This is a genomic window from Shinella sp. 1A1, assembly GCF_055379515.1.
The window spans coordinates 1,880,875-1,996,217 of sequence record NZ_AP039671.1 but is presented as its reverse complement, the minus strand read 5'-3'; the positions used below and the strand labels follow the sequence as shown (position 1 = coordinate 1,996,217).

Annotated in this window: 97 protein-coding genes and 1 other RNA gene (2 of these 98 only partly in view); 64 read left to right on the top strand and 34 right to left on the bottom strand. The window is 65.8% G+C overall.

What is annotated here, in order from left to right; genetic code table 11:
- From ACZ48C_RS09885 to ACZ48C_RS09855, 7 genes are all read left to right on the top strand, one after another.
- Positions 1-1,014, top strand: partial view of a TRAP transporter large permease gene (locus tag ACZ48C_RS09885; RefSeq protein WP_119257158.1) — the 3' portion only. The gene continues 315 nt to the left of window position 1, outside the view; 1,014 of the gene's 1,329 nt are visible here — the last part of the coding sequence; the start codon falls outside the window, past its left edge; its stop codon occupies positions 1,012-1,014.
- Positions 1,015-1,141: 127 nt separating this feature from the next.
- Positions 1,142-2,194, top strand: coding sequence for a TRAP transporter substrate-binding protein (locus tag ACZ48C_RS09880; protein WP_119257159.1), 1,053 nt, complete (start codon positions 1,142-1,144; stop codon positions 2,192-2,194).
- A gap of 71 nt (positions 2,195-2,265) precedes the next feature.
- Positions 2,266-3,636, top strand: a complete 1,371-nt coding sequence (locus ACZ48C_RS09875) for a glutamine synthetase family protein (protein WP_162911408.1) — start codon at positions 2,266-2,268, stop codon at positions 3,634-3,636.
- 161 nt (positions 3,637-3,797) lie between these two features.
- Entirely contained in the window at positions 3,798-5,177 is a 1,380-nt protein-coding gene (locus ACZ48C_RS09870; protein ID WP_464780988.1) for an aldehyde dehydrogenase family protein, read from the top strand.
- A 5-nt stretch (positions 5,178-5,182) separates the two neighbouring features.
- Complete coding sequence (locus tag ACZ48C_RS09865) at positions 5,183-6,328, top strand: iron-containing alcohol dehydrogenase (protein ID WP_464780987.1); 1,146 nt, start codon at positions 5,183-5,185, stop codon at positions 6,326-6,328.
- A gap of 217 nt (positions 6,329-6,545) precedes the next feature.
- Positions 6,546-7,262 (top strand): AAA family ATPase, encoded by a 717-nt coding sequence (locus tag ACZ48C_RS09860; protein ID WP_464780986.1) that lies wholly within the window; start codon positions 6,546-6,548, stop codon positions 7,260-7,262.
- Positions 7,263-7,525: 263 nt separating this feature from the next.
- Positions 7,526-9,046, top strand: coding sequence for a globin-coupled sensor protein (locus ACZ48C_RS09855; RefSeq protein ID WP_119255957.1), 1,521 nt, complete (start codon positions 7,526-7,528; stop codon positions 9,044-9,046).
- A gap of 118 nt (positions 9,047-9,164) precedes the next feature.
- On the opposite strand, the gene ACZ48C_RS09850 is transcribed toward ACZ48C_RS09855, so the two are convergent.
- Positions 9,165-10,598, bottom strand: a complete 1,434-nt coding sequence (locus ACZ48C_RS09850) for a L,D-transpeptidase family protein (protein WP_464780985.1) — start codon at positions 10,596-10,598, stop codon at positions 9,165-9,167.
- Positions 10,599-10,871: 273 nt separating this feature from the next.
- Here ACZ48C_RS09850 and ACZ48C_RS09845 point away from each other — a divergent pair, with 273 nt between their 5' ends.
- Positions 10,872-11,726: a DUF4432 family protein gene (locus ACZ48C_RS09845; RefSeq protein ID WP_464780984.1), complete on the top strand. Its 855-nt coding sequence runs from the start codon at positions 10,872-10,874 to the stop codon at positions 11,724-11,726.
- Positions 11,727-11,791: 65 nt separating this feature from the next.
- Positions 11,792-12,130, top strand: coding sequence for a protein tyrosine phosphatase family protein (locus ACZ48C_RS09840; RefSeq protein WP_313192731.1), 339 nt, complete (start codon positions 11,792-11,794; stop codon positions 12,128-12,130).
- Positions 12,131-12,326: 196 nt separating this feature from the next.
- Here ACZ48C_RS09840 and ACZ48C_RS09835 read toward each other — a convergent pair whose 3' ends face one another.
- The 4 genes from ACZ48C_RS09835 to ACZ48C_RS09820 form a co-directional block, all read right to left on the bottom strand.
- Entirely contained in the window at positions 12,327-13,976 is a 1,650-nt protein-coding gene (locus ACZ48C_RS09835; protein WP_464780983.1) for a thiamine pyrophosphate-binding protein, read from the bottom strand.
- Positions 13,973-15,169 (bottom strand): succinate--glutarate CoA-transferase, encoded by a 1,197-nt coding sequence (gene caiB, locus ACZ48C_RS09830; RefSeq protein ID WP_464780982.1) that lies wholly within the window; start codon positions 15,167-15,169, stop codon positions 13,973-13,975. Before caiB ends, ACZ48C_RS09835 begins: the two co-directional genes overlap by 4 nt.
- Before the next feature lie 183 nt (positions 15,170-15,352).
- Positions 15,353-16,297, bottom strand: coding sequence for a DMT family transporter (locus ACZ48C_RS09825; protein WP_464780981.1), 945 nt, complete (start codon positions 16,295-16,297; stop codon positions 15,353-15,355).
- Positions 16,294-17,253, bottom strand: coding sequence for an alpha/beta hydrolase (locus ACZ48C_RS09820; RefSeq protein ID WP_464780980.1), 960 nt, complete (start codon positions 17,251-17,253; stop codon positions 16,294-16,296). Before ACZ48C_RS09820 ends, ACZ48C_RS09825 begins: the two co-directional genes overlap by 4 nt.
- Before the next feature lie 223 nt (positions 17,254-17,476).
- On the opposite strand from ACZ48C_RS09820, the gene ettA reads away from it, so the two are divergent.
- From ettA to metF, 3 genes are all read left to right on the top strand, one after another.
- Positions 17,477-19,126, top strand: a complete 1,650-nt coding sequence (gene ettA / locus ACZ48C_RS09815; protein ID WP_464780979.1) for an energy-dependent translational throttle protein EttA — start codon at positions 17,477-17,479, stop codon at positions 19,124-19,126.
- Positions 19,127-19,448: 322 nt separating this feature from the next.
- Positions 19,449-20,456: an ArsR/SmtB family transcription factor gene (locus tag ACZ48C_RS09810; RefSeq protein WP_313192737.1), complete on the top strand. Its 1,008-nt coding sequence runs from the start codon at positions 19,449-19,451 to the stop codon at positions 20,454-20,456.
- 1 nt (position 20,457) lies between these two features.
- On the top strand, positions 20,458-21,360 hold the full coding sequence (gene metF / locus ACZ48C_RS09805) for a methylenetetrahydrofolate reductase [NAD(P)H] (RefSeq protein WP_424546582.1): 903 nt from the start codon (positions 20,458-20,460) through the stop codon (positions 21,358-21,360).
- Between the two features lie 498 nt (positions 21,361-21,858).
- Here the strand turns inward: metF and ACZ48C_RS09800 are convergent, their stop codons facing one another.
- The 4 genes from ACZ48C_RS09800 to ACZ48C_RS09785 all read right to left on the bottom strand — a co-directional run bounded on the left by ACZ48C_RS09800 (position 21,859) and on the right by ACZ48C_RS09785 (position 25,880).
- On the bottom strand, positions 21,859-22,794 hold the full coding sequence (locus ACZ48C_RS09800; protein ID WP_424546601.1) for a DMT family transporter: 936 nt from the start codon (positions 22,792-22,794) through the stop codon (positions 21,859-21,861).
- A 134-nt stretch (positions 22,795-22,928) separates the two neighbouring features.
- The gene (locus ACZ48C_RS09795; RefSeq protein WP_119255967.1) at positions 22,929-24,125 is read right to left on the bottom strand and encodes a lytic murein transglycosylase; all 1,197 of its coding nucleotides are present in this window, start codon (positions 24,123-24,125) and stop codon (positions 22,929-22,931) included.
- Positions 24,126-24,281: 156 nt separating this feature from the next.
- Positions 24,282-25,061 carry a glycoside hydrolase family 25 protein gene (locus tag ACZ48C_RS09790; RefSeq protein ID WP_318909398.1) on the bottom strand — a complete coding sequence of 260 codons (780 nt, stop codon included), beginning with the start codon at positions 25,059-25,061 and terminating at the stop codon, positions 24,282-24,284.
- A gap of 156 nt (positions 25,062-25,217) precedes the next feature.
- Positions 25,218-25,880: an outer membrane protein gene (locus ACZ48C_RS09785; protein WP_119255969.1), complete on the bottom strand. Its 663-nt coding sequence runs from the start codon at positions 25,878-25,880 to the stop codon at positions 25,218-25,220.
- Positions 25,881-26,112: 232 nt separating this feature from the next.
- Between ACZ48C_RS09785 and ACZ48C_RS09780 the strand changes: the two genes are divergently transcribed.
- On the top strand, positions 26,113-27,519 hold the full coding sequence (locus ACZ48C_RS09780; protein ID WP_464780978.1) for a serine hydrolase domain-containing protein: 1,407 nt from the start codon (positions 26,113-26,115) through the stop codon (positions 27,517-27,519).
- On the opposite strand, the gene ACZ48C_RS09775 is transcribed toward ACZ48C_RS09780, so the two are convergent.
- The gene (locus ACZ48C_RS09775; protein WP_119255971.1) at positions 27,504-27,905 is read right to left on the bottom strand and encodes a ketosteroid isomerase-related protein; all 402 of its coding nucleotides are present in this window, start codon (positions 27,903-27,905) and stop codon (positions 27,504-27,506) included. The genes ACZ48C_RS09780 and ACZ48C_RS09775 overlap by 16 nt on opposite strands.
- Positions 27,906-27,987: 82 nt before the next feature.
- On the opposite strand from ACZ48C_RS09775, the gene ACZ48C_RS09770 reads away from it, so the two are divergent.
- Positions 27,988-28,575 carry a GNAT family N-acetyltransferase gene (locus tag ACZ48C_RS09770; protein ID WP_464780977.1) on the top strand — a complete coding sequence of 196 codons (588 nt, stop codon included), beginning with the start codon at positions 27,988-27,990 and terminating at the stop codon, positions 28,573-28,575.
- 181 nt (positions 28,576-28,756) lie between these two features.
- On the opposite strand, the gene ACZ48C_RS09765 is transcribed toward ACZ48C_RS09770, so the two are convergent.
- From ACZ48C_RS09765 to ACZ48C_RS09755, 3 genes are all read right to left on the bottom strand, one after another.
- A complete protein-coding gene (locus ACZ48C_RS09765) occupies positions 28,757-29,707 on the bottom strand; it encodes a transglycosylase SLT domain-containing protein (protein ID WP_464780976.1) in 951 nt (316 codons plus the stop codon).
- Positions 29,708-29,839: 132 nt separating this feature from the next.
- A complete protein-coding gene (locus ACZ48C_RS09760) occupies positions 29,840-30,469 on the bottom strand; it encodes a LysE family translocator (protein WP_464780975.1) in 630 nt (209 codons plus the stop codon).
- A gap of 72 nt (positions 30,470-30,541) precedes the next feature.
- Positions 30,542-31,756, bottom strand: a complete 1,215-nt coding sequence (locus tag ACZ48C_RS09755; protein ID WP_464780974.1) for a pyrophosphate--fructose-6-phosphate 1-phosphotransferase — start codon at positions 31,754-31,756, stop codon at positions 30,542-30,544.
- Between the two features lie 239 nt (positions 31,757-31,995).
- On the opposite strand from ACZ48C_RS09755, the gene ACZ48C_RS09750 reads away from it, so the two are divergent.
- The 19 genes from ACZ48C_RS09750 to aqpZ (ACZ48C_RS09660) all read left to right on the top strand — a co-directional run bounded on the left by ACZ48C_RS09750 (position 31,996) and on the right by aqpZ (ACZ48C_RS09660) (position 51,997).
- A complete protein-coding gene (locus ACZ48C_RS09750) occupies positions 31,996-32,736 on the top strand; it encodes a TerB family tellurite resistance protein (protein ID WP_119255976.1) in 741 nt (246 codons plus the stop codon).
- Complete coding sequence (locus ACZ48C_RS09745; protein WP_464780973.1) at positions 32,733-33,497, top strand: N-acetylmuramoyl-L-alanine amidase; 765 nt, start codon at positions 32,733-32,735, stop codon at positions 33,495-33,497. Before ACZ48C_RS09750 ends, ACZ48C_RS09745 begins: the two co-directional genes overlap by 4 nt.
- A gap of 225 nt (positions 33,498-33,722) precedes the next feature.
- On the top strand, positions 33,723-34,373 hold the full coding sequence (locus ACZ48C_RS09740) for a lytic transglycosylase domain-containing protein (protein WP_424549566.1): 651 nt from the start codon (positions 33,723-33,725) through the stop codon (positions 34,371-34,373).
- Positions 34,374-34,441: 68 nt separating this feature from the next.
- Positions 34,442-35,623, top strand: a complete 1,182-nt coding sequence (locus tag ACZ48C_RS09735) for an NAD(P)/FAD-dependent oxidoreductase (protein WP_464780972.1) — start codon at positions 34,442-34,444, stop codon at positions 35,621-35,623.
- A gap of 41 nt (positions 35,624-35,664) precedes the next feature.
- Positions 35,665-36,060, top strand: an RNA gene (gene rnpB / locus ACZ48C_RS09730) — RNase P RNA component class A.
- A gap of 419 nt (positions 36,061-36,479) precedes the next feature.
- Positions 36,480-36,920, top strand: a complete 441-nt coding sequence (mraZ, locus tag ACZ48C_RS09725) for a division/cell wall cluster transcriptional repressor MraZ (protein ID WP_119255979.1) — start codon at positions 36,480-36,482, stop codon at positions 36,918-36,920.
- A 14-nt stretch (positions 36,921-36,934) separates the two neighbouring features.
- Entirely contained in the window at positions 36,935-37,960 is a 1,026-nt protein-coding gene (gene rsmH / locus ACZ48C_RS09720) for a 16S rRNA (cytosine(1402)-N(4))-methyltransferase RsmH (RefSeq protein WP_464780971.1), read from the top strand.
- A gap of 3 nt (positions 37,961-37,963) precedes the next feature.
- A complete protein-coding gene (gene ftsL, locus ACZ48C_RS09715) occupies positions 37,964-38,344 on the top strand; it encodes a cell division protein FtsL (RefSeq protein ID WP_119255981.1) in 381 nt (126 codons plus the stop codon).
- Positions 38,344-40,086 (top strand): peptidoglycan D,D-transpeptidase FtsI family protein, encoded by a 1,743-nt coding sequence (locus ACZ48C_RS09710; RefSeq protein ID WP_119255982.1) that lies wholly within the window; start codon positions 38,344-38,346, stop codon positions 40,084-40,086. The genes ftsL and ACZ48C_RS09710 overlap by 1 nt, the downstream gene beginning before the upstream one ends.
- Before the next feature lie 65 nt (positions 40,087-40,151).
- Positions 40,152-41,603, top strand: a complete 1,452-nt coding sequence (locus tag ACZ48C_RS09705) for a UDP-N-acetylmuramoyl-L-alanyl-D-glutamate--2,6-diaminopimelate ligase (RefSeq protein ID WP_464780970.1) — start codon at positions 40,152-40,154, stop codon at positions 41,601-41,603.
- The gene (locus tag ACZ48C_RS09700) at positions 41,600-43,027 is read left to right on the top strand and encodes a UDP-N-acetylmuramoylalanyl-D-glutamyl-2,6-diaminopimelate--D-alanyl-D-alanine ligase (RefSeq protein ID WP_464780969.1); all 1,428 of its coding nucleotides are present in this window, start codon (positions 41,600-41,602) and stop codon (positions 43,025-43,027) included. Before ACZ48C_RS09705 ends, ACZ48C_RS09700 begins: the two co-directional genes overlap by 4 nt.
- Before the next feature lie 119 nt (positions 43,028-43,146).
- Entirely contained in the window at positions 43,147-44,247 is a 1,101-nt protein-coding gene (mraY, locus tag ACZ48C_RS09695) for a phospho-N-acetylmuramoyl-pentapeptide-transferase (protein ID WP_119255985.1), read from the top strand.
- Between the two features lie 6 nt (positions 44,248-44,253).
- Complete coding sequence (gene murD / locus ACZ48C_RS09690) at positions 44,254-45,651, top strand: UDP-N-acetylmuramoyl-L-alanine--D-glutamate ligase (protein ID WP_464780968.1); 1,398 nt, start codon at positions 44,254-44,256, stop codon at positions 45,649-45,651.
- 14 nt (positions 45,652-45,665) lie between these two features.
- Entirely contained in the window at positions 45,666-46,820 is a 1,155-nt protein-coding gene (gene ftsW / locus ACZ48C_RS09685; protein ID WP_119255987.1) for a putative lipid II flippase FtsW, read from the top strand.
- A 9-nt stretch (positions 46,821-46,829) separates the two neighbouring features.
- On the top strand, positions 46,830-47,951 hold the full coding sequence (murG, locus tag ACZ48C_RS09680; RefSeq protein WP_464780967.1) for an undecaprenyldiphospho-muramoylpentapeptide beta-N-acetylglucosaminyltransferase: 1,122 nt from the start codon (positions 46,830-46,832) through the stop codon (positions 47,949-47,951).
- The gene (gene murC / locus ACZ48C_RS09675; protein WP_464780966.1) at positions 47,948-49,363 is read left to right on the top strand and encodes a UDP-N-acetylmuramate--L-alanine ligase; all 1,416 of its coding nucleotides are present in this window, start codon (positions 47,948-47,950) and stop codon (positions 49,361-49,363) included. Before murG ends, murC begins: the two co-directional genes overlap by 4 nt.
- Positions 49,360-50,334, top strand: coding sequence for a UDP-N-acetylmuramate dehydrogenase (murB, locus tag ACZ48C_RS09670; protein ID WP_464780965.1), 975 nt, complete (start codon positions 49,360-49,362; stop codon positions 50,332-50,334). Before murC ends, murB begins: the two co-directional genes overlap by 4 nt.
- Before the next feature lie 150 nt (positions 50,335-50,484).
- Positions 50,485-51,171, top strand: coding sequence for an aquaporin Z (gene aqpZ / locus ACZ48C_RS09665; protein WP_464780964.1), 687 nt, complete (start codon positions 50,485-50,487; stop codon positions 51,169-51,171).
- A gap of 139 nt (positions 51,172-51,310) precedes the next feature.
- Complete coding sequence (gene aqpZ / locus ACZ48C_RS09660) at positions 51,311-51,997, top strand: aquaporin Z (RefSeq protein ID WP_119255992.1); 687 nt, start codon at positions 51,311-51,313, stop codon at positions 51,995-51,997.
- 69 nt (positions 51,998-52,066) lie between these two features.
- Here aqpZ (ACZ48C_RS09660) and ACZ48C_RS09655 read toward each other — a convergent pair whose 3' ends face one another.
- The gene (locus tag ACZ48C_RS09655) at positions 52,067-53,371 is read right to left on the bottom strand and encodes an MFS transporter (RefSeq protein WP_464780963.1); all 1,305 of its coding nucleotides are present in this window, start codon (positions 53,369-53,371) and stop codon (positions 52,067-52,069) included.
- A gap of 429 nt (positions 53,372-53,800) precedes the next feature.
- Here ACZ48C_RS09655 and ACZ48C_RS09650 point away from each other — a divergent pair, with 429 nt between their 5' ends.
- The 8 genes from ACZ48C_RS09650 (at position 53,801) to ligA (ending at position 65,209) form a co-directional block, all read left to right on the top strand.
- Entirely contained in the window at positions 53,801-54,727 is a 927-nt protein-coding gene (locus ACZ48C_RS09650) for a D-alanine--D-alanine ligase (protein WP_119255994.1), read from the top strand.
- A complete protein-coding gene (locus ACZ48C_RS09645; protein WP_424549577.1) occupies positions 54,715-55,635 on the top strand; it encodes a cell division protein FtsQ/DivIB in 921 nt (306 codons plus the stop codon). Before ACZ48C_RS09650 ends, ACZ48C_RS09645 begins: the two co-directional genes overlap by 13 nt.
- The gene (gene ftsA / locus ACZ48C_RS09640; RefSeq protein ID WP_119255996.1) at positions 55,632-56,963 is read left to right on the top strand and encodes a cell division protein FtsA; all 1,332 of its coding nucleotides are present in this window, start codon (positions 55,632-55,634) and stop codon (positions 56,961-56,963) included. Before ACZ48C_RS09645 ends, ftsA begins: the two co-directional genes overlap by 4 nt.
- A gap of 96 nt (positions 56,964-57,059) precedes the next feature.
- A complete protein-coding gene (gene ftsZ / locus ACZ48C_RS09635) occupies positions 57,060-58,817 on the top strand; it encodes a cell division protein FtsZ (RefSeq protein ID WP_464780962.1) in 1,758 nt (585 codons plus the stop codon).
- 330 nt (positions 58,818-59,147) lie between these two features.
- Complete coding sequence (gene lpxC / locus ACZ48C_RS09630) at positions 59,148-60,107, top strand: UDP-3-O-acyl-N-acetylglucosamine deacetylase (RefSeq protein WP_424549579.1); 960 nt, start codon at positions 59,148-59,150, stop codon at positions 60,105-60,107.
- 154 nt (positions 60,108-60,261) lie between these two features.
- The gene (locus ACZ48C_RS09625; RefSeq protein ID WP_119255998.1) at positions 60,262-61,128 is read left to right on the top strand and encodes an outer membrane protein assembly factor BamD; all 867 of its coding nucleotides are present in this window, start codon (positions 60,262-60,264) and stop codon (positions 61,126-61,128) included.
- Positions 61,129-61,149: 21 nt separating this feature from the next.
- Positions 61,150-62,820 (top strand): DNA repair protein RecN, encoded by a 1,671-nt coding sequence (recN, locus tag ACZ48C_RS09620; RefSeq protein ID WP_119255999.1) that lies wholly within the window; start codon positions 61,150-61,152, stop codon positions 62,818-62,820.
- Between the two features lie 226 nt (positions 62,821-63,046).
- Positions 63,047-65,209, top strand: a complete 2,163-nt coding sequence (gene ligA, locus ACZ48C_RS09615; protein ID WP_464780961.1) for an NAD-dependent DNA ligase LigA — start codon at positions 63,047-63,049, stop codon at positions 65,207-65,209.
- Here the strand turns inward: ligA and ACZ48C_RS09610 are convergent.
- The 4 genes from ACZ48C_RS09610 to ACZ48C_RS09595 form a co-directional block, all read right to left on the bottom strand.
- Positions 65,196-66,113 (bottom strand): M23 family metallopeptidase, encoded by a 918-nt coding sequence (locus ACZ48C_RS09610; RefSeq protein WP_464780960.1) that lies wholly within the window; start codon positions 66,111-66,113, stop codon positions 65,196-65,198. The genes ligA and ACZ48C_RS09610 overlap by 14 nt on opposite strands.
- Positions 66,114-66,243: 130 nt before the next feature.
- Positions 66,244-66,654, bottom strand: a complete 411-nt coding sequence (locus ACZ48C_RS09605) for a TIGR02588 family protein (RefSeq protein WP_464780959.1) — start codon at positions 66,652-66,654, stop codon at positions 66,244-66,246.
- 7 nt (positions 66,655-66,661) lie between these two features.
- Positions 66,662-67,489 (bottom strand): TIGR02587 family membrane protein, encoded by an 828-nt coding sequence (locus ACZ48C_RS09600; protein ID WP_464780958.1) that lies wholly within the window; start codon positions 67,487-67,489, stop codon positions 66,662-66,664.
- Positions 67,490-67,557: 68 nt separating this feature from the next.
- Positions 67,558-69,630 carry a DEAD/DEAH box helicase gene (locus tag ACZ48C_RS09595; RefSeq protein WP_464780957.1) on the bottom strand — a complete coding sequence of 691 codons (2,073 nt, stop codon included), beginning with the start codon at positions 69,628-69,630 and terminating at the stop codon, positions 67,558-67,560.
- Between the two features lie 281 nt (positions 69,631-69,911).
- Between ACZ48C_RS09595 and panC the strand changes: the two genes are divergently transcribed.
- From panC to ACZ48C_RS09575, 4 genes are all read left to right on the top strand, one after another.
- Complete coding sequence (gene panC / locus ACZ48C_RS09590; protein WP_464780956.1) at positions 69,912-70,775, top strand: pantoate--beta-alanine ligase; 864 nt, start codon at positions 69,912-69,914, stop codon at positions 70,773-70,775.
- 6 nt (positions 70,776-70,781) lie between these two features.
- The gene (gene panB / locus ACZ48C_RS09585; RefSeq protein ID WP_119256006.1) at positions 70,782-71,606 is read left to right on the top strand and encodes a 3-methyl-2-oxobutanoate hydroxymethyltransferase; all 825 of its coding nucleotides are present in this window, start codon (positions 70,782-70,784) and stop codon (positions 71,604-71,606) included.
- Positions 71,607-71,767: 161 nt separating this feature from the next.
- Positions 71,768-72,502: an AzlC family ABC transporter permease gene (locus tag ACZ48C_RS09580; RefSeq protein ID WP_464780955.1), complete on the top strand. Its 735-nt coding sequence runs from the start codon at positions 71,768-71,770 to the stop codon at positions 72,500-72,502.
- A 2-nt stretch (positions 72,503-72,504) separates the two neighbouring features.
- Positions 72,505-72,816 (top strand): AzlD family protein, encoded by a 312-nt coding sequence (locus tag ACZ48C_RS09575; RefSeq protein WP_424549612.1) that lies wholly within the window; start codon positions 72,505-72,507, stop codon positions 72,814-72,816.
- Here ACZ48C_RS09575 and ACZ48C_RS09570 read toward each other — a convergent pair.
- The 4 genes from ACZ48C_RS09570 to ACZ48C_RS09555 form a co-directional block, all read right to left on the bottom strand.
- On the bottom strand, positions 72,806-74,641 hold the full coding sequence (locus tag ACZ48C_RS09570) for an aminopeptidase P family protein (RefSeq protein WP_464780954.1): 1,836 nt from the start codon (positions 74,639-74,641) through the stop codon (positions 72,806-72,808). The two genes, ACZ48C_RS09575 and ACZ48C_RS09570, sit on opposite strands and share 11 nt — an antisense overlap.
- A 491-nt stretch (positions 74,642-75,132) precedes the next feature.
- Complete coding sequence (locus tag ACZ48C_RS09565) at positions 75,133-76,014, bottom strand: 50S ribosomal protein L11 methyltransferase (protein WP_464780953.1); 882 nt, start codon at positions 76,012-76,014, stop codon at positions 75,133-75,135.
- A gap of 78 nt (positions 76,015-76,092) precedes the next feature.
- A complete protein-coding gene (locus ACZ48C_RS09560) occupies positions 76,093-76,692 on the bottom strand; it encodes an SCO family protein (RefSeq protein WP_464780952.1) in 600 nt (199 codons plus the stop codon).
- A gap of 227 nt (positions 76,693-76,919) precedes the next feature.
- Positions 76,920-77,078: a hypothetical protein gene (locus tag ACZ48C_RS09555; RefSeq protein ID WP_162911309.1), complete on the bottom strand. Its 159-nt coding sequence runs from the start codon at positions 77,076-77,078 to the stop codon at positions 76,920-76,922.
- A gap of 255 nt (positions 77,079-77,333) precedes the next feature.
- Between ACZ48C_RS09555 and ACZ48C_RS09550 the strand changes: the two genes are divergently transcribed.
- Positions 77,334-77,798, top strand: coding sequence for a chemotaxis protein CheW (locus tag ACZ48C_RS09550; RefSeq protein ID WP_117366518.1), 465 nt, complete (start codon positions 77,334-77,336; stop codon positions 77,796-77,798).
- A gap of 151 nt (positions 77,799-77,949) precedes the next feature.
- A complete protein-coding gene (locus tag ACZ48C_RS09545) occupies positions 77,950-78,303 on the top strand; it encodes a hypothetical protein (protein WP_119256011.1) in 354 nt (117 codons plus the stop codon).
- Between the two features lie 54 nt (positions 78,304-78,357).
- Here ACZ48C_RS09545 and ACZ48C_RS09540 read toward each other — a convergent pair whose 3' ends face one another.
- From ACZ48C_RS09540 to ACZ48C_RS09510, 7 genes are all read right to left on the bottom strand, one after another.
- Positions 78,358-78,855 carry a CreA family protein gene (locus ACZ48C_RS09540; protein WP_464782801.1) on the bottom strand — a complete coding sequence of 166 codons (498 nt, stop codon included), beginning with the start codon at positions 78,853-78,855 and terminating at the stop codon, positions 78,358-78,360.
- Between the two features lie 68 nt (positions 78,856-78,923).
- Positions 78,924-79,670: a copper homeostasis protein CutC gene (locus tag ACZ48C_RS09535; RefSeq protein WP_318909338.1), complete on the bottom strand. Its 747-nt coding sequence runs from the start codon at positions 79,668-79,670 to the stop codon at positions 78,924-78,926.
- Positions 79,671-79,691: 21 nt separating this feature from the next.
- The gene (locus ACZ48C_RS09530; protein ID WP_464780951.1) at positions 79,692-80,747 is read right to left on the bottom strand and encodes a dipeptidase; all 1,056 of its coding nucleotides are present in this window, start codon (positions 80,745-80,747) and stop codon (positions 79,692-79,694) included.
- A gap of 90 nt (positions 80,748-80,837) precedes the next feature.
- Positions 80,838-81,998, bottom strand: coding sequence for an N-acetylglucosamine-6-phosphate deacetylase (nagA, locus tag ACZ48C_RS09525; protein ID WP_464780950.1), 1,161 nt, complete (start codon positions 81,996-81,998; stop codon positions 80,838-80,840).
- Positions 81,995-83,017 carry an SIS domain-containing protein gene (locus tag ACZ48C_RS09520; RefSeq protein ID WP_464780949.1) on the bottom strand — a complete coding sequence of 341 codons (1,023 nt, stop codon included), beginning with the start codon at positions 83,015-83,017 and terminating at the stop codon, positions 81,995-81,997. The genes nagA and ACZ48C_RS09520 overlap by 4 nt, the downstream gene beginning before the upstream one ends.
- 24 nt (positions 83,018-83,041) lie before the next feature.
- Positions 83,042-83,806: a GntR family transcriptional regulator gene (locus ACZ48C_RS09515; protein WP_119256016.1), complete on the bottom strand. Its 765-nt coding sequence runs from the start codon at positions 83,804-83,806 to the stop codon at positions 83,042-83,044.
- Positions 83,803-84,690: a glucosamine kinase nucleotide-binding domain-containing protein gene (locus tag ACZ48C_RS09510; protein WP_464780948.1), complete on the bottom strand. Its 888-nt coding sequence runs from the start codon at positions 84,688-84,690 to the stop codon at positions 83,803-83,805. The genes ACZ48C_RS09515 and ACZ48C_RS09510 overlap by 4 nt, the downstream gene beginning before the upstream one ends.
- A gap of 196 nt (positions 84,691-84,886) precedes the next feature.
- Between ACZ48C_RS09510 and ACZ48C_RS09505 the strand changes: the two genes are divergently transcribed.
- The 10 genes from ACZ48C_RS09505 (at position 84,887) to ACZ48C_RS09460 (ending at position 97,309) form a co-directional block, all read left to right on the top strand.
- The gene (locus tag ACZ48C_RS09505) at positions 84,887-85,780 is read left to right on the top strand and encodes an N-acetylmuramic acid 6-phosphate etherase (RefSeq protein ID WP_464780947.1); all 894 of its coding nucleotides are present in this window, start codon (positions 84,887-84,889) and stop codon (positions 85,778-85,780) included.
- A 44-nt stretch (positions 85,781-85,824) separates the two neighbouring features.
- Positions 85,825-87,084, top strand: coding sequence for an ABC transporter substrate-binding protein (locus tag ACZ48C_RS09500; protein WP_119256019.1), 1,260 nt, complete (start codon positions 85,825-85,827; stop codon positions 87,082-87,084).
- A gap of 290 nt (positions 87,085-87,374) precedes the next feature.
- A complete protein-coding gene (locus ACZ48C_RS09495; protein WP_119256020.1) occupies positions 87,375-88,325 on the top strand; it encodes a carbohydrate ABC transporter permease in 951 nt (316 codons plus the stop codon).
- A gap of 14 nt (positions 88,326-88,339) precedes the next feature.
- Positions 88,340-89,182: a carbohydrate ABC transporter permease gene (locus ACZ48C_RS09490; protein ID WP_119256021.1), complete on the top strand. Its 843-nt coding sequence runs from the start codon at positions 88,340-88,342 to the stop codon at positions 89,180-89,182.
- On the top strand, positions 89,179-90,243 hold the full coding sequence (locus ACZ48C_RS09485; RefSeq protein WP_119256022.1) for a Gfo/Idh/MocA family protein: 1,065 nt from the start codon (positions 89,179-89,181) through the stop codon (positions 90,241-90,243). Before ACZ48C_RS09490 ends, ACZ48C_RS09485 begins: the two co-directional genes overlap by 4 nt.
- 12 nt (positions 90,244-90,255) lie before the next feature.
- Positions 90,256-91,257, top strand: a complete 1,002-nt coding sequence (locus ACZ48C_RS09480) for an ABC transporter ATP-binding protein (protein WP_119256023.1) — start codon at positions 90,256-90,258, stop codon at positions 91,255-91,257.
- A 189-nt stretch (positions 91,258-91,446) separates the two neighbouring features.
- Entirely contained in the window at positions 91,447-92,772 is a 1,326-nt protein-coding gene (locus tag ACZ48C_RS09475; RefSeq protein WP_464780946.1) for an efflux RND transporter periplasmic adaptor subunit, read from the top strand.
- 11 nt (positions 92,773-92,783) lie between these two features.
- Positions 92,784-95,918 carry an efflux RND transporter permease subunit gene (locus ACZ48C_RS09470; protein WP_119256025.1) on the top strand — a complete coding sequence of 1,045 codons (3,135 nt, stop codon included), beginning with the start codon at positions 92,784-92,786 and terminating at the stop codon, positions 95,916-95,918.
- A 6-nt stretch (positions 95,919-95,924) separates the two neighbouring features.
- Complete coding sequence (locus ACZ48C_RS09465; protein WP_464780945.1) at positions 95,925-96,548, top strand: TetR family transcriptional regulator; 624 nt, start codon at positions 95,925-95,927, stop codon at positions 96,546-96,548.
- A 95-nt stretch (positions 96,549-96,643) separates the two neighbouring features.
- Positions 96,644-97,309: a TetR family transcriptional regulator C-terminal domain-containing protein gene (locus ACZ48C_RS09460; RefSeq protein WP_464782800.1), complete on the top strand. Its 666-nt coding sequence runs from the start codon at positions 96,644-96,646 to the stop codon at positions 97,307-97,309.
- Between the two features lie 95 nt (positions 97,310-97,404).
- Here ACZ48C_RS09460 and ACZ48C_RS09455 read toward each other — a convergent pair whose 3' ends face one another.
- A complete protein-coding gene (locus ACZ48C_RS09455) occupies positions 97,405-97,638 on the bottom strand; it encodes a hypothetical protein (RefSeq protein WP_464780944.1) in 234 nt (77 codons plus the stop codon).
- A gap of 280 nt (positions 97,639-97,918) precedes the next feature.
- Here ACZ48C_RS09455 and ACZ48C_RS09450 point away from each other — a divergent pair, with 280 nt between their 5' ends.
- From ACZ48C_RS09450 to ACZ48C_RS09440, 3 genes are all read left to right on the top strand, one after another.
- Positions 97,919-99,022 (top strand): hypothetical protein, encoded by a 1,104-nt coding sequence (locus tag ACZ48C_RS09450; protein WP_464780943.1) that lies wholly within the window; start codon positions 97,919-97,921, stop codon positions 99,020-99,022.
- A gap of 67 nt (positions 99,023-99,089) precedes the next feature.
- Entirely contained in the window at positions 99,090-100,508 is a 1,419-nt protein-coding gene (locus ACZ48C_RS09445) for an amidase (protein WP_464780942.1), read from the top strand.
- A gap of 389 nt (positions 100,509-100,897) precedes the next feature.
- On the top strand, positions 100,898-101,971 hold the full coding sequence (locus ACZ48C_RS09440) for a DUF2778 domain-containing protein (protein WP_162911311.1): 1,074 nt from the start codon (positions 100,898-100,900) through the stop codon (positions 101,969-101,971).
- Between the two features lie 132 nt (positions 101,972-102,103).
- Here the strand turns inward: ACZ48C_RS09440 and ACZ48C_RS09435 are convergent, their stop codons facing one another.
- Positions 102,104-104,566, bottom strand: a complete 2,463-nt coding sequence (locus ACZ48C_RS09435; protein WP_464780941.1) for an ATP-dependent helicase — start codon at positions 104,564-104,566, stop codon at positions 102,104-102,106.
- Positions 104,567-104,898: 332 nt separating this feature from the next.
- Between ACZ48C_RS09435 and ACZ48C_RS09430 the strand changes: the two genes are divergently transcribed.
- From ACZ48C_RS09430 to ACZ48C_RS09415, 4 genes are all read left to right on the top strand, one after another.
- Entirely contained in the window at positions 104,899-106,059 is a 1,161-nt protein-coding gene (locus ACZ48C_RS09430; protein WP_424549600.1) for an efflux RND transporter periplasmic adaptor subunit, read from the top strand.
- A complete protein-coding gene (locus ACZ48C_RS09425) occupies positions 106,059-109,217 on the top strand; it encodes an efflux RND transporter permease subunit (protein ID WP_119256032.1) in 3,159 nt (1,052 codons plus the stop codon). The genes ACZ48C_RS09430 and ACZ48C_RS09425 overlap by 1 nt, the downstream gene beginning before the upstream one ends.
- Before the next feature lie 95 nt (positions 109,218-109,312).
- Positions 109,313-110,734, top strand: a complete 1,422-nt coding sequence (locus tag ACZ48C_RS09420; protein WP_464780940.1) for an FAD-binding oxidoreductase — start codon at positions 109,313-109,315, stop codon at positions 110,732-110,734.
- A 42-nt stretch (positions 110,735-110,776) separates the two neighbouring features.
- A complete protein-coding gene (locus tag ACZ48C_RS09415; protein WP_464780939.1) occupies positions 110,777-114,565 on the top strand; it encodes an AsmA family protein in 3,789 nt (1,262 codons plus the stop codon).
- On the opposite strand, the gene ACZ48C_RS09410 is transcribed toward ACZ48C_RS09415, so the two are convergent.
- The 3 genes from ACZ48C_RS09410 to ACZ48C_RS09400 all read right to left on the bottom strand — a co-directional run.
- Positions 114,558-114,788, bottom strand: coding sequence for a ribbon-helix-helix domain-containing protein (locus ACZ48C_RS09410; RefSeq protein WP_464780938.1), 231 nt, complete (start codon positions 114,786-114,788; stop codon positions 114,558-114,560). The genes ACZ48C_RS09415 and ACZ48C_RS09410 overlap by 8 nt on opposite strands.
- A gap of 69 nt (positions 114,789-114,857) precedes the next feature.
- A complete protein-coding gene (locus tag ACZ48C_RS09405) occupies positions 114,858-115,067 on the bottom strand; it encodes a DUF4169 family protein (RefSeq protein WP_454633247.1) in 210 nt (69 codons plus the stop codon).
- A 9-nt stretch (positions 115,068-115,076) separates the two neighbouring features.
- On the bottom strand, positions 115,077-115,343 hold the 3' portion of the coding sequence (locus ACZ48C_RS09400; RefSeq protein ID WP_424549605.1) for an SspB family protein. The gene runs 252 nt beyond the window's last position; the window shows 267 of its 519 coding nt (coding positions 253-519); its start codon lies off the right edge, out of view; it ends in the stop codon at positions 115,077-115,079.

Here is a 115,343-nt window from a genome sequence, read left to right as displayed (position 1 = left end):
ATGGTCATCATCTCGGCGATGAACGGCCTTTCCGTCGCCGGCATGGCGATCGGCGCCACCATCGCGCTGCCGGAGCTCCTGCGCCGTGGCTACGACAAGGTGATGACGACGGGCGTGGTGCAGGGCGGCTCGACGCTCGGCATCCTTATCCCGCCGAGCATCGTGCTCGTGCTTTACGGCATGATCGCCCGCGTTCCGGTCGGCCAGCTCTGGCTCGCCGGCGTCTTCCCGGGCCTCCTGATGGCGGCGCTGATGGCGATCTACGTCTATGTCCGCTGCCGGATCAATCCGTCGCTCGGGCCGGCCTTGCCGGCGGAGGACCGCAAGGTGCCGATGGGCGAGAAGCTGAGGCTTCTGACCGCCGGCATCCTTCCGCTCGGTATCTTCACGCTGATGATGTGGCTGTTCCTCAGCGGCATCGCCAGCCTCGTGGAGGCTTCGGCGATCGGCGCGATCTCCTCGGCGCTGGTCGCCTGGCAGCGCGGCCGCCTGACGCGGCGGCTGTGGAGCGACGTTCTGCAGAAGACGCTCGGCATCAGCTGCATGTTCATGTGGATCCTGATCGCCTCGCTCTGCTTCGGCGCCGTCTTCGACGGTCTCGGCGCGGTCAAGTCCATCGAGCGCTTCTTCCTCGGCGACCTCGGCCTCGAGCCCTGGCAGGTGCTGGTGCTGATGCAGCTCTCCTTCCTCATCATGGGGATGTTCCTCGACGACACGGCGATGCTCGTCATCGTGGCGCCGCTCTACATTCCGCTGGTGCAGAAGCTGGGCTTCGACCTTGTCTGGTACGGCGTGCTCTACACGATCACCTGCCAGATCGCCTACATCACCCCGCCCTTCGGCTACAACCTGTTCATGATGCGCGCCATGGCGCCGCCCGGCATCACCATGCGGGACATCTATGCGTCGATCTGGCCGTTCGTCGGCATCATGATCGTGAGCCTGCTCATCATCGGCCTGTTCCCGGATATCGCGACATGGCTGCCGGAGCACTTCTACGCCAAGGGACAATGACGAATACCGCCCCGGCGGCAGACGCCGGGGCAGCCACATGAGGCCGCACAGAAGAAAAGAAGACCATGCCGCCGGAAGCAACGGCCGTTCCGGGGCAGATGCGAAAACGAACCAGAGGGAAAGAGATATGACCAATAGAAGGCAATTTCTGACGCGGGCCGGGGCGGTTACGATCGGAGCCGGTGCCGCTACGCTTTCCGCGCCCGCCATCGTGAGGGCCCAGGAGGCAATCAAGTGGCGCTTCCAGACCTATGCGGGCGCCGCGCTCGGCGAGCACGTTACCAAGCCCATCGTCGATGCGATCAACGCCTCCGCCAAGGGCGAACTGGAGATTGAGCTCTACTTCGCCGACCAGATCGTGCCGACGGGCGAGCTCTTCCGCGCGCTCCAGGCCGGCACCATCGACGCCGTGCATTCGGACGACGATTCCATGGCCTCGCCGGCGGATGTCGCCACCTTCGGCGGCTATTTCCCGCTCGCCACCAAGCAGATCCTCGACGTGCCGGTGCTGTTCAAGCAGTACGGCCTCGCCGATATCTGGCGCTCGTCCTACGAGAAGGTCGGCGGCGTCGTGTGGCTGTCGTCCTCCGGTCAGGACCCGTGCCACTTCAACACCAAGAAGGCCATCACCTCGGTCAAGGATCTGGAGGGGCTTCGCCTCTACACCTTCCCGACGGCCGGCCGCTTCCTCAGCCAGTTCGGCGTCGTGCCCGTCACGATCCCCTACGAGGACGCGCAGGTCGCCGTGCAGACCGGCGAGCTCGACGGCATGGCCTGGTCGGGCATCACCGAGGACTACACGGTCGGCTGGGCCGACGTGACGGACCACTTCCTGACCAACAACATCTCGGGCGCCTGGATCGGCTCGTTCTTCGTCAACGAGAAGAAGTGGGCCGAGCTGCCGGACCACCTGAAGAAGCTTGTCATGGCCGCCATCGAGGCCGGCAACAACTACCGCGACCAGTGGTACTGGGGCGGCGAGGCGAAGCTGCGCGCCGAAGGCACGAAGCTGAAGCTCACCAGCGTTCCGACCGAGGAATGGAAGGTCGTCGAGGACGCCGCCAAGGTCTTCTGGAAGGAGATCGCCGAACAGAGCGAGACGGCCGCCAAGGTCGTCAAGATCTTCGAGGACTATAACGGCGTGATCAACAAGGCCGGCCCGCCCTACGTCAACGGCTGACGCCACGACTTCGGACCGGGCCCTTGTCGGCCCGGTCCGGTACGACGCCATAACCCCGCAGGACCACCCCGATGACCGTGACCTATACATTCGATGACCTGAAGAAGGATGTGGCCGAGGGCCGCATCGACACCGTTCTGGCATGCCTCGTGGACATGCAGGGGCGCCTGATGGGCAAGCGTTTCCACGCGCAGTTTTTCGTCGAGGGCGCCTACGAGGAAACGCATAGCTGCAATTACCTGCTGGCGACCGATATCGAGATGGAAACAGTGCCGGGCTACAAGTCGACGGGCTGGTCCGCGGGTTACGGCGACTACACGATGAAGCCCGACCTTTCGACGCTGCGCAAGCTTCCCTGGCTGGAGGGCACGGCGCTGGTGCTCTGCGACGTGCTTGACCATCACACGCATGAAGAGGTGCCGCATTCGCCGCGCGCCGTCCTGAAGAAGCAGGTCAAGCGCCTTGAGGCGATGGGCCTCAAGCCCTTCATGGCGAGCGAACTGGAATTCTACCTCTTCGACCAGACCTACGACCATGCCCGCGAGAGCGGCTATCGCGACCTCCAGCCGGCCAGCGGCTACAACGAGGACTACCACATCTTCCAGACCACCAAGGAAGAGGACGTCATGCGCGCGCTGCGCAACGGGCTGCAGGGCGCCGGCATTCCGGTCGAGAACTCCAAGGGCGAGGCCTCGCCCGGCCAGGAAGAGATCAACGTGCGCTATGCCGAGGCGCTGACCATGGCGGACCGGCACTCGATCATCAAGAACGCCACCAAGGAGATCGCCTGGCAGCGCGGCAAGGCCGTGACGTTCCTTGCCAAGTGGAACTACAACGCCGCCGGCTCTTCCTCGCATATCCACCAGTCGCTCTGGAGCCTCGACGGCAAGGAGGCGAAGTTCTTCGACAGGGAGGCCAAATACGGCATGTCGGAGATGATGCGCATGTATGTGGCGGGCCTGCTTGCCCATGCCAGCGAGATCACTTACTTCCTCGCGCCCTATATCAATTCCTACAAGCGCTTCGTCGCGGGCACCTTCGCACCGACCAAGGCGATCTGGAGCAAGGACAACCGCACGGCCGGCTACCGCCTGTGCGGCGAGGGCACGAAGGGCATCCGCATCGAATGCCGCGTCGGCGGCTCCGACCTCAATCCCTACCTCGCCATGGCGGCGCTGCTCGCCGCCGGCATCGCCGGCATCGAGGGGAAATTCGAGCTGGAAGCGCCCTTCGAGGGCGACGCCTATGGCGGCAAGGATATTCGCGAGATTCCCAAGACGCTGCGCGACGCGGCTGCGGCCCTGAAGGGGTCGGAGATGTTGCGCGACGCCTTCGGCGACGACGTGGTCGATCACTATGTCCGCGCGGCCGAATGGGAGCAGGAAGAGTATGATCGCCGCATCACCGACTGGGAGGTGGCGCGCGGCTTCGAGAGGGCGTAGAAGCGTTTCGGGAACTGCCCCTCACCCTGACCCTCTCCCCGCAGGCGGGGAGAGGGGACCTGGCCTGCGAAAGGGTTCGGTCAGGGATATGCCGCATGGCGGATGAGGGGCGGCCGAGCGCCAGAGACTGAAATTCCGATAGAACCAACAGGAAGTCGATCATGACTGTGATCAAATGCATATCCCCCGTGGACGGCTCGGTCTATGCCGAGCGCGAGGCGATGCCGCTGGCCGTCGCGCAGGCCGCCGTCGCCCGTGCGAAGAAAGCGCAGAAGGCCTGGGCGAAGCGCCCGCTGGAAGAGCGCATCCAGCTCGTCCTCAAGGGCGTCGCCCGCGTCAACGAGATGGCCGACGAGATCGTGCCGGAAATCGCCTGGCAGATGGGCCGTCCGGTCCGATACGGCGGCGAGTTCAAGGGTTTCAACGAACGTTCTAACTATGTCGCCGAGATCGCGGGCTCCTCGCTTGCGCCGATCGTCATCGAGGAGAGCGACCGTTTCGAGCGCCGCATCGAGCGTGAGCCGCACGGCGTCGTCTTCGTCATCGCGCCGTGGAACTACCCCTACATGACGGCGATCAACACGATCGCCCCGGCGCTGATGGCCGGCAATACGGTCATCATCAAGCATGCCGCGCAGACGCTGCTGGTCGGCGAAAGGCTGGTGCGCGCCTTCAACGAGGCGGGCGTGCCGGAGGATGTCTTCCAGAACGTCTTCCTCGACCATGACACGACCTCGGCGCTGATCGCCGCCAACTCGTTCGATTTCATCAACTTCACGGGCTCCGTCGAAGGCGGCAGGTCCATCGAGCGCGCCGCCGCCGGCACCTTCACGCCGGTCGGCCTCGAGCTCGGCGGCAAGGATCCGGGCTATGTCATGGAGGACGCCGATCTCGACGCCGCCGTCGACACGCTGATGGACGGCGCGACCTACAATTCGGGCCAGTGCTGCTGCGGCATCGAGCGCATCTATGTCAACGAGAAGCTCTATGACGCCTTCGTCGAGAAGTCCGTCGCCTGGGTTTCCAACTACAAACTCGGCAATCCGCTCGATCCGGAAACGACGCTCGGCCCGATGGCGCACAAGCGCTTCGCCGCGACCGTGCGCTCGCAGATCGCCGATGCGGTCTCCAGGGGCGCCAAGGCGCTGGTCGACCCGAAACTCTTCTCGGCCGATGACGGCGGCGCCTATGTCGCGCCGCAGATCCTCGTCGATGTCGATCACTCCATGGAATTCATGAAGGAAGAGACCTTCGGCCCGGCCGTCGGCATCATGAAGGTGAAGAGCGACGAGGAAGCGCTCGCCCTGATGAACGACTGCAAATACGGCCTGACCGTCTCGCTCTGGACGAAGGACAGCGAACGGGCTGCCCGCATCGCCCGCGACCTCGAAACCGGCACCGTCTTCCAGAACCGCGCCGACTATCTCGACCCGGCGCTGTGCTGGACGGGCGTCAAGGAAACGGGCCGTGGCGGCTCGCTCTCCGTCATCGGCTTCCACAACCTTACCCGCCCGAAATCCTACCACTTCAGGAAAGCTTGAACAGAATGACCATCACCGCCAACTGGAGCTACCCGACCGCGATCAAGTTCGGCGCGGGCCGGATCAAGGAACTGGCCGACCACTGCAAGGCGGTCGGCATGAAGAAGCCGCTGCTCGTCACCGACCGCGGCCTCTCGACCATGGCGATCACGCAGAACGCGCTCGACATCCTGGAGACCGCCGGCCTCGGCCGGGCGATGTTCGCCGAGGTCGACCCGAACCCGACCGACAAGAACCTCGAAGCCGGCGTGAAGGCCTTCAAGGCCGGCGGCCATGACGGCGTCGTCGCCTTCGGCGGCGGCTCCGGTCTCGACCTCGGCAAGGCCGTCGCCTTCATGGCCGGCCAGACGCGCCCGGTCTGGGATTTCGAGGATGTCGGCGACTGGTGGACTCGCGCCAATTCCGACGACATCGCGCCCATCGTCGCCGTGCCGACGACGGCCGGCACCGGCTCGGAAGTCGGCCGCGCCTCGGTCATCACCAATTCCGAGACGCACACCAAGAAGGTGATCTTCCATCCGAAGTTCCTTCCTTCGGTGACGATCTGCGACCCGGAGCTGACGGTCGGCATGCCGAAGGTCATCACTGCCGGCACCGGCATGGACGCCTTCGCCCATTGCCTCGAAGCCTATTCCTCGCCCTTCTACCATCCGATGAGCCAGGGCATCGCGCTCGAGGGCATGCGCCTCGTCAAGGAGTACCTGCCGCGCGCCTACAAGGACGGCACGGATATCGAGGCCCGCGCCAACATGATGTCGGCCGCCGCCATGGGCGCCGTCGCCTTCCAGAAGGGCCTCGGGGCGATCCACTCGCTGTCGCATCCGGTCGGCGCGATCTACAACACGCATCACGGCATGACCAACGCCGTCGTGATGCCGCCGGTGCTGGCCTTCAACCGGCCGGCCATCGAGGCGAGGATCGCCAGCGCCGCCGCCTATCTCGGCATCGCGGGCGGCTTCGACGGCTTCTTCGACTATGTGCTGCGCCTGCGCGAAGAGGTCGGCGTGCCGGACAAGCTCGCTGCGCTCGGCGTCGGCACGGACCGCATCGACGAGATGGCCGCCATGGCCATCGTCGACCCGACGGCCGGCGGCAATCCGGTGGAGCTGACGCTCGATGCGGCCAAGAAGCTCTTCATCGAGTGCATCTGATTTCTTACCGTTAACAAGTTAAAGAGGCCCGGAAAACGTTGTTTTTCCGGGCTTTTCTTTGCAAAATCCGCATGCCGTCCGTCCGCATCGTTAATCTTCGCGATCCGGAAATTTCCTCTTTGTTAACCATGTTTTGAAAGGTTCGCTTAAGCGGGCGCCATTCTTCGGCGGTTCGACCGGAGCGATGAGCACGCTCGCAGCCTTCAAGAGGAAAGTCATGCCAGTCATCACATTTGCCAATGCCAAGGGCGGCGCGGGCAAGACCACCGCAGCCCTCATTCTCGCCACCGAGCTTGCGAGCCAGGGACACCGCGTCACCATTCTCGATGCGGACCCGCAGCGCTGGATCAGCCACTGGCACGAGATTTCCGGCCGTCAGCGCAACATCGCCGTCATCTCGGAAGTCTCCATGGGCTCCCTGCAGAGCCATATCCGCGAGAACCGCGCTGCGACCGACTATTTCATCATCGACCTTGCCGGCGCGTGCGATGCGCTCGTGGCAACGGCCATCGGCCTTTCCGACCATGTGATGATCCCGGTGCAGGGCTGTGCGATGGATGCGCGCGGCGCCGCGCAGATCCTCGAACTCCTGAAGCAGCTCGACGAGAAGGCGGGCATCCGCATCAACCATTCGGTCGTGCTGACGCGCATGAATTCGCTCGTCACCACCCGCGCCATGGCGGCGATCAAGGCGCTGCTCGCCGCCCGCGGCGTGACGGTGCTCGATACGCCGATCGGCGAGCGCACCGCCTTCCGCGATATCTTCGATTGCGGCGGCACGCTCTATTCAATGGACCCGGCGAAGGTCAGCAATCTGGACAAGGCGCGCGAAAACGCGCGGCTCTTTGCCGGGGAGGTGCTGCGTCTCGTGCCGGCGCGCCATCGGCCGGCGGGCGAGCGCGGGCTCTTCCGTACGATCCGGCGGGCGGCCTGAGCCCTCTGAAGTTGACGAAAGGCAAGAACGGCTGCGACCAATTGCGCGGCCGTTTTTCATGCCGGAAGCGACGGTGGGGTAAGGAACAATTTACCACGCCTAACCTAATGATATCCCGTCAGAAAGCTATCCAATGAAGGCCAGGAGCCTTCGGCTGGACCCATGAAGGGTCGCGGGGATGGGCGTGCCGTGCGGCGCCGCCCTTCCGCTGGAGTTTTGTTGCTTTCTCCTCCGTTTCTCGCGTTGCCAGGATACCGCCCAGAATGAAGACTGCCTCGACCGCCAGCCCGAACCATGACATCGCGCGCCGTCTCGACTATCTCGGCCTCGACGAGGCCGCGCTGAAGCGGCTGCGCACCCTCAAGCCCTTCATCGAGAAGGAGATGGGGCCGGCGCTCGACAAGTTCTACGCCATCGTGCGCAAGAGCCCGGAGGTGAACCACCTCTTTTCCAACGATGCGCATATGAACCGCGCCAAGACTGCGCAGCTCGGCCATTGGGCGAACATCGCCGCCGGCGACTTCACCGGCGACTATGCGACGAAGGTGCAGACGATCGGCCATGTGCATGCCCGCATCGGCCTGGAGCCGCGCTGGTATATCGGCGGCTATGCGCTCATCGTCGAGCACCTGCTGACGGAAGCGGTGAGGTCGCTCTGGCCGAAGGGTGGGCTCTTCTCCCGCCAGGAAATCACGCCGGAAGAATTCGCCGCGCGCTTTTCCAGCCTGCTGAAGGCCATGTTCCTCGACATGGACCTGTCGATCTCGGTCTATCAGGACATGTCGGACGTCGCCAAGCAGCAGGCGGTGCAGGCGCAGGTCGTCGCCGAGGAGCGCAAGATCGTCAGCGACAGTTTCGGCGCCGCGCTGAAGCGCATTTCGGACGGCGACCTCACGGCCCGCATCACCGGCGCGCTGCCGGAAGCCTACGAAACGCTGCGCCACGACTTCAACCACGCCATTTCCACGCTCGCGCAGGCTATCGGCAATATCGGTACCGGCGCCGGCTCGATCCACCTCAGCGCCCGTGAGATCGCTTCGGCCTCTGACGATCTCGCCAAGCGCACCGAGCGGCAGGCGGCGAACCTCGAGGAAACGGCGGCCGCCGTCGAGCAGGTGACGACGACCGTGCGCCAGACGGCGCAGAGCGCCAACGAGGCCAACGCCCTCGTCATGGCCGCGCGCGACAATGCCCAGCGCAGCGGCGAAGTGGTGGAAGAGGCGATCACCGCCATGGGCGAGATCCAGGCCTCCTCCGCCGCCATCGCCAATATCATCGAGGTGATCGACGAGATCGCCTTCCAGACCAACCTGCTTGCCCTCAATGCCGGCATCGAGGCGGCGCGGGCCGGCGAGGCGGGGCGCGGCTTCGCCGTCGTCGCTTCCGAGGTGCGGGCGCTCGCCCAGCGCTGCGCGGACGCGGCCAAGGACATCCAGAACCTCATCGCCAAGTCGCATGGCCAGGTCGAGGACGGCGTGCGCTCGGTGGGCGAGGTCGCCCAGTCGCTGCGCCAGATCGTTTCGCAGGTCGTGGAGGTCAGCTCGGTCTTCAACGCGATCCGCGCCAGCACGGCCGAGCAGGCGACCGGCCTCCAGGCGGTCAACCAGGCGGTCAACGCCATGGACCAGATCACCCAACAGAACGCCGCGATGGTGGAACAGGCCAATGCCGCAAGCCAGGCCCTGACCGCCGAAGCCGCCTCCATCGCCGCCCAGCTCAGCGCTTTCCGCACCGGCGGCACCGCCCAGCCGGCGGAGAATTCCGGTTACACCCGCGCCGCCTGAACGAGGGGTGAGACTTTAAAAAAGGCCGGGCAGCGGATTTTCGCGCCCGGCCTTTTCGTTCGCCAAAAGAAAAGCCGGCCTTGCGGGCCGGCTTTCGATATCTGCTTGCGGGGAGACCTCAGTCGACGAATTCGACCGTCACACCGGCGCTCGTCATCTTGGCGAGCTCGGTGGCGTCCCAGTTGGTGAGGCGGATGCAGCCGTGGCTCTGCGTCTTGCCGATCTTCGAGGGTTCCGGCGTGCCGTGGATGCCGTAGGTCGGCTTGGAGAGCGCGATCCAGACGGTGCCGACCGGGCCGTTCGGGCCGGGCTGGAGGGTGAGGATCTTGTCGTTGCCGCCCTGCTTGAAGTTGATCTTCGGATTGTAGGTATAGCCCGGATTGAGCGCGACGCGCTGGACCGTGACGGTGCCGGAGGGCGAGGGCGTGTCGGCCGAGCCGATGCTTGCCGGATAGGCGGCGATCAGGGTGCCCTCCGCGTCATAGGCGAGAACCTGCTTGCGCGCCTTGTCGGCGAGGATCTTCGCTACCTTGCCGGTCTTCGCCCGGCCGGTATCCACGACCTTGACGATCGTGCCGGGGATGGTGAAGTCGACGCCCGGATTGATCTCCTTCAGGTAGGCCTCGTCCATGTGGAACTTCTCGGCCAGCATTTCGGTGGTCGAGGTGAAGGACATGTGGGGCAGGGCCGCCTTCTGGGAATAGTCGTCCGGGATCGCCGCCACATAGGGGCCGGCCGCGTCGGCGGCGCTGATCTCGTAGGTGGTGAAGGCCATGCCGCCGGAAAGGCGCAGGCGCTCCAGGATATCGTCGGCATTGTTCGGGTCGAGCGTTTCGCCCGTCGCGTTCTGCCAGGCCTCGATCGCCTTGGTGACGTTGGAGCCCTTCCTGCCGTCGATCACGCCCGGCGAGAAGCCTTCGCGGTCCAGGAACACCTGAAGCGCGGTGACTTCGGCGGACGACATCTTGCCGAGCGCCTTGGCCGGCTGGAATTTCGGGCCGGGCACGAATTCGGCATTCGGATCGGTATCGGCCGGCAGCGAGGCGGTGTCGCCCGGATTGTCGGAGAAGTCGGGCAGGGGCTGCGAGGTGCCGAAATCGCTGTCGGGCAGGGGCTGGCGCTCGACATTGCCGTTGAGGCCGTCGCGCATTTCCGGCACGGAACTGGTCGTCAGGTCGTTGTCGTCGCTCGGTGCGGGCGGGAAGTAATCCGGGCTGGTCTCGGGATAGCCGCGGACCTCGCGATAACGGCCGCGCCGCGGATTGTAGTTGTCGCCGTCGCCGTAGTAGCGCGCGGCCGGCATGGCCGTGGCGACGATGTCGCCCCAGGAATCGACGAGGACCCGGCGGCCGCGATTGTCGCGCGCCCAGCGCACGCTGCCGTCGTTGGGAACATAGTCCAGGATGTCGCCGTCGGGGGAGACGAGGATGGTGTCGCGGGGCTGCTGGGCCTTTGCAGGCAGGACGGCGAATCCAAGGGCGGACACCGCTGCAAGGAGCGAAACGCTTGTTTTGAATATCGAATTCACGATTTTTGACCTGCCAGATTGCATATATCGCGCGGACGGAACACTTCAATTCAGACCTTAATATGGAAAAACTGAATCGATGGTGAACGTAAGGTCAACGCGAATGGCAAAAACTTGTGACCCGGCCTCCGGGTTCCGTGAAAACAGGGGCGCGGCGCAGGAGCACTTCCGCTTTTCCCGAATCATGAAAACGCTCTAACTCCTTGTTTCGCTGCATTTCCGAAAGCAAAACCACTTCGCACTTTTGCCGGAAATGCTCTAGCATGCCGCGGTTTCATCCTGCCCGCCGGAGTCCCGATGACCTTCGCCCTTTCCGCCGACACGCCCGACCATTCCTTCCGCCTCGACCTGACGCCGCAATCGGCGCTGGATGTCGGCAGCGCGGTCTTTCGCGGCATCGACATCGCGCCGGGCTCGGCCATTCCGTCGGACGGCGATCCGCGCATCGACAGGGCGCTGCCGGGCTTCCTCTTCACCTGCGGGCCCGATCACATCCGCCATCCGGTGCCCGTGGAGGGGGCGGCGGACGGGCGGTGCTATCCGCTGCACGGTTCGCTCTCCTCCCATCGGGCGCGGGATATCCTCATCGAGGAGGACGAGGGGGAGGTGGTCTGCGAGGGGCGGGTCGCCGTTTCGCTCGCCCATGGCGGGTCGGCCGATCTGGCGCGCCGCTGGCGGGCGGACCGGCGCACGGGGCACATCACCCTCGATGATGTCGTCACCAATACCGGCGGCAGGCCGTGGCCGCCCTTCGCCATGTACCACATCAATTTCGGCACCGGCCTCTTCGACGAAAGCACGCGGCTGACCGGCGCCATGCTGCCCGGCGGCAGCCTGGCGTGGCGTTTCGACGAGGGGGACATGACGATCTTCTGCGTGCCGGCGGCGGAGACGGCCGAGCACGGCTGGGCGGAAATCGCCGTCGGGCCGATAGCCGCCCTCGGCGGGCGCAGCATGCATATCCGCTTCCGCACGGATACGCTGCCCTATCTGCAGGTCTGGCGGAACCAGTCGCCCGGCTGCGCGGTGCTCGGCATCGAGCCGGTCTCGCACCGGCTCGCCTCCCGCGAGGAGTTGATCGCCGCCGGCGAGGCGCCCGATTTTGGCCCCGGCGACAGCGTTGGCTACGGGCTTGCCTTCGAGCTGCGGTAGGACGATTGACGCTCCCGCGGCGCGGGCTTAAACGGTTTGCGCATCTCTTTCGAAAGGACACGTCCATGGATATCCGCGAGATCAACGACGAATATTCGGTTTCCGGCCAGATCACGGTCGAGGACCTCGACGCGATCGCCGCCATGGGCTTCAAGTCCATCGTCTGCCATCGCCCGGACCATGAGGAAGCCGGTCAGCCGGACTTCTCCGCCATCGCCGCCCGTGCGCAGGAACTCGGCATCGAGACGGCGCATGTGCCGGTCGGCCCGATGGGCGTGACGGCGGAGGCGGTGCAGGGCATGGTCGACGCGCTCGACGAATTGCCGCGCCCGATGCTCGGCTATTGCCGCTCCGGCATGCGCTCGACCAAGACCTACGAGCAGACGCGGCATATCCGCGGGTGAGGAGTGGCGGGGAGGCGCTGCCCCTCATCCCGCTGCCGCGACCTTCTCCCCGCAAGCGGGGCGAAGGGGCAAGAGGCGATGCCTCGCTCCCTCTTCTATGTTCATGATCTCGGGAAACCGGTCCCGCATATCCCTTCTCCCCGCCTGCGGGGAGAAGGTGCCGGCAGGCGGATGAGGGGCTTTCCAGCCCCGAGCCTTACTTTCCGCCGCGGATATCCGACAGGGTGCGCGTCGGTGTGATCGCTTCCGGGTCCAGCTTCACCTCGATGATCGACGGCTTGCCGCTGGCGCGGGCGCGCAGGAAGGCGGCGGCGAAGTCTTCCGTCTTTTCCACCGTCTCGCCGTGGCCGCCATAGGCGGCGGCGAGCGCCGCGAAATCGGGGTTGGTGAGGTCCGTCGCGCTGACGCGGCCGGGATATTCCCGCTCCTGGTGCATGCGGATCGTGCCGTAGATGCCGTTGTTGACGACCACGGTGATGATCGGCAGCTTGTAGCGCACGGCGGTCGCGAATTCCTGGCCATGCATCATGAAGCAGCCGTCGCCTGCGAAGCAGATGACCTCGCGCTCCGGGTGGAGCTGCTTGGCCGCGACGGCCGCCGGCAGGCCGTAGCCCATCGAGCCGGAGGTCGGGGCGGCCTGCGTGCCGAAGCGGCGGAAGCGATGGAAGCGATGCACCCAAGTGGCGTAGTTGCCGGCGCCGTTGGTGAAGATCGTGTCTTCCGGCGTGTTTTGCTCGAGCCAGGCCATGATCGGACCCATCTGGACCGCGCCGGGGCCTTCCATCGGCGGCGTCGACCACTTCAGGTAGCTTTCATGCAGGGCGGCGGTGCGGGCGGCCCAGCGCGGCGCGGTCTTCGGCGCAAGGCCGTCGAGCGCGGCGACGAAATCCTCCGGCGCGGCGCAGATCGCAAGGTCCGGGCGGTAGACGCGGCCGAGCTCGGACGGGTCGGGATAGACGTGCACCAGCTTCTGCGCGGGGTAGGGGCTCTGCATCAGGCTGTAGGTGGAGGAGGGCATTTCGGAATAGCGCCCGCCGAGCAGCACGACGAGGTCGGCCTCGCGAATTTCCTTGCCGAGCGCCGGGTTGATGCCGATGCCGGAATCGCCGGCATAGTTCGGGTGCTGGTGATCGAACAGCATCTGGCGGCGGAAGGAACAGGACACGGGCAGCGACCAGCGCTCGGCGAAGGCGGCGATGCCTTTCACGCTCTCCTGCGACCAGCGCGTGCCGCCGAGGATGACGATGGGGCGCTCGGCCTTTTCGAGAAGGCTTGCCAGTTCTTCGACCTGCCTGCGGCCCGGATGGGCTTCGACAGGCATGTAGGGCTTCGCTTCGACCGTCTCGACCTCGTCCGTCAGCATGTCCTCGGGCAGGGCCAGCACGACGGGGCCGGGCCGGCCGGAGGTGGCGACGGCGAAGGCGCGGGTGATGAATTCGGGGATGCGGCGGGCATCGTCGATCTCGGCCACCCATTTGGCGACCTCGGTGAAGGCGCGGCGATATTCCACTTCCTGGAAGGCCTCGCGCTCGCGCGCGTCGCGCTGCACCTGGCCGATGAAGAGGATCATCGGGATCGAATCCTGCCTTGCGATGTGCAGGCCGGCCGAGGCGTTGGTGGCGCCGGGGCCGCGCGTGACCATGCAGATACCGGGCTCGCCGGTAAGCCTACCCCAGCAATCGGCCATCATCGCCGCGCCGCCTTCCTGGCGGCAGACGACGACGTCGATATTGGTGTCGTGCAGTGCGTCGAGCACCGCCAGATAGCTTTCGCCCGGCACGCAGGCGACGCGCTTGACGCCGTTGGCTGCGAGGGCATCGACGATCAGCTGGCCACCGGTCTTCATGCGCTTTTCTTTCCTGCTTCGAGAGTTTCGAGTTCCGCCATGACGGCGTCGGTATGTTCGCCTAGCCGCGGGCTCGGGCGGTCGTAGACGAGCGGCGTGCCGGAAAAGACGATGGGCGTGCGCACGCCGGGGATGAGGTTTCCGTCGGCATCCGGCAGGTCGACGCGCAGGCCCCGGGCCTTCACCTGCGGGTCGTCGAAGGTCTCGGCGATGGAGTTGATCGGCCCGGCCGGAACGCCCTCGCGCTCGCAGGCCTCGAGGAGGTCGGCTTTGCTGATCGCCGCCGTCGCGCCGGTCACGAGGCGGCGCACCTCGCCGCGATTGGCGACGCGGGCGCGGTTGGTGGCGAAGCGCTCGTCGTCGGCGACGCCGGCAAGCTTCAGGATGCCGCAGAGCTTGCGGAACTGCCCGTCATTGCCGACGGCGAGGATGATATGGCCGTCCGACGTCGGCACGACCTCGTAGGGCGAGATGTTCGGATGCGCGTTGCCGAGCCGCGCCGGCGCCATACCGGAGGCGAGGAAGTTCATGTTCTGGTTCGCCATGACGGCGGACTGCACGTCGAGTAGCGCCATGTCTACATGCTGGCCGGTGCCGGTCTTCATGACATGGATGAGCGCGGCCTGGATGGCGCTGACGGCGTAGATGCCGGTGAAGATATCGGCGATGGCGACGCCCGCCTTCATCGGCTCGCCGTCCGGCGCGCCGGTCACCGACATGAAACCGGACATGCCCTGCACGATATAGTCGTAGCCGGCGCGGGCGGCATAGGGGCCGTCCTGGCCGAAGCCGGTGATGGAGCAATAGACGAGCTTCGGATGCGTCTTCGCGAGGCTCTGGTAGTCGAGGCCATATTTGGTGAGCCCGCCGACCTTGAAGTTCTCGATCACCACGTCGGCCGTCGCGATGAGGCGGTGGACGGTCTCGCGGCCTTCCTCGGTCTTGAGGTCGAGGGCGATGGAGCGTTTGCCGCGGTTGGTGGAGTGGTAATAGGCGGCAGAAAGGTTCTCGCCGTCCTTGCCTGTCACGAAGGGCGGGCCCCAGGCGCGCGTATCGTCACCGCCGTCGGGGTTCTCGATCTTGATGACGTCGGCGCCGAGGTCCGCCAGCATCTGGCCGGCCCAGGGGCCCGCGAGAACCCGCGCCAGCTCGATGACGCGGATGCCGGCCAGCGGCAGGTTCGACTTGTCCATCCTGTGCTCCCTCCAGGGCATTTCCAACACCATGGCGGGCGCGCGATGGTGCCCGCCGGGCGTTCCGGCCCGTTTTTCCTTGGATAACAAAAAGCCGGAGGGCAGGATAGCGGGGCGCATGGCGGACATCATGACGGGTTCGACTGACTTGATGCCTGCCGCGTGCGCCTTGCGCGCCTTGGGTCAGATCGGCGTCGAAACCGTGGGAATGGTCGCCGTCTTGTTGATCTTCCGTTCGCGCCAGATGACGTAGAGGCCCGAGGCGATGATGATGGCGATGCCGAGCCATTTCACCGCATCCGGCAGATGGCCGAAGACCCACCAGCCGAGGATCGTTGCCGAGACGATCTCCAGATATTGCAGCGGGGCGAGCGTCGAGGCGGGCGCCGAGCGGTAGGCATAGACGCCGAGCACGCCGGCGATGGTGGCGGCGACGGCGGCGCCCGCGATGAAGAGCGTGTGCTTCATATCCGGCATGACGGGGGTGAGCATGGTGATGCCGGCCTTGCCGCCGACGACGAGGAGCAGGCCGGCGAAGAGCGCGCCCCACAGGCCCGCATAGAACTGCATCGACCACGGGTCCTCCTTCTGCGCCACCATGCGGGTGAGCAGGAAGAAGAGGGCGAGCGAGGCGGCGGCCACCACCGGCAGGAGGGCGATGAGGCCGACTTCCTGCAGGCTCGGCTGGATGACGAGCAGCGAGCCGAGGAAGCCGACGCCGCAGGCCGTGTAGCGCCGCCAGCCGATGGTCTCCTTGAGGAAGATGGAGCCGAGGATGGTGAGGATGATCGGCTCGACGAAGAAGATGGCGATAGCATCGGCCACCTCCATGACGGCGAGCGGCGTGACGAAGCTGATCATGGTGATGGCCATCAGCAGGCCGCGGGCGGCATGCAGGCCCATCTTCCTCCAGCTCACGTCGAACAGCGAGCCGCGCATCAGGCAGATCGGCCCCAGCACCGTCATCTGGAAGAGAAGCCGCACGAAGGTGATCTCCGTCGCCGGAACGGCGGTGACGGCGAGTTTTGCGAAAATGTCGATGATCGGCGAGATGAGCACCGAAAGAACCATGAGGAAGAGCCCAAGGCTCACCTCGTTGCGCAGCGGCGTTGCGGCGGTCGTGCTCATGCTTTTTCCGGTAGCCGGCGTCTCTCCTCGACAACCCGACGACACCAGCCGGCAAAGGCGTCGATGGCGGGATCGCGCAGCGCCGGGCTTTCGTTCAGCGTTTCGTGACGCATGCCGCGATAGACGATCGCGGTGACATCCTCAAGTCGTGATTTTTTCAACCGCCTTGCAAAGGCGTGTGTCGCCCGGCCATGATCGGTCGCCGGGTCCTCCTTGCCGCCGACGAGGTGGATGGGCAGCGCCTTCGGCAGGCGCGCAAGGCCTTCCGCCGAGGCATCGGCATAGGTGACAGTGAAGATGTCGAGCCACATCGACACATTGACGTCGAAGCCGCAGAGCGGGTCGGCGATATAGGCGTCGACCTCGCCCGGCTCGTGCGACAGCCAGTCGAACTCCGTCCGCCGGCCGGCAATGGCCTTGCTCCAGGCGCCGAAGGTGAGCCGCGGCAGGAGCCCGCTCGGCACGTCCGAGCCCTTCAGCATGCGCTCGGCCATCAGAATGGCCTGCGCCAGCCGTCCGGCAGCGCCCGGTTCGAGGTTGGAATTCCAGACGGCGAGCGCGTCGATGTCGGCTGGATGCGCCTCAGCGAAGGCGAGCGCCAGCAGGCCGCCCATCGAATGGCCGAAGAGCACGACCGGCAGGCCGGGATGCGCGCCGACGGCGAGGTCTCGCACGGCGCGCATGTCCTCGACGACACGCCCGATGCCGTTTCGCGGCGCGAACTGGCCGCGCGGCGCATCCGGCGCGGTGGTGCGGCCGTGGCCGCGATGGTCGTGGGCATAGACGTGGAAGCCTTCCGCCGCCATGCGGCCGGCGAAGGCCGCGTAGCGTGCGCTGTGCTCGGCAAGGCCATGGCTGAGAAGAAGAATGCCGCGCGCCTCGCCCCGCGCCGGCTCATGCCGCAACGCCAGCGTCGCCCCGCTCGGGCTCTTCAGCGTCCTGAACTCTGAAAACACGGCACGTCCTCCCTCGGAAAGGTCAACGCGATTTGCGGGGGGAAGACAATGGGAGGTGGCGTCTATTTTTCGATTTCCCGCCTGCTTCGCTATTCTTCGTGCGAAATCACCTGCCTGCCGGAGCTTGGGGCGCGGCGGCTGGGGACGGGGCTTTCGCTGATTGCCGCGGGCGGAGAATTCGCCTACATAGCGGGCAAATTTGTCCGATCCGGAGCGCGTTTTCATGGCACGTCAGTTCATCTACCACATGTCTGGGCTCAACAAGGCCTATGGCAACAAGAAGATCCTCGAGAACATCCACCTCTCGTTCTACCCCGATGCCAAGATCGGTATCCTCGGTCCGAACGGCGCGGGCAAGTCGACGGTGCTGCGCATCATGGCCGGTCTCGACAAGGAGTTCACCGGCGAGGCGTGGCTGGCCGAAGGCGCGACCCTCGGCTACCTGCCGCAGGAGCCGCAGCTCGACGCGTCCAAGACCGTGCTCGAGAACGTCATGGAGGGCGTCGCCCCCAAAAAGGCGATCCTCGATCGCTATAATGAGCTGATGATGAACTATTCCGACGAGACGGCGGAAGAGGGCGCCAAGCTCCAGGACATCATCGACAGCCAGAACCTGTGGGACCTCGAAAGCCAGGTCGAGATGGCGATGGACGCGCTGCGCTGCCCGCCGGGCGACGCGGGCGTCGAAAGCCTTTCGGGCGGCGAAAAGCGCCGCGTGGCGCTCTGCAAGCTGCTGCTCGCTCAGCCGGACCTCTTGCTGCTCGACGAACCGACCAACCACCTCGACGCCGAGACGATCGCCTGGCTCGAAAAGCACCTGCGCGAATATCCCGGCTCCGTGCTGATGATCACCCACGACCGCTACTTCCTCGACAATGTCACGGGCTGGATCCTCGAGCTCGACCGCGGCCGCGGCATCCCCTACGAGGGCAATTATTCCGCCTACCTGCAGGCCAAGGCCAAGCGCATGGCGCAGGAAGAACGCGAGGAGGGCGCCCGCCAGAAGGCGCTGTCGCGCGAGCAGGAATGGATCGCCTCCTCGCCCAAGGCCCGCCAGGCAAAGTCCAAGGCCCGCATCAAGGCCTATGACGAGCTGGTCAAGGCCGCGTCCGACCGCCGTCCCGGCGACGCGCAGATCGTCATCCCGGTCGGCGAGCGCCTCGGCAACGTGGTCATCGAGGCGGAAAACCTCACCAAGGCCTATGGCGACCGCGTTCTCATCGAGAACCTCACCTTCAAGCTGCCGCCCGGCGGCATCGTCGGCGTGATCGGCCCGAACGGCGCCGGCAAGACGACGCTGTTCCGCATGATCACCGGCCAGGAAAAGCCGGATTCCGGCACGATCACCGTCGGCGAGACCGTCGATCTCGGCTATGTCGACCAGAGCCGCGACGCGCTCGGCGCCGACAAGACCGTCTGGGAGGAAATCTCCGGCGGCAACGACGTGCTCAAGCTCGGCAAGCACGAGATGAACAGCCGCGCCTATTGCGGTGCCTTCAACTTCAAGGGCGGCGACCAGCAGCAGAAGGTCGGCACGCTCTCGGGCGGCCAGCGCAATCGCGTGCATCTCGCCAAGATGCTGAAGGGCGGCTACAACGTCATCCTGCTCGACGAACCGACCAACGACCTCGACACGGAAACGCTGGCGGCGCTGGAAGACGCGCTGGAAAACTTCGCCGGCTGCGCCGTCATCATCTCGCACGACCGCATGTTCCTCGACCGCCTCGCCACCCACATCCTCGCCTTCGAGGGCGACAGCCACGTGGAATGGTTTGAGGGCAACTTCGAGGATTACGAGCAGGACAAGATCCGCCGCCTCGGTGCGGATGCCGTCAATCCGAAGCGGGTGACCTACAAGCGCCTGACGCGGTGAGGGATCGGGCGGCGGCCGGATGGAGAGTGCCCCTCATCCGCCTGCCGGCACCTTCTCCCCGCAAGCGGGGAGAAGGAGGCTGTGGCGAAGTTTCGTCCAAAAAGGGAAGCCGGTGCTGCAATGTCCCTTCTCCCCGCTGGCGGGGAGAAGGTCGCGGCAGCGGGATGAGGGGCAGGCCCCTCCATCGTCGTTCACTTGAAAACCCCGGCTCGCCGGGGTTTTTCTTTATCCCTGTTGATGGGAAGATCGGCGGCATGGAATGGCTCTTGTGCGGCGTCGATTAATCGCATAAAGATATCTTTATGTCTTGATTGGAAAGATCATGGGCGAGATGCAGAAACTCGGACTGGACGATATCGTGGAGATCCTGAAGGCGGCGGGCGAGCCGACGCGCCTTCGCCTTCTCGCGCTGCTTTCGCATGGCGACCTTACCGTGACGGACCTCACCGACATTCTCGGCCAGTCCCAGCCGCGCATCTCGCGCCATCTCAAGCTTCTTTCGGAAGCCGCGCTCGTCGATCGTTATCAGGAGGGCGCCTGGGCCTTCTTCCGCCTCGGGCAGGGGGGCGTCGCCGTTTCGCTCGCCCGGCAACTGCTCGACGCCATCGATCCGGCGGATGCGGTGTTCGCCCGTGACGACGAGCGGCTGCGGGCGCTGAAGCGCGTGCGCGCCGACAAGGCGCAGGCCTATTTCAGCCGCAACGCGGCGGAGTGGGATGCGGTGCGGCGCCTGCATGTCAGCGAGGCGGAGGTCGAGGCGAAGCTTGCGGCGATGATCGGCACCGAGCCGGTCGATGCCTTCCTCGACCTCGGCACGGGCACGGGGCGCATCCTCCAGCTCTTCGAAGGGCTCTACCGGCGCGGCGTCGGCGTCGATGCCAGCCGCGACATGCTGGCGGTCGCCCGCGCCAATCTCGACCGTGCCGGCATCACCAAGGCGTCCATCCGCCATGGCGACATCTTCAATCTGCCGCTGGAGCGCGACGAGTTCGACGTCGTGACGATCCATCAGGTGCTGCACTTCCTCGACGAGCCGGAGGCGGCGATCGCCGAGGCCGCGCGCATGCTGGCGCCGGGCGGCCGGCTCGCCATCATCGACCTTGCCCCGCACGCGCTGGAGCACCTGCGCGACGAGCACGCTCATATCCGCCTCGGCTTCTCCCACCAGACCATGTCCGAATGGCTGGAGCGGGCAGGGCTCTCCGTCGAGGAGGTCGTCGATCTCAAAGCCGCGCATCCGGATGCCGATGCGCTCACCGTGACCATCTGGCTTGCCCGCGACCAGCGCGCGGAGGCGGCCGACCCCATTGCGATCCGCAGAAGGAGTTGACATGAAGCCGGCGACCGTCACGCCAGGGGGAAAGGCCCTTCGCCTGTCCTTCGAATTCTTCCCGCCCAAGACGCCGGAAGGCGAAAGCCAGCTCTGGGAAACGGCCGGCGCGCTTTCCGCCTATGATCCGGGCTTCATGTCGGTCACCTATGGCGCGGGCGGCACCACGAAGGTGCCGACGCTGGCGACGGTCGGCCATCTCCTGAAAATGGGCCTGCCGGCTGCCTCGCACCTCACCTGCGTCGGCGCGACGAAGGAGGAGACCCATGCCGTGGTCGCCGACTTCCAGGGTGTCGGCGTCAAGCATTTCGTCGCGCTGCGTGGCGACCCGCCGGGCGGCGTCGGCGCGCCGTACCAGCCGCATCCGGGTGGCTATGCCAATGCGGCCGAGCTCGTCGCGGGCCTGCGCGGCCTCGGTTTCGAGATCTCCGTCTCGGCCTATCCCGAAAAGCATCCGCAGAGCCCGGACGTCGCTGCCGATGTCGACATGCTGAAGCGCAAGGTGGATGCGGGCGCAACGCGCGCGCTGACGCAGTTCTTCTTCGAGAACGACGATTTCGAGCGCTACCTGGAGCGGGTCCGCAAGGCCGGTATCTTCATCCCGATCGTGCCGGGCATCCTGCCGGTGCACAATCTCTCGCAGGTCCAGAAATTCGCCGGCATGTGCGGCGCCACGGTGCCCGGCTGGCTGGCCGACCGCCTCGGCCCGGTCGACGACCGGCCGCAGGAGCGCGCGGCCGTCGCGGTGGAGCTGGCGATCCGCCAGGTGGAGGATCTCATCGCCCGCGGCATCGACGAGTTCCACTTCTATACGATGAACCGGTCGACACTGGTCTCGGCGGTCTGCGACGGCGTCGGCTTCGCGAAGGCGGAACGCAGCCGGGCGGCGGGCGCGGCGGCCTGACGCCTTCCTGAAACCCCTTCCTGAAAATGAAAATGCATGGCGCCGTCTCCGGGGCCATGCATTGCTTTGAATGGGTTTCGGCAGGGTTTCTCGATTTAGCCCCTGACCTTTCTGCTTCGCTTGTGCCGCCTCAGATGAAGATCATCGTCGCGACGAAGAGGAACGCTGCACCGATCATCAGAACATTCAAGGAATGTGTGAGTCCCATGGCTGACCTCCTTGCGTCTACGGTTCGATATTACGACCGAAAAAAGCGGGTTGGAAAGGTGTTTTGTTGCTGCGTTGCAACATCAGGCCCGCGCCGGACCGTTATTCACAATGCTAACCTGCTGAATTTCCTCCGTTTTCGTACTCGCCACAAAAAAATCACAATCCCTACCGGATGACGAATGCCGACATTGTGCATTTACCATTGTGGCGCGAGCCGCACCCGCAATCCGCCGGATTGCCATGAAACGGCCGGAAAGGCGCTTTGTTCCGCCATGCTCCGCACCGGCCTCAGCCGGCCCTGAAACGGGCGAAGACGCGGCCATCCAGCACCACGAGGCCCATAAGGACGAGCGCCATGCCCAGCATTCCGAGCGGCGTCAGCCGCTCGCCGAGGAAGAGCATGCCGGCGAGAATGGCGCTGGGCGGCACGAGCAGGGTGACGAGCGAGGTGTTGGTGGCGCCCGCCGCGGCCATGATTCGGAAGAAGAGGATGTAGCCGTAGGCGGTGGAGAGCAGCGCCAGCGCCAGCACGGCGAGGACGGCCGACAGCGGGGGCAGGGGAAGCTGCCAGGGCGAATCGGCGACGAGCGAGACCGGCAGCACCAGCAGCGTCGCGGCGGTGAGCTGGCCGGCCGCCGTGACCGGCGGGGCGATGCCGCGGAAGCGTTTGCCGTAGGTCGCGGCAAGGCCGTAGGAGATGGCGGCGAAGACCGGCAGGATGACCGCCCAGAGCGGCGGGCCGCCGTCGCCGGTGAAGGGCGCGAGCGCCCGTGGGCCGATCAGCACCGCCGTGCCGAGAAGGCCGATGAGGCAGCCTGCGACCTTCTGCGGGGAGAGCTTCTCGTCCACCGTCATGCTGTTGGCGATCAGCACGGTGAAGATCGGCGTCGTCGCGTTGAGGATGGAGGCGAGCCCCGCGCCGATCTGCGTCTGGCCGAGGAAGATCAGGAGATGCGGCACGGCGTTGTTGATGAGGCCGAGCAGCAGGAATTCGCGCCAGCGGGCGCGCAGCGTCGGATAGATGTCGAAGCGGCCGGCGATATAGACATGCAGGGCAAGCGCCGCGATGCCGACGCGCAGCAGCACCAGCGTTGCGGGCGGCACATAGGCGACGGCGACGCGGGCGAAGAAGAACGAGCCGCCCCAGATCATGCCGAGAAGGGCGAGCAGGCCCCAGGTCTGGATATTCATGCGCGTCGGCGCGGCCGCAAGCGACTGTTGCATCATTCCCCCCGAATGCATCCGGCGGACGGATGCGGTGCGACAGAAAAGCGGCGCTGCCCGGTTTCGGTCGGGCAGCGCCGCTCAGGTCGTGACAGTCCTATCGCACCGGGCGGCGGCTTGCCACCCGATTTCCGTCAGAGGGCGGACAGCAGGGCCTGCGTCGCCCAACCATCGGCCGGCAGGCCGAGACGGAGCTGTTCCTTCTGGATCGCCGTGCGCGTGCCGGAGCCGAGAATGCCGTCGATCTTGCCGACATCGTGGCCATGGGCCTGCAGCTTGGTCTGGAGCTGCTTCATGCCGTCCTCGGAAAGGCCTTCCTCCGGGGTGCCGCGCTCATAGGGCGGGGCGCCGGCAAGGCGGGTCGCGAAATAGGCGGCCGAGGTCGTGTAGATGAACGACTGGTTCCATTCGAGATAGATGTTGAAGTTCGGATAGGTCATGAAGGCCGGCCCCTTGCGGCCCTGCGGCAGCACGACGGAGGCCTCGAGATTGCCGAAGGAGGTGTCGCCGTCGCGCGGCTTGACGCCGAGCGCGAACCAGTCGCTCGCCTTCATGCCCGGCTGCAGGCCGGTCTTCTCGAAGGGCAGGTTGTCGGGCACGCTGATTTCCTGGATCCAGGGCTGGCCCTTCGTGAAGCCGAGATGCTGGATGAACTTGGCCGCCGTCAGGATGGCGTCGGGCGCGCTCTTCTTGACGTCGATATGGCCATTGCCGTCGCCGTCCACGCCGAATTCGATGATGTCCTTCGGCAGCATCTGCACCTGGCCGATCTCGCCGGCCCAGGCGCCCGTCGTGCCGTTCGGGTCGAGGTCGCCGTGGCCGACCATCTCGATGGCGGCGAGGAGCTGCTTGCGGAAGATTTCTGGCCGGCGGCAGTCATGCGAGAGCGTGACGAGGGCGTTGCGCGTATTGAAGTCGCCCTGCACGGCGCCGAAGTCGGTCTCCATCGCCCAGAAGGCGGCGATGATCGGGCCCGGCACGCCGAATTCCTGCTCGGCGCGGGCGAAGACGTCGGAAAGGTCCTTCAGCTTCTTGCGGCCGATGTCGAGGCGGGCCTGGCTGACCGTGCGCTTGGAGAATTCGAGGAAGGTCTGGCGGAAGACGCCCTGCGCGCGGTCGCGCGACAGCACCTTCTGGTCGATCGCCGCGCCGGCCAGCGCCCGGTCGGCGACCTCGGCGGAAACGCCGCGCGACAGCGCCTCGGCCTTCACGCCTTCGAGGAAGGCGGCAAGGTCGCCGCCGCAGGCGGGCGCCGTCTGGGCATGGGCGCCGCCGGCCAGAAGAAAGGCCGCAAGGCTTGCTGCAAGTGTCGTCTTCAGGGGGTGCCGCATCCGTTGTGCTCCTTGGTCCGTTGCCCTGTCATCCGGGATCGCCCGGCGTCTCGGTTGCCCGGCTGTCTCAGATGAATGTGACGGAAGCAAGAAGAAAACGGCGGGCGCCTCACGCCGCCGCTCTTTCTCGCGCCTGTGTTGCATTCGCCAGCGGCGTCAGCGGGAAACCGAGGCGACCCACTTGTTCCAATTCTTGGCCGAGCCCGCGAAGACGTTGATGTCCGTATTGGTCGGAACGCCCGGAACGACACCGGTGGAGGTATATTGCCAGAAAGCCCATTTGCGCGCCGGATAGATGTTTTCCGGGTGGTTCGCCACCGAGCGCAGCCAGAAGGGATAGCCGTCGAAATACCCGACGAGGTTGTCGCGGTGGAAGTCGACGGTCGTGTAGATGATCGGCCGCTTGCCGTAATGCGCCTCGAGGCGGTCCATGAAACGTTTGAGGACCGTGCGCACCTCATCGGCCGGCGGGCGGGTCTTGCAGGTGGGCGAGGCCGGGTTCCACTCGGCATCCAGAACCGGCGGAAGCTGCACGGCTTCCTTCGGCACATTGGCGATGAACCAGTCCGCCTGGGCATCCGCCGTCGAGCAGAAGTAATAGAAGTGATAGGGGGCGTGGAGGACGCCGGCCGTCTTCGCGCCCTGCCAATATTCAGCAAAGCGGCCGTCGATGCGGTCGGTGCCCTCGGTCGCCTTCAGGAAGGCGAAGGAGACGCCGCCCTTTTTCGCCGCCTGCCAGTCGATGTCGCCGTTCCACTTGGACACGTCGATACCGTGAACCTGATGGCGGTGCGGACTGCGGGCGCCGAAATCCTGCGGGTCCTTGTCGGCGAAACGCGGCGGAAGCGAGCCGGTGACGCCAAGGTCGTAATCCGTGGTGGAGCAGGACGTCGCCAGAAGGGCGAGGGGCAGGAGAGCCAGAATCAACCGACGCATGGAGGTCCCGTTTTTGCGCGTTTACCAATCCTGCCTCGAATGAACCGGGCCGTAAAGGGGAGCGCACGAGACGGGTCCCATGACCTATCGCGCATTTTCGTAAAATTACGGTTAGCGGGAGGTTAAGCCGGGGCGACGGATCGCCCCGGCCCTCGGTCAGAACTTCATGCTCACGCCGAGCATGATGGAATGCGAATCGATGTCGCCATCCGAACCGGCAACGCCGAAGACGTCGGACTTGCCGTAGTCCGTGTAGCGATATTCGACGCGCCCGGCGAGATTGTCGGTGAAGGCATGTTCGACACCGGCGCCGATGGTCCAGCCGTGGAAGGTTTCCTTGTCGGTCGCGCCGCCCGGGTCGGTCAGCTTGGCATTGGTGAAGGCATAACCGCCCGTGCCGTAGATCAGGGTGCGGTCGATGGCGTAGCCGAGGCGGGCGCGGACCGAACCGCCCCAGGTCGTTTCATATTCGACGGGTCCGCCGCCGCTCGTGAAGCGCTCGTTGTTGAAGTCGTGCTTCACATCGGCTTCGACGCCGTAGACCCAGCCGTTGTTGAAGAAGTTGTAGCCGGCGAAGGCGCCGAGGGCCCAGCCGTCCATACTGTGGTCACCCGGCAGGCCGCCGCCGGTATAGTCGCCCTGCGTCCAGGCATAGCCCGTGTTCACGCCGACATAGAAGCCGCCCCAGTCGTAGACGCCCGCCGTCTCGACGATCGGGGTCTCTACAGGAGGCTCGGCCACGGCCATATCGGCCGCGAAAGCCGGCAGCGCGCCCGCGGTTACCAGGATGCCGGCGGCACCGAAGATCATGGATTTCATAAGATGGTCCTTCCCACTCGTTTGACGCGCGAAGCCCCACGCACGAATGACAACACCGCCCGAACGCACCAATCCGGCGATGGTTCCGCAAAAATAGGCGCCGTTCGGGGCGATAGCGTGGCATTTCGGTCAACAGGCCGGCCGGCCGGAGAGCCGGCCTGCCGCCGGCGACCCGAAAAGCCTTTTCATGACAGGGGAATCCTGCTTGTCTCCTGCCGAAGGAGAGGCCGCGATGAGACGATTGCAAAGGCTGGCCGCTTGGGCGCTGACCGTCCTTGCCCTTGTCCTTGTGGTGGGGGCGAGCTGGCTCATCGTATCGCCGCCCTCGCTGCTCAGCGTCGGTTCGGGCTATGCGGCCAAGATCGTCTGCTCCAATGTCTTCGTCGCCGGGCGCGACCCGTCAAAGGTGCTGGCCGAGGACGTGCAGGCGCCCGGCCATCCGCTGCTGAAGCTGATGCGGCAGGACGTCGACTTCAAGGAAAAGACGGTGACGACGCATCTCCTCGGCCTCTTCGCGCCGGGCTATGCCGCCTGGCACGAGGGATTCGGCTGCTCCGGTGTGCCGGACGGTGATTTCCGCGCGGCGCAGCAGGCGGTCTCCGACGTGCCCCTGCCGAAGATCGCGGCGGGCGATCCCGCCACCACCTGGCCGGACGGCGAGGCGGTGACGCCGGACGCGCGTCTTGCCGCTCTCCTCGTCGATCCGGCGCTTGCCGGGCCGGGCATGCGGGCGATCGTCGTGGTGCATGACGGGCGCATCGTCGCCGAGGCCTATGGCGACGGATTTTCCGCGGCGACGCCGCTCCTCGGCTGGTCGATGACCAAGACCGTCAATGCCGCGCTGATCGGCCGGCTGATGCTGGCGGGCGCACTGTCGCCCGACATGGCCGGTCTCTTCACGGAATGGCGCGGGGATGCGCGCTCGACCATCACGCTCGGCCAGCTCCTCGCCATGGAGAGCGGGCTTGCCTTCAACGAGGACTACGGCTCCGTCACGGATGTCACGCGCATGCTGTTCCTCGAGCCCGACATGTCGCGCTTTGCGATCTCACAGCCGCTGGCGGCCAATCCGGGCGAGGCGTTCAACTATTCGAGCGGCACGGCCGTCCTGCTTTCACGGTTCTGGATGGGCGCGCTCGGCGGGCGCGTGCAGGCGCTTTCCTTCCCCGCGCGGGCCCTGTTCGGCCCGCTCGGCATGGCGAGTGCCGTCATGGAGCCCGACGAGACGGGCATCTTCGTCGGCTCGTCCTACATGTATGCGACGGCGCGCGACTGGGCGCGGTTCTCGCTACTGCTGCTGAACGACGGCGTCTGGAAGGGAAGCCGGCTGCTGCCGCAGGGCTTCGTCGCGGCGATGGCGGCGCCCAGCAAGGCATCGGGCGGCATCTACAGCCATATGCAGACCTGGACGAACGGGCCGGGCGAAAAGCGCGACGCGGATTACGGTCTTCCGGAGGACGCCTTCTGGATCCTCGGGCATGACGGCCAGTCGGCGGCGATCATCCCCTCGCGCGGGCTTGCGGTGATCCGGCTGGGGCTGACGCCGTCGAAACTCGGCTATCGGCCCCAGCCGCTGGTCAAAAGCATCCTCGACGCGCTGGATGCGTCGAAGCTTCAGGCCGGTCAGGCGCCGACCTGAGCGATCCAGTCGTTGAGATTGTAGGTGTTGGAGATGCGCGCGACCTTGCCGTCGCGGATCTCGAAGAAGGCGCCGGCGGGCAGGACATAGGTCTGGCCGTTCGCTTCCGGCAGGCCCTCGTCGGTGACGAGATACTGGCCGTTGACGACGAATTCGGCCGCCCCGCGCGCACCGTCGTCGCTCGACATGATGACCATGTCCGTCAGCGTCTCGCGGTAGCAGCGATTCATATGCGCCATGAAATCGCGGAAGGCGTCCTTGCCGACCTGACGTCCGCCCTGGTTGATGTCGTGGACGACATCGTCATGCAAGAGATTAAGGAAGGCCTCCATGTCCTGCCTGTTGAAAGCGTCGTAATAGGCGCGGATCGTCTCTTTTGCTGGCATGTCATCCCTCATATCGTTGTCGCAAGACCGAAACCCGATCGCCTTATAGCATTGTTCAAGCCCTTGGGAACATTTACGGATCATGCAGATCAAGATCGTCCACGGCGAGGCCGTCACGCCGCATATCGCAGACCTCGCGCGCCTGCGCATCGAGGTTTTCCGCGCCTTTCCCTATCTTTACGAGGGGAGCGAGGATTACGAGGCTTCCTATCTTGCGACCTATGCGCGCTCGCCCGAAAGCCTCTTCGTGCTGGCGTTCGACGGCGCGCGGATCGTCGGCGCCTCGACGGGCGTTCCGATGACGGATGCCGCGGAGGAATTCAGGGCGCCGTTCGTCGCGGCCGGGATCGATCCGGCGAAGGTGTTCTATTTCGGGGAATCCGTCCTGCTCTCCGGCTATCGGGGCAGGGGGCTGGGCGTTCGTTTCTTCGAGGAGCGCGAAGCCTATGCGCGCCGCCTCGGCCGTTTCGACTGGTGCGCCTTCTGCGCGGTGGAGCGGCCGAAAGACCATCCGCTGCGTCCGGCCGATTACGTGCCGCTCGATGCGTTCTGGGGCAGGCGGGGTTACGTGCACCGCGCCGATCTTGCGACGACGCTGGCGTGGCAGGATATCGGTGAGGCGGAGGAGAGCGGGAAGCCGATGTCGTTCTGGCTGAAGGCGGCGGGTTAAGGGCACCTCATCCGCCTGCCGGCACTTTCTCTCCGCAAGCGGGGCGAAGGGAATATGCCGATCCGGTTTCCCGAAAATATCAACGTTCGCGTGATACGAGGCATCGCCACATGTCCCTTCTCCCCGCTTGCGGGGAGAAGGTCGCGGCAGCGGGATGAGGGGCTGCCGCTATCGTGCCGTGTTATCTCAGCCCGGTCTCGTCGAGCAGGCCCTTGCGCTTGGCATGGTAATAATAACCGGCCGCATAGAGGCGCACGGCGCCGTCGTTCTTGTCGTCGGCCACGAGCCAGGCGCCGCGCAGGTACTTGCCGGCATATTTGATGTTGGTCTCGGCGTCGAACAGGCCCTCGGCCGGGCCTTCGTAGCCCATGCTCTTGGCCGTCGCGTACTTGATCTGCATCAGGCCGTAATGGCCGCGGTTGAAGGCCTTCGGATTATAGCGGCTCTCGCGCTTGACGACGCGGTGGAGCAGCGATTCCGGGATGCCGTAGAGGCTGGCATATTTGGTGATCAGTCCGTCGATCGGCGTGCCGGATTTCTGTATCGGCTGCTCGGCGCGCGGCATGACGAGACGGGTCTCGGTGTTCAGCACGGCGTTGCTGAGCAGGGCGGGCTTTGCGACGGGCACGATCTTGTGGGTGGCGACGAGCTGTTCGAGGCCTTCCGGCTCGCCCGTGTCGAAGCCCGGTTCCATGACGGAGACGCCGATGGCCATTTCGGTCGCCTGCGGCATTTCGCTGACCGGGACCACGCCGGCAGCAGCGGTGTTGCCGGCAAGGGCAGCGGTGGCCGCGGCAGCGCCCGTCACGGGCCTCGCCTCGGCGAGCGCGGAAACGGGCATGGCCGCGCCGCTGGCATCCTCGACGGCCGCGACGGCGACCGGGGTCGGCAGGGCTTCCGGCGTGTTCTCGGTGCCGGGCTTTGCCGCGGGCATGGCGGCATAGGCGACTTCGGTGGTCGCGCCGTCGGCGGCGGCGATATCCGTGGTGGCGGGCGTTGCCGAAGCGGGCGTCACGGTCCTGGCGTTTGTTGCGTCCTCGGCCACACTGGCGCAGCCGGCAAGCGTTGCAAGAAGGCCTGCGCAGGCAAGCGCGGCAATGCGTGCCGGACGGGAAACGGGGGTATCAGCCATGGTCGTCGCTCTCGGTTTGCCGGGGTGCGCGGGCGTCGGGACGCCCATGCTTTTGCAAATCAACCGGCCGTGGCCGTGCCCCGCTCATAACCGATCAGGCGCCAAGCGGCAACCCGCAGCGCTCGCCTTGCCTCAGGCGACGGCGCGCTTGAGGCTTGCCGTCAGCAGTCCGGCGCTTATCAGCAGTGTTCCGCCGGTGCGGTTGACGACCTTTTGGACCGAGGGTTTGCGGATCGTCTTGCGGGCCGCGGAGGCGAGCAGCGCATAGGAAAAGGCGTTCAGCGTCGCGAGCACCAGGAAGGTTACCTCGAAGATCGCCATCTGCGGCAGGACGGGCCGCGAGAGGTCGAGGAACTGCGGCAGGAAGGCGACGAAGAAGACGATGCTCTTCGGGTTCAGCGCCGTGACGACAAAGGCGTGGGCGAAGATGCGGAAGGGTTTTTCCTCCGCCGGGGCTTCGCCCTCCGCGCCGATCGTCACGGGCGCGCGCCAGAGCTTGATGCCGAGCCAGACGAGATAGGCCGCACCCACCCATTTGAGAACGGTGAAGATGGCCGCGGATGCGGCGAGCAGCGCGCCGAGGCCGAGCATGGAGGCGGTCATGGCGGTGAAATCGCCGAGCGCCACGCCCGCGACCGTCGCGCCCGCGGTCCGCCTTCCGTGGCCGAGCGCGTAGGAGATCACGAGGAGGATCGTCGGCCCGGGAATGGCGAGCATGACGGCGGAGGCGGCGGCGAAGGCAAGCCAATGGTCGAAGGACATGAAAACTCCCCGGATCGATGGTCGATCCGGGGAGCAAGCCATTGCAAATTTCTGGCGTCAAGCCCGCTGCGCTCAGGCCGCCGGCTTCCACTTCTGGCCGATGACGTCCATTACCTCGCCGAACCATTTTGCCGAGGTGTCGAAGTGCTTGCCGCCCTTGATGCGCGGGAACTCGATGGTGCGCAGCTTGCCGCCCTGGCCCTCGTCGTGGCCGGTGACGCCCGAGACCTTGTTGAGCGCGCTTTCGACGGCAAGGTCGGTCATGCTCTGGATGAGGCGCAGGTCGTCGCGGTTGGCGGGGGCGGAGCGGGCGTAATAGCCCGACTTCTGCACCATGGAGCGCTCGGCGCCGAGCAGGGCGGCGAACTGCTTGGAGAACCAGTTGCCGACATTGATCGTATCGATCTTCACATGGCCGAAGGCGTCGCGCTTGACGGTCTCGCCGGCCGCTTCCCGCTCGGCGACGATGGCGTCGAGGCAGGCGCCTTCCGAGACGAAGAGCGTGACGAAGCCGGTGCGGTCCATGACCGCCCTGAGGCGCTCGGCCTCGGCCTGGAGGTTGAACTCCATCTCCGGCAGGTAGAGGCCGTCGATGTTCTTCAGCTGCGTGTTCATCATGAAGCCCTCGACATATTCGTTGCCGCTGGTCTTCTGGATATAGGCGCGGGCGGTCGCGGCGGTGAGCCAGCCGCAATGGCGGCCCATCACCTCGTGCACCACGAGGGTGCGGGGCGCGGCGCTCTGCTCGTTGCTGACATGGTCGAAGAAGCCGGCGCCGACTTCGGCCGCCGTCCAGGCGCCGAGCGACTGGCGGATCGGCACGACGTCGTTGTCGACCGTCTTCGGCAGGCCGACGACGGTGAGGTTGTAGCCGTTGGCGCCGAGATAGGCGGCAAGGTCGGCCGCCGTCGTGTTGGTGTCGTCGCCGCCGATGGTGTGGAGGATGGTGATGCCGTCCTTGGCGAGGCGCTCGGCGGCGACGCGCAGCGGGTTCTCGCCTTCCTTGACGAGGCCGCGCTTCACGCAGTCGGCGGCATTCGTCAGCTTCACGCGGCTGTTGCCGATGGGCGAGCCGCCGTAGCGATGGAGGAGGGGCGCCTTCTCGCGCATCTCGCGGGTGATCTCGATGCGGTCGGCAAGCAGCAGGCCCTGGTAGCCCGAGCGGTAGGCGACGAGCTCGATCTCCGGTGCGACGTCGCTGTAGCGCTCGATGAGGCCTCCGACGGCGGACGACAGACAGGGCGCCAGTCCGCCTGCGGTCAGCATTGCGACTTTCTGCTTGGCCATGTTTCCTCCTCGGCTTCAGCTCGTCTCGATGGTGCGGGTTGTCTAGCGCAGAATCCCCGGAAGGGAAACGGCGCGGCGAACTTATCCGCGTTCTGTGACGGATTGTCTTTTGTGCTCCACAGGCGAAAATCACGGTGCTGGAAAATCGGATGCATCCACTTATTGAGGGGCATCAAAATTTTGTCATCCGGGTATTTCCTGCCTTGCTTTCCCTGCAATTGTCTGCTCAAGATCACCTTATGTTCCAGAACTCCCCCAGTTGCTTCGTCAGTGCCGTATGGGACCGTCTCGTCGGCATCGTCTCCGATGCCGCCAGCAATGTTCTGTCCGGCGTGGTGGAAGCCGTGCGAACGCTCTTCGAGGGCGATCCGGAGACGCGCAGGCAGGTCGCCTTTTCCGTCGCGATGATCGCGCTTTCGGCCAAGATGGCGAAGGCTGACGGCGTCGTCACGACCGCCGAGGTGGACGCCTTCAAGGACATCTTCAAGTATCCGGACAACCAGGCGGCCAATGTCGCCCGGCTCTACAACCTCGCGCGGCAGGACGTTTCCGGCTACGAGGCCTATGCGGAGAAGATGAAGGCGCTGTGCGTCTCCTGCGAGAAGAACTGCCCGATCCTCGAGGACATCGTCGACGGCCTGTTCCACATCGCCAAGGCGGACGGGCTGATCCACGAGAACGAGATGGCCTTCCTCTCGCGCGTGGCGGAGATCTTCGGCATGGCCGAGGAGCGCTTCGAGCAGATCACGGCGCGCCACGTCCATATCAGCGGGCGCGATCCCTACAAGGTGCTCGGCGTCAAGCCCAGCGACGATTTTTCCGAGATCCGCAAGCGCTATCGCGTACTTGCCTCCGAGAACCATCCTGATAGGCTGGTGGCGCGTGGCGTGCCGGCCGAGTTCCATCAGATCGCGAACGACCGCATGGCCGCGCTCAACGCTGCCTATGAGGCGATCGAGAAGGAACGCTGCGCTGCATGAGCGCATTCACATGTGACTATTCCGGCGCCTCCGCCGCGCCGTCGCCGAATTTCGGCGAACGGGCGGGCGGGCGCTCCCCCGACATCATCCTCCTGCATTATACCGGCATGGAAACGGCTGAAGGCGCGCTGAAATGGCTTCGCGCGCCGGAAAGCGAGGTTTCCTGTCATTACCTCGTTCACGAGGACGGCCGCGTCGAGCAGCTCGTGCGGGAGGCGGATCGCGCCTGGCATGCGGGCAAGAGCTTCTGGAAGGGCGAGACCGACATCAACTCGGCCTCCATCGGCATCGAGATCGTCAATGCCGGGCACCCCGGCGGGCTGCCGGATTTCCCGGACGCGCAGATCCGGGCGGTCGTCGAACTTTGTCTCGATTGTGGCGAAAGGTGGGGTATCGCCCCCGAACGGGTGCTGGCGCACAGCGATGTGGCCCCCGTCCGCAAGGTCGATCCGGGTGAAAAATTCCCCTGGGGGCGGCTTCATGCCGGAGGCGTCGGGCACTGGGTCGAGCCCACGCCGGTCGCCGGCGGGCGCTTCTTCCAGCGCGGGGATGCGGGCCAGCCCGTCGAGGCGCTGCAGACCATGCTGTCGCTCTACGGCTACGGCATTGAAATCGATGGGGTTTATTCGGAAAAGACGGAGGGCGCCGTCGCCGCTTTCCAGCGTCATTTCCGGCCCGCGCAGGTCGACGGCATCGCCGATTTCTCGACCATCGATACGCTGCATCGGCTGCTTTCAACACTGCCGCGGCTAGGCGTCTGACAGCCCATTCTTATATTCGAATATTACGGTCTGTAACAGAAGTTTACCGCTTCGCCACATCCTGACCCGATTGGGCATGTTCTTTCCGGCTGCGTTCATTGCAGCGCAGCATGCGGTCAGGGCCTGACCGCGATCAATGAGGATCGAGACGTTTGCGCAGGGTGCGCGGCTTGGATTGCCGCGGGCCAGGGCTCTGCCTTTGCGCCTTTTGGAGACTGAAACTAGATGAGAAGACTACTTGCTGCCATCAGCGCGGCCTGCCTTTGCGTGTCCGTTTTTTCCGCCGGCATGGCGCATGCCGCTTCCGGCGACCATCGCGGAGCGCTGGTGAAATCGTCCAAGGCGGAAAAGGCCGGGAGCAAGCAGAAGACCCGGAAGGTGTCGGCCAAGCGTAGCAAGCGCAAGGCGGCGGCCGACAGGAACGGCGTCGTCGTCGGCCAGTTGAAGACCTTCAAGAGCACCACCGGCTATCCGAAGGCGGAGAACCCGCTGAAGACCGGCGTTCAGGCGGCCAGCTATTCCAGCCTCATCCAGACCTATGCGAAGACCTATGGCGTGCCGGTCGATCTCGCCCATGCCGTCGTCCGTGTCGAGAGCAATTTCAATCCGCGGGCCCGCGGCAGCGCCGGCGAAATCGGCCTGATGCAGATCAAGCCGGCGACGGCGCGCATGATGGGCTATCGCGGCAGCGCCAAGGGCCTTTTCGATCCCGAGACCAACATCAAGTTCGGCATGAAGTACCTCGCCATGGCGCATGACCTCGGCGGCGGCACGACCTGCGGCACCATCCTGAAATACAATGCCGGCCATGGTGCCAAGCGCATGAACCCGGTTTCCAAGCGCTATTGCGGCAAGGTGCTGAGCTATATCGATTGAGGCCCGGCCCGCCGGGCTGGATTCGGTTCGCCGCCATGCTATGCCTTCTCTGAAGAACGAGGGTGAGCATGGTTCGGCATTTCGATTTCGTCGTCGTGGGCAGGGGCATGACGGGGGCGGCGGCTGCGCGACACCTTTCCCGAACGGGCGCCTCGGTGGCGCTCGTCGGCCGGGGCGAACCGGCGGACTGGAAGGCGCATGACGGGGTCTTCGCCAGCCATTACGACAGCGGCCGCATCACCCGCACGATCGACCAGGATCGCGACTGGGCGCTGTTCGCCAACCGCTCCATCGCCCGCTACCGCGAAATCGAGGAAGAGAGCGGCATCGCCTTCTACGGCGAGACGGGCTGCCTGATCAGCGGCCATGCGGATGGGGACTTCGTCTCGTCCGTCGCGGCGGTCGCCGCGCGCTACGGCCTCGATGCACCCCTCTTGGATCGGGCGGGACTGCGCGCGCATTTTCCATGGTTCTCGCTGCCGGAACGTTCGGCGGGCGTCTTCGAGGCGAAGGGCGCCGGCTATATCGACCCGCGCAAGCTCGTCGCCGCGCAGGTCATCTGCATGGAAAAGGCGGGCGGCGTTTCCATTTCCGACGACGCTGTCTCGGTGACGGACGCGGGCGGCCATGCATCGGTGACGTTGAGGTCGGGTGAAGCCGTCACCGGCGGGCGCGTTCTGGTCGCGGCCGGTGGCTTTTCGCGGGCGCCGGGGCTGTTGCCCAGGGTGCCGAAGCTTACCGTCAAGGCGCGGACCGTGGTGCTGGCCCAGCTTTCACTGCTGCAGGCGAAGGCCTTTGCGGCCATGCCGTCATGGATCGACGAAAGCGCCGATCCGTCCGAGCATTTCTACCTGCTGCCGCCCATCGTCTATCCGGACGGGCACGCTTATCTCAAGATCGGCGGGGACCCGACGGATATCGAGATCGCCGAGGAGCCGGCGATCGCCGACTGGTTCCGCGGGGAGGGCAATCCGGCAGCCATCGCCCATCTCAAGCGTCTGCTGGCCCGCTCCATTCCCGATCTCGATCCGGTGCGCCTCGTCTCCGCGCCCTGCGTCACGACATTCACCGTGCACGGCTATCCCTATGCCGGCTTTGCCGGCGGCGAGCGGATCGCGCTTCTGACCGGCGGCAACGGGGCGGCGGCCAAGAGTTCGGACGAGATCGGCCGCATCGGCGCGGACCTTCTGATTCGCGGCCGGCTCGACGAGCCGGACTATGCCACCGATTTCGCCGTTCATTTTCGCTGAGCCTATGGTGTTTCCGCCCGTCATGGGCTAGTCAGCCCCTGCCAGTTGGCCGGGCAGCCGCGCCTTGCAAGGGTCGAAAGGCCGCAGGGTGAGGAAAGTCCGGGCTCCACGGAAACACGGTGCCGGATAACGTCCGGCGGGGGCGACCCCAGGGAAAGTGCCACAGAAAGCAAACCGCCTTCCTCGGAAGGTAAGGGTGAAAGGGTGGGGTAAGAGCCCACCGCGGCCATGGCGACATGGACGGCAAGGTAAACCCCACCGGGAGCAAAACCGAATAGGGATGACGCGAACCGCGCAAGCGGTTCAGCCTGTTTCCGGGCCGGTCATCCGGGTGGGTTGCAAGAGGCCGGGCGCAAGTCCGGTCCCAGATGAATGGCTGCCACGTTCCGGCGAAAGCCGGAGCCATACAGAACCCGGCTTACAGGCCAACTGGCAAAATCTCCCTTTCAGGCATGAATTTTTCGATGCCGCCAACGCGCTGGAATCGCGGGCGTTCGCGCCATGCGTGCGGCGTGCCGGAATGCGCGCCCGCGGCGTTTTTGCGCGTGCAGATTCAAGGCGTTGGCGGGTCGTTCCTAACCTTTTGTTAAACTTAACGCCTTATAAACATTTGACGGTCTGAACAGCGGGTAAGAGGTCTCTTCCCATTGACGCCCATGTGGTCCCATGTTATCCCAGAACCATACTGCACGAGGACGCATGAGCGTCCGATCATCGCAAAGCTTTGAGGCAAACCGGCTGGGGACGGTGCGGCGCGCATGCGTTGCATCAGGGCTGGTTCGTGCGCGTTGTGTTGTGTTGGTGACGCCGGGGTGGATGCACAGTGCTCCGGCTTTGGAAGCGGCTGTATCGCGTCATGAACCGGTTCCTGTCGAATGCGACAAACAGGATCGATGCCAAGGGGAGGGTTTCCGTTCCTTCGGCATTCCGTTCCGTCCTGTCGCAGCGCGACATCCGGGAACTTTACTGCTTCCAGGATTTCATGTTTCCGGCGATCAGCGTCGGCGGGCTGGATCTGCTCGATCGTTTCGAGCGCCAGATCGCCAGCGAGGATGCTTTTTCGCCGAGGGCCAACCGGATGTCGCTCCTCATTCACGGGGGCGGCGTCTTCATGAAGCTCGATTCGGAGGGGCGCCTGCCGGTCACGGATTTCATCCGGGACTATACGGGCATCACCGCGGAGGTGACCTTTGTCGGTCGGGCGGATCATTTTCAGCTTTGGGCGCCGCAGACATTTCAAGCCACGCAGGCGGCCGCCCGGGAAGAGTTCAGGACGCGAGGTCCGGGCTCGGGGTAAGACGGAGAATCGGAATGGCGGCGGATCTTGGCGGAGGTTCTTCTGATGCCGATGGCGGATCGGTCCGTCACATTCCGGTTCTTCTCTCCGAGGTCATCGAGGCGCTCCAGCCCAAGCCCGGTCAAGTCATCCTCGACGGCACCTTCGGCGCAGGCGGCTATACGTCCGCGATCCTTGCCGAGGGCGCGAGTGTCATCGGCCTCGACCGCGACCCGACGGCCATTGCCGGCGGGCAGGGGCTCGTAGAGGCCTCCGGCGGCCGGCTCACGCTCGTCCATTCGCGCTTTTCCGATCTCGCGCGTCACGCGCCCGCGGGCGGGCTCGACGGCGTCGTGCTCGATATCGGCGTTTCCTCCATGCAGATCGACGAGGCCGAGCGCGGCTTCTCCTTCCAGAAGAACGGGCCGCTCGACATGCGCATGTCCGCCTCCGGCGTTTCGGCGGCCGACGTGGTGAACCGCGCCAAGGTCTCCGACCTCATCCGCATCTTCGGCTTCCTCGGCGAGGAGAAGCAGGCCGGCCGCATCGCCCGCGCCATCGAGAAGGCGCGCGAGAAGGAGCCCTTCACCACGACGCGCCAGCTCGCCAACCTCATCGAGCTGACGACGCCTCGCAAGGCCAAGGACAAGATCCATCCGGCGACGCGTGTCTTCCAGGCGCTGCGCGTCTTCGTCAACGACGAGCTCGGCGAGCTTGCCCGCGCGCTGATCGCCGCCGAGCGCGCCCTCAAGCCGGGCGGCCGCTTGGTGGTCGTCAGCTTCCATTCGCTGGAAGACCGTATCGTCAAGAAATTCTTCCAGGATCGCTCCGGCAAGGCTGCGGGCTCGCGCCATCTGCCGGAGGTTCACGACAGGGCGGCAACCTTCGCACCAGTCGGGCGCCCTATGGTGGCGGCCAGCGACGAGGAGAGTGCGGTCAACCCGCGCGCCCGGTCCGCGAAGCTGAGAGCGGGCGAGCGCACCAGCGCCCCCGCCGGGACGGATGACCTGTCCATTTTCAACCTGCCCAACCTTGCCGGCCTCGAGAAGATGGGAAGCTGAGTGATGTTCCGTACCCTTGATGTCGTGATGATCGCCGTCATGACCGCTGCAGCCACCGTCACCTACTCGATCAAGCACCAGGCCGAGAACAAGCTCGAGGAGGTGCGCAAGCTCGATGCCGAGATCAAGCTGGAGGAGGACACGATCGACCTCCTCAAGGCCGACTGGGCGCTGCTGACGCAGCCCAACCGTCTCAACCGCCTCGTGAAGATCTTCGAAAGCGACCTGAAGCTCGTGCCGACGGAATCGACCCAGCTCGCCCGGCCGAGCGAGCTGCCGATGCCGACCGCCGAACTGCCGGCGCTGCCGGAAGACAAGGTCGCCAAGGCCAAGAAACCTGCCTCGGGCACGGACGCAATCCAAACCGGATCGGTGGCACGCTGATGTCGTTTCTCTCCCGCATCATGGACGTCAAGAGCAAGGCGCATTTCAACGCCGGCGGCAACAACAACGCCAGGACCGGCGGCCAGGCCTTCGAGGGCACGCGCAAGCGCTCGGGCTCGCAGGCCCGCAGCCGCGTCGCGGTGATGATCTGCTGCTTCGGCATGGCCTATGCCGTGATCGGCGGCCGTCTCGTCCAGTACGGCATGGCCTCCACCGAGACCGTCTCCAGCATCGGCCCGGCCGACCACCTGATGGCCTCGCGCCCCGACATCGTCGACCGCAACGGCGAGATTCTCGCCACTGACATCCGCACCGTCTCGCTCTATGCCGAGCCGCACAAGATCGTCGACGCGGACGAGGCGGTCGAGATGCTCGCCACCGTGCTGCCGGACCTCGACCGCCGCGGCATCTACCGCAAGCTCACCTCCAAGTCCCGCTTCCAGTGGCTGAAGCGCCAGCTCACGCCCAAGCAGCAGAGCCGCATCCTCGCGCTCGGCATTCCCGGCATCGGCTTCCGGCCGGAAAAGCGCCGCTTCTATCCGGGCGGCGCCACCGCCTCGCACATCGTCGGCCACGTCAATATCGACAACCGCGGCATTGCCGGCATGGAGCGCTATATCGACAATCAGGGCCTTGCCGACCTTGCCGCCATCGGCATGACGAGCGACGCCAAGCTGGAGCCCGTGCGGCTTTCCATCGACCTGCGCGTGCAGGCGATCGTGCGCGAAGTCGTCAAGGACGGCATGGAGCGCTACAAGGCGCTGGCCGCCGGCGCCGTCGTGCTCGACGTGCATACCGGCGAAGTGCTCGCCATGGCCTCCTATCCGGACTACGACCCGAACAATCCGGCGGAGGGCGCGAAGGAAGGCTGGATGAACCGCATGTCGAACGGCACGTTCGAGATGGGCTCGACCTTCAAGAGCTTCACCACCGCCATGGCGCTCGATTCCGGCAAGGTGAAGATCACCGACAGCTTCGACGCCCGCGCGCCGATCCGTATCGGCGGCTTCACCATCAAGGACTTCCACGGCAAGCATCGCGTGCTCTCCGTTCCGGAGATCTTCCAGTATTCCTCCAATATCGGCACGGCCAAGATGGCCGACGTCATCGGCATCGAGGGGCACAAGGAATTCCTCACCCGCATGGGGCTGCTGACCCGCATGGATACCGAGCTGCCGGAGGTGAAGACCCCGAGCCAGCCGCATGTGTGGAAGAAGATCAACTCGATCACCATTTCCTTCGGCCACGGCGTTTCCACGACGCCGCTGCAGACGGCGGTCGCCGGCGCCGCGCTCATCAACGGCGGCAAGCTCCTCAACCCCACCTTCCTGCCGCGCACGCGGGAGGAGGCCGACGAGATCGCCAAGGTGGTCATCAAGCCCTCGACGGTCGAGAGCATGCGCTACCTCTTCAAGCTCAACGCGAATGACGGTTCCGGCCGCCGCTCGCTCGTTCCCGGCTTCAATGTCGGCGGCAAGACGGGCACGGCCAACAAGGTCGTCGGCGGGCGCTATTCCAACACGCAGAACTTCAACGCCTTCCTTTCGGGCTTCCCGATCGACGATCCGCAATACGTGGTCCTCACCTTCATCGATGCGCCGCAGACGGGCGAAGGCGGCGGGCGCACCGCCGGCCTCAACGCTGCGCCGATGGTGGGCGAGATCATCCGCCGGTCCGCCGCGCTTCTCGGTGTAAAGCCGAAATTTGGTGAGGACGGGTCTGCCTTGCTTGTGTCTTATTGAATGGAGAAGACGGGACGCCGATTCGTGAGCGGAGCGGCTACCAACGGAAAGCAGCAGAGCGGACAATGAAGATCAGTGACCTTGCCGGACCCGAAACCAACGACCTGGGCGCCGCAGCCGCGATAGACGCGACCGGCATCGCCAGCGACAGCCGCAAGGTCAAGCCCGGCGATCTCTTCGTTGCCCTGTCCGGCACCAAGGCTGACGGCAGCGCCTTCATCGCCGATGCCGTGGCCAGGGGCGCAGCCGCCGTCGTCGTCGCCGAGGGCGTGAAGGTCGAGACGTCCGTACCGGTCATCGCCGTTGCCGAGCCGCGCCGCTTCCTGGCGCTGGCCGCCGCCCGTTTCTACGGCCGCCAGCCGGAGACCATGGTCGCCGTCACCGGCACCGCCGGCAAGACCTCCGTCGCCTCCTTCACGCGGCAGATCTGGGAGCAGGCCGGCCATCCGGCCGCGATGATCGGCACGACCGGCGTCATCGCGCCCGGCCGCAACGACTACGGTTCGCTGACGACGCCCGATCCTGTCTCGCTGCATGCGTTGCTCGCCGAGCTTGCCGATGCCGGCGTCACCCATGCCGCCATGGAAGCCTCCAGCCACGGCCTCGACCAGTCGCGCCTCGACGGCGTGCGGCTTTCCGCCGCCGCCTTCACCAATCTCGGCCGCGACCACATGGATTACCATCCGACGGTCGAGCACTACATGGCCTCCAAGATGCGGCTTTTCGATACTCTGCTGCCGAAGGGCGCGCCCGCCGTCATCTATGCCGACGACGAATGGTCGGGCGCGGCGATCGAGGCCGCGCGCAAGGCCGGCCTCGATGTGCGCACGGTCGGCCGCAAGGGCGATTACCTCACCTTGAAGCGCGTCGAGCATTTCCGCCACAAGCAGACCGCCGAGATCCATGCTGGCGGCGACATCCATGAAGTGCACATTCCGCTGGCGGGCGATTTCCAGGTGGCCAATGCGCTGGTCGCGGCGGGCCTTGCCATGTCGACCGGCGTTTCCGCTTCCCTCGCCATGGCGGCGCTCGAAAAGCTGATCGGCGCGTCCGGCCGTCTCGAACTTGTCGGCCATGCCAGGAACGGCGCGCTCGCCTATGTCGACTATGCGCACAAGCCGGATGCGCTGGAGAACGTGCTGACCTCCGTGCGTCCCTTCACGACCGGCCGCGTCATCGTGGTCTTCGGCTGCGGCGGCGACCGCGACAAGGGCAAGCGGCCGATCATGGGCGAGATCGCGACGCGCCTTGCCGACGTGGTCATCGTCACCGACGACAATCCGCGCTCGGAAGTGCCCGAGGTCATCCGCTCCGAGATCATGGCCGCCGCCAAGGGCGCGACCGAGATCGGCGACCGCGCCAAGGCGATCCGTAGCGCCGTCGGCATGCTGCAATCGGGCGATACGCTGATCGTCGCCGGCAAGGGGCATGAGGAGGGGCAGACCGTCGGCTCCGTGACGCTGCCCTTCTCCGACCATGCCGAGCTCGGCAAGGCACTGGAGGAACTCGACAGGTGACATGGCTCTGGACCACCGCTGACCTGCTCGCAGCCGTGCATGGCCGTCCCATCGGCAACATGCCGCAGGGCGTGACCGGCATTTCCATCGACAGCCGGGCCATCGCGCCGGGCGAAGCCTTCTTCGCCATCAAGGGCGACCGCGTCGACGGCCACGACTTCGCAAGCTTCGCCGTTGCCAACGGCGCGGCGCTGCTCGTCGTCAGCGAGGGCAAGCTGCCGGCGCTCGGGCGTCTCGTCACGCCGATGATCGTGGTGCCGGATGTGTTGCAGGCGCTCGTCGACCTCGGCTGCGCGGCGCGCGACCGCACGGCGGCGCGGATCATCGCCGTCACCGGCTCCGTCGGCAAGACGACGAGCAAGGAGATGCTGCGCCAGGCGCTTTCGCCCTCGGGCAACGTGCATGCCTCCGTCGCCTCGTTCAACAACCATTGGGGCGTGCCGCTGACGCTGGCGCGCATGCCCGAGACCACCGACTACGGCATCTTCGAGATCGGCATGAACCATGCGGGCGAGATCCGTCCGCTGGTCTCCATGGTGCGCCCGCATATCGCGATGATCACGACCATCGCGCCGGCCCATCTCGGCAATTTCCGGGACCTCGAAGAGATCGCCGCCGCCAAGTCGGAGATTTTCGACGGCGTCGTGCCGGGCGGCCACGCCATCCTCAACCGCGACAATGCGCAATATGCCTTCCTCGAAGCGGCGGCGCGCAAGGCCGGCGTCTCGCACATTCACAGCTTCGGTGCCGATCCGCAGGCGGAGTTCCGCCTGCTCGATTTCACGAGCGGGCCGGACGGCAGCCTGCTGCGCGCGGCGGTCGGCCGGCAGACGCTTGAAGTGCCGATGGGTGCGCCTGGCCGCCACATCGCCGAGAACGCCGTCGCCGTGCTCGGCGCGGTGCATCTTGCCGGCGCGGATATCGAGAAGGCGATGGCCGGGCTTGCCGCCATGCAGGCGGAAAAGGGCCGGGGCCGGCGCTACAGGCTGGCGAAAGACGGCGGCTGGTTCACGTTGATCGACGATAGCTACAATGCCAATCCCGCCTCGATGCGCTCGGCGATCGCGCTGCTGCGCGATGCGGAGCCGCATGGCCGGGGCCGGCGCATCGCCGTGCTTGGCGACATGCTGGAGATGGGCGAGCATTCGCCCGCCGTGCATGCCGGCCTTGCCGAACCCCTGCTCGAGGCCGCCATCGGCACCGTCTGGCTCGCCGGCCCGGACATGGCGGCGCTGCGCGACGCGCTGCCCGAGGGCATCGAGATCGACTACCGCGAAACCGCCGACGAGCTGGCCGCCCATGCGCTGCAAGGCGTGCAGCCGGGCGACGTGCTGGTCGTCAAATCATCGAAGGGCACGGGCTTCAGCCGCATCGTGGCGGCCCTGCTTGACAAATACGAGGCGTTCCCGGAGAGGGAACGTTAGAATTGTGGGAGGTTCGGCCGGGCAGACGCCCGCCGGACCTCGTCTTTTATGCGATCTGCTTTCATCGCCGGCCGGTCACGCCGGGATGCTTCACAGAACCTTTTGGGGAAAGGGTGACAATGCTGCTTTGGCTCGTCGAGCTGGCGAACACCATCCAGGTGTTCAACCTGTTCCGCTACATTACCTTCCGGACCGGCGCTGCGCTGTTCACCTCGGCCACCATCGTCTTCCTGTTCGGCCCGATGATCATCTCGTCGCTGCGCATCCGCCAGGGCAAGGGCCAGCCGATCCGCGCCGACGGGCCGCAGACGCATTTCAAGAAGGCCGGAACGCCCACCATGGGCGGCCTGATGATCCTTGCCGGCATCGTCGGCAGCGCGCTGCTCTGGGCCGACCTTTCCAACGTCTATGTGGTGGCGACGCTGCTCGTCACGCTCGGCTTCGGCGCCATCGGCTTCTATGACGACTACCTCAAGGTCACCAAGCAGACGGAAAAGGGCTTTTCCGGCAAGGCGCGCCTCGGCCTCGAATTCGTCATCGCCGGCATCGCCACCTATTTCATGATGCATGCCACGCTATCGGCGGGCGCGGCGGGCTCGACCTTCGGCTCCTCGATCACCTTCCCGTTCTTCAAGGACATGCTGGTCAATCTCGGCATCTTCTTCGTGCTGTTCGGCGGCTTCGTCATCGTGGCGGCCGGCAATGCGGTGAACCTGACGGACGGCCTCGACGGCCTTGCCACCGTGCCGGTGATGATCTCGGCGGCGGCCTTCGGCCTCATCGCCTATCTCGCCGGTAACGCGGTCTTCGCGAACTATCTGCAGATCCATTTCGTGCCCGGCACCGGCGAGCTTGCCGTGGTGCTCGGCGCGGTCATCGGCGCCGGCCTCGGCTTCCTGTGGTTCAACGCGCCGCCGGCCGCCATCTTCATGGGCGATACCGGCTCCCTGGCACTCGGGGGTCTCATCGGCACCGTCGCCGTCGCTACCAAGCACGAGATCGTCATGGCCATCATCGGCGGCCTCTTCGTCATGGAGACGCTGTCGGTCATCATCCAGGTCGCCTCGTTCAAGCTCACGGGCAAGCGCGTTTTCCTCATGGCGCCGATCCATCACCATTTCGAGAAGAAGGGCTGGACGGAAAGCCAGGTGGTGATCCGCTTCTGGATCATCTCCGTCGTGCTGGCGCTGGTCGGCCTTTCGACGCTGAAGCTGCGGTAAGGCACCATGATCCCCGTCACCACCTTCAAGGGAAAGTCGGTCGCGCTCTTCGGGCTCGGCGGCTCGGGCCTTGCGACGGCAATGGCGCTGGCCTCGGGCGGCGCGAACGTGACCGCTTGGGACGACAATCCGGCGAGCGTCGAGAACGCGTCCACCGCCGGCATCCGGACCGCGGACCTGCGCGCGCTCGACTGGAAGGGTGTCGATGCACTGGTGCTGTCGCCCGGCGTGCCGCTGACCCATCCCAAGCCCCACTGGAGCGCGGACCTTGCGCGCGCCGCGGGCGTCGAGATTATCGGTGACGTCGAGCTCTTCGTGCGCGAGCGCCGGGCGCAGGCGCCCGATTGCCCCTTCATCGCCATCACCGGCACCAACGGCAAGTCGACCACCACGGCGCTGATCGCCCATATCCTTCGGGCGAGCGGCCGCGACACACAGCTCGGCGGCAATATCGGCACGGCCGTTTTGACGCTCGATCCGCCGAAGGCGGGCCGCTTCTACGTGGTCGAGTGCTCGTCCTACCAGATCGACCTCGCGCCGACGCTCAACCCCTCCGCCGGCATCCTGCTGAATCTTACGCCCGACCATCTCGACCGTCACGGCACGATGCAGCACTATGCCGATGTCAAGGAACGGCTTGTCGCCGGCAGCAGTACGGCAATCGTCGGCGTCGACGACAGTTTCTGCACGATGATCGCCGACCGCATCGAGCGGGCCGGCACGAAGGTCGTGCGGATCTCCCGGCGCAATGTCGTCGCCGACGGCATCCATGCCGACGGTTCGCGGCTCCTCCTGGCGCAGGGCGGAACCTCCCGCGAGATCGCCGATCTCTCCGCCATCCAGACGCTGCGCGGCAGCCACAATGCGCAGAACGCGGCGGCCGCCGTCGCGGCCTGCCTTGCCGTCGGGCTCGGCGAAACGGAAATCCGCGCGGGCCTTGCCTCGTTCCCCGGCCTCAAGCATCGCATGCAGCCGGTCGGCCGCAAGGGCGACGCGCTCTTCGTCAACGATTCCAAGGCGACGAATGCGGATGCGGCGGCGCCCGCGCTGTCGAGCTTCGAGCGCATATACTGGATCGCCGGCGGCGTGCCGAAGGAGGGGGGCATTTCCACCCTCGGCGGCTTCTTCCCGAGGATCGCCAAGGCCTATCTCATCGGCGAGGCGGCGCCGGCTTTCGCCGCGACGCTCGGCGAGGCGGTGCCCTTCGAGATCGCCGGCACGCTGGAGCGGGCGGTGGCCGATGCGGCGGCGGATGCCGAAAGGGACGGCGGCGGCCCGGTCGCCGTTCTTCTATCCCCGGCTTGCGCAAGCTTCGACCAGTACAAGAATTTTGAAGTCAGGGGCGACGCCTTCGTGAAACACGTGGCGGCGCTGCCGGGCGTGTCCATGCTGGTGGAAATTTAAACGAGGAAAGAGACATGGTTAGTCGTGCCGAACGTGGTGCATTGGCGGACTGGTTCTGGACGATAGACCGGTTCTTCCTCGCGGCCTTCATCCTCCTGATGGGCCTCGGCTTCATGTTGTCCTTCGCGGCGAGCCCCGCCGTCGCCGAGCGAATCGGCCTCGACAGCTTCCACTTCGTCCGGCGCCACGCCTTCTTCCTCATCCCGGCCATCGGCATCATGCTCGGCATTTCGTTCATGTCGCCCCGGCAGGTGCGGCGGGCGGCGATGATCCTTCTCATCGTCTCGCTTGCGGCCATGGTGCTGGCGCTGTTCTTCGGCGTCGAGGTCAAGGGCTCGCGGCGCTGGATCTCCATCGGCAGCCTTTCCATCCAGCCTTCGGAATTCATGAAGCCGGCCTTCGTGGTGATCTGCGCCTGGCTCTTTGCCGAGCATGCGCGCCAGCCGGAAATCCCCGGCAACCTCTTCGCCATCATCCTCTTCGGCATCGTCGCGGCGCTGCTCGTCGCCCAGCCCGACCTCGGCCAGACGATTCTCACCGCCTCCGTCTGGGGCGGCATGTTCTTCATGGCGGGCATGCCTTGGCTGTGGATCATCATCCTCGGCGGGGCGGGCGTCGGCGGCCTCCTGACGGCCTATACGCTGCTGCCGCACGTGGCGGCGCGTATCGACAAGTTCATGACCGGCGAGGGCGACACGTTCCAGATGGACACGGCGCGCGAAGCCATCATCCGCGGCGACTGGTTCGGCCAGGGGCCGGGCGAGGGTATCGTCAAGCGCATCATCCCGGACAGCCACACCGACTTCATCTTCTCGGTCGCGGCCGAGGAGTTCGGCATCGTCTTCTGCATGGCCATCGTGCTGGTCTTCGCCTTCGTAGTGATGCGCGGCCTCAATCATGCCTTCAAGGAGCGTAACGATTTCACGCGCTTTGCCGTTGCCGGCCTCGTGCTGCAGATCGGCATCCAGTCGATGATCAATATCGGCGTGAATCTGGAGCTGCTGCCGGCCAAGGGCATGACGCTGCCGCTGATCTCCTATGGCGGCTCGTCGATGATCGCGATCTGCGTGACGGCCGGCTTCATCCTGGCGCTGACCCGTCACCGGCCGGAAAAGCGCGCCTCCGAGCGCAGCCTCTTCCGCGGCGGCATCGTGGCGCCCGCTGAATAAGGGTTTTGAATGGACAAGGGCATCGTTCTTCTCGCCGCCGGCGGCACCGGCGGCCATCTCTTTCCGGCAGAGGCGCTGGCGCATGAGCTGAAGGCCGGCGGCTGGTCGGTCCATCTCGTCACCGACAGCAGGGCCGAGCGCTTCGCCGGCAAGTTCCCGGCGGACGAGATCCATGTCGTTCCCTCCGCCACCATCGGCTCGAAGAACCCGGTCAGCGTCATCCGCTCGCTTCTGACCCTCTGGAAAGGCATTCGCGCCGCGCGCAGGCTGATGGCGCGGCTGCGGCCGAAGGTCGTCGTCGGCTTCGGCGGCTATCCGACCCTGCCGCCGCTGCTTGCCGCGACGGGCATGGGCATCCCCTCGATGATCCACGAGCAGAACGCCGTGATGGGCCGTGCCAACAAGGCGCTTGCCGCTCGCGTGAAGGCTATCGCCGGCGGCTTCCTGCCCGAGACGGGCGGCCAATATTCGGAAAGGACGGTGACGACGGGCAATCCCGTGCGCCCGGCCGTGCTGGACGCATCGGCCATTCCCTATGAGGCCTCGGCGGAAGGTGAATTCCGCCTCGTCGTCTTCGGCGGCAGCCAGGGCGCGCAGTTCTTCTCCAAGGCCATCCCCTCGGCGATCGCCGCGCTGGAGCCGCAGGACCGGGCGCGGCTGAAGATCACCCAGCAGGCGCGACCGGAAGACCGCGACGAGGTGGTGCGCTCCTATGCCGACCTCGGCATTCCCGCCGACGTCTCGCCTTTCTTCACCGACATGGCCGCGCGCATCGGCCATGCCCATCTCGTCATCAGCCGCTCGGGCGCCTCGACGGTCTCGGAAGTCTCGGTCATCGGCCGGCCCTCCATCCTCGTGCCTTACCCTTACGCGCTCGACCACGACCAGGCGGCCAATGCCGCGGCGCTTGCCGCCGGCGGCGGGGCGAAGGTGATCGCCCAGTCCCAGCTTTCGACGGAGCGCCTTGCCGGCATCGTCTCCAAGGCGATGCACGACCCCGCGCGCATGGCCGCCATGGCCGCGAATGCCAGAAAGGCGGGCAAACCGGGCGCCGCGCGCTTGCTCGCCCTGATGGTTGAGGCTATTGCGGGCGGCAAGACGATCGCACAATTCAAGGGAGAACGGCCATGAAGATGCCGCAGAGCATAGGGCTCGTTCATTTCATCGGCATTGGTGGCATCGGCATGAGCGGCATCGCCGAGGTGCTGCACAATCTCGGCCATCGCGTTCAGGGCTCCGACCAGTCGGATAGCGCCAATGTGCAGCGCCTGCGCGACAAGGGCATCGAGGTCTTCGTCGGCCACAGGGCGGAAAATCTCGGCGACGCGGAAGTCGTCGTCGTGTCGACCGCCATCAGGAAGAGCAATCCGGAACTCGTCGCGGCGCGCGAAAAGCTGCTGCCGGTCGTGCGCCGTGCGGAAATGCTCGCCGAGCTGATGCGCTTCCGCAACGCCATCGCCATCGGCGGCACGCATGGCAAGACGACGACGACCTCGATGGTCGCGACGCTTCTCGAAGCAGGCGGGCTCGACCCGACCGTCATCAATGGCGGCATCATCAACGCCTACGGCACCAATGCCCGCATGGGCGAGGGCGAGTGGATGGTGGTGGAGGCCGACGAATCGGACGGCACCTTCCTCAAGCTGCCCGCGGACGTCGCCGTCGTCACCAATATCGACCCCGAGCATCTCGACCATTACGGCAATTTCGACGCCGTGCGCGCGGCCTTCCGCCAGTTCGTCGAGAACGTGCCGTTCTACGGCTTCGGCGTCATGTGCCTCGATCATCCCGAAGTGCAGTCGATGGTCAGCCGTATCGAGGACCGCAAGGTCATCACCTATGGCGAGAACCCGCAGGCGGACGTGCGCTTTTCCAATATCCGCATGGACGGCGCGACCTCCATCTTCGATGTGGAGATCCGCCGCCGCCGCACCGGCCAGGTGATTTCCATGAAGGATCTGCGCCTGCCGATGCCCGGCCGCCACAACGTTTCCAACGCGACCGCCGCCATCGCCGTCGCCCAGCGCCTCGGCATTTCGCCGGAGGCGATCGCCAAGGGGCTGGCGAGCTTCGGCGGCGTCAAGCGCCGCTTCACCTTCACCGGAAGCTGGAATGGCGTGAACGTCTATGACGACTACGGCCACCATCCGGTCGAGATCAAGGCCGTGCTGCGCGCCGCGCGCGAAGCCTGCTCGGGCCGCATCATCGCCGTGCATCAGCCGCATCGCTACAGCCGCGTGGCGAGCCTCTTCGAAGAGTTCGCCGGCTGCTTCAACGATGCCGACACGATCATGATCGCGCCGATCTACGCGGCGGGCGAGGACCCTATCGACGGCGTGAGCGCGGAGGAGCTGGTTTCGCGCATCAAGTCAGCCGGCCATCGCGACGCGCGGTTCCTGACCGCGCCGGAGGCGCTGGCGCCTCTCGTGGCCGGCATTGCAAAGCCCGGCGACTTTGTGGTTCTCTTGGGAGCTGGCAGCATCACGTATTGGGCGCAGGCGCTGCCGAAGGAACTGGCAGGCATTTCGGGTGAGGTGGCATGAAGACGGTTGACGGGGCAAAACTTCTGGCGTCGCTGGGCGAGGGTATCAAGGACGTTCGCGGCCGCCTGACGCCGGATGCGCCGATGGATCGCGTGACGTGGTTCCGCGCCGGCGGCTTTGCCGAGCTGATGTTCCACCCGCATGACGTCGAGGACCTTACGACCTTCCTCAAGCTGCTGCCGGAAGAGGTGCCGCTGACGGTGACGGGCGTCGGCTCGAACCTGCTGGTGCGCGACGGCGGCATTCCGGGCGTCGTGATCCGTCTTTCGGCCAAGGGCTTCGGCGATGTCGAGCTCGTCGGCGAGAACCGCATCAAGGCGGGCGGCATCTGCCCGGACAAGAACATCGCCGCCATGGCGCTTGATCACGGCATTGCCGGCTTCGAGTTCTACTACGGCATTCCCGGCTCCATCGGCGGCGCGCTGCGCATGAATGCCGGCGCCAATGGCGGGGAGACGAAGGACCTCGTCGCCGAGGTTCATGCCGTGGACCGCAAGGGCAACACGCATGTGCTCTCCAATGCGGACATGGGCTATACCTATCGCCATTCCGCCGCGCCCGCCGGCCTCATCTTCACCCATGCCGTCTTCGAGGGGCAGGCGGGTGACAAGGACGAGATTCGCGCGAAGATGGACGCCGTGCGCCAGCATCGCGAGACCGTGCAGCCGATCCGCGAGAAGACCGGCGGCTCGACCTTCAAGAATCCGGAAGGCCATTCCGCCTGGAAGCTGGTCGACGAGGCGGGTTGCCGTGGCATGATGATCGGCGGCGCGCAGATGTCGCCGATGCATTGCAATTTCATGATCAATACGGGGCAGGCGACCGGCTACGAGCTGGAATATCTCGGCGAGACCGTGCGCAGCCGCGTGCTGGAGCATTCCGGCATCATGCTGCACTGGGAGATCAAGCGCCTCGGCAATTTCATCCCGGGCTACGAGGTGAAGGAATTCCTGGGCCGCGCAACGGCCTGATACGTCAAGCTTGCTGGGGAGTTCGCGTGCGGCATCGACGCCACGCTACTCCCTCTCCCCCTTCGGCAAGCTCATCCAAAACTGTCTGAGATCGTGCGCACCGAGAGTGCGCCGGAGCCCTGCTGCATGGGCTTCGAAGGGGGAATATTCATGTTGAGGAAGCTCACGGCCGAGTTCATCGGCACGTTCTGGCTCGTTTTCGTCGGCAGCGGCAGCGGCATTCTGGCCGCGCATTTTCCGCAGATCGGCATCGGGATCGTCGGCATCGCCTTTTCCGCCGGCATCGCCGTGATGAGCATGATCTATGCGATCGGCCATGTTTCCGGCGGGCATATGAATCCCGGCGTTTCGCTGGGTCTGGCCGTTGCCGGCAAGTTCCCGGCCGCCCATGTGCTGCCTTATGCCATCGCGCAGGTTGCCGGCGGGATCGCGGCGGCAGCGGTGATCTATCTTGTCGCCTCCGGCAAGGCCGGTTTCGTGGCGGGCGGCTTCGGTGCGAACGGCTATGGCGAGCTTTCCCCGGGCGGCTATTCGCTGACGGCGGGTTTCGTCACCGAAACGGTGCTGATGGCGCTTTTCCTTTTCGTCATCCTCGGCTCGATCCACGAGCGCGCGCCCGCAGGCTTTGCACCGATTTCCATCGGTCTGAGCCTGACCGCGATCAACCTCGTATCGATCCCGATCACCAATACGTCGCTGAACCCGGCCCGTTCCACAGGTCTGGCATTGTTTGCCGAGACGGCCGCGCTCCCGCAGCTCTGGCTGTTCTGGCTGGCGCCCATGCTGGGCGCGGTCATCGGTGCGGTGCTCTGGAAGGTCGTTTGCGAAGATGCCTGATCGCCGGGCGCGGTTCACCGTGCGGCGAACAGGTTTCATTCATCCCCTGTTCAGCAAGGTTTAGTGAATGCTATGCTCGGTCGCGCGACGGTTGCGCGGCGCGGCTCCGCTCCAGCGGGGCCCGGACCAGGGGGCATTCATGTTCAAGAAACTTTCCGCCGAGTTCCTCGGCACGTTCTGGCTCGTCTTCGGCGGCTGCGGCAGCGCCATCTTCGCCGCCGCCTTTCCGGCGCTCGGCATCGGCTTCCTCGGGGTCGCGCTGGCGTTCGGCCTCACGGTGCTGACCATGGCCTATGCGGTCGGCGGCATTTCCGGCGGCCACTTCAATCCGGCGGTCTCCGTCGGCCTGACGGTCGCGGGCAAGTTCCCGGCTTCCCGCCTCGTTCCCTATATCGTGGCGCAGGTCGTGGGCGCCGTCGTCGCGGCGGCCGTGCTCTATCTCATCGCCTCCGGCAAGGACGGCTTCCAGGCGGGGGGCTTTGCCTCGAACGGCTATGGCGAGCTTTCGCCGGGCGGCTATTCGCTGACGGCGGCGCTGGTTGCCGAGGCGGTGCTGACGGCGTTCTTCGTCATCATCATCCTCGGCTCGACCCACGGCCGCGCGCCGGCGGGCTTCGCGCCGATCGCCATCGGCCTCGGCCTGACGCTCATCCACCTTGTGTCGATCCCGATCACCAATACGTCGGTGAACCCGGCGCGCTCGACGGGCGTGGCGCTCTTCGCCGATACGGCGGCGCTCTCGCAGCTCTGGCTGTTCTGGGTGGCGCCGATCCTCGGGGCCGTCATCGGCGGCATCGTCTGGAAGATCGTCGGCGAGGACGACTGATCGCCGGCAAAGAAAACCCGCCGCGGCGACGCGGCGGGTTTTTCGATTCGGGGCCTTTTCCGTAAAGGCTCAGACCTCTTCCTCGCCCGAAAGCAGGATGCAGGCCAGCGTGATGACGGCCGAAAGGCCGAGATAGTAGCCGACATAGGCCATGCCGTAATTCGCCTGCAGCCAGGTCGCGATATAGGGCGCGAGCGAGGCGCCGAAGATGCCGGCGAAGTTGAAGGTGATCGACGAGCCCGTATAGCGCACCTTCGTGGGGAAGGGGGCGGCGAGCGCCGTGCCGATCAGGCCGTAGGTCATGCCCATCAGCGCCATCGCGAAGATCACGAAGATGAAGATGCCGGTTTCGCCGCCGGTCATCAGGCCCGGCAGGAAGAACGAGAAGACGCCGATCAGCACGGTCGTGGCGATCAGCACCTCGCGGCGGCCGAACCTTTCGGCGAGCTTGCCGGCGAACGGAATGAACAGGCCGAACAGCACTGAGCCGACGAGCTGGATCTCGAGCGCCTCGACGAAGGGCAGGTTCAGCACCTTGACGTTATAGGACAGCAGATAGGCCGAGCCGATATAGAACAGCACGAAGGTGGCGAGCGCCACGAAGGTGCCGAGCACGAGGCTGCGCTTGTGGTTGCGGAAGAGCTCGACGACCGGGACTTCCACACGCTCCTGCTTCTCGATGGCCTTCTGGAAGGCGGGCGTCTCGGTGATCGACAGGCGCACCCAGAGGCCGACGGCGATGAGCACGATGGACGCCACGAAGGGAATGCGCCAGCCCCAGGCGAGCAGCGCATCCTGCGACATGACGTGCAGCAGCAGCCAGAAGATGCCCGAGGAGAGGAAGAGGCCGACGGGCGCGCCGAGCTGCGGGAACATGCCGTACCAGCTGCGCTTGCCCGGAGGGGCGTTTTCCGTCGCGAGCAGCACCGCGCCGCCCCATTCTCCGCCGAGGCCGAAGCCCTGGCCGAATCGGCACAGCGCCAGCAGCAGGGGTGCGAGCACGCCGATCGAATCGTAAGACGGCAGGAGGCCGATGATCACGGTCGAGACGCCCATGGTCAGGAGCGCGGCGACGAGCGTCGTCTTGCGGCCGATGCGGTCGCCGTAATGCCCGAAGACGATGGCGCCGAGCGGGCGGGCGAAGAACGCGATGGAGAAGGTCGCGAAGGAGGCGAGCAGCGCCGTCGTCGGATCGCTGTTCGGGAAGAACAGCGTCGGGAAGACCAGCACGGCGGCGGTGGCGTAAACGTAGAAATCGAAGAATTCGATGGTCGTTCCGACCAGGCTTGCAAAAAGAACGCGCGCCGGGGAATTGAGCCCGGCGCGGTTGGAATGCGCTGCGGTCGGCGACCCGGAAGAGAGTGTCTTACTCATCGGGGGTGCCTTTTTTGATGTTTCTTGTTTGCCGTCTTGGGAGGCAGCAGCGGGCTTTTACGCCAACCATCCGGTCGACGAAACAATAAAACTACCCGAATGGGCGAAAAATCGTACTTTTCGTTCTTCCCTGAGACCCGAGCATTTACGAAGCGCATTGCCGGTGCGCGCATGGACGTGATGATGCCCGATTTGCCGGTTTTTCTTGCGCCGCGCGCAACTCTCTGATTCCAGAGAGAGAATCGAAGCGTTGCCTGATTCGGCGCGAGGAAAATTTGTCCCGCGATGCGTCAGGTTAACGAAAGTAAACGCTTCATTAACCTTAATGGCGCTCTAGTGGTCCCAACTCGCCCGTCGAGTCGGACCACAAGGCAAATCAGGTCCGCGCAAGGGTCGAGGGGCAGTGTGCGGAATACAGTCGAGGGTTCTATGAGCGTGAAGCATGTCGCGGTGCTGATGGGTGGTTTTTCGTCGGAACGGCCGGTGAGCCTTTCGTCGGGGAATGCTTGCGCCGATACGCTCGAGGCTGTCGGCTACAGGGTCACGCGCGTCGATGTCGGTCACGATGTCGCCAGCGTGCTTGCCGATCTCAAGCCGGACGTCGCCTTCAATGCGCTGCACGGTCCCTTCGGCGAGGACGGCACCATCCAGGGCATCCTCGAATATCTGGAAATTCCCTATACCCATTCCGGCGTGCTCGCTTCCGCGCTCGCCATGGACAAGGCGCAGGCGAAGATCATCGCCAAGGCGGCCGGCATTCCTGTTGCCGAGCAGCGCCTGATGAATCGCTTCGACTTCACCTCCAGCCATCCGATGAAGCCGCCCTATGTGGTCAAGCCCGTGCGCGAGGGGTCGTCCTTTGGCGTGGTCATGGTCAAGGAAGACCAGTCGCATCCGCCGCAGATCATCACCTCCTCGGAATGGCGCTATGGCGACAGCGTTATGGTCGAGCGCTACGTCTATGGCCGCGAGCTGACCTGCGGCGTCATGGGCGATGTCGCGCTCGGCGTCACGGAAGTCATTCCGCAGGGCCATTCCTTCTACGACTACGATTCCAAATATGTAAAAGGCGGTTCGAAACACGTCATCCCGGCGCAAATTTCACCGAATATTTACCAAAAAGTACAAACACTCGCACTCAAGGCGCATCAAGCGATCGGGTGCCGTGGCGTCAGCCGTTCCGACTTCCGCTACGACGACCGTTTTTCCGAGAATGGCGAGCTTATCTGGCTGGAGATCAACACCCAGCCCGGCATGACCCCTACCTCCCTGGTGCCCGAAATGGCCGACCATGCCGGCCATTCCTTTGGTGAGTTCTTGAAGTGGATGGTGGAGGACGCGTCGTGCTTGCGTTGAGCCTCAGGAAGAGCAGGGTGCGTCCCGCCGGGCTTTCCGAGCCGGAAGCCGGCCGCGTGCTGCCGCGGCCGCTGCGCCGGGTCGTGCGTTTCCTCGTCAGCCTTGCTGCCGGCCGCATCGCCATCCCGCGCCATACCGGCAGCGTCGCGACGGTACTGTTCCTCGGCTCGACCGGCCTTTACGGCATGTCGCTGGGCGGCCATTCGCAGGATTTCGCCCAGGCTTCGACCACCGCGATGGGCTTTGCCATCGAGGACGTGAAGGTCTCCGGCAACCGCGAGACATCCGAGATCGACATCCTCGAACGCCTCGGCCTCGACGGCACGACCTCGCTGGTCGCGCTCGACGTCAAGGATGCGCGTGCCAAGCTCGCCGATCTGCCCTGGGTGCAGGACGTCTCCGTCCGCAAGGTCTATCCGGGCACCATCGAGATCGCGCTCAAGGAGCGCGAGGCCTTCGCGATCTGGCAGCATGGCAACGACCTGTCGCTGATCGAGAAGAACGGTTCGGTGATCGCGCCGCTGCGTGACAACAAGTTCTCCTCTCTGCCGCTCTTCGTCGGCCGCGACGCCGAGACGGCCGCCGCCGGCTTTGCCGACGAGTTCGACAACTGGCCGGAGATCAAGGCGCGGGTGAAGGCCTATATCCGGGTCGCCGGCCGCCGCTGGGACCTGCGCCTCGACAATGGCATCGTCGTGAAGCTGCCGGAGCACAACGTGCCGCGCGCCATGGACATGCTGGCGACGCTGGAAGGCGAGGAGGGGCTGCTGGAACGGGACATCGCCGCGGTCGACCTGCGGCTCGAGGACCGCACCACGGTGCGGCTCACGGAAGGGGCGCTGGAACGCCGCAATGCGGCGGTCGAGCAGAGGGCAAAGGACCTGAAGAAGGCAGCGAAGCGCACATGAGCATTTTCGGTTCGTCCCATTTCGGTCTGCCGCGCTTGAAGCCGCTTTCCTCCAAGCGTGCTCACGTCGTTTCGGTCCTCGACATCGGTTCCACCAAGATCGTCTGCATGATCGGCCGGCTGACGCCGCGCGCCGAGAGCGAGATCCTGCCGGGCCGCACGCACAATGTCGAAGTCATCGGCATCGGCCACCAGAAATCCCGCGGCGTGAAGAACGGCGTGATCACCGACCTCGACGCCGTCGAGAGCGTCGTGCGCCTTGCCGTCGACGCGGCCGAGCGCATGGCCGGCCTCACCATCGAGAGCCTGATCGTCAACGTTTCCGCCGGCCGCCTCCAGAGCGACGTCTACACCGCCACCATCGACCTCGGCGGCCAGGAAGTCGACGCCAACGACCTGCGCAAGGTGCTCGCCGTCGCCGGCCAGCAGTCGCTGCGCCAGGACCGCGCCATCCTCCATTCGCTGCCGACCGGCTTCTCGCTGGACGGCGAGCGCGGCATCCGCGATCCGCTCTCCATGTTCGGCGACGTCCTCGGCGTCGACATGCATGTGCTGACGGCCGAGCGCACCGCGCTGAAGAACCTCGAACTTTGCATCAACCGCGCGCACCTCTCCGTCGAGGGCATGGTGGCGACGCCCTATGCCAGCGGTCTTTCGGCCCTCGTCGACGACGAGGTCGAGCTCGGCTGCGCCTGCATCGACATGGGCGGCGGCACGACGACGATCTCCGTCTTCGCCGAAGGCAAGCTGGTGCATTCCGACGCAGTCTCGCTCGGCGGTCACCACGTCACCACGGACCTCGCGCGTGGCCTCTCGACCCGCATCGAGGATGCCGAACGCCTCAAGGTCGTCCATGGCTCGGCGCTGCCGAACGCCGGCGACGAGCGCGACATCATCACCGTCCCGCCGATCGGCGAGGACGACCGCGACCAGCCGACCCACGTGCCGCGCACGCTCATCTCGCGCATCGTGCGGGCTCGGATCGAGGAGACGCTTGAACTTATCCGTGACCGCATCCAGCGTTCCGGCTTCTCGCCGATCGTGGGCAAGCGGATCGTGCTGACGGGCGGCGCGAGCCAGCTGACCGGCCTGCCGGAAGCGGCCCGCCGCATCCTCGCCCGCAATGTCCGCATCGGCCGGCCGCTCGGCGTGTCCGGCCTGCCGACGGCGGCCAAGGGCCCCGCCTTTTCGACCGCAGTGGGTCTGATGATCTATCCGCAGGTCGCGGAACTGGAAGAACACGCTGTGCAGGGCGGCATGCTCTCGCAGCTCACGGGTGGCAACGGCCGCATCGCCCGCATGGGCCAGTGGCTGAAGGAAAGTTTCTGACGGGTTTCCCGGCGGCGCGCCGCCGGGAAAGACCGACAACGAGTATCGTGAATAGACCGGCTGGGCGAAGCGGCCGGAAACGAAAGGAACAATGCAATGACTATCAAGCTGCAGAAGCCGGACATCACTGAGCTGAAGCCCCGCATCACCGTCTTCGGTGTCGGCGGCGGCGGCGGCAATGCCGTCAACAACATGATCACCGCGGGCCTCGAAGGCGTCGACTTCGTCGTCGCCAACACCGACGCCCAGGCGCTGTCCATGACCAAGGCTTCGCGGATCATCCAGATGGGTGTTCAGGTCACCGAAGGCCTCGGCGCCGGCTCGCAGCCGGAAGTCGGCCGCGCGGCCGCCGAAGAGTGCATCGACGAGATCATCGATCACCTCAACGGTACCCACATGTGCTTCGTCACCGCCGGCATGGGCGGCGGCACCGGCACGGGCGCGGCTCCCATCGTCGCGCAGGCTGCCCGCAACAAGGGCATCCTGACCGTCGGCGTCGTCACCAAGCCGTTCCACTTCGAAGGCGGCCGCCGCATGCGCCTTGCCGAAGAAGGTATACTGGAACTCCAGAAGTCGGTCGACACGCTCATCGTCATCCCGAACCAGAACCTCTTCCGCATCGCCAACGACAAGACCACCTTCGCCGACGCCTTCGCGATGGCCGACCAGGTGCTCTATTCGGGTGTCGCCTGCATCACCGACCTGATGGTCAAGGAAGGCCTCATCAACCTCGACTTCGCCGACGTCCGCTCGGTGATGCGCGAGATGGGCCGCGCCATGATGGGCACGGGCGAAGCTTCGGGCGAAGGCCGCGCAATGGCCGCCGCCGAGGCCGCCATCGCCAACCCGCTGCTCGACGAAACCTCGATGAAGGGCGCGCAGGGCCTCCTGATCTCCATTACCGGCGGCCGCGACCTCACCCTCTTCGAAGTTGACGAGGCTGCGACCCGTATTCGCGAGGAAGTCGATCCGGATGCGAACATCATCCTCGGCGCCACCTTCGACGAAGAGCTCGAAGGCCTCATCCGCGTCTCCGTCGTCGCCACCGGCATCGACCGCTCGGCCTCGGAGGTGGCCGGTCGTTCTGCTGACTTTCGCGGCCATAGCAAGCCAGTAGTCCGTCCGTCGGCCGCCGTTCCGGTCCAGCCGCAGGTCCAGCCCGTCGCCGCCGCTCCGCAGCCCGTCGCGCAGCAGCCCGTGATGCAGCACCAGCCGGTCATGCAGCAGCCGGTCGCCCAGCAGCCGGTCATCGACCCGATTGCCGAAGCGATCCGCGCTTCCGAGGAAAACCTCGAGCGGGAACTCGCCATCTCGGCAAGCCGCCCGGCTCCGGTCCAGCAGGTCGCCGTGCATCACGAAGAGCCGCGCCTGCAGAACCGCATCTTCGCAGCGCCCGCCGAAATGCCGGTCGTCCAGCGTTCGGTCCCGGTCCAGCAGCCCGTGCAGCAGGCCCCGGTCATGCAGCAGCGCGTCGAGCCCGCCGCTCCGATCATCCGTCAGGAGCCGCAGGCCATGCGCATGCCGAAGATCGAGGACTTCCCGCCGGTCGTGCAGGCGGAAATCGACCACCGCACCGCCCAGCAGCCGGCCATGGGACACCAGGAAGAGCGCGGCCCGATGGGTCTCCTCAAGCGCCTGACCTCGTCGCTCGGCCGTCATGAGGAAGCGCATGCACAGGAGCAGGCCGCCCCTGCCGCCCAGCAGCAGCGCCGCCCGCTCTCGGCCGAAGCCAGTCTCTACGCACCGCGTCGCGGCCAGCTCGACGATCACGGCCGCGCCAATCCGCAGCCGCGCGCACTGCAGGAAGACGACCAGCTGGAAATCCCGGCGTTCCTCCGCCGGCAGTCCAACTGAGGCCCTTCGGGTAGCCCCTGAAACAAGATGCCCGGATCGCCGATCCGGGCATTTTTATTTCCGTTTCCTTTCAATAACTTGTTAGCTGAAACATGCGTAACAAAACGAAAGAAACAGTGATTTGTCTGAAGGTGAGGGGCCTACTACATTCAGGCTGGGCAAAGGGGATAGTCAGGATTCGCGCGGAAGGCCTTGCCGGAGCGCACATCACACTCCAGACGGTCCGGCATGAAAGTCGGCGGACGTAGCGCGTCCGGCGAATGGCTTCCTGAGCCCTGGACAGACAATGTCGGCGAAGAATGAGCCGATAGTAAGATAAGGCGAATGCAGATGACGATCGGTATGCTCGGTTTCCAGACGACGATTTCCAGCCCGGTGACAATTTCCGGGACGGGCGTCCATTCCGGCGCGGCCGTATCGATCACCTTCAATCCGTCCGAGGCCGACAGCGGCGTCGTCTTCCAGCGCCTGCACGACGACGGCACGGTCAGCGAATACCGCGCGGTCTCCTCGCAGGTCGGCAATACCGACCTCTGCACCGTCCTCGGCTTTTCCCCCGCAACGTCGATCGCCACGGTCGAGCACGTCATGGCTGCGCTCTACGCGCTCGGCCTCGACAATGTGCTGATCGAAGTGCACGGCGCCGAAATGCCGATCATGGACGGCAGCTCCGCCCCCTTCATCGACGCCATCGACCAGGTCGGCCTCGTCGCGCTCTCCGTGAAGCGCCGCTATATCCGCATCGTCAAGCCGGTGCGAATCGAAGCCGGCGCGTCCTGGGCCGAGTTCCTGCCCTATGACGGCGGTACGCGATTCGAGGTCGAGATCGATTTCGACTGCCCGCTGATCGGCCGCCAGTCCTGGAAGGGCGACCTGACCTCCACCACCTTCCGCAACGAGTTGTCGCGCGCCCGCACCTTCGGTTTCATGCGCGATGTCGAGCGGCTCTGGGCTTCCGGCCATGCGCTCGGCTCGTCGCTGGAAAACTCCGTCGTCATCTCCGACGACAACACCGTGATCAATGTCGAGGGCCTGCGTTACGCCAAGGACGAGTTCGTCCGCCACAAGACGCTCGACGCCGTCGGCGACCTCGCCCTTGCCGGTGCGCAGTTCATCGGCTGCTACCGCTCCTATCGCGGCGGCCACAAGATGAATGCCTATGCGCTCAAGGCGCTGCTCAGCGACCGCACCGCCTATGAGGTGGTCGAGGCTTCTGCGCCGCGTTCGCGCGCCGGCCAGCGCGAGCTGATCGCCGTCAACGCTCCGGAATTTGCGCCCTGGTCTCTTTGAGCCAGGGGCGGCCCGGCGTCATCCTCCCGGTACGATTGCCATAAAAATGCGTTAATGCGTCGGCATGGCGTTGCGATCTTCCTGTATTTGGAGATACAACGCGGGGCGCGTGTGCGGCCTGTCCGCTTCAAGTGCCGTTAACTGGGATTGTCACATGGTTGTTGCAGGGTCTGTTGGTGTGAAGAAGACGGCGCGCATTGTCTATCTTACGCTTTTCGCTACGGCGTCTTCGATTGGTCTTTCTGCTTGCCAGTCGGACCCGGACATCGACATCACGAAACTGACCGGCGAAGCCGAATCCCCGGACACGCTCTACAACCAGGGCCTTGCCAACCTCAATGCCGGCAAGGTGGGTGAGGCGGGCCGCAAGTTCGAGGCGGTCGACCGCCAGAGCCCGTTCTCCGACCAGGCGCGCAAGTCGCTCGTCATGCTGGCCTTCACGAATTATCGCCAGGGCCGCAACGAAGAGGCGATCACCGCCGGCAAGCGTTACCTGTCGCTCTATCCGGGGTCGGAAGATGCGGCCTATGCGCAGTACATCATCGGCCTTGCCTACTGGAAGCAGATCCCGAGCGTGACGCAGGACCAGCGCGCCTCGCAGCAGACGATGGAGGCCATGCAGGCCGTCGTCGACAACTATCCCAACTCGGAATATGTCGAGGATGCGCAGGCGAAGATCCGCTTTGCCCGCGACCAGCTCGCCGGCAAGGAAATGCAGATTGGCCGCTACTATCTCGAGCGCAAGGAATATATCGCCGCGGCGACCCGTTTCCGCGTCGTCGTCGAGAAGTATCCGATGACCAACCAGATCGAGGAGGCGCTGGCGCGTCTCGTCGAGACCTACTACGCGATGGGCATCGACAGCGAAGCGCAGACGGCGGCCGCCGTTCTCGGCCACAACTACCCGGACAGCCAGTGGTATTCCGACAGCTACAAGCTTCTGCAGACCAAGGGTCTCGAGCCGCGTGAAAATTCCGGTTCCTGGATCGCGCGCGCCGGCAAGAAGCTGATCGGCGCCTGAGCGAAGAGAAACGATGCGGCAATGCTGGCGCAGCTATCGATCCGCGATATCGTCCTGATCGAACGGCTCGACCTTTCATTCGAGCCGGGTCTTTCCGTGCTGACGGGCGAGACGGGCGCCGGCAAGTCCATTCTTCTCGACAGTCTCTCGCTGGCGCTCGGCGGGCGCGGTGACGGTTCGCTGGTGCGCCACGGCATCGAGCGCGGCCAGGTGACGGCCGTCTTCGACGTGCCGATGAGCCACGCGGCGCGCGCGCTCCTGCGCGACAACGGCATCGACGACGACGGCGACCTCATCTTCCGCCGCCAGCAATCGGCCGACGGCCGCACCAAGGCCTATGTCAACGACCAGCCGGTCTCCGTGCAGTTGATGCGGCAAGCCGGTCAGCTTCTCGTCGAGATCCATGGCCAGCATGACGACCGCGCGTTGGTCGATACGGACGCCCACCGTCTGCTGCTCGACGCCTTCGGCGGCCTTGCGGAAGCGGCGGGCGATGTCGGCGCGCTGTATCATCATTGGAAGGATGCCGAGCGCACGCTGCGCCGACACCGCGAGAAGGTGGAGGCCGCCGCGCGCGAGGCGGATTATCTGCGCTCCTCCGTCGAGGAGCTCGAGACCCTTTCGCCGCAGGACGGCGAGGAGGATGCGCTGGCCGAAGTGCGTGCCCGCATGATGAAGGCCGAGCGCATCGCCGGCGACGTCAACGAGGCGAGCGAGTTCCTGAACGGCAATGCCTCGCCCGTGCCGCTGATCGCCGCGCTCGTGCGCCGGCTGGAGCGCAAGAGCCACGAGGCGCCGGGGCTGCTGGAAGAGACGGTCGAGCTGCTCGACCAGGCGCTGAACCAGCTTTCCGACGCGCAGATGGCCGTCGAGGCGGCGCTACGCAAGACGGAATACGACCCCAAGGAACTGGAGCGCACGGAAGAGCGGCTTTTCGCGCTGCGCGCCGCCGCCCGCAAATATTCGGTTCCCGTTACCGGCCTTCCGGCGCTTGCGGCGAAGATGATCGCCGACCTTGCCGATCTCGACGCCGGCGAGGAGAAGCTGGTGCAGCTCGAAGCGCGTCTCAATGAGGCGCGCGCGGCCTATGCCGTCTCCGCCCGCGCGCTTTCGGAAAAGCGCCACCATGCCGCCGATGCGCTGGCCGCCGCCGTCATGGCCGAGCTGCCGGCGCTCAAGCTGGAGCGCGCGCGCTTCACCGTCGAGATTACCACCGATCCCGAAGGCGGGGCGGAGGAGGGGATCGACACGGTCGAATTCCACGTCCAGACCAATCCCGGCACGCGTCCCGGCCCGATCATGAAGGTGGCGTCCGGCGGCGAGCTGTCGCGCTTCCTGCTGGCGCTGAAGGTCGCGCTGGCCGACCGCGGCTCGGCGCCGACCCTCGTCTTCGACGAAATCGACACCGGCGTCGGCGGTGCGGTGGCGGATGCCATCGGCCAGCGGCTGAAGCGGCTCTCCTCCACGGTGCAGGTGCTTTCCGTCACCCACGCCCCGCAGGTCGCGGCGCGCGCGGCGACGCATCTCCTCATCTCGAAGGGGCCCGTGGAGGGCAGCGAGACCGTCGCCACCCGCGTCGCCCGCATGGACGACGGCGCCCGTACGGAAGAGATCGCCCGCATGCTGGCCGGCGCCTCCGTGACCGACGAGGCGCGGGCGGCGGCGGCACGGCTGCTGTCGGGCGGGGTATAGCCGCCCCTCGTCCGCCTGCCGACACCTTCTCCCCGCAGGCGGGGAGAAGGAGGATGTCGCGCTGTTTTCGCCATTCTTCAGTGATGCGGGAAATCCTGGCGGCATGGCCCTTCTCCCCGTTTACGGGGAGAAGGTCGCGGCAGCGGGATGAGGGGTCGATCCGGCGCCTCGCATCTTTCCTTTCGTCAGCTTTGCTCTAAAACGACTCCCAAATCCGGAGCATGCCATGGCGAACGCGAAGACCCCCGTCGAGACCCTGACCGAAGAAGAAGCCGCAGCGGAGCTTGCCTATCTGGCGGCGGAGATCGCGCGCAACGACGAGCTCTACCACGGGCAGGACGCGCCGGAGATTTCGGATGCCGACTACGACGCGCTGAAGCGCCGCAACGAGGCGATCGAGGCGCGCTTTCCCGCGCTCGTCCGCGATGACAGCCCGTCGCGCCGCGTCGGCTCCGCGCCGCTTGCGACCTTCGCGCCGATCACCCATTCCCGCCCGATGCTCTCGCTCGACAATACGTTTTCCGATGAAGACGTGCGGGATTTCGTCGCCTCGGTCTACCGCTTCCTCGGCCGCCTGCCGGACGATTCGATCGCCTTCACCGCCGAGCCGAAGATCGACGGGCTTTCCATGTCGATCCGCTACGAGAACGGCCGCCTTGTGACCGCTGCGACCCGCGGCGACGGCACGACGGGCGAGAACGTCACGGCCAATGTGCTGACCATCACCGAAATCCCCGACCGCCTGCCGGCCGGCGCGCCGGCCGTCGTGGAGGTGCGCGGCGAGGTCTACATGGCCAAGAGCGACTTCCTCGCGCTCAACGAGAAGATGGCGGCGGAAGGCAAGCAGACCTATGTCAATCCGCGCAACACGGCCGCCGGCTCGCTCCGCCAGCTCGACGCCTCGGTGACGGCGAGCCGCAAGCTGCGCTTCTTCGCCTATGCCTGGGGCGAGATGTCGGACATGCCGGCGGACACGCAGTTCGGCATGATCGGCGTGCTGAAATCCTGGGGCTTCCCCGTCAATCCGATGACCGAGCGGCTGACCCGCGTCGACGACATCATCGCGCATTACCGCGAGATCGGCCTTGCCCGGCCGGACCTCGACTACGATATCGACGGCGTCGTCTACAAGGTGGACGAGCTGGCGCTGCAGGAGCGCCTCGGTTTCCGCTCGCGCTCGCCGCGCTGGGCGACGGCGCACAAGTTCCCCGCCGAGCAGGCCTTCACCACCGTCGAGAAGATCGATATCCAGGTCGGGCGCACCGGCGCGCTGACGCCCGTCGCGCGCCTCGTGCCCGTCACCGTCGGCGGCGTGGTCGTCACCAATGCCACGCTGCACAATGCGGATTATATCGAGGGCATCGGCAATAGCGGCGAGCGCATCCGCGAGGAGGGGCACGACATCCGCATCGGCGATACCGTCATCGTCCAGCGGGCCGGCGACGTCATCCCGCAGGTGCTCGACGTCGTGATGGAGAAGCGGCCGGCGGAAGCACAACCCTACGAATTCCCCAAGATCTGCCCGGTCTGCGGCAGCCACGCCGTGCGCGAGCGCCACGAGAAGACGGGCCGGCTCGATTCCGTCACGCGCTGCACCGGCGGCTTCGTCTGCCGCGCGCAGGCGGTGGAGCACCTGAAGCACTTCGTCTCGCGCAACGCCTTCGACATCGAGGGGCTCGGCTCCAAGCAGATAGACTTCTTCTTCGAGGCGGAGGACCCGTCTCTGTCGATCCGCACGGCGCCCGATATCTTCACGCTCAAGCGGCGGCAGGAAGCCTCGCTGCTGCTCAAGCTGGAGAATATCGACGGCTTCGGCAAGGTCAGCGTTCGCAAGCTCTTCGACGCCATCGATGCCCGGCGCTCCATTGCCCTCAACCGCTTCATCTATGCGCTCGGCATCCGCCATGTCGGCGAGACGAATGCCAAGATCCTGGCGCGCGCCTACGGCACCTATGCCGCCTTCGAGGAAGCGATGAAGGCGGCGGCGCCGCTTTCGGGCGAGGCGTGGAGCGAACTCAACAGCATCGACGGCATCGGCGAGGTCGTCGCCCGGGCCATCGTGGAATTCTACAAGGAGCCGCGCAATCTCGACGTGCTCGGCCGGCTTCTCGAAGAGGTGGTGCCGGAGGCAGCCGAGGCGGTGGTGGCGACGTCGAGCCCGGTTGCCGGCAAGACGGTCGTCTTCACCGGCTCGCTGGAGAAGATGACGCGCGACGAGGCCAAGGCCATGGCCGAGCGGCTGGGGGCCAAGGTGGCGGGTTCCGTCTCCAAGAAGACCGACCTCGTGGTCGCCGGCCCTGGCGCGGGCTCCAAGCTCGACAAGGCGCGCGAGTTCGATGTCGAGGTGATCGACGAGGACGGCTGGTTCGACCGCATCAGGGGATCGTGACGGTCGAGCCGCGCACCAGGAAGCGGCCGCCGTCGAAGGTCATCGGCACGCCGAGGCCGGCATCGGGCTCGAGCGTGCCGCCGAGATAGGCGTGGATATGCAGGTGCGGCTCCGAGGAGTTGCCCGAATTGCCCACCCGGCCGAGCGTCTCGCCCTCCGTAACGATCGCGCCGCCCGAAACGGCGATCGAGCCCTTCCTGAAATGGGCGAGCAGGATGCGCGCCGTGCCGCAGGCAAGGATGATGTGGTTGCCGGCGGGCTCGCTCGTATTGGTCTGTGAGATGGGATTGTCCGCGATGCCGTCATGGGCGGAGATGGCGACGCCCGTGCAGGGGCTTTTCACCTCGCGGTCGAAGATGACATAGTCGGTGAGGTTCTCGGGCATCAGGCCGTTTGCCCGCGCGCCGAAACGGTTGAGCGCGACGATATCGAGCGCGTAGCGCTGACTCCGCTCCGCATGGTGGTAGTTGATCGCCGTCGCGCCGCCGCCCTGGCCGATATAGTAGGTGCCCGGGCCGAAGGGGAAGGCAAGCTCCACCGCGGTTTCCTGATAGCCGTAGCCGGAAAGCGCGCGGGCCGTCAGCGCGAGGAAGAAGACCGCCATCGCCGCCGTCAGGCCATGTTTGCGGATGGCGGAGCGGGCCCCGTTCCAATGGCGATCCCGCACGCGCAGGTAGGAGAGGGCGGCGAGGGCGACAAAGAGGATGGGCAGGACCAGCGCCAGATCCGCGCTCAGGAAATCCCAGCGGCCGATCACGAGGATGAAGGCGAAGTAGCTCGCTCCGTAGAGCACGCGCATCGCCCAGCCCAGCCGGTCGGCGGGGCGCGGCAGCCAGAGCCACAGCAGGAAGAAGAGCGGAAGCAGGACCTGGGTCGTCAACAGGATGAGAAGAGGCAGTTCCATGGTTCCGACCTTGCTGGATCAGCCATGCCCTCCCTCACCACCGGACACGGGTGTTATCGTTGCTGGACAATCCGCGTGGATGGATTTGGTTCCGCTTTTCAGAATCCTTTCCGCAACTTATCGGCCTTTCCTAAGGATCGGTATAGCCGGCGGCCCGGATGTCCAGGTCCCGGCCGGCAGGATCGTTGCGGAAGAGGATGGCGCCGGTCGACTTCGATTCGGCGGCGACATAGTCGAAGGTGACCTGGTTTTCCTCGACGATCCTGTCGCCCTCCGTCAGCCGGCCGATCACGGTGACGGAGGCGGCCGTGGTGGTGGCGGAATTGTAGATGTCGAAGGCGACGCGGTGACCGGCGGCGGTGGCTTCCGTTGCCAGTACCGTGATGGAAAGGTCGGGCGGGGTCGCCTTGCGGGTGACGGCTTCCCAGCCGATCCATGAGAGCATTCCGGCGATCAGGACGGCGGAGACGAGCCCCGTCAGCCATTCGATCCAGTGCGGGTCGTGGCGTTCGCGGTGGCGGCCTGTGCCGGATCGTGTCATGGCAGCCTCACAGGATCAGCCGCGCGGCGGCGGCGCCGAGCGAGGCGGGAAAGCCGAGCACGATGACGGAAAGCATGATCTCGACGGCCGAACTGTCGCCGAGCCGCTCGAATATCCACAGCGTGAAGACGCAGATTGCGAGCGCGACCACATAGCCGGGCAGGGTGAAGCGCACGAAGGCGTGCCACCAGGGCGTCTCGGGCGAAAGCTCGTGGCCGCCGATGAAGGAGACCGCGTAGACGAAGCCGTGCATGAGGGCGATCGACAACAGGGCGACGACAAGCGCGTGCCATGCCGTCATCTTGTAGGCGAGCACCACGATTTCGTCGGTCGGTGCGATGTTGAGCGAGAGGAAGAGGGCGCCCGTCGCCATCAGCAGGAGCTCACCGGGATAGGTGCCTTTCTTCCCGTCGTCCGTCTCCTCATGGCCGAGCTGGCTGCGGCCGAGCATGGCCCCGATGCTGGCAGGCACCGATTGCAGCGCCGTCTTTCCCACGATTTCGGCCGCAGGCATCCCGCCGCGCAGGAGGCCGAGCGCCGCCAGCACGACGAGGCTCGTCACGATGCCGATGCCATAGGCGATGATGGCGTCGCGCACCGCCTCGCGCCAGGTCGAGATATTCTCGAAGCCGATGCGGTGGGCGAGAAGGACAAGGAGCGGAATGTTGAGAAGCAGGAGCAGGAAAAGACGCTCGCGCGCCATGTAATAGCCGAGATGCCACATCTCCATGGTCATCAGCATCGGAAGCGCGAGGAACAGCGCGCCCGCGACACCGCGCCCCAGACCGGTCACGAACCGGCTGAACCCGTTTGTCTCATCCTCGGCAACGGCCATTCATGAATCCCCTCGCAAAGCGCGGGGGAAACGCGGTGCGGACCTGCAAGTTCCGCACCGCGTGCATTTCAATGCCGATCCGGCTTCTTGCCCTTCGGCTTGCGGGCGTCGCTGGGCTTGGCGAACGTCTCGTCGCGCTTACCCTTGAAGGGCTTTGCTCCGGCAAAGGGCTTGGCAGGCTTCTTGCCGCCGTCCTCTCGATCCTTCCAGTGCGGCTTGGCGCTTGCGCCCTCCGGCTTGTCGAAGTCGCGCTTCTTCTCGAAGCGGGGCTTCTTGTCGACGTCGCCCTTGTTGAAATCGGGCTTATCGCCACGGTCCTTCCAGTGCGGCTTGGCGCTCGCGCCTTCCGGCTTGTCGAAATCGCGTTTCTTGTCGAAGCGCGGCTTCTTGTCGTAGCCGCCCTTCTTCTCGAATTCGCCCTTCGGCTTCCAGTCGGCGCGGCGCTCCGGACGGTCGTAGCGCTGCGTCTTCTCGCCGGGCGTGCGCTCATAGAACTGCGGCGTCAGGTCCGGCATGCCGTCCAGCACCTTCACGCTGATGCCGCGCTCCAGCATGCTGTTGGGCCCGAGTGCGCCGAGGAAGCCGTCGGAGGCATCGGCGGAGAGCTCTACATAGGTCTCCTCCGGCTGCATCTTGATCGCGCCGATCTCGTTCTTGGTGATGTTGCCGTTGCGGCAGAGCATGGGGATCAGCCAGCGCGGTTCGGCGCGCTGCTTGCGGCCGACCGAAATGGAGATCCAGACGCTGGCGGCAAAGCTGTCGCGCGGGCGCTTGGTCTCGGCCGGGATGGCATCGTTGCTGCGCTCGCGCGGCTTGCGCTGCTCGAGCGAGACCTCGATCAGGTCTTCCGGCGCCGAGCGACCGGCCTTGAAGAAGCGCGTGACGGCGGCGGCGAGCTGGCGGGCGTCGAACTTCTCGACCAGCGCCGCGACCGTCGCTTCTTCGTCCTCGGTGACCTTGTCGGAAAGCAGCGGATCGGCGAGCAGGCGCTCGTCGTCGCGGCGCAGGATCTCCTCGGCCGAGGGCGGGGTCGCCCAGTTCGCCTTGAGGTTCGCCATCTGAAGCAGGCGCTCGGCCTTGCGGCGGGCGTTGAGCGGCACGATCAGGGCGCTCACCCCTTTTCGACCGGCGCGGCCGGTGCGACCCGAACGGTGCAGCAGGGTATCGGGGTTGGTCGGCAGGTCGGCATGGACGACCAGTTCGAGGTTCGGCAGGTCGATGCCGCGGGCGGCGACGTCGGTGGCGATGCAGACGCGGGCGCGGCCGTCGCGCATGGCCTGAAGGGCGTGGGTGCGCTCGTTCTGGCTGAGTTCGCCGGAAAGGGCGACGACCGAGAAGCCGCGATTGTTGAAGCGGGCCGTCAGGTGGTTCACCGCCGCGCGCGTCGAACAGAAGACGATGGCGTTCTGCGCATCGTAGAAGCGCAGCGTGTTGATGATGGCGTTCTCGCGGTCGGCAGGCGCGGTCAGCAGGGCGCGATAGTCGATATCGACATGCTGCTCCTTCTCGGCGGCCGTCGAAATACGCATCGCATTGCGCTGGTAGTTTTTCGCGAGCGCGGCGATCTCCTTCGGCACGGTGGCCGAGAACATCAGCGTGCGGCGGTCTTCCGGCGCGGCTTCCAGGATGAATTCGAGGTCTTCGCGGAAGCCGAGGTCGAGCATCTCGTCGGCCTCGTCGAGCACGACGGCGCGGATGTCGGAAAGGTCGAGGTTGCCCCGGGTGATATGGTCGCGCAGGCGTCCCGGCGTGCCGACGATGATATGGGCGCCGCGCTCCAGCGCGCGCCGTTCCGTGCGCACGTCCATGCCGCCGACGCAGGAGGCGATGACGGCGCCGGTCATCTCGTAGAGCCATTCCAGCTCGCGCTTGACCTGCATGGCAAGTTCGCGCGTCGGGGCGATGACGAGGGCGAGGGGGCTTGCGGCGCGGCCGAAGCGCTCTTCGCCCTCAAGCAGCGTCGGGGCAAGGGCGAGACCGAAGGCGACGGTCTTGCCGGAGCCGGTCTGCGCGGAGACCAGCGCGTCGGCATCGCCGATCTTCGGGTCGGAGACGGCGATCTGCACCGGCGTCAATGTGGTATAGCCGCGTTTTTCCAACGCCTTTGCCATCGCCGGAGCGAGGCCTTCGAAACTCGTCATAGGGGGTCTTTCGGAATTCGGGTTCAGCGGCGATCTTGCACCGCACTCTCAAGCCCGCGCGTAACGGGCGTGTGTGGGCGCTCTCTACTGTTCCTTGCCGCAAATGTACAGTGCGCAAAACGCAAAGCTGCCCAGCGGGTTAAGCGATGGCGGGCAAAAGTCTTTCCCGATTGTCTTTTTGCGCTGCACAAGATAGAAAACGGCGCTCCCCGAAATGCTCCCGAGAAGGCATGCGGACAGGGCCGCCCGCGGGAGAGGGCGAGAGCAAGGAGGAACCGGCGATGCAGACCTTCACCACCATCGCGGACCTGCGCGCGGCGCTGGCGCCGCACCGCCTGGACGGCCGGACGATCGGTCTCGTTCCCACCATGGGCTATCTTCATGTCGGCCATATGGAGCTTGCCCGCCGGGCGCTCGCCGACAACGACATCGTCGTCGCCACCATTTTCGTCAATCCGCTGCAGTTCGGCGCGAACGAGGACCTCGCGCGCTATCCGCGCGACCTTGCCCGTGACCAGGCGATGCTGGAGGCTGCGGGTGTCCACTATCTCTTCGCCCCCGGCGTCGCCGACATGTATCCGCGGCCGATGGAAACCGTGGTCGACGTGCCGACGCTCGGCGCGGAGCTGGAAGGTTCCGTCCGTCCCGGCCATTTCGCCGGCGTCGCGACGGTCGTGACCAAGCTCTTCAACATCGCCGGTCCCGACCGCGCTTATTTCGGCGAGAAGGACTACCAGCAGCTCGCCATCATCCGCCGCATGGTCGCCGATCTCGCGCAGGCCCTGGAGGTGATCGGCGTGCCGACGGTGCGCGAGGCGGACGGGCTCGCCTGTTCCTCGCGCAATGTCTATCTCTCCGCCGAGGAGCGCGCCGCTGCCGCCATCGTCCCGCGCGCGCTGGAAGAGGCCGAGCGGCTGATCGCGGCGGGCGAGACGGATGCGAAGCGGCTGGAAGCGGCCGTGACGGCCTTCATCGCCGCGGAGCCGCTGGCAAGGCCCGAAGTGGTCGCCATCCGCGATCCCGACACGCTGGCCGAGATCGGCAGCGTCAGCGACAGGCCGGTTCTTTTGTTGCTTTTCGTGCGCTTTGGGGGCACGAAACTCCTCGATAACCGGGTCATCGGCCCGAAAAACGCGAAAAGGTAGCGTGATATGAGCGTACACACCGCCAAACGCCGTCTGGCTCCCGCCGACATCAAGGCTTTGAAGGGCCAGCGCCCGATCGTCAGTCTCACCGCCTATACGACGCCGGTTGCCAAGCTGATGGACCCGCATGTCGATTTCATGCTGGTCGGCGACAGCCTCGGCATGGTGCTCTACGGCCTCGATTCGACCGTCGGCGTGACCATCGAGATGATGATCGCCCATGGACAGGCCGTCATGCGCGGCTCGTCCAATGCTTGCGTCGTGGTCGACCTGCCGTTCGGCTCCTACCAGCAGTCCAAGGAGCAGGCCTTCGCAACCGCCGCCCGGGTGCTCAAGGAAACCGGCTGTTCGGCTATCAAGCTCGAGGGCGGCGCGGAAATGGCCGAGACGGTGCATTTCCTCACGCAGCGCGGCATTCCGGTGCTCGGCCATGTCGGGCTTATGCCGCAGCTCATCAACACGACCGGCGGCTACCGCACGCTCGGCCGCAACGACAAGGAAGTCGACAAGATCCGCAAGGACGCCGCGGCCATCGACGATGCCGGCGCCTTCGCCATCGTGGTGGAGGGCACGGTCGAGCCGGTGGCGCGCGAGGTGACCGCCGAGATCAAGGCGCCGACCATCGGCATCGGCGCATCGCCGGCCTGCGATGGCCAGGTTCTCGTCGTCGACGACGTGCTCGGCATCTTCACCGACTTCAAGCCGCGCTTCGTCAAGCATTTCGCCAATCTGGCGCCGGTGATGAGCGAAGCCTTCGCCACCTATGCCGAGGAGGTGAAGGCCCGCAGCTTCCCGGGGCCGGAACATACGTTCCAGCTCAAGAAGAGCTGAGCCTGGAGATCAGGAGGCCCACCTCCTGATCTTCATCCATCAGCGCCGGTCGTCACAGGGCGCCGATCGATCAATCCTGCTGAACGGTCCATCAGCCATATTGGTTTGCCGGTGGACCGTGCCTGCTCTATGGCTTCAGCCAACGCAAGAGAGCAGAACCCATGACACCCGCCACGAAAGAAGAAATCCGCGACGCCGCCCGGCGCGGGCTGGCCATCGCGCTCGCCGCCGCGCCGTTCGGCGTGCTGTTCGGCGCCGTCGCCGTCGACAATGGCCTCAGCATCGCCGAAGCGGCGCTGATGAGCGCCACGCTCTATGCCGGCGCGAGCCAGCTCGTCGGCGTCGAGCTGTTCAACCACCATGTCGCGCCGTGGCTGGTGGTGTTGTCGATCTTCGCGGTGAATTTCCGCCACGTGCTCTATTCGGCGGCGATTGCCGCGCATATCCGGCATTTCACCTTCTGGCAGAAGGCGACCGGGCTCTTCCTGCTGGTCGATCCGCAATTCGCCGAGACGGAGCGGCGGGCCGATGCCGGCATTCGCGTCGGCTATGTCTGGTTTCTGGTGCTCGGCCTCAGCGTCTATATTCCCTGGTTCTTCCTGACGCTGCTCGGCGGCTTCCTCGGCAACCTCATCGGCGATCCCAAGGCCATCGGTATCGACGTGCTGCTGCCGATCTACTTCATGGGGCTGGTGCTCGGCTTCCGCAGCCGGGCGAACTGGCTGCCGGTGGTGCTTGCCTCGTCCGTCGGCTCGATCCTGGCGCTGCATTTCGTCGGCTCGCCCTGGCATGTCAGCCTCGGCGCGCTGGCTGGCATCGCCGTCGCCGCCATCATGCCCATCGAGGGGGAAGAGAGCGCGGCGCCCATCGGCGATACCATCGAAGGGGAGGCATGAGCATGGACGCTATGTTCCACACCCAGACGCTGCTGATCATCGCGGCCGGCGCGATCGCCACCTATCTCACGCGCATTGGCGGCTATGTCTTCATCACGCGCATGAAGCGCATTCCGCCGCGGGCCGAAGCGGCGCTGAACGCCGTTCCGGCTGCGGTCCTGACGACGCTGGTGGCGCCGGCCGCCGTGACTGGCGGCCTCGACGTCACCCTCACCATGGCGGTCGCCTTCCTCGTCGGCCTGCGCATCTCGCTGCTGCCGATGCTGGGCGTGGGCTGGATCGTCGTGATGATCCTGCGCCACGTCATCGGCTGATCGGAGCCGTCGCCTTTTCCAGCCATGCCTTCGTCGCGTCGTCCGAAAGGAGCGGCGCAATCTTTTCGCGCGTTTCGGCGTGATAGGCATTGAGCCAGGCGAGCTCCTCGTCCGTCATCAGCGCCGGCACGACGAGACGGCGGTCGATGGGGCAGAAGGTCAGTGTCCCGAAGCCGAGCATGTCGATATCGCCGCCCTCGACGGGCGCGGCCGGCAGGGTGTGGACGAGGTTCTCGATGCGGATGCCGAAGCTGCCGGGGCGATAGTAGCCCGGTTCGTTCGAGAGGATCATGCCGGGCAGCAACTCCTGTGTCGAAAGCCGCGAAATGCGCTGCGGGCCTTCATGCACCGAGAGATACGAGCCGACGCCATGGCCGGTGCCGTGCGCGAAGTCGGCGCCGGCCTTCCACAGGGCGATGCGGGCGAGGGGGTCGAGATCGCAGCCGCGCGTTCCCTTGGGAAAGCGGGCGGTGCTGATGGCGATCATGCCCTTGAGGACCAGCGTGAAGAAGCGCTTCTGCTCCTCCGGCACGGCGCCGATGGCGACCGTGCGGGTGATGTCCGTCGTGCCGTTGATATATTGCGCGCCGGAATCGATGAGGAAGAGCGTGCCCGGTTCGAGCGCCGCGTCGCTCGCCGTCGTCACGCGGTAATGCATGATGGCGGCATGCGCGCCGGCGCCGGAGATGGTGTCGAAGGAAATGTCCTTCAGCGGGTTCTGCTGGCGCTCGCCGACGCGGCGGCGTACCTCTTCCAGCTTCTTCGTGACGGCGATCTCGGTCTCGGTTCCCGGGGTCGTGCTGTCCAGCCAGGCGAGGAATTCCACCATGACCGCGCCGTCCTGGAGATGGGCGCGGGCGGAGCCCTGAAGCTCGACATCGTTCTTGCAGGCGCGGGGCAGGCGGGCCGGGTCGGCGGCCTCGACGAGCGTGCCGCCCTTGCTGCGGACGATCTCGGCCAGCGCGAAGGGGGCGTGGTCCGGGTCGATGAAGATGCGCTTGCCTTCCGCCGCCAGCGCCGCGATGCGTTCGTCGAACTGTGAGGGGGGCACGAGGTCGGCGAGCTGCGTGAGATAGGCTTCCTGCTCGATGCCGGTCTTGCGCTTGTCGAGGAAGAGCTGCGGACGGCCGTTCGCCGGGATGATGGCACGGGCCAGCGGGTGGGGCGTGTGCGGCACGTCGCTGCCGCGGATGTTGAAGATCCAGGCGATGGAGGAGGGGTCGGTGACGGCGAGGGCGTCCGCGCCGGCCTTCGCCGTCACCTCGGCCATCTTCACGAGCTTTTCCCTGGCGAGCTCCCCGGCATGGTCGATGGTCTGGATGGCGACGCGGCCGAGCGGTTCGCTCGGGCGGCCGGTCCAGATGCGATCGAGCGGGTTGTGCGGCAGGAGCACGAGCGCGCCGCCGAGGCCGGCAAGCGCCTTTTCCAGCCGGCGCACTTCCGCGCCGGTGTGCAGCCAGGGATCGATACCGAGGCGGAAGCCCTTCGGCGCATGGTTCTGCAGCCAGAGATTCGGCGGTTCGCCGACGAGGTCGCCGCCGGTGAAGACTGCGCCGTCCACCTGCTCGGCGAGCTGCGTGACATAGCGCCCGTCGACGAAGACCACGGCCTCGCCGCGCATGACGAGCGCGACGCCCGCCGAGCCGGTGAAGCCCGTCAGCCAGGACAGGCGCTCGGCGGAGGCCGGCACATATTCGCCCTGATATTCATCGGCGCGCGGCACGAGGAAGCCGTCGATGCCGAGCGTGTCGAAGGAGGCGCGCAGCGCGTCCGCGCGCTCGCGGCCGAACTGGGGCGTGGAGGTGACGTCGAAACTCTGGAACATGGGTGGCTTCCGGTGAGGCGATGAATCGTGCCGGCAATCTAACCGATCCCGGCAGGGAGGGAAACGCGGGCGGGAGCATACGGACGGATCGAGAGGTCTCAGATTGGACTTATGCGCTCCGCGCATGGCACCCATGACGCAAAAGGGACTATCTCTATTTTTTCTATCGATTATAAGCGGCGTCAACGAAGCGAACTTAAACGCGCTTCAAGCGAAACGAAGTGAAAGTTCCTCCAGTCCTTCGTGTCGCACATAGCTAGGTGTTCCGATCAGGCGTCTTGCCGGTCACTCCTCCTCCCTCCTCCGGGAAGGCGCTCGGAACACATAGGTCCGCTCGAGCACTCCTCCTCCTCAAGCTCGCGGGCAGGCCGGTTCGCCGGTCCATAGGCGGTGCCTCTGGCACCGCCTTTTATTTTGCCCGGATTTCCAGTCGACATCGCGCCATGGCCTCGGGGCGAGCCCGAGGGTGATGGAGATGGGGAGAGAGAAGCCTAGCGGCGATTGTCGAGGTGGATCGTCACCCAGCCTTCGCGCCAGATGGTCTTCACATGGCGCAGGCCCGCGCCGTTATAGGCGGCGAGCACCTTCCAGCGTTGCGAGGCGAGGATACCCGACAGGATGACGTCGCCGTTCGGGGCGAGCTGCGCCGCCAGTTGCGGGGCCATGCGCATCAGCGGGCGGGCGAGAATATTGGCGATGATCAGGTCGAACGGGCCGTGGCGACCGAAGGCGGTGGAGTGGAAGCCCGGCGCGGTTTCCAGCGCGATGCCCGAGGCAATACCGTTGAGGCGCACGTTCTCGCGCGCGACGCGGGTGGCGATGGGGTCGATGTCGGTCGCCAGCACCCGGATGGGGGCGAGCTTGCGCGCGGCGATCGCCAGCACGCCGCTGCCCGTTCCAAGGTCGAGCGCGCGCTTTACCCTGCGCTTGCGCATCACGTCGAAGATGACCTCCAGGCAGCCCGCCGTCGTGCCGTGGTGGCCGGTGCCGAAGGCCTGCCCGGCATCGATCTCGATGGATATCTCGCCGGCGCGCGCCGTGTCGCGATCATGCGAGCCGTGCACGACGAAGCGCCCTGCGCGCACGGGCTTCAGGCCCTCGAGCGACTTGGCGATCCAGTCGATATCGGGAAGAACCTCGCGCTGGATCTCGACGCCCGGGAAGTCGGCGGCGAGCAGGGCGGCGAAGCGTTCGTGGATCTCTGCCTCTTCCGGCCGGAACATGTAGATGGAGGCTTCCCAGACGTCGTTCTTCTCGTCGATCTCCATCGTGGCGATGGCGTAGCCCTCTTCCTCGAAGGCGTCGCTCATCAGCGAAAGCGCCGCTTCCGCCTTTTGCTCGGTGGTGCTGATATAGAGGCGGATTTCGCTCACGGGCCGGGTTCCTGTTGTTTCAGGTCCGCCTAGCATGTCCGAAAGCCGAGGGCAAAGGTGGATCGCCGGTAAGCGCGCTTATCCCTTGATCAGGTTGGCGAGCTTCTTTTCGGCGACGTCCGGGTTTTCGCCATAGGAGATCGTGCCGGTGAAGCGGCCGGTCGCGTCGAGCAGGAAGACAGAGGCCGTGTGGTCCATCGTGTAGTCGCCGTCCGGCTTTTCCTCGTCGAGCGGCACCTTGCGGTAATAGACGCGGAAGCCCTTGACCATGTCCAGCACCTTGGCCGGCGGGCCGGAAATGCCGGTGATGCGCTTGGAGACGTTGCCGACATACTGACCCATCAGCTCGGGCGTATCGCGCTCCGGGTCGACGGTGACGAAATAGGCCTGCAGCTTGCTGCCGTCCGGGTCCACCTTTTCGAGCCAGCCGTTGAGCTCGAAGAGCGTCGTCGGGCAGACTTCCGGGCAGTGGGTGAAGCCGAAGAAGAGGGCTGTCGGCTTGCCGGTGAAGGCCTTCTCGGTGATCGGCTTGCCGTCCTGGGCGACGAGTTCGAAGGGCACGCCGAAGGGGCCGCTCGCCACCTGGTCCTTGGAGCGGGTCATTTCCAGCGTGAACCAGCCGAGCAGGCCGGCGACGAGCGCGACGGCGATCCAGAGTACGAGGCGCAGGGTCTTCATGGCAGTCCTTCGGTGGGCTCCGGAGCATTTCCGCTTTTCTTCGAATCGCGAAAGCGCCCCAACTCTTTGTTTCGCCGCATTGTCCGGCGCCGAAGCGATCCCGCTTCGGCTGGAAATGCTCATGTCGGCAACGCCGCTCGCCCGGTGTCATAGTCCTTCGGCGCAGGGCGCGCAAACGCGCCAATTGCCGCAATGCCGGCAAAGCGGAAGGGCTCGCGCGATTGTGATCAGAAGCACCAGGACATGCCGGATTCGGCAAGGCTGAGGAAGATCGCCGTGCCGTGCTCCAGCCAGCCGGCAAAGGCCGCCGTCGCGACCATGACGGCGAGCCCGAGCGCGACCAGCGCGGCGGGAACGACGGTATATCGGCGGGCTGTCTTGTCCATGGCGGGACCATAGCACGGAACGGCCATGTTCGAAACCGCCCCGACCTGCCGTTACGTCAGGCGTTTCAATGTGCCGAAACCGGCCGGAATACCTCATTCTGCAAGGTTTCCTTAGGCATTGTTTAATCTCTCTTTGTCACCTTGCCATGACGCGCATCAGGCCCTCGGGCTCCGGGACATGACGTCCGCCGCACGCCGAACGGCGCGCCGCGCATCTCTCACAGTTCGCTCCCTCGTCGGGAAGAGGTCTTGTCCATGTCCAACGCCATCAAGCAGTCCGGCGCCTATCTCGAAATCGTTTCCTTCCATCTCGGCGAGCAGGAATTCTGCATCGACATCATGGCCATCCGCGAAATCCGCGGCTGGGCGCCGGTGACGCCGATGCCGCACACGCCGCCCTATGTGCTCGGCCTCATCAACCTGCGCGGCGCGGTGATCCCGGTCATCGACATGGCCTGCCGTCTAGGCATGAAGATGACCGAGCCGTCCGAGCGCTCCGCGATCATCGTCACGGATATCGCCGGCAAGCTGGTCGGCCTCCTCGTCGAGCAGGTCTCCGACATGATGACCATCAAGAGCGAAGCCCTGCAGCCGGCGCCGGAGATCATCCCGGAAGCCCAGCGCGCCTTCTGCCGCGGCATCGTGGCGCTGGAAAAGTCGATGGTCTGCTTCCTCAACCTCGACACCGTCATCGCCGACGAACTCGCCCAGGCCGCCTGAGGCCGAAGGCACCGGAATTTCAGCGAAAACGCCCGTCGTGTCCGCCGGGCGCTTTCGGCTGCGCACGTTCTCGTGAAAATCCATGAGGAACCAAACGAGACTCCTCCCGTTTTCTCCATGCTTCCGCAAATGAAAACAGTGGAGAATGACAATGAACAGGACAGTTACGATCGCCCTTGCCTCGCTTCTCGCCGTGTCGCCCGTCGCAGGCGTCGCCTATGCCCAGCAGGGCATGGATGCGGACAGGATGACCACCGGCTCGATCGGCACCGACAACGTGAGTGTCGTGCAGATGTCGACGCTGGAAATGGACCAGAGCCAGCGCGGCGAATTCGACCGCCTCTCTCACCGGATGAACGATCCGGCCTCGGTCGAGCGGGTGCAGGCCGAACTCCAGTCCAACCCGGACCTGACGGCGCTTCTTGCTTCCAAGAACGTCCAGCTCAACAATGTCGTCGAAATCAAAACGGCGGCCGACGGCAGCAAGATCGTCTATGTGAGGTAGATGCCTTGCCGTTTCGCGAACCGCGCCCCGAGCCAATCACGGCCGGGGCGTTTTTCATGGTTTGCCCCTGGTCCAGGTCACGGTCTCGCCATAGAGCGGGACGGTCGAAATCGACATCTTCGCCGAGCCGTTCACCACTTCGCGCGAATGGGCGAGGTAGATCAGCGTGTCGTTCTTTTTGTCGTAGACGCGCGTGACGATCAGCGATTTCCAGATCAGCGACAGGCCGGCCTTGAAGACCTCCTCGCCGCCGCGGGAAAGATCGATATCGTCGATGGTGATCGGACCGGTCTGCTGGCAGGAGATGGCGTTGTTCGACGGGTCCTCGAACCAGTTGCCCTTCTGCAGGCGGTCGATGACCGAGCGGTCGAAATAGGTGACGTGGCACGTCACGCCGGAGACCTTGGGATCGCTCACCGCATCGACATAGATATCGTTGCCGATCCAGTCGACGCCGACCTTGCCGACCGTATCTGCGGCGGCAGGAAGAGCGGCGACGGCCAGCAGGCCGGCGGTGAGAGTGGTGCGCAGGCAGGCAGGGGCGGAAGGCATGGGCATGGCAGGTCTCCTTGTTCCCGTGAAAGGTAGGGATAACCGACCGCTGCCCGCAAGGTGGCGCGTCAGGATTTTGCGGCGGCGATGGTCGCTCGGACGGCGTCCTTGTCCGTCAATGTCAGTTCGTATTCGCGGTCCTTCTCGGTGCCGCCCATGCCGACATGCGGATTGCGGAAGACCATGCCGCTCGGTACGGTCGTCAGCGCCGCGAAATGCATCTCGGCAAGGCCGGCCTCGTCGCGGACCTTGCGGATGTTGCCGGCGTCGAGCGCGCCGCAGCCCATAATGACGATACGGCCGGCGGCCTGCTCGACCGCGCTTCTCAGGATGGCAATGCCTTCGACGGCGGTGTCGCGCTGGCCGGAGGTCAGCACGCGGTCGATGCCGCAGCGGATCAGGGCCTCCAGCGCCTCGCCGGCATCCGCCGTCATGTCGAAGGCGCGATGGCAGGTGACGGACATGGGCCGTGCCGCCTCGACCAGCGCGCGGGTGCGTTCCTCATCGATCCGGCCGTCCGGCGTGAGGCAGCCGATCACGACGCCGGAGACGCCCTCGCTTTTCAGCGCCCTGATGTCCTCGACCATGGTCTCGAATTCGGTATCCGAATAGAGGAAGTCGCCGCCGCGCGGGCGGATGATGACGTGGACGGGAATGCGCGCGGCCTTTACGGCGGCGCGGATCGTGGCGAGGCTCGGGGTCAGGCCGCCCTCCATCAGGCTTGCGCAGAGCTCCACCCGGTCGGCGCCGGCCTCCTGGGCCGCGAGGAAACCGTCGATGCCTTCGACGCAGAGTTCGATGAGGGGCTTGGTCATGTAATCTGTCCGTGTTGTTCGTCAGGCTTCGCGCCAGACGGTTTTCAAAAGCCGCAGCCAGTTCTCGCGGCAGAGTTTCGCAAGGTCGTCCTCGCCGTAGCCGGCGGCGTGCAGCGCTTCAACCAGCGCCTGGTTGCCGGCCGCGTCGCCGATGGCGGCGGGGATCGTCGCGCCGTCGAAGTCCGAGCCGATCGCCACGCAATCGATGCCCATGCGCTCCACCATATGGTCGATATGGCGAACCATGTCGGAGAGCGGCGTGTCGGCATTCTCCATGCCGTCGGCGCGCAGCATCGTGGTCGCGTAGTTGAGGCCGGCAATGCCCTTGCGCTCGCGGATCGCATCGAGCTGGCGGTCGGTGAGGTTGCGCGAGATCGGCGTCAGCGCATGGGCGTTGGAATGGGTGGCGACGAGCGGCTGGCTGCTTTCGCGCGCCACGTCCCAGAAACCCTTTTCCGTGATGTGGGCGAGGTCGATCATGATGCCGAGCCGGTCGCATTCCTTCACCAGCGCGACGCCGGCCGGGGTGAGGCCGGGGCCGGTATCGGGCGAGGAGGGGAAGGCGAAGGGCACGCCATGGCCGAAGCGGTTGTGCCGGCTCCAGACCGGGCCGAGCGAGCGCAGGCCCGCGGCGTAAAGCGTCTCCAGTGTCGAGAGGTCCTCTGCGATCGGCTCGCAGCCTTCAATATGCAGCACGGTGGCGAAGCGGCGGGCCTCCATGGCGGCGCGGATATCGGCGGTGGAGCGGCAGATCGAAAGCGCGCCGGCGCGTTCCAGCCGGAAGGCGATGGCGGCCATTTCGAGCGCGGTGGCGAGCGCGGCGGGCTGTTCCAGCGGGCCGACCATCGGAATGCTGTAATGGCCGTTCGCGTCGACTTCACGCGCCGGATAGTCCTCGTTCGGCGGGATGAACATGGCGCAGAAGCCGCCGGCAAGGCCGCCCTTCAGGGCGCGCGGGGCGTCGATATGGCCCTTGTCGGTTCCGTGGGCGAATTCGGCGATGGGATCGATCCCCTCCCGCGCATGCTCCCAGAGCCGAAGGAGAACATCGTTGTGGCCGTCGAAGATCAATTGCATGTACCGCTCCCGGACAAATTCTATCCTGCTGGGCTCGGGTAGAGCCGATTCCGCCGCTGTCCGCAAGGAGAGCGGCGGGGCCGTCACGCATCAGGCATTGAAGACCGGAGTGCCGCCGATCCAGGTCGACAGGACGTTAACGCCGTCGTCGATGACCGCGAAATCGGCGTCGTGGCCATGGGTGAGGCGGCCCTTGCGGCCGGTCATGCCGATGGCCTCGGCGGGATAGAGCGAGGCCATGCGCAGGGCCTCTTCCATATCGATGCCCACGGTGTCGCGCATGTAGCGCACGCAGGAAGCCATATCGATGTCGGCGCCGGCGAGCGTGCCGTCGGCCAGCGTCAGGCGCCCGCCCTCGCGGAAGATCTCGCGGCCGTTCAGGAAGAAGCTCGTCATGTCCGTGCCGATGGGCGACATGGCGTCGGTGACGAGGAAGATGCGGCCGGGGCCGCGCTTCGCCCGGAGCGCCGCGCGGATGGCGACGGGGTGGACGTGGTAGCCGTCGGCGATCAGGCCGGCATTGACATGGCCGAGATCGAGCGCCGCGCCGACCATGCCGGGCTCGCGGTTGCCGAGCTGGCTCATGGCGTTGAAGAGATGCGTCATCATGTGCGCGCCCGCCTCGACGGCCGCCGCCGCCGTGGCATAGCTGCTGTCGGAATGGCCGAGGCTGACGGTGACGCCGGCCGCATGCAGCGCGGCGATCTGCTCGTTGGTCGCGTTTTCCGGCGCGAGCGTCATCAGCAGGGTATCGAGGCCCTTGCGGGCGGCGATGGTCCGCTCGAGGTCCGCCTGTTCCATCGGCCGGATGAGGGCCGGGTCGTGTGCGCCCTTGCGGGCGATGGAAAGATGCGGGCCTTCGAGATGCAGGCCGAGGAAGCCGGGCACGTCCGCTTCGCGCGCCGCAAGGCCGGCCGCGATGGTCTTCGCGGTCACCTCGCGGTTGTCGGTGATCAGCGTCGGCAGGAGGCCGGTGGTGCCGAACCGGGCATGGGCGGCGCACATGGTGCGGATGCCCTCGACATCGTGCTGCTCGTTGAGCAGCACGCCGCCGCCGCCATTGACCTGGAGATCGATGAAGCCGGGAACGAGCGAAAGCCCGTCCATCGGCACGATCCGGGCGTCGGCCGGCACGTCGCGCAGCGCGGCGATGGCGGCGACCTTGCCGCCCTCGACGATAAGCGCGCTGTCGTCATGCCACAGATTGCCGTCGAAGATCCGGGCTCCGGTAATGGCGGTGAGGGCTGTCATCGGGTTTCCGTCACTTTCTTGAGGTTGACCGGCTTGTCGGGGTCGAGGCCGCGCCCGCGCGACCAGGCTTCGACGAAGCCGTAGAAGGGAACGATCAACGCCAGCGCATCGGTGATTGGATGGCCCGTGGCGACGAAGGGCAGTTTTCGCGCGCTCTTGGCGCCGGCCGCGGTGATGCCGACATAGGCGCCGCGCTCGGCGAGGCTGTCGGCCATGCCGGTGACGGAGGCTTCGGCCGCATCGCGGGCGGCAAGGGCGATCACCGGGAAGGAGGGGCCGACGAGGGCGACGGGGCCGTGCAGTACTTCCGCCGAGGAATAGGCCTCGGCATGCATGCCCGAGGTTTCCTTGAACTTCAGCGCGGCCTCGCTCGCGATGGCAAGGCCCGGGCCGCGGCCGAGGACATAGAGCGACTGCGCGTCCTTGAGGTCGCCGGCAAGCTCGGACCAGTCGAGCGCGACGGCCTTGGCGAACTGTTCCGGCAGGTTCTTCACGGCGCGGTCGAGATCGGCGTCGCCCGTCCATTCGGCGAGTACGGCAAGGCCGGCGACGATGGAGTTCACATAGGACTTCGTCGCCGCGACGCTGATTTCCGGGCCGGCCGAAAGATCGAGCGAATGGGTGCAGGCATCGGCGAGCGGCGAGGGCAGCGTGTTGGTGAGCGCGATGGAGATCGCGCCGCCCTTCGTGGCGCCGTCGGCCATGGCGACGATGTCCGGGCTCTTGCCCGACTGGGAGATGGCGATGGCCGCGCCGCCGCCGAGCTTCAGCTTCGCGCTGTAGATCGAGGCGAGCGACGGGCCGAGGGAAGCGACCGGCCGGCCGGCGGTGAGTTCGATCGCATATTTCAGGAAGAGGGCCGCATGATCGGAGGAGCCGCGGGCGACCGTGACGAAGAACTGCGGATCGCGCTCGCGCAGCGCCTTGCCGGCAGCGGCGATGGCATCGGCGGAGCCGGCAAGCAGGCGGGCCGCCGCTTCTGGGATTTCATTGATCTCTTTTCGCATGTTGGTCTGCATGGAATTCCCTTTGCGATTGGACGCTCACGTGTCGGACAGCGTCAGTTCGGCGACGAAGTCGTAGGCGTCGCCGCGGTAGATGGAGCGGGTGAACTCGACGACCCGGCCGGTGCGCAGATAGGAGATGCGCTCGATGGAAAGGCCCGCCGCACCCGGCGGCACGCCGAGCATCGAGGCGTCCGGGTCCTTCATGTTGTAGGCGGAGATGCGCTGCACGGCGCGCACCGGGCGGCAGCCGCGCTTTTCCAGCGCGGCATAGAGCGAGCCCTGCACCTGCATGGGATCGGGCAGGAACTCGGCGGAGATGCAGGCGCGCTCGATGGCGAGCGGCATGTCGTCGGCAACGCGCAGGCGCCCGAGGCGGGCGACGAGCGCGTCGGCGGGCAGGCCGAGCATCATCATCTCGTCGGGCGAGGGGTGGAAGAGGCCACGGTCGATCCACTCGGCGCGCGTCGTCAGGCCGCGCCGCGCCATGTCCTCGGTAAAGGAGGTAAGGCGCGAGAGCGACTGCTGCACCTTGGAGACCGGCTTTGCGACGAAGGTGCCGGAGCCGTGGCGGCGGACCAGGAGGCCGTCCTTGACGAGATCGTCGACGGCCTTGCGCACGGTGACGCGGCTGACATTGGCATGGTCGGCAAGGTCGCGTTCCGCCGGCAGGGCATCGCCGTAATTCAGCTTGCCGGAGGTGATGGCGTCCTCCAGCGTCTGGCGGAGCTTCAGGTAGAGCGGACCGGGCACGCCCGATTGCAGGCTTTCCGGCGTCAGGATGGCGGAAAGGGGCGTGCTCATGCGGCCGCTCCCGCTCTTTGCCGGTAGCCCTTGGCGGCGAGCGCCACGGCGCCGGTCAGCGCATCGGCCTCGGCCTCGACGAGGATCGAGCGGTGCCGTTCGCACAACCATTCCGGATAGATCGGCGCAAGGCCGCCGAGCAGGCAGAGGCGCTGTTCGCCGGCAAGCGCCATGATGGCGTCGAGGGATTCGTTCACCGTCGCCGCGCCCGCCTTGACGATGGCGATCGCCTGGGTGTCGCCCCGGCGGGCATGATCGAAGAGGACGGGGGCGAAGCGGCCGAAGTCGCCGGGCTTGGAGAGGCGCGCGAATTCGACGATGCCGCGCGGATCGCCCTTGAATTCCTCCAGGATGGCGTCCGTGACGCCCGAGCGCGGATGCACGCCGTCATGGGCGAGCAGCGCCTCCTGGAGAAGCGCATGGCCGAGCCGCGCGCCGCCGCCGAGATCGCCGACGGTGAAGCCCCAGCCGCCGATATAGCGGACGGTGTTGTTCCGGCGCGCCATATAGATGGAGCCGGTGCCGAGGATCGCCACCGCGCCGTCGCCGTCGCCGATCGCGCCCTGCAGGGCGATCAGGCCGTCGCTGTCGATGTCGGTGTGGCGGAAGGGCAGGCGGTCGTGCACGTAGCGGGTAAGGTCGCCGACATTGGTGCCGGCAAGGCCGAGAAAGGCCGAGGCGCCATTGACGCCGGCTTCGTCGAGCCCGGCGTCGCGATAGGCGGCTTTCGCCGCTTCCGTGATGGAGATGATCGCGTTGTTGGGATCGGTCAGGATATTGGCCGCCCCGCTCTTGCCGCGACCGAGGATGATGCCGTCCGGCCGCGCCACCGCTGCGCGGCAGCTCGTTCCCCCACCGTCGATACCGAGAATATAGTCAGTCATGGGCACCTCCGAGCACAACGATACCAAAAAAATACCATTAACCAAGGGGTATGGTGGTATCGAAAATCAGCTTTTGTATAACTAGTTGATTTTTATAGATTAAAATATTTGAGGTCAAAAAAGTGGTCTCATAAATTAATTTCCTATGGACAATTGGTATTTTTTTGGCATTAATTTCGGCCAGAGGAGAAACGACATGGCCGCAGGCAGGACCGAGGGCAGGCATGATCAGGCGAACGGGCTGGACGAACGTCAGCCCGTGGACGCGCTGCAAGTGCTTGCGGATGGGCAGAAGGCCGCGGCCGCCGTCGTCGATGCCGCGCTTGCCGATATCGCCGCAGCCGCCCGCCTTGCCGCCGATGCGCTTCTTTCCGGCGGCCGCCTCGTCTATGCCGGCGCCGGCAGTTCCGGCCTCATGGCCATGGCGGATGCGCTCGAGCTTCCCGGCACCTACGGCATCGCGCATGACCGCATCGTCATCCTGCTCGCCGGCGGTGCCGCGAGCCTCGTCGACCTTGCCGGCGGCTATGAAGACGACCGCGACCTTGCCGTGAACGATGCCGTTTCCGCCGGCGTCGATGCGAAGGACTGCGTGATCTGCGTTTCCGCGAGCGGCAGCACGCCCTATGCGCTGGCGATGGCCGCCCATGCGAAAGAGAAGGGCGCCCGCGTCGTCGCGATGGCCAACAATCCGGGCGCGCCGCTCTTTAAGGGCGCCGATGTCTCCATTCTTCTGCAGACCCCGCCGGAGGTGATTTCCGGCTCGACGCGCATGGGCGCCGGCACGGCGCAGAAGATCGCCTTCAACCTGTTCTCGACGCTGGTCGGCATCCATCTCGGCCATGTCCATGACGGGCACATGGTCAATCTCAAGGCCGACAACATCAAATTGAAAGGACGCGCCTGCCGCATCGTTTCCGACATTTCGGGTGTCGGGCTCGACGAGGCGGAGCGCCTTCTTGCGCGCTCCGGGGGCTCGGTCAAGGCGGCCGTGCTTCTGGCTGCGGGGGCGGAGGATCCCGGCGCCGCACAGGCGGCGTTGGAGCGTTCGGGGCAGAGCCTTCGCCGCGCCCTCAATTCCATCGGATAAACTGGTCTCAAAACGCGCTACGGCGCATAAAAGGGGAGAATGCAATGACACGCAACGCTATCAAAGGTCTGCTTCTTGCCACGAGCATCCTCGGCACGGCCGGGATCGCTCAGGCGGCGGACGTCACGCTGACGGTCGAAAGCTGGCGCAACGACGACCTCGCCATCTGGCAGGAAAAGATCATCCCGGCCTTCGAAGCGAAGAACCCGGGCATCAAGGTCGTCTTCGCGCCGACCGCGCCGACCGAGTACAACGCCGCGCTCAACGCCAAGCTGGACGCCGGCTCGGCGGGCGACCTCATCACCTGCCGTCCGTTCGACGCCTCGCTCGAACTCTTCAACAAGGGTCATCTGACCGCCCTCAACGATCTGCCGGGCATGGAGAACTTCTCCGACGTCGCCAAGTCGGCTTGGACGACGGACGACGGCTCCAAGACCTTCTGCGTGCCGATGGCCTCGGTCATCCACGGCTTCATCTACAACAAGGACGCCTTCGAGCAGCTCGGCATCACGCCGCCGGCCACGGAAGCCGAATTCTTCGCCATGCTCGACAAGATCAAGGCGGACGGCAACTACATCCCGATGGCCATGGGCACGAAGGACCTCTGGGAAGCCGCGACCATGGGCTACCAGAACATCGGCCCGACCTACTGGAAGGGTGAGGAAGGCCGCAAGGCGCTGATCAAGGGCGAGCAGAAGCTGACCGACGAAGGCTGGGTCGAGCCCTACCGCGTCCTCGCCAAGTGGAAGGACTATCTCGGCGACGGCTTCGAGGCGCAGACCTATCCGGACAGCCAGAACCTCTTCACGCTCGGCCGCGCCGCCATCTATCCGGCCGGCTCGTGGGAAATCGGCCTGTTCAACACGCAGGCGCAGTTCAAGATGGGCGCCTTCCCGCCGCCGGTGAAGAATGCCGGCGACACCTGCTACATCTCGGACCACAACGACATCGGCATCGGCCTCAATGCCAAGAGCCCGAATGCGGACGCCGCCAAGAAGTTCCTGACCTTCGTCTCCTCGCCGGAATTCGCCGACATCTACGCCAACTCGCTGCCGGGCTTCTTCAGCCTGAACTCGACGGCCGTGAAGATGGCCGACCCGCTGGCGCAGGAATTCGTCTCCTGGCGTGAAAAGTGCAAGCCGACGATCCGCTCGACCTACCAGATCCTGTCGCGCGGCACGCCGAACCTCGAAAACGAGACCTGGACGGAATCGGCCAACGTCATCAACGGCACCGACACGCCGGAAGTGGCCGCCGAAAAGCTCCAGAAGGGCCTCGACAGCTGGTACAAGCCGGCGAAGTAAGCCTCGCGCTTCGGCTGCCGGACTTTGCTTGAGGAGCGGGCTTTCCCGCTCCGGCCCTCTCCCCACTCATGCGCGGGGGGAGGGACCCGGGCGGCGCGGCTGACTATTGCAGACGCGCCTGCCGCATCGCCTCTTCGTCCCGGTGGACAGAGGCCGCCGAAGGGCAGATTGGGGCAGCGACCCCGTCACTATCGTGTATGCTGAACTTGTCATGTGCGGCCGGGCTGCCGCGCACGGCGTTCGCGCATGCAAAAACCGAACGAACAACAACCGGAGGGGCAAGCTGGGCCATGAGCGACATACCTTCTTCCCGTGATGCAGCAGAGCCGATCAAGCGCCCCATGCGCTGGCATATCGGCGTTTTCCTGCTGCCCGCCTTCATCGTCTATTCGGCGGTCATGATCCTGCCGCTGATCGAGACGCTGCGCCTGTCCCTGTTCAACGTCGTGGACGGTCAATCGACCTTCGTCGGCCTTGGCAACTTCAAGGTCCTGTTCGGCGACGAGCGCTGGGCGGCGGACTTCTGGAACGCGCTCAGGAACAACTTCGTCTTCTTCGTCATCCACATGCTGGTGCAGAACCCGATCGGCGTGGCGCTCGCGGCCATGCTGTCGCTGCCCAAGCTGCGCTTCGCCGCCTTCTACCGCACGGCGATCTTCCTGCCGACGCTGCTCTCCTTCGTGATCGTCGGCTTCATCTGGAAGCTGATCCTTTCGCCGATCTGGGGCGTTTCGCCCTATCTCATGGATCTCGTCGGCCTGAAGTCGCTGTTCTCGCCCTGGCTCGGCAAGCCCGGCTCGGCGCTGATCGCCGTGTCGCTGATCTCCGTCTGGCAATATGTCGGCATTCCGATGATGCTGATCTATGCGGCGCTGCTGAACATCCCGGAAGAGGTGGTCGAAGCGGCCGAATGCGACGGCGTGACGGGCTGGAGCCAGTTCTGGAAGATCAAGCTGCCGCTGATCATGCCGGCCATCGGCATCATCTCGATCCTCACCTTCGTCGGCAATTTCAACGCCTTCGACCTCGTCTACACCGTGCAGGGCGCGCTGGCCGGGCCGGACAAGTCCACCGACATCCTCGGCACGCTGCTCTACCGCACCTTCTTCGGCTTCCAGCTCCAGCTCGGCGACCGTTCGATGGGCGCGACGATCGCGACGGTCATGTTCCTCATCATCCTCGCCGGTGTCTCGCTGTATCTCTTCGTGATCCAGCGGCGCATGCGTCGCTACCAGTTCTGACCGGAGGGCCCGACATGTCCAACAAGGCACGCACCTCGCTCGCCCGCTCGTCCTTCGTTCACCTCGCCCTGATCGCCTATGCGGTGGTCTCGGTCTTCCCGGTGTTCCTGACGCTCATCAATTCGATGAAGGATCGCAACGCGATCTTCCGCAACCCGATGCAGCTTCCGACCACCAAGACCTTCGACCTCGTCGGCTACTACACGGTGCTGGGGCAGGGGGATTTCGCCACCTACTTCCAGAACAGCTTCATCGTCACGGTGGTCGCCATCGCCCTGGTGCTGCTGTTCGGTGCCATGGCTGCCTTCGCCCTTTCGGAATACCGCTTCCGCGGCAACACGATGATGGGCCTCTATCTCGCCATCGGCATCATGATCCCGATCCGCCTCGGCACGGTCGCGATCCTGCAGGGCATGGTGGCGACGGGCCTCGTCAACACGCTGACGGCGCTGATCCTGGTCTATACGGCGCAGGGCATCCCGCTCGCCGTGTTCATCCTGTCGGAATTCATGCGGACCGTCTCCGACGACCTCAAGAATGCCGGGCGCATCGACGGGCTTTCGGAATATGCGATCTTCTTCCGCCTCGTGCTGCCGCTGGTGCGGCCGGCCATGGCCACAGTCGCCGTCTTCACGATGATCCCGATCTGGAACGACCTGTGGTTCCCGCTGATCCTGGCGCCGAGCGAGGCGACCAAGACGGTGACGCTGGGCTCGCAGATCTTCATCGGCCAGTTCGTCACCAACTGGAACGCAGTGCTCGCGGCGCTGTCGCTGGCGATCTTCCCCGTCCTCGTCCTCTACCTCGTCTTCTCGCGGCAACTGATCCGCGGCATCACTTCGGGAGCTGTAAAGTGAACTCTGCCATGACCCCCATCCGTGTCCTTTCCGCCGGTCTCGGCAACATGGGCAGGAGCCATGCGCTCGCCTATCACGAAAATCCGGGCTTTACGATCGTCGGTCTCGTCAACCGCTCGAAGGTCGCCGTTCCGGAAGGCCTCGAAGGCTACGAGATCCTGCCGTCCTTCCCGGAGGCGCTGAAGGAGTTGAAGCCGGAGCTCTGCTCGATCAACACCTATTCGGACAGCCATGCCGAATTCGCCATCGCGGCGATGGAAGCGGGCGCCCATGTCTTCGTGGAAAAGCCGCTGGCCACCACGGTCGCCGATGCCGAGCGGGTCGTCGCCTGTGCCCGCGCCAACGGCCGCAAGCTGATCGTCGGCTACATCCTGCGCCATCATCCCTCGTGGATGCGGCTCATCGACGAGGCGCGCAAGCTCGGCGGGCCTTACGTCTTCCGCATGAACCTGAACCAGCAGTCGAGCGGGCCGACCTGGGCGACCCACAAGGCGCTGATGCAGACCACGCCGCCCATCGTCGACTGCGGCGTGCACTATGTCGACGTGATGTGCCAGATCACCGACGCCAAGCCCGTCGAAGTGCGCGGCATGGGCCTGCGCCTGTCGAACGAGATTGCGCCGGACATGTACAATTACGGCCATCTCCAGGTGCTGTTCGACGACGGTTCGCTCGGCTGGTACGAGGCGGGCTGGGGCCCGATGATCTCGGAAACGGCCTTCTTCGTGAAGGACGTCATGTCGCCGAACGGCTCGGTCTCCATCGTCATGGACCCGAACGCCAAGTCGGATGACATCGACACGCACACCAAGACGGCGGTCATCCGCCTTCACAATGCGGCGACCGGGCCGGACGGGAAGTTCCTGTCGCCGGACGAGGACCTGAAGATGGCGGGCGAGCCCGGCCATCAGGAACTGTGCGACCGCGAGCAGGCCTTCGTGCTGAAGGCAATCCGTGAGGACATCGATCTTTCACGGCACATGGACGATGCGGTGCAGTCGCTTAGGATCTGCCTCGCCGCCGACGAAAGTGTCAGAACCGGTCAGACGGTCAAGCTCTAAAGGGGATATCGGGTGGGCTCTCTTCAACTCAAATCCGTACGCAAGTCCTTCGGCAATGTCGATGTGATCAAGGGCATCGACCTTGACGTGAAGGACGGCGAATTCGTCATCTTCGTCGGGCCCTCGGGCTGCGGCAAGTCCACGCTGCTGCGCATTATCGCCGGCCTCGAGGACGCGACGTCCGGCTCGATCACCATCGACGGGACGGAAGTGGCGACGGTGCCGCCGGCCAAGCGCGGCATCGCCATGGTGTTCCAGTCCTACGCGCTTTATCCGCACCTGTCGGTCAAGGACAATATGGGTCTTGGCCTCAAGCAGGCCGGCACGCCGAAGCCCGAAATCGACAAGCGCGTCGACAAGGCCTCGGCCATGCTGTCGCTGGAGAAATATCTCGCCCGGCGCCCGGCGGAGCTTTCCGGCGGCCAGCGCCAGCGCGTCGCCATTGGCCGCGCCATCGTGCGCGAACCGAAGCTCTTCCTCTTCGACGAGCCGCTGTCGAACCTCGACGCGGCGCTGCGCGTCAACACGCGTCTGGAGATCGCAAGGCTGCACCGCGAACTGAAGGCCACGATGATCTACGTCACGCACGACCAGGTCGAGGCGATGACGCTGGCCGACAAGATCGTCGTTCTGGATGCGGGCGTGATCCAGCAGGTCGGTTCGCCGATGGAACTCTACAACCGTCCGGCCAACCTCTTCGTCGCCGGCTTCATCGGCTCGCCGGGCATGAACTTCATCGATGCGGCGCGCCTCGGTGTCGCGGGCGCGAAAACTGTCGGGGTGCGCCCGGAGCACATCACGCTGTCGCGCGAGAGCGGCGAATGGCAGGGCAAGGTCGTGCATGTCGAGCATCTCGGCGCCGATACGATCGTCTACCTCGAATCGGAAAAGGTGGGTGCGCTTACGGCACGGCTGTTCGGCGAGCATCACTATGCGGTGGACGACGTGGTCTTCGCGACGCCCGCGGCGGGTCAGACGCATCGTTTCGATGCGGATGGCCGAGCGATACGTTGAGGACCCTCATCACAATTTTGTGATGAGGGTGGATTGCTGCCTTTCTCGCGGCTATCCTCAGTTGTCAAAAGACAGAAACTAACATACAGCCTTGTTTGTATGTTGCGATGCGGTGATCCTGCGGTCACCGCATCTTCATGTTTTCAGCTCCTTGCCGGCCTTCTGCCGACATCGCCTATGGAAGAACCCATGCGTTTTACGAGACCGATTTCGATTGCGACCTTTGGCGCCCTCATGATCCTCGCCGGCTGTAAGGACGAACAGGCGCCGCAGGGAGCAGGGGGCTTCCCGCCGCCGCAGGTGGCCACCATCACCGTCAAGGCGGAAGACGTGCCGATCACCAACGACCTGCCGGGCCGCATCGCGGCGACGCGCACGGCCGAAGTTCGTCCGCGCGCGACGGGCATCGTCATCGAGCGCGTCTTCGAGCAGGGCTCGCTGGTCAAGGAAGGCGACGTGCTCTACCGCATCGACCCGGCGCCGTTCCAGGTGCAGGTCGAAAGCGCCGAGGCGACGTTGCGCCGCGCCAAGGCCGTACAGGCCCAGGCGAAGAACGACACCGTTCGCCAGGAACAGCTCCGGAAGTCCAACGTCGCTTCCGCACAGGCTTATGACGACGCCGTCGCCAAGCTGGCGCAGGCCGATGCCGATGTCGCGATCGCGGAAGCCGGTCTCGCGACGGCCAAGCTCAATCTCGAATATACCGAAGTGAAGGCGCCGATCAGCGGCCGAATCGGCCGCGCGCTCATCACCGAAGGCGCGCTGGTCTCGGCCAACGGCACGGAGAACCTGGCGACCATCCAGCAGCTCGATCCGGTCTATGCCGACTTCACCCAGTCGGCGACCGACCTCATCCGCCTGCGCAAGGCGCTGCAGGACGGCGACCTGATGGCCGACAACAATTCGGCCGACGTCACGCTGATGCTCGACGACGGTTCGACCTATGCGCAGCCGGGCAAGCTGCTGTTCTCCGAAGCGGCCGTCGACGAATCGACCGGCCAGGTGACGCTGCGCGGCGAATTCCCGAATCCCGATGGCGACCTCCTGCCGGGCATGTATGTGCGCGTGCAGATCGAGCAGGGCATCGAGAGGGGCGCCGTTCTCGTGCCGCAGCAGGCCGTGCAGCGCGACGCCTCGGGCAGCGCGCTCGTCTATGTCGTTTCCGCCGACAACAAGGCCGGTCCGCGTCCGGTTCACGTCGGCCGTGCCGCCGGCACGCGCTGGGTTATCACCGAGGGCCTGAAGGACGGCGAGAAGATCATCGTCGAGGGCTTCCAGAAGGTCCAGCCGGGCGCTGAAGTCGTGCCGTCCGAATGGGACCCGAATGCTGTCGCCAACGCTGCCAAGACGCCCGCCGAAGGCGGCGCTTCGGAAGCCGGCAAGGATGCCAAGACCGAGGGTGCTGCCCCGGCAGGCGAGGCAGGCAAGGCTGAGGGCGGCGAAGGTGCCGCCAAGACCGGCGATGCCGGCAAGGCCGAAGGCGGCGATGCCGCCAAGACCGAGCAGGCAAAGTAAGGATCCGGACTATGCCCAGTTTCTTTATCGACAGGCCGATTTTCGCCTGGGTCGTCGCGATCTTCATCATGATCGCCGGCGCCATCTCCATACCGCTCCTGCCGATCGCGCAATATCCGAACGTCGCCCCGCCGCAGATCTCGGTCTCGACGACCTATTCCGGCGCGTCCTCGCAGGACACCTACCAGAGCGTCACCAAGCTCATCGAGGATGAGCTGAACGGCGTCGACGGTCTGCTCTACTTCGAATCGACCTCCAGTGCCGCCGGTTCGGCCGAAATCAACATCACCTTCGCGCCGGGCACCGATCCGAGCCAGGCCTCGGTCGACGTGCAGAACCGCGTCAGCCGCGTCGAGCCGCGTCTTCCCGATTCGGTTCGCCGCCAGGGCGTGCAGGTCGAAGAAGCCGGCTCCGGCTTCCTGCTGATCGTCTCGCTTACCTCCACCGACGGCTCGATGGACGCCATCAGCCTCGGCGACTACCTGAACCGCAACATCCTGTCGGAAATCCAGCGCGTGCCCGGCGTCGGCCGTGCGCAGCTCTTCGCGACCCAGCGCTCCATGCGCGTCTGGCTCGATCCGGCCAAGATGCTGGGCCTCAACCTGACGGCCGCGGACGTCACCGCCGCCGTGCAGGCGCAGAACGCGCAGATCGCAGCCGGCAGCATCGGTGCCCAGCCGAACCCGATCACCCAGCAGATCGCAGCTCCCGTCAACATCAAGGGCCAGCTCACGACGCCGGAAGAATTCGGCGCCATCGTGCTGCGCGCCAATGCGGACGGTTCGGCCGTGCGCCTGCGCGACGTGGCGCGTGTCGAAGTGGGCGGCGAGACCTATTCGTTCTCGACGCGCCTCAACGGCCAGCCTTCCGCCGCCATCGGCGTGCAGCTTTCGCCGAGCGGCAACGCCATGGCGACGTCCGAGGCGATCAAGGCGCGCATGGATGAACTGGCGAAGTTCTTCCCGCCGGGCATCGAATATTCGATCCCCTACGACACGTCGCCCTTCGTGAAGGTGTCGATCGAGAAGGTTCTGCATACGCTGCTCGAAGCCGTCGGCCTCGTGTTCCTCGTGATGTTCCTGTTCCTGCAGAACATCCGCTACACGATCATCCCGACGCTCGTCGTTCCGGTCGCGCTGCTCGGCACCTGTGCCGTCATGCTCGCCATGGGATTCTCGATCAACGTCCTGACCATGTTCGCCATGGTGCTCGCCATCGGCATTCTCGTGGACGATGCGATCATCGTCGTGGAGAACGTCGAGCGCATCATGTCGGAAGAGGGGCTGCCTCCCAAGGAAGCGACCCGCAAGGCGATGAAGCAGATCACCGGCGCCGTCATCGGCATCACGCTGGTGCTCGCCTCGGTGTTCATTCCGATGGGCTTCTTCCCCGGTGCGGTCGGCGTCATCTACCAGCAGTTCTCGCTGACGATGGTCGTCTCGATCCTCTTCTCGGCCTTCCTCGCCTTGTCGCTGACCCCGGCGCTCGCCGGCAGCTTCCTCAAGCAGGTTCCGAAGGGACACCATCACGAGAAGCGTGGCTTCTTCGGCTGGTTCAACCGCAGCTTCGACCGCAGCTCGAGAGGCTATAGCGGCACGGTCGGCTGGCTGGTCCGCAAGGCGGGCCGCGTGATGGTGATCTATCTCGCGATCCTCGCCGGCCTCGGCTACATGTTCATGAAGCTGCCGTCCTCGTTCCTGCCGGACGAAGACCAGGGCTTCGTGATCGTCATGATGCAGCTTCCCTCTGAAGCCACCGGCCACCGCACGGACGAAGTGCTCTCGCAGACCGAGAAGATCTTCGGCAAGGAGCCGGCGGTCGACACTATCGTCGGCATCAATGGCTTCTCGTTCTTCGGCGCTGGCCAGAATGCAGGTCTTGCCTTCGTGACGCTGAAGGACTGGAGCGTGCGCGGACCGGACGATTCTGCCCAGTCGATCGCAGGGCGCGCCAGCATGGCGATGAGCCAGATCAAGGATGCGATCAGCTTCGCGCTGTCGCCGCCGCCGATCCAGGGCCTCGGCACGACGGGCGGCTTCTCCTTCCGTCTCCAGGACCGCGGCGGCCTCGGCCAGCAGGCCCTTTCGGCCGCGACGGCCCAGCTCCTCGATCTTGCCGGCAAGAGCAACGTCATCACGGGCGTGCGCGTTGACGGCATGCCGGACGCCGCGCAGGTCAACATCGTGATCGACCGCGAGAAGGCCAACACCTTCGGCGTGACCTTCGCGGACATCAACACGACGATCTCGACCAATCTGGGCTCGACCTACGTCAATGACTTCCCGAACGCGGGACGCATGCAGCGCGTGACGGTCCAGGCGGACCAGAACGAACGCATGCAGATCGCCGACCTCCTCAACCTCAACGTCCGCAATTCCAAGGGCGGGATGGTTCCGATCTCGGCATTCGCGACCGCCGAATGGGTGAAGGCGCCGACGCAGACCGTGGGCTATAACGGCTATCCGTCGATCCGCATCAGCGGCGACACCAAGCCGGGCTTCTCCTCGGGCGATGCCATCACCGAGATGGAGCGGCTTGCCGCCCAGCTGCCGCCGGGCTTCGGCTACGAGTGGACGGGGCAGTCGCTGCAGGAAATCCAATCGGGTTCGCAGGCGCCGATCCTCGTCGGTCTCTCCATCCTCCTGGTGTTCCTGTGCCTTGCGGCGCTCTATGAGAGCTGGTCGATCCCGTTCGCGGTCATCCTCGTCGTGCCGCTCGGCGTCATCGGCGCGGTCATCGCAGTGACGCTCCGCGACATGTCGAACGACGTGTACTTCAAGGTGGGCCTCATCGCGATCATCGGCCTTTCGGCGAAGAACGCGATCCTGATCATCGAGTTCGCCAAGGAACTGATGGCGGACGGCCGGTCGCTGATCGAGGCGACCATCGAGGCCTGCCACCTGCGCTTCCGCCCGATCCTGATGACCTCGCTCGCCTTCACGCTCGGCGTTCTGCCGCTCGCCATCGCGACGGGCGCCAGCGCGGGCAGCCAGCGGGCCATCGGCACCGGCGTCATGGGCGGCATGATCACCGCCACGGTGCTCGCCATCTTCTTCGTGCCGGTCTTCTTCGTCTTCGTGATGAAGCTGTTCGGCTACGGGAAGAAGAAAGAGGAGCCGGCTCCGGCCGCAAGCCCGGCGGAGTAGGCCGCCATGCGCCGGACCAAGGCGGAGGCCAAGGAAACCCGCCAGCAGATCCTGCTGGCGGCCGAGAAGGTCTTCTACGAAAAAGGTGTCGCCCATGCCTCCATGGAGGATGTGGCGCGCGCCGCGGGGGTCACCCGCGGCGCCATCTACTGGCACTTCGCCAACCGGGCGGACCTCGTGCTGGAACTCTACGATTCGCTTCCCCTGCCGCAGGAAGACCTGATCGCCCGCGAGCTGGAGGCGGAGAATGTCGACGTGCTCGCCGTTCTGGAGCGGGTCGGCAAGGAATGGCTGGAGCTGCTGGCCGCCGACGAGCATCGCCAGCGCATCCTGTCGATCCTCCTGCGTTGTGACGCCACCGGCGAATTCGCCCGCATCTCCGAGCGCCAGAACGATATCGACGACGAGCACATGCAGACGCTGGAAACGGCCTTCGCCAAGGCTGAGCGGCAGGGCCAGCTCTGCGCCTGCTGGACGCCCCGCTCCGCCGCATCCATGCTGCGCTGGGTCCTCAAGGGGCTCTGTTCGGAATGGCTGCTGTTCGGCCGCAGGTTCGACATCGCAGGCGAGGGGACGGAGGCCCTGCGCCGCCTTTTCCGCACCTATGGCTCGCACGCGCCCTCCAGCTGAGCGGCGCCCGCTGCCGGCCTGTCGCAGAAGGTTCTTGACAGCGGGGCGCATTGTCCCGCTCTTCTGCGCACAAGCGAGGCAGGGTGACGGCGAAGATGCGGGCAGGCGGGGCTGAACAGGGCTCGGGCGAAGGCGAGAAACGGGTACGCAAGGCCCCAAAGGCGACGCGCCGGCAGCAGCTCATCGAGGCGACGATCGATTCGCTTGCCAAGCGCGGATATTCCGACACGACGCTTGCCGACGTCGCCGATGGCGCCGGCCTTTCCCGCGGCATCGTGAACTTCCATTTCGAGAGCAAGGAAAACCTGCTCGTCGCCACGCTGCAGTTCATGTCCGAGGAATATTCGGACCATTGGAACGCGGCGCTGGAAAAGGCGGGAGAGAGCCCGGCGGCCCGGATCTGGGCGCTCGTCCACGCCGATTTCGACCGCAGGATCTGCACGAGACGCAAGCTGGCGGCCTGGTGCGCCTTCTGGGGCGAGGCGAAGTCGCGGCCGACCTATCAGGCGCTCTGCGGCGCGCGCGACGTCAAGTATCAGGAGACGGTGATCTCGCTCTGCGCGGGCCTCAAGGCGGAGGGCGGCTACGCCTTCCAGCCGGAAGCGGTCGCGCTCGCTCTTTGCACCCTGCTGGAAGGCCTGTGGCTGCGCCTGACGATGGGCGACGGCACCACGCGGGAAAAGGCGCTGGAGGCGGCTGTCTCCTTCCTCTCCACCGCCTTTCCGAACCATATCACCCCGCAGGGACCGCGGTCGGAATAGGCATGCGCCCATACCTTTGCTAAAACCCCGGCCTTCGCGAAAACCCCGGTCGCGGCGCAACCGGGGCATGGCGATTCCGTCGATGAGGCCGGCGCTTAGCGGCAGACCCTCACGCGCTTGATGATGACATGGCCCCACTTGTTGTAGCGCTTGACCTTCTTCCAATGGCAGTGGCGATGGTGATGGCCGTAATAGTGCGAGACATGGCGGTGATGGCCGCCCCAGCCGTGGCCATAGCCGCCGCCATAGGAACCGGCGGCCTGCGAGGGAGCGGCGAAGGAGAGCGCTGCGGCGATGGCGATCACGGCTGGCAGGATGAACTTGCGCATTTCAATATCCTCTCTTCAGGTTAAAGGATGAACCATTCATCCGATGGCATTCTCGCAGGCAAGACGCCGCAGGGTTGTTCCGTCGGGAACATGTTTGCCGTCACCCTTCCGGTCCCTGTCGGACGAGAAATGCATCACGCATGATGCGCGGAAAGAGCGTGCGTTCTTCAAAAAACGGTGATCGCCACGAATAGTCGCCCGGTTGTGAACGTCTGTCCTGCTGCCTCTCCGATTGCGGGACGGGTAGATCGTTTCCCGGCCGGCGGGGGGATCACGCGACATGGGTTTCAAGGATATTTTCAGCGCCTGGCGCAACCGGAATGCCGCCCGCCCGACCGGCATTGGGGGAGAAGAGCCGCTGTCGCTGGAAGGCAGCCTCGTCCGCGATTACGACCTCTATCTCGTCGAGCTTCACGACGAATTGCCGGACCTCGTTCCGCAGCGCGATGCGATGCGCGCCGCATGGGGACGGGGGGATTTCGAGGCCTATCGTCAGGCATTCGAGACGGCGCGGGCGAGCGGCACCATCGCTGCGAACGGCAAGCCGCTCTATGCGCTCGTCAGGGACTGGTTCCTGGAGCCCTTTCCGGGCCTGCCGGACGATGCGGACGCCGCGCCGCCGCAGGGCGACGTGCTGGCGCCTTTCCGGGCGTTCTTCGAGCGCAGTCCCTCGGCCTTTTCCGCCGCGACCTATGCCGATGCGCTACGCACCGCCGCCTTCATGCGGCGCGGCACGGCCTGGGGGCACGAGGTGACGGCCGACCAGTGGAAGGGCTTCGAAGCGCTGCTGAAGGAGGCGGATGCGGTTCTCGACAGCCATGCCGATCCGAAGGATTTCAGCTGGCGCATGAGCGATTATCGCCGCTCGGCGAACGAGGGCAATTTCGAGACGTTCAAGGCGCGCTTCGAGCGGGCATGGCTGCTCGACCGCTACAATATCGACCTCTGCCGCGCCCATGCCCGCATGATCCTGCCGCGCTGGCTGGGTCGGAACGCGCGGGACCTCGAGGATTTCGCCCGGCGGGCGGCGGAACTGACCGGCGACCGCTTCGGCCTCGGCTTCTATGCGCTGATCCATCAGACGAACACGGATGTCGGCGACCACCAGCTTGCCGATACGCTGTGCGATCCCGCCCTCGTCAAGCAGGGGTTCGAGGACCTTCTCGCGCGCTTCCCGGCGCCGAGCGTGATGAACCTCTATGCCGACATGCTGGAATGGATGGGCGACACGGAGGCGCTGGCCGACCTCCTCGAAACGCGCTTCCGCGTGATGGTGCCGCAGATCTGGTACGGCGAAACACGCAGCGACAAGATCTCCTACCTTTTCGCCACCTTGCTGGAGGCGGCCGAGGTGCTGGACGAACGGCGCGCGGCGCGGCGCTAGGGACGGGCTGGCGCTGCATGCCTCTGCCTGCTAGCTCTAGCGGCAGACGATTGCCGGAGCGCCGACCTTGCAGGACATCACCCATCTTTCCGCCCTTGCCCTTTCCGCCGCCATCGCCGAGCGCCGGCTCGATTGCCGCACGGTGATGGCCGCCTATCTTTCGCGCATCGAGGCGGTCAATCCGCGCATCAACGCCATCGTCAGCCTTCGCCCGGCCGAGGCGCTGCTCGCCGAGGCGGAGGAGGCCGACCGGGCGCTTGCGGCCGGGAACTATCGCGGCTGGCTGCACGGCATGCCCTTCGCGGTGAAGGACCTTTCCGAGGCAAGGGGCATCCTCTGCTCCTTCGGCTCTGCGAACTACGCGGATTTCGTGCCGGACTATGACGACATCCACGTCGAGCGCATCCGGGCGGCCGGCGCCATCATCATCGGCAAGACCAATGCGCCGGAGATGGGGCTCGGATCGCACAGCTACAACCCGGTCTTCGGCGTCACCCGCAATCCTTATGACACGGCGAAGAGCGCCGGCGGTTCTTCCGGCGGCGCGGCGGCGGGGCTGGCGGCGCGGATCCTTCCGGTCGCCGACGGCAGCGACATGATGGGATCGCTGCGCAACCCTGCCGCCTTCAACAATGTCGTCGGCTTCCGTCCGTCCTTCGGCCGGATTCCCTCGCTCGGCAGCGAGCTCTTCCTCGGTCAGCTTGCCGTCAACGGGCCGATGGGACGCAGCGTCGCCGATGTGGCCGCGCTCCTTGCGACCCAGGCCGGGCACGACCCGCGCGATCCGCTTTCGCTGCGCGACGAGGACCTGTCGCTGGACGGAAGCCGCGACCTTTCCGGCGCCCGTGTCGGCTGGCTCGGCGATTTCGGCGGGTACCTTCCCTTCGAGCCGGGCGTGCTGGAACTGTGCCGTGCCTCGCTCGATGTGTTCCGCCGGCTCGGCTGTACGGTGGAGGATGTTCCGCCGGGCTTCGACATGGCGCGGCTCTGGCAGGTCTGGCGCACGCTTCGCCATTTCCTCGTTTCCGGCGGGCAGGCCGCCGACTATGCCGATCCGGAACGCCGGGCGCGCATGAAGCCGGAGATGATCTGGGAGATCGAGCACGGCCACGACCTTACGGGAGCGGAGATCTATGCCGCCTCGCTCGGCCGCAGCGACTGGCACCGCCATGTCGCCGGGCTTTTCGACACCTACGATTTCCTGATCCTGCCCGCCGCGCAGGTCTTCCCCTTCGATGCGGAGCTGGACTGGCCGAAGGCGATCGACGGGCGGACGATGGACACCTATCACCGCTGGATGGAGGTGGTGATCGGCCCGACGCTCGCCGGGCTTCCCGTCGCGGCCATGCCGGCCGGCTTCGGCGCGAACGGGCTGCCCGCCGGCATCCAGATCATCGGCCCGGCGCGGGGCGACCGGGACGTGCTCGCCGCCGCCGCCGCCTATGAGCGGGCGACGGACTGGCTGGCCCGATATCCCGAATTCTAGGGAGTCCGGCCCTTCGGACACGCCAGCGCCGCATTTTCGTGAAAGGCACGCTTGCCGGGTGTTGAGGACCGCCCGGCCGCATTCCTTCAAAAACATGAGGCGCCGTTTAGGAATTGCTTACCATATTTCGTCATTCTTTGCTCGTTCGGCAGACACCCGGGACGCGTGATCCCCACTGCCGCCAGCGTAAAGGCCTTCGGACTGTTTTTTCCGCGGCCGCGTCGAGTAACGAGTATCGGGTAACGAGTATCATGGCGTCTGTGTACAATTCCGCGCGTTCCGCGTCGAAATCCCGTGGGGGCCGCTCCGGGGGTATTCTTCTCGGTGCATTGATTGCTTGCGGCGTCATTGCCGGGTCCGCCTGGGCTGTCGTTTCGACGCTCGGCGCGATGCAGGATGCCGCTTCCTCCCTTTCGGACGGAAAGAAGAATATCGCCGCTTCCCTTCTCACCGCCACGCCCGGCGTCGAGAAGAACCAGCCGGCGCGCATGATCAAGGTCGCGAAATTCTCGCGCCTTTCGCCGCCCTCCGAGAGCGAGATCCGCCAGAAGCAGCTTACCGCCGAAGCGATCCAGGCCGCGCATCAGCGCAAGATTTCCGTCCAGCTCGCTTCCGCCGTCAAGCGCGAGAAGGCCAAGGCCCTGATGCTGGAAGCCGCCTTCGCCCGCGCCGAGCGTTCGGTGGAACAGGAGAAGGCCGTGAGCGGCCAGCCCGCGCTGGTGACGGCGCTGCTGCCGAATGACGTTTCCGCCCGCAAGGATCTCCAGCCCTTCGGCCTCGTGATGAAGAAGCCGGAAGAGGAAAAGTCCGAGGAGGATATGATCCTCGGTGAAATCCCGCTGCCCGAAGCCCGGCCGGCGCTGGAGACCGTCACCATCGAGCGCAAGCCGGCGGAGGAAAAGCCCGCCACCCGCACCGCCCGCGAGGAAAGCAAGGACAAGGACGACGACAAGGATGTCGCCGCCATCGTCAAGCCGGAGCGCTCGCTCTTCGGCGGCCTCTTCTCGGGCAAGAGCAGCACCGGCTGGCCGGGCAAGGGCACGCGGGTCGCGATCTACGACGTCTCGGCCGCGACCGTCTACATGCCCGACGGCACCAAGCTGCGCGCCCATTCCGGCATCGGCAAGATGCGCGACAACCCGAATTACGAGCATGTGAAGATGAGCGGCCCGACGCCGAAGGGCATCTATCGCCTGAGGATGCGCGAGCAGCGTTTCCACGGCGTCGAGGCGATCCGCATGCTGTCCGTCGATGGCCGCGATCCGAAGAACCGCACGGGCCTGCTCACGCATACCAACCTTCTGCGCAACCAGAAGGGATCGCACGGCTGCGTCGCCTTCCAGAACTACGAGCCGTTCCTCAATGCCTTCAAGCGCGGCCATGTCACCATGATGGTCGTGGTGCCGGAACTGCCGTCCTCCCGCACGCAGCTCGCCGCGCTCTATCGCAAGGCGGGGGCGTAAGGAGAAATACCCCTCCCTAAATCCCTCCCCACAAGGGGGAGGGACTTAACGTGCCGCGTCCTTGGCATTCCATTTTGAACGATGAGCAAGCCTCCCGCTGGGCGAAATGCCGGCAGGCAGAGGGTGATCGCGTCACACCCGCTCGACGAAGCCGTCGAGCACGCGTTTCTGGCCGGCGCGGTCGAAATCGATCGTCAGCTTGTTGCCCTCGACCGCCGCCACGTTGCCGTTGCCGAATTTCAGGTGGAAGACCCGGTCGCCGATCGAAAATTGCGACGGCTCGCTCGTGGTCGACTTGGCGACCAGCTCGCCCTCGATGGTGCGGCCGCGCGGGCCGCTCTCGCCGTAGCCGATGCGCTCGACCGCGTGGCCGGAACGTGAGCCCCAGTTGTCCCGCGTCGCATCCGTGCGGTTCGCCTGCGCGCGCCGCCAGCCGGGTGTCGAATAGGCGTTCTGGAACGGCTCCTGCTTGTCGAAGCGCGACTGGCCATAGCCGCCGCGGCCGTAACCGCCATAGGACTGTTCCACCTCGGCCACTTCGACATGCGTTTCCGGCAGCTCGTCGAGGAAGCGCGAGGGCAGGGTGGATTGCCACAGGCCATGGATCCGCCGGTTCGAGACGAACCAGATGTGGCAGCGGCGTTTCGCCCGCGTGATGCCGACATAGGCGAGGCGGCGTTCCTCCTCCAGCCCCGAGCGGCCGCCCTCGTCGAGCGCGCGCTGGTGCGGGAAGAGGCCTTCCTCCCAGCCGGGCAGGAAGACGGTCTCGAATTCGAGGCCCTTGGCCGAATGCAGCGTCATGATCGAGACGGCGTCGAGGTTCTCGTTCTGCTCGGCGTCCATGACGAGCGAGACGTGCTCCAGGAAGCCGCGCATGGACTCGAAGGCCTCCATCGAGCGGATGAGTTCCTTGAGGTTTTCCAGCCGCCCCGGCGCTTCGGCCGACTTGTCGGCCTGCCACATGGCGGTATAGCCGCTCTCGTCGAGGATCTGCTCGGCAAGCTCGGTATGCGGCATCGTCTCCAGCAGCGACTGCCAGCGGCGGAAATCGGTGACGACGTCGAAGAGCGCCTTGCGCGCCTTCGGCTTCAGTTCGTCCGTATCGATGATCTCGCCCGCCGCCGCGAGCATCGGAATGTCGCGGGCTCTCGCATAGTCGTGCAGGTTGCGGATCGTCGTGTCGCCGAGGCCGCGCTTGGGCGTATTGACGATGCGCTCGAAGGCGAGGTCGTCGGCCGGCTGGCTGACGAGGCGGAAATAGGCGAGCGCATCGCGGATCTCGAGCCGCTCGTAGAAGCGCGGGCCGCCGATGACGCGATAGTTGAGGCCGAGCGTGACGAAGCGGTCTTCGAATTCGCGCATCTGGAAGGACGCGCGCACGAGGATCGCCATGTCGTTCAGCTTGTGATCCTTGCGCTGAAGCTGCTCGATCTCCTCGCCGACGGCGCGGGCTTCCTCCTCGGAATCCCAGGCGGCGTGCACGACGACCTTGTCGTCGTCGGGGTCGTGCCGGTCGGTGAAGAGCGTCTTGCCCAGCCGGTCCTCGTTATGGGCGATCAGATGGCCGGCGGCGCCGAGGATATGGGCGGTGGAGCGGTAGTTGCGCTCCAGCTTGATGACTTTCGCGCCCGGGAAATCCTTCTCGAAGCGCAGGATATTGTCGACCTCCGCGCCGCGCCAGCCATAGATCGACTGGTCGTCGTCGCCGACGCAGCAGACGTTCTGCGGCGTGCCCTTGGGGCGCTGGGCGAGGAGGCGCAGCCACATATATTGCGCGGTGTTGGTATCCTGGTACTCGTCGACGAGGATGTAGCGGAACTTCTGGTGATATTCGGCCAGCACGTCGGGATTGGCCCGGAACATGCGGATCGGGTGCAGCAGCAGGTCACCGAAATCGCAGGCGTTCAGCGTCTTCAGGCGGTTCTGGTAGGCGACGTAGAGTTCGCGGCCCTTGCCGTTGGCGAAGGCGCGTGCGTCTCCCTCCGGAATCTGCGCCGGATCGAGGCCCTTGTTCTTCCAGGTGTCGATCATGCCGGCGAATTGCTTGGCCGGCCAGCGCTTGTCGTCGATGCCCTCGGCCTGGAGGATCTGCTTGATCAGGCGCACCACGTCGTCGGTGTCGAGGATCGAGAAGTCCGACCTGAGGCCGACGAGTTCGGCGTGGCGGCGCAGGAGCTTGACGCCGATGGAGTGGAAGGTGCCGAGCCAGGGCATGCCCTCCACCGCGCCGCCGACGAGGAGGCCGATGCGCTCCTTCATCTCGCGCGCCGCCTTGTTGGTGAAGGTCACGGCGAGGAGCTGGCTGGGAAAGGCGCGGCCGGTGGCGAGGATATGGGCGATGCGGGTGGTGAGCACCCGCGTCTTGCCGGTGCCGGCGCCGGCGAGCACCAGAACGGGGCCGTCGAGCGTCTCGACCGCCTCGCGCTGCTCGGGATTGAGGCCGGAGAGATAATCCGGCGCCCGGTTGGCATCGCGGGCCGCCATGGCGCGTGCGGCGATGCCGAGGCCGCCGGCCGGCTTGGCCGGTGCCGCGGGCTTTCCACCGAGCTGCGGGTCCTCGTCGAAGAAGGGAATGTCGTCGTAACCGCTGATCATGCGGCTCAATGTAGTGATTCGGTCCCGAAAGGCCAGTTTTCCGTTCTGCTTTTATTCCGCGGGGAAGAACTAGGGCCGAAAGATTGTGGAAACCGCCGCCGTCCGGGCCCTTGCGGGGCCGCCGGCGGAGACGACGTCCCCGTCGAGGGAGGGGAGGTCCGGCTCGGCGGAATTCTCCACTTTTTCTTACATTTCGGTAACAGACCGGCCCGGCTATCTTACAATTTCGTAATGATCGTACTCTTTCATTGCCGGTTCATTTCCAAAGCGGGATACTTGCTCTATGTCGCGTCGCAACAGGCGATGTTTCGCTTCCATCGGAGAGTGTGTGCATGCGGGTTTGGAAACAGCTCCTCATCGGCCTTGGCGTGATCGCGGCGGGGGTGTTGCTTTGGGGCCGCTTCGTTCCGGGAGCGAACGGCATGCTGGAGGCCGCGGGCCTGCCCGAAGGGCTCGTCGCGGCCATTGCGCCGGCCGGTGACGGCAAGGCCGAAGGCGGGAAAGAGGGTGGTGGACGCCGCGGTTTCGGCGGCGGGCCGACGCTCGTCGCCACAAGGCCCGTCGCCATGGCCGTCGTCAACGACCGGCTGAACGCCATCGGCGACGGCGAGGCGATCCGCACCGTGACGGTCACGCCCTATTCGACCGGCAACCTCACGGAAGTCCTCGTCGAATCCGGCGAGCGCGTGGAACAGGGGCAGGTGATCGCCCGGCTCGACAGCGACGAGCAGAAGATCGCCGCCGACCAGGCGCGCGTCGCCCGCGACAGCGCGGAGCAGAAGCTCAAACGCATCCAGAACCTGCGCTCCTCCACCAGCCTTGCCGACCTGCAGGATGCCGAGACCGCGCTGAAGGCGGCGGAACTTGCCCTCAGGAATGCGGAACTGACGCTCCGCCGCCGCGACATCACCGCGCCCTATAGCGGCGTGGTCGGCATCATTTCGGTCAATCCCGGCGATTACGTCACCACCGCCTCGGCGATCGCCCGCATCGACGACCGCTCGGAAATCCTCGTCGACTACTGGGTGCCGGAGCGCTTTGCCACCAGCGTGCGTGTCGGCAGCGATCTGACGGCGACGGCCGTCGCGCGGCCGGGGGAGACCTTCACCGGCAAGATCCAGGCCGTCGATAACCGCATCGAGCAGGAAAGCCGGACACTGCGGGTGCGGGCACGCATCAGCAATCCCGAGGACGTGCTGCGCGCCGGCATGTCCTTCCAGGTGAACATGCGCTTCGAAGGCGACTTCTATCCGAGCGTCGATCCGCTGGCGATCCAGTGGAGCGCCGACGGCTCCTATATCTGGAAGCTCAAGGGCGACACGGTCGAGCGCGTGCCGGTGCATATCGTCCAGCGCAATCCCGACAAGGTGCTGGTGAAGGCCGCGCTTGCCGAGGGCGACGCCGTCGTCACGGAAGGCGTGCAGACGCTGCGCCCGGGCGGCGCGGTGCGCACGGCCGAGGAGAAGACCCCCGCCGTGACGGAGGGCTCGTGATGTCGGGTGAGGCAGGCGGGCTCAACGATACCGGCACGGCGGGCTTTACCGCGCTCTTCATCCGGCGGCCGATCTTCGCCCTCGTCCTCAACACGCTGATCGTCGTCGCCGGCCTTGCCGCCTTCAACGGCGTGGAGATTCGCGAGCTTCCTTCCGTCGACCAGCCGGTCATCAGCGTGACGACCACTTTCGACGGCGCTTCGCCCGAGACGGTGGACCGCGAGCTGACCGACGTCATCGAGGGCGCGGTCTCCCGCGTGCAGGGCATCAAGGATATCTCCTCGGTCTCGTCCTTCGCGCGCAGCCGCGTGACGTTGCAGTTCTCGGATACGACGGACGTCAACCAGGCCGCCAACGACGTGCGCGATGCGCTCGGCCGCGTGGCCAACAAGATTCCGGACGGCGCCGAGGAGCCCCGCGTCGTGAAGGCCGACGCGGACAGCCAGCCGATCATGCGGCTTGCGCTGACCTCCGATACGCAGTCGCTCGAAGACCTGACGCTGCTCGCCGAGAACGAGATCACCGACCGTCTCGCCTCGGTCGAGGGGGTCGCGGACGTCGCCGTCTATGGCGACCAGGAGAAGATCTTCCGCGTCGACGTCGACCAGTCGAAGCTCGCGGCACGCGGCCTGACGGTGGCGGACCTGCGCAACGCGCTGGCGACCGCCGCCTTCGACGTGCCGGCCGGCTCGCTGAAGAGCCGCAGCCAGGACATCACGGTGCGTGCGACGGCCGACCTTGCCAAGCCCTCCGACTTCGAGAACCTGATCCTCAAGAACCGCGTGCGCCTCGGTGACATCGCCATGGTGACGCTGGGGCCGGACGAGGGCTCGACCGCGCTGCGTTCCAACGGCCGCCAGGGCATCGGCCTCGGCATCATCCGCCAGGCGCAGTCCAACACCCTCGACATTTCCGAGGGCGTGAAGCAGATGGTCTCGCGCCTCGGCACCATCCTGCCCGAGGGCACCCAGCTCAAGATCACCAGCGACGATGCCGTCTTCATCGACGGTGCCATTCACGAAGTGGAGATCGCACTCGTCGTCGCCGTGCTGATCGTGACGCTCGTCATCTATCTCTTCCTGCTCGACTGGCGCGCGACGCTCATTCCGACGATCAGCATGCCCATCGCGCTGATCGGCACGATCGCGGCCATCTACATGGCCGGCTTCTCCGTCAACATCCTGACGCTGCTGGCCATCGTGCTGGCGACAGGCCTCGTGGTGGACGACGCCATCGTGGTACTGGAAAACATCGTGCGCCGGCGCGCCGAGGGGCTGAAGCCGCGCGCGGCGGCGATCCACGGCACGCTCGAAGTGTTCTTCGCCGTCATCGCGACGACCGCGACGCTCGCGGCCGTCTTCGTACCGCTGTCGTTCCTGCCGGGGCAGGCGGGGCGTCTCTTCCGCGAATTCGGCTTCGTGCTGGCCTTCGCCGTGCTGCTCTCCTCCTTCGTGGCGCTGACGCTCTGCCCGATGCTCGCCTCGCGCATGCTGACCAAGGAGGTCAAGCATGAGCACACCGGCATTCTCGCCCGCATCGGCGGAGCGGCCTCGCGCTTCTATCGCTCGACGTTGAGTGCCTGCCTTGGCGCGCCCTTCGTCGTCTTCCTCGTGGCGCTGCTCTTCACGGCGGCGGGGGCGACCTCGTTCTTCACGATCAAGTCGGAACTGACGCCGAGCGAGGACCGGTCGATGGTCATGCTGCGCGTGAACGCGCCGCAGGGCGTGTCGCTCGATTATGCGCAGGACCAGATGAAGGTGGTCGAGAACAAGCTGCGTCCGCTCTACGACGACGGCGAGATCGTCAACATCTTCTCCATCTCGGGGCAGGGCGGCTCGACGAACAGCGGTTTCATGGTGCTGACGCTGGCGCCGTGGAGCGAGCGCGACCGCACGCAGCAGCAGATCGTGCAGGACATCAACGCCGCCGTGGCAACGGTGCCGTCCGTGCGCGCCTTCACCATGCAGCCGAACAGCCTCGGCATCCGCGGCGCCGGCAACGGCCTGCAGGTAGCGCTCGTCGGCAACGATTATACCAAGCTCGGCAGTGCGGCGGCCGAACTCGTGCGCAAGATCGAGGACAGCGGCCGCTTCCAGAACGTGCGTCTCAACTACGAGGCCAACCAGGCGCAGCTTTCGGTGACGATCGACCGCGAGCGCGCCGCCGACCTCGGCATCGACATCACCGGCCTTGCCGCCGCGCTGCAGGCGATGCTGGAGGGCACCAGCGTCGTCGACGTCTATGTCGAGGGGCAGGCCTATCCGGTGAAGCTCTCCTCCACCACGACGCCGATCAACGATCCGATGGACCTGGAGAACATCTTCCTCAAGACCGGCGACGGCAAGATCGTGCCGATGTCCTCCATCGCCTCGCTGGAGGAAAAGGCCGTCGCGCCGCAGCTCTCGCGCGAGCAGCAGCTTCGCGCCGTCTCGCTTTCCGCCGGCCTCAAGGACGGGCTGGCGCTCGGCGATGCGCTGAAGATGGTGCAGGACATGGCCGAACCGCTGCTGCCGGAGGGCTCGCGCCTGATGCCGATGGCGGAAGCCGCGACGCTGCAGGAGAATTCGAGTGGCCTCGTCGTCACCTTCGGCTTCGCCATCGCCATCATCTTCCTCGTGCTGTCGGCGCAGTTCGAAAGCTTCGTCAGCTCCATCATCATCATGGTGACGGTGCCGCTCGGGCTTGCCTGCGCCGTCTTCGCAATGATCCTGACGGGGACGACGCTCAACATCTACAGCCAGATCGGCCTCGTGCTGCTCGTCGGCATCATGGCGAAGAACGGCATCCTCATCGTGGAATTCGCCAACCAGCTGCGCGACCGCGGGCAGGATATCCGCAGCGCCATCGAGAACGCCTCGAACATCCGCCTGCGTCCCGTGCTGATGACGATGATCGCCACCGTCGTCGGGGCGGTGCCGCTGGTGCTGGCAAGCGGGGCGGGCGCAGAAGCGCGCATCTCGCTCGGCTGGGTGCTCGTCGGCGGCCTCGGCCTTGCGACGGTGGTGACGCTGTACCTGACGCCGGTCGCCTATCTGGTGATCGCCCGCTTCACGAGCCCCCATGCCGACGAGGAAAAGCGCCTTGCCGCCGAGCTGGAGCATGCGCGCATGCTCGCAAAGGGCGATGAGGCCGAGGTCCTGCCGCTGGCGGCCGAGTGATCGCCGCCGGCAAAGGTGGCGACAAGCCGATATTGCGGCTGGACAGCCGGGCGGCAATTTGCTGAGTAAATCCCCACGAATGTGAGGACGTTACGATGGCATTGGCGGATATCAGGACCGGGGCGCGCAACGAGGCTGGCATTGCCGAGGCGCTCGCGCGCCTTGCCGAGCGCTTCGGGCCGCGATTGCAGACGGGCGAGGCGATGCGCGCCCAGCACGCGCATACCACCACCTATATTCCCGCCCAGCTTCCCGACGGGGTCGTCTTCGTGGAGAATGCCGAGGAGGTGAAGGCGGTCGTCGGCCTTTGCGCCGAACTCAAGGTGCCGGTCGTTCCCTTCGGCACGGGCTCCTCGCTGGAGGGGCAGGTGAATGCGCCCGAGGGCGGCATCTCCATCGATTTCAGCAACATGAAGCGTGTGCTCGAGGTCAATGCCGAGGACCTCGACTGCACGGTCGAGCCCGGCATCACCCGCGAGGAGCTGAACCTCTACCTGCGCGACACCGGCCTTTTCTTCCCCATCGATCCCGGCGCCAATGCCTCGATCGGCGGCATGACCTCGACGCGCGCCTCCGGCACCAATGCGGTGCGCTACGGCACGATGAAGGACAACGTGCTTGCCGTGACCGCCGTGACGGCGACGGGCGAGGAGATCCGCACTGCCCGCCGGGCGCGCAAATCCTCGGCCGGCTACGATCTCACCCGCCTCTTCGTCGGCGCGGAGGGCACGCTCGGCGTCCTGACCTCGGTCACGCTGCGCCTCCAGGGCATTCCCGCGGTGATCGCCGGCGGTATCTGCGGCTTTCCGACATTGAAGGACGCCTGCAATGCGGTGATCATGACGATCCAGCTCGGCATTCCCGTCGCCCGCATCGAGCTGCTCAACACGCTGCAGATCAAGGCGTGCAACGCCTATTCGGGCCTCACCCTGCCGGAGCAGCCGACGCTCTTCCTCGAATTCCACGGCAATGAGGAAAATGTCCGGCTGCAATCGGAGGAGTTCGGCGCCATTGCGGCCGAATGCGGCGGTGGCGCATTCCAGTGGACGGCGGACGCTGAGGAGCGCGCCAGGCTCTGGAAAGCGCGGCACAATGTCTACTGGGCGTCCAAGGCGCTGCATCCCGGCTATGCCGCCATCGCGACGGATGTCTGCGTGCCGATCTCCCGGCTGGCCGACTGCGTGGCCGAGACGGAACGGGACATCGAGGAGCACGGCCTGCTGGCGCCCATCGTCGGCCATGCCGGCGACGGCAATTTCCATGTCAGCCTGATCTTCGACGACACGGACGCGGCGCAGATCGCCGGGGTCGAGGCCTTCGTCACCCGGCTCAATGCGCGGGCGCTCGCCATGGACGGTACCTGCACGGGCGAACACGGCATCGGGCAGGGCAAGCAGGCCTTCCTGCCGGGCGAGCTCGGCGGCGCGGTGCATCTGATGCGGCAGATCAAGCAGGCGCTCGACCCCGACAACATTCTCAACCCCGGCAAGATTTTTTCGACCCTGCCGGAGAATTAGACGTTATCGTGAAGCGATTGAACGGAATTCGAGGCATGCGGCGTGCTTTCTAGGATCGGGCTCTTTGTCGGCGGCGTGGTGGTCGTGGCGCTGTTCGCGGCGCTGCTTGCCCCGCTCTTCGTCGACTGGACCAGTTTCCGGCAGGATTTCGAGCGCGAGGCGAGCCGCATCATGGGGCGTCCCGTCACCGTGCATGGCAGCGTCGATGCGCGGCTGCTGCCATTTCCCTCCGTCACGCTGAGCGACGTGCGCGTCGGCGCGCCGGAGGACGGCAAGCCGCTGGTGGAGGTCGAGCGCTTTTCCATGGATGCGGAGCTTGCGCCGTTCCTTTCCGGCGAGGCGCTGATCTTCGACATGCGCATCGAGGAGCCGAAGGCGCGCGTCAAGCTGTTTTCCGACGGCACGCTCGACTGGGCGCGCGGCCTGAAATCCGACATTCCCGCCAAGACGGTCATCCTCGAAAATGTTGCGATCACCGGTGGCGAGATCGAATTCGTCGACGAGCAGACCGGCCGCACGCGCCACGTCACCGGCCTCGACGCGCAGGTTTCGGCCAAGTCGCTCGGCGGGCCCTGGCGCATCGACGGGCGCGCGGCGCTCGACGGCGAGACCGGCGCCTTCCAGCTTGCGAGCGGGCAGGTGGAGAATGGCGAGCTCTCGATGCGCGCCCGCATCGTGCCGGACCGGCTGTCCTTCAGCGCCGATCTCGACGGCGTGCTGAAGGTGGTGGACTTCCGGCCGCAATACCAGGGCGGCTTCACGCTCGCGGAAAAGCCGCGTCCCAAGGGCGAGGCGACGGCCGATCCGATCCGCGTCGCGGGCAAATTCGAGCTTTCCAACGAGCGCATCCGCGTTCCCGAATACCGGCTGGAGGCCGGGCCGCAGGACGATCCCTATGTGGTGACCGGCGAGGCGACGCTCGATACGGGTCGCGCGCCGGAATTCCTGCTGATCGCCGACGGCCAGCAGATCGACGTCAGCCGCATCGGCAACAGGGGAGAGGGCGGCAAGACCGGCCGCAACCCGCAGGTCTCCGCCCGCCAGCGGCTCCAGGCGCTGCTGGCGATCGCCGCCGACATCCCCATTCCGCAGGTGCCGGGGCGGGCAAGCCTGTTCCTGCCCGCCGTGGTCGTGGGAGACACGACGGTGCGCGAGATCCGCCTCGATGTGAAGCCGGACGGCAACAGCTGGCGGATCGACCGCGCGGATGCGCAATTGCCCGGCCGCACCGCGCTGGAGGCCAAGGGCCGCCTGACGCTCAGGAACAATCGCGGCTTCGTCGGCAATCTTCTGGTGGCGTCCAACCAGCCGTCGGGCCTTGCCACCTGGTTGGCCGGTTCCGTCGATCCGGAAATCCGCAGGCTGAAGACCGCGGGCTTTTCGGCCGACGTGAACCTCACCGACGATTTGCAGCGTTTCGAAAACCTCGAAATCGCCGTGGACGGCGCCTCGCTCACCGGCCGGCTGGAGCGCGAATCCCGCGCCGACGCGGCCCCGACGCTTTCGCTGCAACTGCGCGGCGACGAGGTGGAGCTGGAATCGCTGCAGGCCCTTGCCGGGCTCTTTGCCGGCGATGCCTCGCTGCCGGCCGTGCTCGGCCATTCCATCGCGCTCGATATCAAGGCGGATCATCTAAGTGCCTTCGGCGAAAGGGCCGATGGCGTCGAGGCCGTGCTGTCCGCGAAGGACGGGCTTCTCACGCTCAGCCGCTTTGATGTCGCCTCGCTCGCGGGCGCTGCGCTTTCGGCGAAAGGCACGCTCGGCGGCACGCTGACCGAGCCGAGCGCCGGGCTAGACGTGACGCTCAAGGCGGAGGCCATGCAGCCCGTCGCCGATCTTCTGGCGCGCCACCTGCCGGCCCACCCGCTGCTCACCCGCTTCGTCGCCAATGCCAGCTACTACGACAATGCGAACCTGTCGCTGCGCGCCACCGTTTCCAGGGAGGAGGGCGGCCCCGCCACCTTCACGCTGGCGGGGCCGGTCAATGACGGGCGTGTCGATCTCAAGCTCTCGGCGTCCGGCCTTACGCAGCTTCTGGAAGGGCGCGGCTTTGCGCTGGAGGGCAGCCTCTTCAATCCGCAATCCGTGGTGCTGGCCGGCCAGTTGGGCCTTGATCCGCTTCCCTTCGACGCCGATCCCGACGGCAGCGTCACCTTCAGTGTCGACCAGCCGGAGGAGGGGCCGGCTATGGTCTCGGCGGCGTTCAATGCCGGCAGGACGTCGATCTCGGCCAAGGGCACGGCGGCGCTTTCGGCAGCGGACTTCCTGACGGGGGCGCTCACCCTTTCGGCGAAGAGCGACGATATCGAGCCCTATCTGATGATGAACGGCATCGCATTGCCGCAGGGCGGCGCGGGGCTGCCGCTGACCTTGCAGGCATCGGTCGACACCAGCGCTGAAGCCATCGCCATTACGGATATCTCCGGCGAGGCTGACCGCAACGGCTTTTCCGGCGGGCTGGCGCTCGACCGGGCGGCACCGACGCTTGCCGGGACCGGCGCCCTTCGCTTCGACACCCTCGACTTCGCCTTCCTTGCCGAGGCCGTGGCGGGGCCTGTGACCGATGCCGCGGAAGGCGGGCTCAATGCCGCGCCGCTCGGCCGGCCGCTGCTTGAGAATGCGGACCTTGCCGTGGCGCTCGATGCCGGCGCGTTCTGGCCGGGGCTTTACGGCGCGGTGGAGGTGTTCAAGGGCAATCTTGCCTGGAAGGGCGGCGAACTGACGCTGACGGACATGGCCGGCGACTGGCTGGGCGGCAAGCTTTCGGGCCGCCTCAAGGTGGCTAATTCCGAGGAGAACGGGTTGTTCGAGGCGCGGGTCGCGCTTTCCGGGGCCGATCTGTCGAAAATCGTCTGGACGAGCCCCGACGGCGCGATCGCGGGCGGCAAGGCGGATGTGACGCTTGCCGTGGATGCGTCCGGCAAGAGCGTGCGGGCCATGGCCGAAGGCGCGAGCGGTTCGGGCGAGGCGCGGGTGGCCGATTTCGTCGTGCGCGGCATCGATACCGGGGCGTTCCCCTCGCTGCTTTCGGACGCGGACCGGATCGAAGGCGATGTCACGCCCGAGCGGGTCGCGGGCTTTGCCGAGGATGCCGTGCTGAAAGGCGAGGCGGCGCTGGGGACCGTGCGCATTCCCTTCGCGCTCGCCAGCGGTAAGCTGCGCGTCCAGAACGTGACAGCGGAGGACGCTAGGGCGGCGCTTTCCGGCGATGCGGATATCGACCTTGCCGATGAGAGCATGACCGGCCGGCTTGCCGTGACCTACAAGGCCGGCGAGGAGGCACTGGCGGGGGCGGAGCCGGAAGTGGCGCTCGGCTATCGCGGCCTTGTGGACGCGCCGGGCGTCGAGTTCGATGTTCAGCCGCTCGCCAATTACCTGTCGCTGCGCCGCTTCGAGACGGAGCGGCGGCGCGTGGAGACATTGCAGGCCAACGTGCTGGAGAAGCAGCGGCTGCGCCGGGAGGCCGCGCTCTATCGCGCACGCGCCGAGGCACGCGCGGTGGAGGCCGAGGCGGCGCGGCTGCGGATGGAGGAGGAAGAGCGCTTGCGCGCCGAAGCGCGGGCGCGGGCCGAGCAGGAGCGTGCGGCGCAGGCCGCCGAAGAGGCAAAGCGCAAGGCTGCCGAGGATGCGCGCCGGGAGGCGGAAGCGCAGGAGCAGGCGAGACGCCTTGCAGAAAAGAAGGCTGCCGAGGACGCGCGCAAGGCCGAAGAGGAGGCCGCGCGCCGACGCCTGCCTGTCTCGCCGGAGGAAGGCGTCGAGCGCGGCGGCGAGTTGCCGCCCGTCGGCAATGGGCAAAGCCTGAATTTCGACGCGCTGCCCGGCGTCAATTGAGCGAGGCGTCGCCCGCCCGCTGCTTCAGCCATTGCAGGACGAAGAGACGCAGCGCCGAGGACAGGTTGCCCTCGACGCCGCGCGCATCGTCGATCTCCCTGAGAAGCGCGGCCAGCGGCATGGCGCGCGCGTCCGCGATGCGTTTCAGCTCGTCATGGAATGCCGGCTCGAGCGAGAAGCTCGTACGGTGGCCATGCAGCGTGGTGGAATATTTGCGGATCATGCCGTCCTCACGGGATGATTCAGGCCGTTGGCGGATCGATTCCGGGGATGCCGGCAAGGCGCTGGGATATCAGCCTTTTTCGCCGTCCGGGGCATCGCCGGGCCGCTCGATGCGGCCCTGCTCCAGCGTCTTTTCCGCCTTTTCGTTCAGCGCTCGCGTCAGGGATTTCTCCGCCTTCGTGCGGCCGAAGGCGACGCGGTTCTGCTCGGCCTGCTTCTCCTTGTCGGAGCGTGCTTTCTGCTTACGGAACTGGCGGAGATTGACGACGTCGCCGCTCATCGGAAAGGCTCAGTTCTTCTTGCGGAAGGAATCGAGCGAGACGACCGAGCCGCCCTTGTTGTCGCCGCCGCCGGTCGGGGGCACCGGCTCTTCGGCGGCATCCTCGGCCTTTTCCGGCGCGGCGGGATAGGCCGTCACCTCTGCGGAATGATCCTCTTCCTCCTCGACCGCCGGCACGTCGAACTCCAGTTCGAAGCTGACGGACGGATCGTAGAAGCCGCGGATCGCATTGAAGGGGATGACGAGCTTTTCCGGCGTATCGGAGAAGGAGAGGCC

Coding starts and splice junctions, on each gene's coding strand:
- ACZ48C_RS09750 (WP_119255976.1), top strand. CDS start 31,996: ATGTTCCAGAACTCCCCCAGTTGCTTCGTCAGTGCCGTATGGGACCGT.
- murD (WP_464780968.1), top strand. CDS start 44,254: ATGATCCCCGTCACCACCTTCAAGGGAAAGTCGGTCGCGCTCTTCGGG.
- ACZ48C_RS09465 (WP_464780945.1), top strand. CDS start 95,925: ATGCGCCGGACCAAGGCGGAGGCCAAGGAAACCCGCCAGCAGATCCTG.
- aqpZ (WP_464780964.1), top strand. CDS start 50,485: ATGTTGAGGAAGCTCACGGCCGAGTTCATCGGCACGTTCTGGCTCGTT.
- ACZ48C_RS09760 (WP_464780975.1), bottom strand. CDS start 30,469: ATGTCCTTCGACCATTGGCTTGCCTTCGCCGCCGCCTCCGCCGTCATG.
- aqpZ (WP_119255992.1), top strand. CDS start 51,311: ATGTTCAAGAAACTTTCCGCCGAGTTCCTCGGCACGTTCTGGCTCGTC.
- murB (WP_464780965.1), top strand. CDS start 49,360: ATGAAGACGGTTGACGGGGCAAAACTTCTGGCGTCGCTGGGCGAGGGT.
- ftsZ (WP_464780962.1), top strand. CDS start 57,060: ATGACTATCAAGCTGCAGAAGCCGGACATCACTGAGCTGAAGCCCCGC.
- ACZ48C_RS09740 (WP_424549566.1), top strand. CDS start 33,723: ATGAGAAGACTACTTGCTGCCATCAGCGCGGCCTGCCTTTGCGTGTCC.
- ACZ48C_RS09860 (WP_464780986.1), top strand. CDS start 6,546: ATGCCAGTCATCACATTTGCCAATGCCAAGGGCGGCGCGGGCAAGACC.
- ACZ48C_RS09500 (WP_119256019.1), top strand. CDS start 85,825: ATGACACGCAACGCTATCAAAGGTCTGCTTCTTGCCACGAGCATCCTC.
- ACZ48C_RS09470 (WP_119256025.1), top strand. CDS start 92,784: ATGCCCAGTTTCTTTATCGACAGGCCGATTTTCGCCTGGGTCGTCGCG.
- ACZ48C_RS09410 (WP_464780938.1), bottom strand. CDS start 114,788: ATGATCCGCAAATATTCCACCACGCTGCATGGCCACCGTACGAGCTTC.
- ACZ48C_RS09870 (WP_464780988.1), top strand. CDS start 3,798: ATGACTGTGATCAAATGCATATCCCCCGTGGACGGCTCGGTCTATGCC.
- ACZ48C_RS09495 (WP_119256020.1), top strand. CDS start 87,375: ATGAGCGACATACCTTCTTCCCGTGATGCAGCAGAGCCGATCAAGCGC.
- ACZ48C_RS09605 (WP_464780959.1), bottom strand. CDS start 66,654: ATGACACGATCCGGCACAGGCCGCCACCGCGAACGCCACGACCCGCAC.
- ACZ48C_RS09655 (WP_464780963.1), bottom strand. CDS start 53,371: ATGAGTAAGACACTCTCTTCCGGGTCGCCGACCGCAGCGCATTCCAAC.
- ACZ48C_RS09460 (WP_464782800.1), top strand. CDS start 96,644: ATGCGGGCAGGCGGGGCTGAACAGGGCTCGGGCGAAGGCGAGAAACGG.
- ettA (WP_464780979.1), top strand. CDS start 17,477: ATGGCACGTCAGTTCATCTACCACATGTCTGGGCTCAACAAGGCCTAT.
- ACZ48C_RS09530 (WP_464780951.1), bottom strand. CDS start 80,747: ATGCAATTGATCTTCGACGGCCACAACGATGTTCTCCTTCGGCTCTGG.
- metF (WP_424546582.1), top strand. CDS start 20,458: ATGAAGCCGGCGACCGTCACGCCAGGGGGAAAGGCCCTTCGCCTGTCC.
- ACZ48C_RS09845 (WP_464780984.1), top strand. CDS start 10,872: ATGACCTTCGCCCTTTCCGCCGACACGCCCGACCATTCCTTCCGCCTC.
- ACZ48C_RS09595 (WP_464780957.1), bottom strand. CDS start 69,630: ATGACGAGTTTCGAAGGCCTCGCTCCGGCGATGGCAAAGGCGTTGGAA.
- ftsW (WP_119255987.1), top strand. CDS start 45,666: ATGGTTAGTCGTGCCGAACGTGGTGCATTGGCGGACTGGTTCTGGACG.
- ACZ48C_RS09810 (WP_313192737.1), top strand. CDS start 19,449: ATGGGCGAGATGCAGAAACTCGGACTGGACGATATCGTGGAGATCCTG.
- ACZ48C_RS09850 (WP_464780985.1), bottom strand. CDS start 10,598: ATGCAATCTGGCAGGTCAAAAATCGTGAATTCGATATTCAAAACAAGC.
- ACZ48C_RS09650 (WP_119255994.1), top strand. CDS start 53,801: ATGAGCGTGAAGCATGTCGCGGTGCTGATGGGTGGTTTTTCGTCGGAA.
- ACZ48C_RS09825 (WP_464780981.1), bottom strand. CDS start 16,297: ATGAGCACGACCGCCGCAACGCCGCTGCGCAACGAGGTGAGCCTTGGG.
- ACZ48C_RS09705 (WP_464780970.1), top strand. CDS start 40,152: ATGAAGATCAGTGACCTTGCCGGACCCGAAACCAACGACCTGGGCGCC.
- murC (WP_464780966.1), top strand. CDS start 47,948: ATGAAGATGCCGCAGAGCATAGGGCTCGTTCATTTCATCGGCATTGGT.
- ACZ48C_RS09855 (WP_119255957.1), top strand. CDS start 7,526: ATGAAGACTGCCTCGACCGCCAGCCCGAACCATGACATCGCGCGCCGT.
- ACZ48C_RS09425 (WP_119256032.1), top strand. CDS start 106,059: ATGTCGGGTGAGGCAGGCGGGCTCAACGATACCGGCACGGCGGGCTTT.
- ACZ48C_RS09450 (WP_464780943.1), top strand. CDS start 97,919: ATGGGTTTCAAGGATATTTTCAGCGCCTGGCGCAACCGGAATGCCGCC.
- ACZ48C_RS09545 (WP_119256011.1), top strand. CDS start 77,950: ATGAACAGGACAGTTACGATCGCCCTTGCCTCGCTTCTCGCCGTGTCG.
- ACZ48C_RS09420 (WP_464780940.1), top strand. CDS start 109,313: ATGGCATTGGCGGATATCAGGACCGGGGCGCGCAACGAGGCTGGCATT.
- mraZ (WP_119255979.1), top strand. CDS start 36,480: ATGAACCGGTTCCTGTCGAATGCGACAAACAGGATCGATGCCAAGGGG.
- ACZ48C_RS09745 (WP_464780973.1), top strand. CDS start 32,733: ATGAGCGCATTCACATGTGACTATTCCGGCGCCTCCGCCGCGCCGTCG.
- ACZ48C_RS09570 (WP_464780954.1), bottom strand. CDS start 74,641: ATGTTCCAGAGTTTCGACGTCACCTCCACGCCCCAGTTCGGCCGCGAG.
- ACZ48C_RS09435 (WP_464780941.1), bottom strand. CDS start 104,566: ATGATCAGCGGTTACGACGACATTCCCTTCTTCGACGAGGACCCGCAG.
- ACZ48C_RS09600 (WP_464780958.1), bottom strand. CDS start 67,489: ATGGCCGTTGCCGAGGATGAGACAAACGGGTTCAGCCGGTTCGTGACC.
- recN (WP_119255999.1), top strand. CDS start 61,150: ATGCTGGCGCAGCTATCGATCCGCGATATCGTCCTGATCGAACGGCTC.
- ACZ48C_RS09765 (WP_464780976.1), bottom strand. CDS start 29,707: ATGGCTGATACCCCCGTTTCCCGTCCGGCACGCATTGCCGCGCTTGCC.
- rsmH (WP_464780971.1), top strand. CDS start 36,935: ATGGCGGCGGATCTTGGCGGAGGTTCTTCTGATGCCGATGGCGGATCG.
- ACZ48C_RS09505 (WP_464780947.1), top strand. CDS start 84,887: ATGGCCGCAGGCAGGACCGAGGGCAGGCATGATCAGGCGAACGGGCTG.
- ACZ48C_RS09780 (WP_464780978.1), top strand. CDS start 26,113: ATGAGACGATTGCAAAGGCTGGCCGCTTGGGCGCTGACCGTCCTTGCC.
- ACZ48C_RS09610 (WP_464780960.1), bottom strand. CDS start 66,113: ATGGAACTGCCTCTTCTCATCCTGTTGACGACCCAGGTCCTGCTTCCG.
- ACZ48C_RS09880 (WP_119257159.1), top strand. CDS start 1,142: ATGACCAATAGAAGGCAATTTCTGACGCGGGCCGGGGCGGTTACGATC.
- ACZ48C_RS09795 (WP_119255967.1), bottom strand. CDS start 24,125: ATGCGGCACCCCCTGAAGACGACACTTGCAGCAAGCCTTGCGGCCTTT.
- ACZ48C_RS09520 (WP_464780949.1), bottom strand. CDS start 83,017: ATGCAGACCAACATGCGAAAAGAGATCAATGAAATCCCAGAAGCGGCG.
- ACZ48C_RS09510 (WP_464780948.1), bottom strand. CDS start 84,690: ATGACTGACTATATTCTCGGTATCGACGGTGGGGGAACGAGCTGCCGC.
- ACZ48C_RS09625 (WP_119255998.1), top strand. CDS start 60,262: ATGGTTGTTGCAGGGTCTGTTGGTGTGAAGAAGACGGCGCGCATTGTC.
- ACZ48C_RS09785 (WP_119255969.1), bottom strand. CDS start 25,880: ATGAAATCCATGATCTTCGGTGCCGCCGGCATCCTGGTAACCGCGGGC.
- ACZ48C_RS09475 (WP_464780946.1), top strand. CDS start 91,447: ATGCGTTTTACGAGACCGATTTCGATTGCGACCTTTGGCGCCCTCATG.
- ACZ48C_RS09455 (WP_464780944.1), bottom strand. CDS start 97,638: ATGCGCAAGTTCATCCTGCCAGCCGTGATCGCCATCGCCGCAGCGCTC.
- ACZ48C_RS09560 (WP_464780952.1), bottom strand. CDS start 76,692: ATGAAGACCCTGCGCCTCGTACTCTGGATCGCCGTCGCGCTCGTCGCC.
- ACZ48C_RS09710 (WP_119255982.1), top strand. CDS start 38,344: ATGTCGTTTCTCTCCCGCATCATGGACGTCAAGAGCAAGGCGCATTTC.
- ACZ48C_RS09490 (WP_119256021.1), top strand. CDS start 88,340: ATGTCCAACAAGGCACGCACCTCGCTCGCCCGCTCGTCCTTCGTTCAC.
- ACZ48C_RS09770 (WP_464780977.1), top strand. CDS start 27,988: ATGCAGATCAAGATCGTCCACGGCGAGGCCGTCACGCCGCATATCGCA.
- ACZ48C_RS09755 (WP_464780974.1), bottom strand. CDS start 31,756: ATGGCCAAGCAGAAAGTCGCAATGCTGACCGCAGGCGGACTGGCGCCC.
- ACZ48C_RS09535 (WP_318909338.1), bottom strand. CDS start 79,670: ATGACCAAGCCCCTCATCGAACTCTGCGTCGAAGGCATCGACGGTTTC.
- ACZ48C_RS09555 (WP_162911309.1), bottom strand. CDS start 77,078: ATGGACAAGACAGCCCGCCGATATACCGTCGTTCCCGCCGCGCTGGTC.
- ACZ48C_RS09405 (WP_454633247.1), bottom strand. CDS start 115,067: ATGAGCGGCGACGTCGTCAATCTCCGCCAGTTCCGTAAGCAGAAAGCA.
- caiB (WP_464780982.1), bottom strand. CDS start 15,169: ATGGACAAGTCGAACCTGCCGCTGGCCGGCATCCGCGTCATCGAGCTG.
- ACZ48C_RS09550 (WP_117366518.1), top strand. CDS start 77,334: ATGTCCAACGCCATCAAGCAGTCCGGCGCCTATCTCGAAATCGTTTCC.
- ACZ48C_RS09840 (WP_313192731.1), top strand. CDS start 11,792: ATGGATATCCGCGAGATCAACGACGAATATTCGGTTTCCGGCCAGATC.
- murG (WP_464780967.1), top strand. CDS start 46,830: ATGGACAAGGGCATCGTTCTTCTCGCCGCCGGCGGCACCGGCGGCCAT.
- panB (WP_119256006.1), top strand. CDS start 70,782: ATGAGCGTACACACCGCCAAACGCCGTCTGGCTCCCGCCGACATCAAG.
- lpxC (WP_424549579.1), top strand. CDS start 59,148: ATGACGATCGGTATGCTCGGTTTCCAGACGACGATTTCCAGCCCGGTG.
- ACZ48C_RS09800 (WP_424546601.1), bottom strand. CDS start 22,794: ATGCAACAGTCGCTTGCGGCCGCGCCGACGCGCATGAATATCCAGACC.
- ACZ48C_RS09575 (WP_424549612.1), top strand. CDS start 72,505: ATGGACGCTATGTTCCACACCCAGACGCTGCTGATCATCGCGGCCGGC.
- ACZ48C_RS09775 (WP_119255971.1), bottom strand. CDS start 27,905: ATGCCAGCAAAAGAGACGATCCGCGCCTATTACGACGCTTTCAACAGG.
- ACZ48C_RS09875 (WP_162911408.1), top strand. CDS start 2,266: ATGACCGTGACCTATACATTCGATGACCTGAAGAAGGATGTGGCCGAG.
- ftsA (WP_119255996.1), top strand. CDS start 55,632: ATGAGCATTTTCGGTTCGTCCCATTTCGGTCTGCCGCGCTTGAAGCCG.
- ligA (WP_464780961.1), top strand. CDS start 63,047: ATGGCGAACGCGAAGACCCCCGTCGAGACCCTGACCGAAGAAGAAGCC.
- ACZ48C_RS09835 (WP_464780983.1), bottom strand. CDS start 13,976: ATGAAGACCGGTGGCCAGCTGATCGTCGATGCCCTCGCAGCCAACGGC.
- panC (WP_464780956.1), top strand. CDS start 69,912: ATGCAGACCTTCACCACCATCGCGGACCTGCGCGCGGCGCTGGCGCCG.
- nagA (WP_464780950.1), bottom strand. CDS start 81,998: ATGACAGCCCTCACCGCCATTACCGGAGCCCGGATCTTCGACGGCAAT.
- ACZ48C_RS09735 (WP_464780972.1), top strand. CDS start 34,442: ATGGTTCGGCATTTCGATTTCGTCGTCGTGGGCAGGGGCATGACGGGG.
- ACZ48C_RS09790 (WP_318909398.1), bottom strand. CDS start 25,061: ATGCGTCGGTTGATTCTGGCTCTCCTGCCCCTCGCCCTTCTGGCGACG.
- ACZ48C_RS09440 (WP_162911311.1), top strand. CDS start 100,898: ATGCAGGATGCCGCTTCCTCCCTTTCGGACGGAAAGAAGAATATCGCC.
- ACZ48C_RS09515 (WP_119256016.1), bottom strand. CDS start 83,806: ATGAGCACGCCCCTTTCCGCCATCCTGACGCCGGAAAGCCTGCAATCG.
- ACZ48C_RS09540 (WP_464782801.1), bottom strand. CDS start 78,855: ATGCCTTCCGCCCCTGCCTGCCTGCGCACCACTCTCACCGCCGGCCTG.
- ftsL (WP_119255981.1), top strand. CDS start 37,964: ATGTTCCGTACCCTTGATGTCGTGATGATCGCCGTCATGACCGCTGCA.
- ACZ48C_RS09430 (WP_424549600.1), top strand. CDS start 104,899: ATGCGGGTTTGGAAACAGCTCCTCATCGGCCTTGGCGTGATCGCGGCG.
- mraY (WP_119255985.1), top strand. CDS start 43,147: ATGCTGCTTTGGCTCGTCGAGCTGGCGAACACCATCCAGGTGTTCAAC.
- ACZ48C_RS09865 (WP_464780987.1), top strand. CDS start 5,183: ATGACCATCACCGCCAACTGGAGCTACCCGACCGCGATCAAGTTCGGC.
- ACZ48C_RS09580 (WP_464780955.1), top strand. CDS start 71,768: ATGACACCCGCCACGAAAGAAGAAATCCGCGACGCCGCCCGGCGCGGG.